Genomic DNA, 85434 nt, shown 5'->3' with positions numbered 1-85434 from the left:
GGACATAGCCGTATCCGGCGGGGCCGAGGGTGGTGGTGCACTCCTTGGCGACGGAGGCGAAGTTCCACTCGAAGAGGACTGCGGTGACGTCCTTGGTTCCGGGCGGGGAGGCCTGGGCGGGGGTGGGGGTGAGGACGGCGACCGAGGCGGCGAGGGCGACGGCGGTCGCGGCGATGGACCTTCTCGATATCACGTGGGGGTTCTCCTTGCGTGACGGCCGGGCGTCTTTGCCCGGCGCCGGCGAGAACGTACCGCTAACGAAATGTTTACAGCAAGAGCCTTGAAACTCACAGCAAGAACTTTCACCCACTCCCTTGACGTGCCCTTCTCAACTGCCGCACGCTCACGAGTTGTCGAATCCCTGACCTCTGATCGACTTCAGCCCCCGGAGCCGCTCATGACTGTCCGACACCGCATCGCGAGAGCCCTGGCCGTCGGAAGTAGCTCACCGCTGACTCGCAGGCTTGCCCGGAAGGTCACCCCGGCTGCCCTCGCAGGAGTAGACGATCTCCACCGCCCCTCCGGGCAGAGCCCGTTGGCTCAGGAAGTTCAGTCCGGCCTCCGCGCTGAGCGCGGGGGTCAACTGCATGCCGCCGCCGAACAGCATGGGCAGGACGACCAGTTCCAGGCGGTCCAGGGCGCCGAGGGCGTGGAAGGTGCCGATCGTGCGGGGGCCGCCGATGAGGTGGACGTCGCCGCCCCGGTTGGCGGCGCGGATCTTCTCCAGCAGCCGGACCGGGTCGCTGTCGGTGGTGACGTGGTCGGGCGTGCCCTCCGGGCGGTGCGAGCCGAGGACGAACACGTCCAGGTCCGGCCACGGCCAGCGGCTGTTGGTCAGCGCGGGCTCGAAGGTCGTACGGCCCATGAGGGCCGCCTCGCAGTCGGCCAGGAACTCCCGGATGCCGTGGCTCTGGCCGGAGACGAACGCGGGGTCGGCGGTGAGCGCGGGCCAGCCGCTCGGGGTGGTCACATAGCCGTCGGCGCTCATGCTCAGGCGGGCGCGGATCTTCATGGTCTCTCCTCGGGTCGCGGGGGCTGTCTCGCCCTTCCACCCAAGCGTCGAACGCGGCCTGCGCCGATCGACACGCCGGAGAAAAAAATCACCGGGCCCCCTCAGGGCCCGGTGATTCCTCCTCGGTCGGTCAGGCCGTCGTCCACCACACGGTCGTGTCGGCCGGCACCTTGGCGTCCCCGTCGACCTCGGCGACCTCCCCGCTGGCGAGCAGCAGACGGCCGTACGCCGGAGTCGTCACCGACTCACCGCCGGTGTTGGCGACACAGACGAAGTCGCCACGGCGGAAGGCGAGGACGCCCTCGGGTGCGCGCAGCCACTCCACCGCGTCACCGGCACCCAGGTCGGGCCGGGCGCGGCGGACGGCCAGGGCCTCGCGGTACAGCTCCAGGGTGGAGGCGGGGTCGCCGGTCTGCGCCTCCACGCTCAGCTCGGCCCACTGCGACGGCTGGGGCAGCCAGCTGCCGCCGGCGCCGAAGCCGTACGACGATCCCTCGCGCGTCCACGGGATCGGCACCCGGCAGCCGTCGCGGAAGCCGTCCTGGCCCGCGCCGCGGAAGTACGCCGGGTCCTGGCGGTCCTCGTCGGCGAGGTCGACGACGTCCGGCAGGCCGAGCTCCTCGCCCTGGTAGATGTACGCCGATCCGGGCAGCGCCAGCATGAGCAGCGTGGCGGCGCGGGCGCGGCGCAACCCCAGTTCCCGGTCCCCCGCCGTGCGGATCTGGGTGCCGAGGCCGGGCGGGTTGGCGAAGCGGGTGGCGTGCCGGGTGACGTCGTGGTTGGAGAGCACCCAGGTGGCCGGGGCGCCGACCGGGCGCATCGCCTCCAGCGTGCGGTCGATGACCCCGCGCAGTTCCTCGGCGTCCCAGGCGGTGCTCAAGTACTGGAAGTTGAAGGCCTGGTGGAGTTCGTCGGGCCGGACGTAGTTCGCGGTGCGCTCGACGGTCGGGGTCCAGGCCTCGGCGACGAAGATGCGCTCGCCGGAGTACTCGTCGAGGATCAGCCGCCACTGGCGGTAGATCTCGTGGACACCGTCCTGGTCGAAGAACGGCATGACATCGTTGCCCAGCAGCTTCACCTGGTCGTGGGATCCCAGGTCGGGCAGCCCCTCCGCCTTCACCAGGCCGTGTGCCACGTCGATGCGGAAGCCGTCCACGCCCATGTCCAGCCAGAAGCGCAGGATCGAGCGGAACTCGTCGCCGACGGCCGGGTGGTCCCAGTTGAAGTCGGGCTGCTCGGGGGCGAAGAGGTGCAGGTACCACTCCCCGTCCTCGACGCGGGTCCAGGCGGGGCCGCCGAAGATGGACTCCCAGTCGTTGGGCGGGAGTTCGCCGTTCTCGCCCTTGCCGGGGCGGAAGTGGTAGCGGTCCCGCAGGGGCGATCCCGGGCCCTCGGCGACCGCCCGCTTGAACCACTCGTGCTGGTCGGAGGAGTGGTTGGGCACCAGGTCGACGATGATCCTGAGCCCCAGTCCGCGGGCGTCCCGGATCAGCGCGTCGGCGTCCAGGAGGTTGCCGAACATGGGGTCCACGGCCCGGTAGTCGGCCACGTCGTAGCCGGCGTCGGCCTGCGGGGAGGCGTAGAAGGGGCTGAGCCACACGGCGTCGACGCCGAGGTCTCGGAGGTAGGGCAGGCGGGTGCGGATGCCTTCCAGGTCGCCCATGCCGTCGCCGTTGCTGTCGGCGAAGCTGCGCGGATAGACCTGGTAGATCACCGCGTCCCGCCACCAGTCGCTGCGCTTGGCTTCGGCGGAGTGGGGGGCCGGGGCGAGGGCGGAGTGCTGCTGGCTCATGGCGTCCTTGATACGTAACGGGTTCATCAGGTCAAAGGCAGGAGGATGGCGAGGCGGCCGTGGTCACAGCGGGGTCGGATGGAGACCACGGCCGCCTCGGGTCTTTGGGGGCGCGGAAGACGACCGGCCTTACCCCTTGGTGCCGCCGGCGGTGAGACCGGTGACGAGGTTCTTCTGCACCAGGTAGAAGAACACCGACACGGGTATCGCGATCAGCACCGCCGTCGCGGCCATCAGGTTCCGCTGGGCGTCGTGCTCGCTCACGAAGCTCTGGAGCCCGACCGCGAACGTGTACTTCGTGTCGGACAGCATGAACGTCGAGGCGAACGCGACCTCGCCGAAGGCGGTGAGGAAGCTGTAGAACGCGGCGACCGCGAGCCCCGGCTTGGCGAGCGGCAGGATCAGCCGTGCGAACGTGCCGAAGGGGGTCAGCCCGTCGACGCGTCCGGCCTCGTCGATCTCGAACGGGATGGTGTCGAAGTATCCCTTGAGCAGCCAGGCGCAGTACGGCACCGCCGTCGTGCAGTAGACGAGGACGAGCCCAAGATAGCTGTCGATGAGCTGGAGGTCCGAGAGCATCTGGTACATCGGCACCATGAGTACGGCTACCGGGAACATCTGGGTGACCAGGAGCACCCACATGAACTTCCGGTAGCCCGGAAAGCGCATCCGGGACACGGCGTACCCGGTGGTCGCGGCGATCGTCACACCGATCACCGTGGTGCCGAGCGAGACGATCAGCGAGCTCTTGAGCCAGCTGAAGAACTCGGTGTGCTGGAGGACGAACGAGTAGTTGTCGAACGTCATCTTCTTCCAGATGCCGCCCGGGTGGAGGTAGTCGTCCTTGTCCGGGCCGAGGGACAGGAAGATCAGCCAGACGATCGGGAAGAGCGCGATGAGGCTCGCGACGATCAGGATGCCGTGCGACACGAGGGAGCCGGCGAGGCTCTGCTCACCGCGGCGGCGGATCCGGCGGGATGCGGGTGCGGGGGCAGCCTCGGACACCGTGGCGGAGGTCTCGACAGTGGACGTGCTCATGGGAACTCCTGCCTCAGATCGCGAGCTGCTGGTCATTGCGGTTCAGCCAGCGGCGGTAGAAGGAGGTGAAGACGATCAGGATGGCCAGCAGCAGGATGCCGTACGCCGCCGACTGCGCGAAGTCACGCGGCTGCTGTCCGAAGCCCAGGTAGTAGGCCCAGGTCACGAGGATCTGCGCGTCCGGCGCGGTGTTGCCGAACAGTAGGAAGATCACGGCGAACTGGTTGAACGTCCAGATGATGCCGAGCAGGACGACGGTGGAGCTGACGCTTCTGAGTCCCGGCAGGGTGACGTAGCGGAACCGCTGCCAGGCGCTCGCGCCGTCCATCTCGGCGGCCTCGTACAGCGAGGCGTCGATGGACTGGAGGCCGCCGAGCAGCGAGACCATCATGAACGGCACACCGCACCAGGTGTTGACCATGATCGCGGCGAACCGCTGCCAGAAGGTGTCCTCCAGCCAGGACGGGCTGGGCAGATGCAGCGCGTCCAGTGCGGTGTTGATGATGCCGCCGTCGGCGAGCATGAAGCGCCAGCCGAAGACGGTGACGAAGGTCGGTACGGCCCAGGGCAGGACCAGGATCAGCCGGTACAGCGTGCGGCCGCGCAGCTTCTGGTTGAGCAGCAGTGCGAGGCCGAGCCCGATGCAGTAGTGCAGGGCGACGCACAGGGCCGTCCAGACGATCGTCCAGATGAAGTGCGACCAGAAGCGGTCGTAGGCCGTGTCGCCCCACAGGATGTCGGCGTAGTTGTCCAGGCCGATGAACTTGTAGGTGGCGTCGATGTGGTTGACGCCGATCGTGCGGGCCGTGTTGAGGCTGTTGGCGTCGGTGAGCGTGAGGTAGATGCCGTAGACCAGGGGGTAGAGCACGAGGACACCGAGGACGACCGCCACCGGGGCGATCATCGCGTAGGCGTACCAGTGCTTCTGGTAGCTCTGCCTCAGGCGTTGGCCCAGCCCGGGCCGTGGCGCGCGGTCACCGCGGCGCTGGCCGGTGGCGCGGTCGATGGCGACTGTCATGTTCGACACCTTCTGGAAGTTCTGCGGCTCTGAGAAGTGGCTGGGCGACGCGGCCCCGCGGGCGTGGCCGGCACAGGCCGGTGGCCGCCGGATCCCTCCCCCCATGTCAGGGAGATCCGGCGGCCACTCGGGCTCACTTGCTGAAGTCCGGCACCAGCTTGGCGATGGCGGTCTCCGCGTTGCTCAGCCCCTTGTCCAGGGACTCCTTGCCACCGGCGACCTTGGGCAGCTCGATGTCCAGCGGGCCCCACAGGGAGCTGTACTCGGGCAGCGCCGGGCGCGGCTGGGCGGCGGCGAGGACGGTCTGGTAGCCGGCGATGCCCGGGTCGGCCTTGACCTCGGTGGTGTAGGCGTCGTCGCGGGTGGGCAGCGTGGAGTTCTTCAGCGCGATGGTCGACTGGGACTTCGCGGAGGTCATGAAGTTGACGAACTTCAGCGCGGCCTTCTGGTGGGCGGCGTCCGAGCCGGCGTAGACCGAGAGGTTGTGGCCGCCGGTCGGGGCGCCCGCCTTGCCGGTGGAGCCGGCCGGGACGGTGGCGATGCCGAGGTTGGACTTGTCCGTGAACGCGGAGCCCTTGTAGAAGTTGGTGATCTCCCAGGGGCCCTGCACGATCGCGGCGACCTTGCCGTTGACGAACGCGTCCTGGATGTGGGCGTAGGCGTCGGCGGTGGTGTCGGCCTTGTGCAGGCCCTTGCCGGAGAAGAGGCTCAGCCAGGTGCCGTAGCCCTTCTGGGCGGCGGCCGAGTTCACGGTGATCTTCTTGGCCGAGGCGTCGACGGTGTCGGTGCCCTCGCCGTAGAGGAAGGACTGGGCGTAGTAGGCCTGGGTGGAGCCCCAGTAGCCGTCGACGCCGGTCTTCGCCTTGATCGTGGCGGCGGCGGTCTTCAGGTCGTCCCAGGTCTTGGGGGCCTCGACGCCGGCCTTCGCGAAGAGCTGCTTGTTGTAGACCAGGGCGAGGGTGTCGGTGACCAGCGGCACGCCGTACGTCTTGCCGTCGTACTTGGCCTGCTCGATCAGGTTCGACTTGAACTTGGCCTGGTCGGCGAGGGCCTCGGTGCCGTCGAGCGGCAGGAAGTAGCCCTTCTTCGCGAAGGCGGGGGTCCAGCCGACCTCGGAGCGCAGCACGTCGGGGGCGCCGCTCGCGCCGGCGGCGGTGTCGAACTTGTTCTGCGCCTGGTCGAACTGAACGTTGACGTACTTGACCTTGATGTTCTTGTTGGCGGCCTCGAAGTCCTTGATCAGGGCCTTGTACGTCGGCGCCTCATTGGTGGCGTTGGAGGTGTCCCACCAGGTGATGGTGACCGGACCGTCGGCCTTGTCGCCGCTGTCGCTTCCGCCGCAGGCCGTCGCCGCGAGGGCGAAAGACGCCACCAGCGCGGTGGCTGCTATGCCACGCCGCATGAGTTCTCCTTGAGGGTGAAAGCCCGTGTGGTGCAGGTATCGGCCCCGTCTGCCGTCCCTGCCTGCCGACTGCGCCTTTGCGGCCGCCGGGCGAGTGGGAACGTAACAGCGATGCAAGACTTGCGAAAGACCTTGCAGAAAAAAAGTGCAAGAGGCTGCGGAAGTTACCCCGCCGTGACCCCTTGTCGACCGTCGCGAGACCCTTGTTTTACGGGGCTGAGCGGGATGACTACGGGTTGTGCAAGACTCTGCAAGCTCTTGCCATCCTCCTCCCGGACGGGAATCATCCCTTTGCGGGACAAGGGGCACCGACCAGAACTGAGGGACCGCGATGACGATACGGCCGGTACAGTCCGGTGCCGTGACCACACGGCTAGCCGACATCGCTGCTCAGGCGGGGGTGAGCGAAGCGACCGTCAGCCGCGTCCTCAACGGGAAGCCGGGTGTCGCCGCCACCACCCGCCAGTCCGTGCTGGCCGCACTCGACGTGCTGGGCTACGAACGCCCGGTGCGCCTGCGCCAGCGCAGCGAGGGCCTGGTGGGCCTGATCACCCCGGAGCTGGAGAACCCGATATTCCCGGCCCTGGCCCAGGTGATCGGCCAGGCACTGACCCGGCAGGGCTACACCCCGGTCCTCGCCACCCAGACACCGGGCGGCTCCACCGAGGACGAGCTCACCGAGATGCTCGTCGACCGGGGCGTGGCGGGCATCATCTTCGTCTCCGGGCTGCACGCGGACACCTCGGCGGACATGCAGCGCTACGAGCAGCTGCGGGCGCAGGGCGTGCCGTTCGTGCTCGTGGACGGTTTCTCGCCGAAGGTGCAGGCACCCTTCATCTCCCCCGACGACCGCGCGGCGATGGCGCTGGCGGTGACCCATCTGGTGTCGCTGGGGCACACGCGGATCGGCCTGGCCCTCGGCCCGAAGCGCTTCGTGCCGGTCCAGCGCAAGATCGAGGGCTTCGTGCGCACCATGCAGGACCTGCTCGGTCTGGCGGCGGCGACCGTCGAGGCGGACCTCGTCCAGCACTCGCTCTACACCCTGGAGGGTGGCCAGGCGGCCGCGACCGCCCTCATCGACCGGGACTGCACCGCGGTCGTGTGCGCGAGCGACATGATGGCGCTGGGTGCGATACGAGCGGCCCGGCAGCGGGGCCTGGAGGTGCCGCGGGACGTGTCGGTCGTGGGCTTCGACGACTCCCCGCTGATCGCCTTCACCGATCCGCCGCTGACGACGGTCCGCAAGCCGGTGCCCGCCATGGGACAGGCGGCGGTTCGGACCCTGCTGGAGGAGATCGGCGGAACGCCCGCGCCGCACAGCGAGTTCGTGTTCATGCCGGAGCTGGTCGTACGGGGTTCGACGGCTTCGGCCCCTGGGGAACGCGGTCGTCCTCAGGGCGGAGAAAACGGTCTTTCCGCCGTACGCCGGTAGGAGAACGGGACACTCTTCCCGTCGTAGGACATGCAACCCGAACCCGACCGGGGGATGATCGGTGGGGTAAGGCGTTTCTGGCAGACTTTGTGTCTATGGGTGACTCGACCGTGACCAGTCTGGAAGACCGCGGGAATGCGGCCGCTCCGGACTCCCTCACGGCCTCGGACCGGCCGGGTCTCCTGCGCCGGCTGCGGACTCCGCGCCGGCCGCGCCTGTGGTTCGAGATCCTGCTGATCGCGGTGAGTTACTGGACGTACTCGCTGATCCGCAACGCGGTGCCGGAGCAGAAGGCGGAGGCGCTGCGCAACGCCGACTGGATCTGGCGGATGGAGCACCACCTCGGCATCGCGGTCGAGGAGTCCGTCAACCACGCGGTCAACTCGGTGACTTGGCTCGTCGTCGGGATGAACTACTACTACGCGACGCTGCACTTCGTCGTGACACTGGGTGTCCTGGTCTGGCTCTACCGCAGCCACCCCGGCCGCTACGCGGCGACCCGTCTGGTGCTCTTCGCGACCACCGGCGTGGCCCTGGTCGGTTACTACCTGTATCCGCTCGCTCCCCCGCGGCTGATGACCGGCGGCGACTTCGTCGACACCGTCATGGTCCACCAGACCTGGGGCTCGATGGCCTCCGGCGACCTGAAGCACATGTCCAACCAGTACGCAGCGATGCCGTCCATGCACATCGGCTGGTCCCTGTGGTGCGGACTGACGATCTTCGCGCTGGCGTCGGTGCCGTGGGTGCGCGTCCTGGGCCTCGTCTACCCGGCGGCGACGCTCCTGGTCATCGTGGCCACCGCCAACCACTTCTGGCTCGACGCGGTCGGCGGCATCCTGTGCCTGCTGTTCGGCTACACGGTGGCGTGGCTCTGGTACGGGGCCCTGCCGTACGCGTTGCCGAAGGTGCCGTACGAGGAGCAGAAGGCCGGGCCGGGCGAGCGCGCACCGCTGCGCGCCGGACGCTGACCGGTCACCGGCCCGGGAAAGCCTGCCTACCCCCCGTAGAACAACTCCTCCACCACGCCCCGGGCCCGCCGGGCCGTCCGCCGGTAGTCGTCCAGCATGTCCCCCGCGTGCCCCGGCCCGTATCCCAGGTAACGGCCCACGGCGGCGAGCTCGCGCGCCTCGGTCGGAAAGGTGTCCCCGGCCCGCCCCCGCACCAGCATCACCGCGTTGCGCACCCGGGTCGCCAGCACCCAGGCCTCGTCGAGGACCTGGGCGTCGTCCGCGGACAGGAACCCGGCCTCCCGTGCGGCGACGAGGGCCGCGCGGGTACGGGTGGTGCGCAGCCCCGGCACCTGGGCCCCGTGCCGCATCTGGAGCAGCTGGACGGTCCACTCGACGTCCGACAGGCCCCCGGGCCCGAGCTTGGTGTGCAGTTTCGGGTCGGCGCCGCGGGGCATCCGCTCGGACTCCATGCGCGCCTTCAGCCGCCGGATCTCGCGTACGGCGTCGTCGCCGAGACCGGCCGCCGGATAGCGCAGGGGGGCGATGAGCTCGACGAAACGGTGGCCCAGCTCCTCGTCCCCGGCGACCGGTTCGGCGCGCAGCAGGGCCTGTGCCTCCCAGACGAGCGACCAGCGTCGGTAGTAGGCCGCGTACGAGGTCAGGGTGCGCACCAGCGGCCCGGACTTGCCCTCCGGGCGCAGGTCGGCGTCGATGAGCAGCGGTGGGTCGGCGCTCGGGATCTGCAGGAGGCGGCGCATCTCGGAGACGACCTTGTTGGCGGCCTGGGAGGCCTCCCGCTCGTCGACGCCCTCGCGCGGCTCGTGGACGAACAGGACGTCCGCGTCGGAGCCGTAGCCGAGTTCGTGACCCCCGAAGCGGCCCATGCCGATGACGGCGAACCGGGTGGGCAGGGTGTCGCCCCAGCCCTCCCGCACCACCGCGCGCAGCGTGCCGGCGAGGGTCGCGGCGGTCAGGTCGGACACGGCGGCGCCGACCCGCTCCACGAGGGCGCCCTGGTCCGGTTCGGCGGGCTGGGTCTCGGTGCCGTAGGAGCCGACGATGTCCGCGGCGGCCGTACGGAACAGTTCGCGGCGCCGGACTCCGCGGGCCGCCGTGACGCCCTGGACGGCGCCCTCGGCGCGGCCGACCGCGGCGAGTATCTCCTGTTCGAGTCCGGCGCGCCCGCGCGGAGCGAGTCCGCCGCCGTCGCCGTCCCCGAGCAGCGCCACGGCCTCGGGGGCGCGCATCAGCAGGTCCGGGGCCAGGCGCCCGGCGGACAGGACGCGCGCGAGGTTCTCGGCGGCGGCACCCTCGTCCCGCAGCAGCCGTAGATACCAGGGGGTCTTGCCCAACGCGTCGGACACCTTGCGGAAGTTGAGCAGTCCGGCGTCCGGGTCGGCGGACTCGGCGAACCAACCCAGCAGGACCGGAAGGAGAGTTCGCTGGATGGCGGCCTTGCGGGTGATGCCGGAGGCGAGGGCCTCCAGGTGGCGCAGGGCGGAGGCGGGGTCGGCGTACCCGAGCGCGACCAGCCGCTCCCGAGCCGCCCCGGCGCTCAACCTGATGTCGCCGGGCCCGAGTTGGGCCACCGCGTCCAGCAGCGGCCGGTAGAACAGCTTCTCGTGCAGCCGGCGTACGACGGAGGCGTGCCGCTTCCACTCGCGGTTCAGCTCGGCCACCGGGTCGGCGCGCAGACCGAGGGAGCGGCCGAGGCGCCGCAGGTCGGTGTCGTCCTCGGGGACGAGGTGGGTGCGGCGCAGCCGGTAGAGCTGGATGCGGTGCTCCATGGAGCGCAGGAAGCGGTAGGCGTCGTCGAGCTGGGCGGCGTCGGCCCGGCCGACGTAGCCGCCGGCGGCGAGGGCGTGCAGGGCGTTGAGGGTGGTGCCGCTGCGCAGGGAGCCGTCCTCGCGGCCGTGCACCAACTGGAGGAGCTGCACGGCGAATTCGACGTCCCGCAGGCCGCCGGGCCCGAGCTTGAGCTGCCGGTCGAGCTCGGCGACGGGAATGTTCTCGACGACCCTCCGCCGCATCTTCTGCACGTCGGCGACGAAGTTCTCGCGCTCGGCGGCCTTCCAGACGAGGGGTTCGAGGGCCGCGACGTACTCCTCGCCCAGCTCCAGGTCGCCGGCGACCGGGCGGGCCTTGAGAAGGGCCTGGAACTCCCAGGTCTTGGCCCAGCGCTGGTAGTAGGCGAGGTGGCTGGAGAGGGTGCGCACGAGCGGCCCGTTGCGTCCCTCGGGGCGCAGATTGGCGTCGACGGGCCAGATGGACCCCTCGACGGTCGTCTCCGAGCACACCCGCATCATGTGCGAGGCCAGCTTGGTGGCGGCGCGCAGGGCCTTGCCCTCGTCGGCCCCGTCCACCGCCTCCCCCACGAAGATCACATCGACGTCGGAGACGTAATTCAGCTCGTGGCCGCCGCACTTGCCCATCGCGATCACCGCGAGCCGGCACAGCGCCGCGTCCTCGGGGGCGGCCGTCCGCGCTATGGCGAGCGCGGCGCGCAGGGTCGCGGTGGCGAGATCGGCGAGCTCGGCGGCGGTCTCGGCGAGGTCGATGGTGCCGCACACGTCACGGGCGGCGATCGACAGCAGACCGCGCCGGTAGGCGACGCGCAGGGCGACGGGGTCGGTGGCCTCGGCGAGCCCGCGCTCGAACTCCTCGACGCCGGGGTGCAGGTCACGGGGTTCGTAGGTGACCAGGGCCTGCCAGTCGGCGGGGTGCCGGGCGAGGTGCTCGGCGAGTGCGGCGGAGGCGCCGAGCACCCCGAGCAGCCGGTCGCGGAAGGGCTTCGCCGCTATCACCGTGTCGAGCAGTTCCCGGTCGGGCTGCTCCTCCAGGAGCCGTACCAGACCGAGCAGCGCGAGATCGGGGTCGGCGGTCGCACCGAGCGCCTCCAGCAGCACCGGGTCGTCGCGTACGGCGCTCAGCTCCGCGCTCTCCAGGAGCCGCTCGGCGGCCGACGGATCGGTGAAACCGTGCCGCAGCAGCCGCGTGAAGGTACTGCTCCTGCGCCCCGGCGCCGACGTCATCCCGGCCTCCCGTCCGATCAAGGTCGTATCGATTGAGCGTAACCGGAGAGCCGGGGAGAAGCGCCGGGGTGCGGGCGGGGGGATTCGGGGGGGCGGGCCGGAGCGGACTCAGCCCTGGACGCGGCGCCGCCCCGGTCGCAGCCGCCGTCGCTTTCGCTGTCGCCGTCGCTGTCACTTTCGCTGTCGTGGAACGGATCGTCGCCTCGTCCCGCATTCGGAGAACGCCTTGGGCAGACTGGGAGGGTCGAACCGGACCGCCGCGGTGGCCCGGGTGTTCCCGAGCCGAAGGCGCTGTGATGACCGAGAAGGAACCCGAGACCCACCTCGACGCGCGCTACAGCGACCCGGACGCCACGGCGCACGCCTGGGCCGACGCGGAGTCGCTGCTGGCCGCCGCCGAGCTGTTCTGGATCTCGACGGTACGGCCGGACGGGCGGCCGCACGTCACGCCGCTGCCTGCCGTGTGGGCCCACGGGGCGCTGCACTTCTGCACCGGCCCCGAGGAGCGCAAGGCGAAGAACCTCGCGCACAACGCGCACGTGACGCTGACGACCGGCACCAACATCTGGGACAAGGGCTACGACCTGGTGGTGGAGGGCGAGGCGGTGCGGGTCTCCGACGACACACGGCTGCGCGAGCTGGCCGCCGCGTGGGAGGCCAAGTACGGCGACTTCTGGCGCTTCGAGGTGCGGGACGGCTACTTCCACCACGGACCGGGACACGCGGTCGTCTATGCGGTGGCGCCGCGCACGGTTTTCGGCTTCGGTAAGGGACAGCCGTTCAGCCAGACGCGGTGGCGCTTCTGAGAACGGCCCTCTGTACTGACGTCGACAAGGGAGTCACGCCATGGACATGAGCCTCGAAGTCATCCTGCTGCCGGTCACGGACGTGGACCGCGCCAAGGAGTTCTACCGCGACAAGGTCGGCTTCCACGTGGATCTGGACGGCGAGGTGATGGAGGGCGTCCGCATCTGCCAGCTGACCCCGCCCGGCTCCGGCTGTTCCATCGCCCTGGTGGACGGCCTCCAGGTCCCGACCGGAGCCCCGCAGCCCGGGACGTACCACGGCATGCAACTGTGCGTGACGGACGCGAAGGCGGCCTACGAGGAACTCACCTCCCGCGGCCTGGACGTCAGCGAACCGGTGCAGTTCGCCCCGCAGGACGGCGCCACCTTCATGTACTTCAAGGACCCGGACGGCAACGGCTGGGCTGTCCAGGAGTACAAGCGCAGGGAGACGGAGCCGCTGCACCAGGTACTGGCCCAGCAGGCCGCCCAGTAGCCACCCTCAGGGGCGCGGGGAACCACGCGACAGTCCCCCGCGCCCCTGAGACGCAGCCTTACAGCACCGGCAGGTTCTTCCGCAGCTCGAACGCGGTGACCTCGCTGCGGTACTCCTCCCACTCGCTCTTCTTGTTGCGCAGGAAGAAGTCGAAGACGTGTTCGCCAAGGGTCTCCGCGACCAGGTCGCTGCGTTCCATCAGGGTGAGGGCCTCGCCCAGGTTCTGGGGGAGCGGCTCGATGCCCATGGCGCGGCGCTCGGAGTTGGACAGGGCCCAGACGTCGTCCTCGGCGCCCGGCGGGAGCTCGTAGCCCTCCTCGATGCCCTTGAGGCCGGCGGCCAGCAGGAGGGCGTAGGCGAGGTAGGGGTTGGCGCCGGAGTCGAGGGAGCGGACCTCGATGCGGGCCGAGCCGGTCTTGCCGGGCTTGTACATCGGGACGCGGACCAGGGCGGAGCGGTTGTTGTGGCCCCAGCAGATGTAGGAGGGGGCCTCGCCGCCGGCGCCGGCGGTGCGCTCGGTGCCGCCCCAGATGCGCTTGTAGGAGTTGACCCACTGGTTGGTGACCGCGGAGATCTCCGCCGCGTGCTTCAGCAGGCCCGCGATGAAGGAGCGGCCGACCTTGGAGAGCTGGTACTCCGAGCCGGACTCGTAGAACGCGTTCCGGTCGCCCTCGAAGAGGGACAGGTGGGTGTGCATGCCCGAGCCGGGGTGCTCCGAGAACGGCTTGGGCATGAACGTCGCCTGGACGCCCTGCTCCAGCGCCACCTGCTTCATGACCAGGCGGAACGTCATGATGTTGTCGGCTGTGGAGAGCGCGTCGGCGTAGCGGAGGTCGATCTCCTGCTGGCCGGGGGCGCCCTCGTGGTGGGAGAACTCGACCGAGATGCCCATCGACTCCAGCATGGTGATCGCCTGGCGGCGGAAGTCCATGCCGATGTTCTGCGGGGTGTGGTCGAAGTAGCCGGAGTTGTCGGCCGGGGTCGGGCGTGAGCCGTCCAGCGGGCGGTCCTTCAGCAGGAAGAACTCGATCTCCGGGTGGGTGTAGAAGGTGAAGCCCAGGTCGGAGGTGCGGGCCAGGGCGCGCTTGAGGACGTACCTGGGGTCCGCGAAGGACGGGCTGCCGTCCGGCATGAGGATGTCGCAGAACATCCGGGCCGTGCCGGGGGCCTCGGCGCGCCAGGGCAGGACCTGGAAGGTGGAGGGGTCCGGCTTGGCGATCATGTCGGATTCGTATACGCGGGCGAATCCCTCGATCGCCGAGCCGTCGAAGCCGATGCCCTCGTCGAAGGCCTGTTCGAGCTCCGCCGGGGCCACCGCTACGGACTTGAGGAAGCCCAGTACGTCCGTGAACCACAGGCGTACGAACCGGATGTCGCGCTCCTCCAAGGTCCGGAGCACGAACTCCTGCTGCTTGTCCATCTTCCGCTTCCCCATCCTTGCTGGTCAGGCCGCCTGTCTCCGTGTCCCGCAGGAGGCGGTCGGGCACCTGAGCATCACACCACAACAGCATTTCGTGCGCGTTGCCGACCTTGATCGTCCCGGCGACCCGGGAGTGAACGCCTCACGTCCGGCGGATGTACTGCTCTGCCGCCCATCTTGCCTGCTCGGACTGACATACGTAATGCCCGGCCCGCCCCGTCTCACCCCGCGTCCCCGGTTTCCTGTGGGCGCCCTACGAGAAGCCACCCCCGCCCCACTACGATCAGCGGACCGATCGTCACCATCCGTCCCGCCCCTTTCCCCCAGAAGGACACACCTCATGGGTTCCGCCAAGAAGAGCACCGCCGCGGCACGCAAGGCGCGCATAGAGGAGATGCGGCGCGCCGAGCAGTCCAGAGAGCGCCGCAACCGGATCCTCACCGTCGCCGCCAGCGCGGTCGTCGTCGCCGGCCTGGTCGCCGGCGCCATCGTGCTGGTGCAGTCGCAGTCCGACGACAGCACGGCGGCCGACGGCAAGGGGAAGGGGCACTTCGTCACGGGCTCGGACGGCGTGAGGACCTGGAAGGGCACGCTGGGCCGCAACCACGTCGTCAAGACCGTGAGCTACCCGATGGAGCCCCCGGTCGGCGGCGACCACAACCAGGTCTGGATGAACTGCAACGGTGACGTATACACCAAGGCGCTCAACAACATGAACGCCGTCCACTCGCTGGAGCACGGTGCGGTCTGGGTGACGTACACCAGCAAGGCCACGAAGGCGGACGTGGACGCGCTCGCGGCCAAGGTGAAGAAGACGCCGTACACGCTGATGAGCCCGGACGACAAGCAGAAGGACCCGATCATGCTGTCGGCCTGGGGCCACCAGCGGACCGTCACGGGGGCGAAGGACCCGAACGTCGACAAGTTCTTCGCGAAGTTCGTGCAGGGCTCGCAGACGCCCGAGCCCGGCGCGGCGTGCACGAACGGTCTGCCGCAGTGAGGTTCGCGGGGGTGGCCGTGGCCGTGGCGGGCGTGCTCGTCGCGGCCGGCGCGATCACCTACGCCGTGGCCGAGGACGGCGGCTCGGGCGACACCCCCTCGGCGGAGTCCGCGGACGCGGGGTTCGCGCGCGACATGGCCGTGCACCACCAGCAGGCCGTGGAGATGTCGTACATCGTGCGCGACCGCACCAAGGACGTCGAGGTGCGGCGGCTCGCCTACGACATCGCGCAGACGCAGGCCAACCAGCGCGGCATGCTGCTGGGTTGGCTGGATCTGTGGGACCTGCCGAAGGTGTCGGCCGATCCGCCGATGACGTGGATGGACATGGGTGACATGCCGTCGGCCGGTGAGGGCTCGCTGATGCCGGGCATGGCGACCGACAGCGAGATGAAGAAGCTGGGCACGCTGAACGGCAAGCAGGCCGAGATCTTCTACCTCCAGTTGATGACGGACCATCACCAGGGCGGTATCCACATGGCGAAGGGCTGTGTGGACAAGTGCGAGGTCGGCGTGGAGAAGCGGCTGGCGCAGGGGATGGTCGACGCGCAGCAGTCGGAGATCGACCTGATGGCGTCGATGCTGAAGGAGCGGGGCGCAAAGCCGCGATGATAGAGGGTTAACCCTCTGATTAGCCTTTTTCATTAGGTTAATTGGGCTCTTCTTGGCATGCCCATTCCCCTCGCATGAACGGTTCGTCGCAAGAGTGGCCACACCGTCGAGTGATCACTCGCGACGAACCGCATCCAGGGGGTTCCATGAGATCCAACCGCGCCAAACTTCGCGCCGGAGTGAGCATGGCGGCGACACTGCCGATGCTCGCGGGCGCGCTGGCGCTCGGTATACCCGCGGCCCACGCCGCGGACAGCCCGAACCGTGACACGCTGGCGGGGACCAAGCCCGCGTGGGCCACGGCCAAGGCCGACAAGGGTGCCACCGCGGACAGTTCCCAGGTCTCCGCCCGGGTATACCTCGCCGGCAAGGACGCCGCCGGCCTCGCCGCCTACGCGAAGTCGGTGTCCGACCCGTCCTCGGCCTCGTACGGCAGGTACCTGAGCGCGAAGCAGGCACAGGCCCGCTTCGGCGCCACCAAGGCGCAGGTCGCCGCGGTGAAGTCCTGGCTGGAGTCGGCGGGCCTGAAGGTCACCGGGACCACCCAGCACTACGTCTCCGTCACCGGTGACGTGGCCGCCGCCGAGAAGGCCTTCGGTACCCAGCTGCACAACTACACCAAGGGTTCGAAGACCTACCGCGCCCCCGCCAGGACCGCCTCCGCGCCGGCCGCTCTGGACGGTGCCGTCCTGACCGTCACCGGCCTGGACAACGCGCCGCACAAGGCGAGCAGCAAGGAACAACTGCCGCCGCCGGACGCCGTGTTCAAGAACTCCGGACCGTTCTCCTCGTACTACGGCTCGAAGATCGCGAGCACGCTGCCCGAGGCCTACGGCTCGAAGATCCCGTACGCGATCAAGGGCTACACCGGCAAGCAGCTGCGCGCCGCCTACGGCGCGGGCACGTACACGGGCAAGGGGGTGCGTGTCGCCATCACCGACGCCTACGCCTCCCCGACCATCGCCTTCGACGCGGCCACCTACGCGAAGAAGAACGGCGACGCGGCCTACAACACCAGCCAGCTCAAGCAGGTCCTGCCGAAGAACTACACGAAGACCGAGGAGTGCGGGGCGGCCGGCTGGTACGGCGAGGAGACCCTCGACGTCGAGGCCGTGCACGCGGTGGCGCCGGACGCGAACATCACGTACGTGGGTGCCGCGTCCTGCTACGACGACGATCTGCTCGACTCGCTCAGCAAGGTCGTCGACAACCACCTGGCCGACATCGTCTCCAACTCGTGGGGCGACATCGAGGCCAACCAGACGCCGGACCTCGCGGCCGCCTACGACCAGGTCTTCCAGTTCGGCGCGGTCGAGGGCATCGGCTTCTACTTCTCCTCCGGCGACAACGGCGACGAGGTCGCCAACACCGGTACGAAGCAGGTCGACACCCCGGCCAACTCGGCATGGGTGACGGCGGTCGGCGGTACCTCCCTCGCCGTCGGCAAGGGCGACAAGTACCTGTGGGAGACCGGCTGGGGCACCGAGAAGGCCGCACTGTCCGCGGACGGCAAGAGCTGGACCGGTTTCCCCGGCGCGTTCACCTCGGGCGCGGGCGGCGGCACCAGCAAGACGGTCCCCGAGCCCTCGTACCAGAAGGGTGTCGTCCCGAACGCGCTCGCCACGGCCAACAACGCCGCCGGCAACCGCGTGGTCCCGGACATCTCCGCGATCGCCGACCCGAACACCGGTTTCCTGGTGGGTCAGACGCAGACGTTCCCCGACGGCTCGCAGCAGTACAGCGAGTACCGCATCGGCGGCACGTCGCTGGCCTCGCCGGTGATCGCGGCCGTGCAGGCGCTGGCGCAGCAGGCGGCAGGCGGCAAGGCGCTCGGCTTCGCCAACCCGTCGATCTACTCCAAGTTCGGCTCCCGCGTGTACCACGACGTCACGGACAACCCCACCGGCTCCGGACTCGCGGTGGCGCGTATCGACTTCATCAACGGCTCTGACGCCAGCGGTGGGTTGAGCACCTCGGTCCGCAGCCTCGGCAAGGACAGCTCGCTGTCCGCGGTCAAGGGATACGACGACGTCACCGGCGTGGGTACGCCCGCCAACGGTTACGTGCAGTCGTTCGGCCGGCACTGACCGGACGTACGTCCACAAGGGGCCCGGTCCCGAAGGTGAGAACCTTCGGGGCCGGGCCCCCGTGCGTCCCGGCTACGTCCGCGGTACGGGGCCCGTGCGCGCGCGGCGGCCGGTCCTCACATGGATCACGAGCCCGGCGGCCAGCAGGAGCGCCCCGGCGAGGAGGAACGGGACCGGCGTGTACTCCTCGGTGCAGGTCTGCCCGCCGGCCACCGCGCGGCACACCTCTCCCGGACCGCCCCGGTTCAGGTAGGCGAGGTAGAACAGCGGCAGAGCCAGGCCCGAGACGGCGCCCACCGCGGCGCGTCGAGGCCCCCTGCGGAGCAGCAACACCGCGGCCACCGCGGCGAGTACGAGGAAGGCCGCGCCGACCGTCAGCAGCGCGGCGAGGCCGATGCCGCCGCACGCTCCCACCAGGAGCCAGGCCAGGAACCAGCCCCAGCCCGCCGTACGGACCGGGCGGTCACCGCGTATGTCGTCCATGCCTGTCATTCTGCGGCAGGGACTGGGCCCGGCACCCTCCCCGCCCCTTATAACGTCGCTCTGACGATTACACTGATCCCGTGACTGCCTCGAACTTCTGGTCCATCTATCAGCACGGGTTCGCACGCGTCGCGGCATGCACGGGTCACACCGTCATCGCGGACCCGCCCGCCAACGCCGAAGCGGTGCTGCGCCACGCGCGCCGGTGCGCCGAGGAGGGGGTCGCGGTCGCCGTCTTCCCCGAGCTGGGGCTGTGCGGCTACTCCATCGAGGACCTCCTCCTCCAGGACGCGCTGCTCGACGAGGTCGACACGGCGCTCGGCGAGGTGGTCGCCGGGTCGGCCGACCTGCTCCCGGTGCTGGTCGTCGGCGCCCCGCTGCGCCACCGCAACCGGGTCTACAACTGCGCGGTGATCGTCCACCGCGGCCGGGTCCTCGGTGTCGTGCCGAAGTCGTACCCGCCCAACTACCGCGAGTTCTACGAGCGTCGGCAGATCGGCGACGGCGCCGACGAGCGCGGCGGGTCGATCCGGGTCGGCGGTGCGAGCGTGCCGTTCGGCGTGGATCTGCTCTTCGAGGCCGCCGACGTCCCGGGGCTCGTGCTGCACGCGGAGATCTGCGAGGACATGTGGGTGCCGGTGCCGCCCAGCGCGGAGGCCGCTCTCGCCGGCGCGACCGTCCTGGTCAACCTCTCCGGCAGCCCGATCACGGTCGGCCGGGCCGAGGACCGCAAGCTGTTGTGCCGCTCGGCGTCCTCGCGCTGCCTCGCCGCGTACGTCTACGCGGCGGCCGGACTCGGCGAGTCGACCACCGACCTGTCCTGGGACGGCCAGGCCATGGTCTACGAGAACGGCGTGCTGCTGGCCGAGACCGAGCGGTTCCCGCTGGGCGACGAGTACGCGGTGGCCGACGTGGACCTGGACCTGCTGCGGCAGGAGCGGATGCGGATGGGCACGTTCGACGAGAACCGGCGGACCCATCGCACGCGGACCGGTGACTTCCGGACGGTGTCGTTCGCACTCGACGCGCCCGCGGGCGACCTGGGTCTCAAGCGGCGTCTGGAGCGCTTCCCGTTCGTGCCGGCCGACGCCGAGCGGCTCGCCCAGGACTGCTACGAGGCCTACAACATCCAGGTCGCCGGGCTCCAGCAGCGGCTCACGGCGATCGGTGGCCCGAAGGTGGTCATCGGCGTCTCCGGCGGTCTGGACTCCACCCACGCGCTGATCGTCGCCGCCCGCGCGATGGACCGGGCGGGGCGGCCGCGCAGCGACATCCTGGCCTGGACCCTGCCCGGCTTCGCCACCAGCGACCACACCAAGGACAACGCCCACAAGCTGATGCGGGCCCTCGGCGTCACGGCGGCCGAGCTGGACATCACGCCGACCGCGCGGCTGATGCTGAAGGAGATGGACCACCCCTTCGCCTCCGGCGAGCCGGTGTACGACGTCACCTTCGAGAACGTCCAGGCCGGGCTGCGCACCGACTACCTGTTCCGGCTGGCCAACCAGCGCGGTGGCATCGTGCTCGGCACCGGTGACCTCTCCGAGCTGGCGCTCGGCTGGTCCACGTACGGCGTGGGCGACCAGATGAGCCACTACAACGTCAACTCGGGCGTGCCGAAGACGCTGATGCAGCATCTGATCCGCTGGGTCATCAGCAGCGAGCAGTTCGACGAGGAGACCGGTGACATCCTCGCCGCGATCCTCGACACCGAGATCAGCCCGGAGCTCGTGCCGGGCGAGGAGATGCAGTCCACCGAGTCCAAGATCGGTCCGTACGCGCTGCACGACTTCACGCTCTTCCACGTCCTGCGGTACGGCTTCCGGCCGTCGAAGATCGCCTTCCTGGCGTGGCACGCCTGGCACGACGAGAAGTCCGGTGACTGGCCGCCGAACTTCCCCGAGGCCAAGCGCGTGACGTACGACCTGCCGGAGATCCGGCGGTGGCTGGAGGTGTTCTGCAAGCGGTTCTTCGCGTTCGCGCAGTTCAAGCGCTCGGCGATGCCGAACGGGCCGAAGGTGTCGGCAGGCGGTTCGCTGTCGCCGCGCGGTGACTGGCGGGCGCCGTCGGACAGCTCGGCGAGGGCCTGGCTGCGGGATCTGGAGCGGTTCGACTAGTCGGGCGGGACGGGCGCGGGGGCTCAGCGCCGGGAGGCACCGGCCTGCTGCTGCGCCCGCTCCCCCGCCCGGTCATCTCCACGTCGTACGTCTCCTGCGCCACCCGCATCGCCTCCGCGCACCCGGGACCCCGGAGCTGCCTCCGCATCTCCTCCCCGGGGATGCCCGGCCCCGCGCTGACCGAAGGCGCTGCCCGCCAGGGAGATGACGACCGTCGCGCCGGCCTTGAGAGCCCGGGCGCACGTGTCGTCCACGTCCACGACGAACACCCGCACCAGGCTCGGCATGAAGGGCCGTCGCCGATCCGGGGTCAGCGCGCTGCCCGCCGTCGTCCGTATCGCCACCCAGGGCCTGCGCCAGCTGGACCCGGCGGCGATGGATCCCTCGCGCTCGCTCGGCGCGACCGGAATCTCGCCGTGCCCGATCGCACCGGACTCGGTGGCCGCCCTCGCGAGCTCCTCGCCCCCGGGCACCTCGGTGACGAAGTCGAGGAAGGCTCCCGTGTCGTCGTTGACGGCCCAGGGTGCGACGGAGGTGCAGCCCGCCGGCGGGGCGCTGGTCTGCTCGGCGGCCGTGCCCCGGTCTGCTCGGACATGCCGGCCCCGCCCGCACACGGAGAGCGCCCCGCCGACGGGGGAAGATCGGCGGGGCGCTGTGGTGCCGCTGTGGCTCTGACGGGCCGTCGGGCCCTAGTGGACGGAGTGCTCGTCCAGCGGGAACGTGCCGCCGACGACGTCCTCCGCGAAGGCCTTGACCGCGCCGGACATCACTTCGCGCAGGTTGGCGTACTGCTTGACGAACTTCGGGACGCGCCCGCCGGTGAGGCCGAGCATGTCGGTCCAGACGAGGACCTGCGCGTCGGTCTCGGGGCCGGCTCCGATGCCGACCGTCGGGATGTGCAGGACCCGGGTGACCTCGGCCGCCAGCTCCGCCGGGACCAGTTCCAGCACGACCGCGAACGCGCCCGCGTCCTGGACGGCCTTCGCGTCGCGCAGCAGCTGCTGGGCCGCCTCCTCGCCGCGGCCCTGGACGCGGTAGCCCATGGCGTTGACGGACTGGGGGGTCAGTCCGATGTGGGCCATGACCGGGATGCCGGACTCGACGAGCAGGCGGATCTGCTCGTGGGAGCGCTCGCCGCCCTCCAGCTTCACGGCGCCGACGCCGGCCTCCTTGACCAGCCGGGTCGCCGAGCGCAGCGCCTGCACCGGGCCCTCCTGGTACGAACCGAAGGGCAGGTCTCCGACGATCAGGGCGCGCGAGGTGCCCCGTACGACGGCGGCCGACAGCATGGTTATCTCGTCCATGGTGACGGGCACGGTGGTCTCGTACCCGAGATGGCAGTTGCCCGCCGAGTCGCCGACGAGCATCACGGGGATGCCGGCCTCGTCGAAGACGGAGGCGGTCGTCGCGTCGTAGGCGGTGAGCATGGGCCACTTCTCGCCGCGTTCCTTGGCGAGGGCGATGTCCCGGACGGTGATGCGGCGCGTGCCCTTGCCCCCGTACAGCGCCTTGCTGCCGTCGGAGGGCTTGGTGTGGGCAGCCGAAAGCTGCGTCATTGCAACGGCTCCTTACGTCATCTCGAGGCGCCCTCACGGCGTCCCCGGACCACCTCCATGGTGGCACCTCGTGCCAGTCAGGGCCAGGGGTGGTCGGTGTGACCGTTCAGGCACGGCCCGGGTGAGTCCCGGCGAGTAAGAGCTGGGTAAATAATTAACGATACGAGACGGTGCCGTATCGTAATGGGGTTACTCTCGGACGCATGACTACCGCAGTCCCTGACTCCCGGGTACCGGAGGCGGTGCACCGGCGCCGCTGGGCGATCCTCGGCGTACTGATGCTGAGCCTGCTGATCGTGGTGCTCGACAACTCGATCCTGAACGTCGCGATCAAGACGATCTCGACCCCCGCGCCGACCGGCCTGGGCGCCACCCAGAGTGAGCTGGAGTGGGCGATCAACGCCTACACCCTGGTCTTCGCCGGGCTCCTGTTCACCGCGGGGCTGCTCGGCGACCGGCTCGGCCGCAAGAAGGTGCTGCTGGGCGGCCTGGTGGTGTTCGGCGCCGGTTCCGCGCTCGCCGCGTTCTCCGGCTCCCCGGACCAGCTGATCGCCTTCCGCGCGCTGATGGGCCTCGGCGCGGCGTTCGTCATGCCGGCCACGCTCGCCGTCCTGATGAACGTCTTCGAGCGCGAGGAGCAGCCCAAGGCCATCGGCATCTGGGCGGGCGGCGTCGGACTCGCCATCGCCATCGGGCCGATCACCGGCGGTGTGCTCCTCGACCACTTCTGGTGGGGCTCGGTCTTCCTCATCAACGTGCCCATCGTGGTGCTCGCCCTCGCGCTGATGCTGTGGCTGGTGCCCGACTCCCGCGACCCGAACCCGGGCCGGATCGACCCCGTCGGCGTCGTGCTGTCGGTCATCGGACTGGTCCTGCTCGTCTACGGCATCATCAAGGGCGGCCAGCTCGCCGACTTCACGGACGCGACCGTCCTGGCCACCATCGGTGCCGGTCTCGCCGTGCTCGTCGCGTTCGTGGTGTTCGAGAAGCGCAGCGACCACCCGTCGATCGATGTCACCTACTTCAAGAACAAGGTGTTCTCGGCCGCGATCGGCGCCATAGGGCTGGTGTTCTTCGCGCTGATGGGCGTGACCTTCTTCTCGGTCTTCTACACCCAGAGCGTGCGGGGCTACTCACCGCTGCAGACCGGTCTGCTGATGCTGCCGCTGGCCGCCGCGCAGCTGATCTTCGCGCCGCGCGCCCGGCTGGTCGTCGACCGCTTCGGCAACCGGGCGACGACCACGGGCGGCATGCTGCTGATCGCCGCGATGCTGGTCGCGTTCGCCACCCTGGAGGCTGACACGCCCATCTGGCTCCTTGAGGTGATCTTCTTCCTCATGGGTACGGGCATGGCGCACATCATGACGCCGACCAGCGTCGTCATCATGCAGGCCCTGCCGCGCGAGAAGGCCGGCTCCGCCTCCGCGCTCAGCAACACCTTCCGGCAGGTCGGCGGCGCGCTCGGGATCGCCGTCCTCGGCTCGGTCCTCTCCACGGCCTACCGCAGCGGCATCGAGTCCCACCTCGGGTCGGTCCCGCCGGGCGTACGGCACACCGCGGGCGAGTCCATCGAGGCCACCCTCGGCGTCGCCGCGAAGCTCGGCCCCCGGGGTGACGCCCTGGTCGGTCCGGCCAACGACGCCTTCCTGCACGCGATGCACGTCACCGCGCTGTGGGGAGCGGGCGTGGCCCTGGTCGGCGCCCTGGTGGTGGCCCTGTACCTGCCGGGCCGCCCGAAGGAACGTCAGCCGGGCCAGGAGGAGCAGGAGTTGGTGCCCGCGGGCGAGTGAGCCGGCGGGCGGTGTCCGGCCGGCGAGGCCGGACACCGCCTTCCCGCACCGCCGCGGAGTCAGGGATGATGATCAGCCCGTCACACAGAGAGGACCCAGCGACGTGAGCGGCCTCGCCGAAAGTCAGTCCAGGCAGCCGGGGGCCGTACGGGGCCGGCCCCGGAGCGAGGCTGTGGAGCGGTCCATCGTCGAGGCCGTCATCAAGCTGCTGGAGGACGGCGTGCCGCTCGCCGAGCTGTCCATCGAGCGCATCGCCCGGACCGCGGGTGTCGGCAAGGCCACCATCTACCGCCGCTGGAACGGCAAGGAGGAGCTCTTCGTCGACGTCGTGCGCACCGCCGAGCCCCCGGACGCCGAACTGCCCGGCACCTCGATGCGTGACGATCTCGTGTCGCTGCTGGAGCAGTTGCGCCAGCGCGGGCTGATGACCCGGTCCTCGGCGCTGCTGCACAGTGTCTTCGCCCAGATGAAGAGCAGCCCGAAGGTCTGGGACGCGTACCACGCGATCGTCATCGCCCCCCGACGCAGCAAGCAGGTCGCCATCCTGCGCCGGGGACAGGCCAACGGCGAACTCCGCACGGACATCGACGTCGAGCTGGTCAACGACCTGTTCATCGGACCCATGCTGTTCCGCACCATCATGCAGCCCAACGCCGCCCTGCCCCAGGGCCTGTCCGAACAGATCGTCGACACCGTCCTCGAAGGCCTACGCCCCGTCAGTTCCTAGTGTGCGCGTTTCGTCACAGAGGGCGCTTTCCCCACCTCGACGGGGAACTCGGGAAGCCGACTTGTACGTCATCGCCCCCGTACGGTCGTCATGGGACGACGAGGTGGAAGCCGATCATCCCCTAGGGTCGTACGGGGTTCTGACGCCCCGCGGCAACGGGGCGAACGGTGTGCACGGCAGGTAGTGAGGCGACGGTATGGCGCAGCAGGCATACGTGACGGAGACGGCGGACGGCGGTTCGGGACCCGAGCGCCGCAGAGACCGGCTCCGGCGTCTGCTCGGCCGCCCGCTCTCCGGCTGGCGCGGCGACCGCCGCATCTGGCGCCGCGGTGCCGTGCTCGCCGCCCTCTCGGTGATCGTCGCCCTGGTGATGCTGCTGCACGCGCAGATCCCGAACGCGGTGGGCAACCTCGGCAGCCTCACGGAGACCTTCCTGCCCTGGCTCGGCCTGTTCGTGCCGGTGCTGCTCCTGCTCGGCTTCCTGCGCCGGTCCGCGACCGCGCTGATCGCGGCGCTGCTCCCGGCGGTCGTGTGGCTGAACCTCTTCGGTGGGCTGCTCTCCGACAAGTCCGCCGCCACCGGCGGCGACCTCACGGTGGCCACCCACAACGTCAACGCCGACAACGCCGACCCTTCCGGCACCGCCCGGGACGTGGCCGCCTCCGGCGCGGACGTGGTGGCCCTGGAGGAGCTGACCGTCTCGGCGGTGCCGGTGTACGAGAAGGCGCTGGCGTCGACGTACAGGTACCACGCGGTCGAGGGCACCGTCGGGCTGTGGAGCAAGTACCCGCTGACCGGTGTGCGGGCCGTCGACATCAAGCTGGGCTGGACCCGGGCCATGCGGGCCACGGTGGCCGCCCCGGACGCCCCGGTCGCCGTCTACGTGGCCCATCTGCCGTCCGTCCGGGTGAAGATGGAGGCGGGTTTCACCGCCCGGCAGCGCGACAAGAGCGCCGACGCGCTGGGTGAGGCCATCGCCGACGAGAAGCTCCCCCGCAAGGTTCTGCTCGGCGACCTCAACGGCACGATGAACGACCGCGCGCTCAACGCCGTCACCTCCCAGATGCGCTCCACGCAGGGCGCGGCGGGCAGTGGGTTCGGGTTCAGCTGGCCGGCGTCGTTCCCGATGGCCCGGATCGACCAGATCATGGTGCAGGGCGTGGAGCCGGTGAGTTCGTGGACGCTGCCCGAGACCGGCAGCGACCATCTGCCGGTGGCGGCCCGAGTGAGCCTCACCACCTCCTCGTAGCCCAGGGCAGCCCTTGGAATACCGGGCCCTGGCGGGTTTGTTCCGTACTTGAACATAAACTCGTACGGAACTCCGCTCTCCCCTGAAAGGCTCGGCTCTTCATGCCCTTGGCCCTGCTCGCACTGGCCGTCGGCGCTTTTGGTCTCGGCACCACCGAATTCGTGATGATGGGCCTGCTGCCCGATGTCGCGGACGACCTGGGCATCTCGATCCCGACCGCCGGCCACCTGGTCTCCGCGTACGCGCTGGGCGTGGTGATCGGCGCCCCGCTGCTCGCCGCGGTCACCGCCCGGATGTCCCGTCGCAAGGTCCTCATCGGCCTGATGGGACTGTTCGTGGCCGGCAACGCGCTCTCCGCCCTCGCTCCCGACGAGCACTGGCTGCTCGCGGCCCGCTTCCTGAGCGGGCTGCCGCACGGTGCCTTCTTCGGGGTGGGCGCGGTCGTCGCCACCGGCATGGTGGCGCCGGAGCGCAAGGCCCGCTCGGTGTCCCTGATGTTCCTCGGTCTGACCCTCGCCAACATCGCGGGCGTGCCCGTCGCCACCCTCATGGGCCAGCACCTGGGCTGGCGGGCGACCTTCCTCGGTGTCAGCGCGATCGGCCTGGCGGCGATAGCCTCCCTGGCCCTGCTCATCCCGCACGACCACGCGCACGCCCCGGCGGTGGGCCTGCGCCGCGAACTGGTCGCGCTCAAGTCCGTGCCCGTCTGGCTCGCCCTCGGCACCACGGTCGCCGGCTTCGGCGCGCTGTTCTCCGCGTACAGCTACATCACGCCGATGCTCACGGACTCGGCCGGCTACGCCGACTCCAGCGTGACCCTGCTGCTCGCCCTGTTCGGCGTGGGCGCCACGGCCGGCAACCTGCTCGGCGGACGCCTCGCCGACCACTCGCTGCGCGGCACCCTGTTCGGCGGCCTGACCTCGCTGGTCGTGGTCCTGGCGCTGTTCCCGGTGCTGATGTCCGCGCAGTGGAGCGCGGCGGTCGCGGTGGTCCTGCTGGGCACGGCGGCCTTCGTCACCGGCTCCCCGCTCCAGCTGATGGTCATGGAGAAGGCGCAGGCCGCCCCCTCCCTGGCCTCCTCCGCCAACCAGGCCGCCTTCAACCTGGCCAACGCCGGCGGCGCCTGGATCGGCGGCCTCGCCCTGGCCGCGGGCCTCGGCGCGACCTCCCCGGCCCTCACAGGCGCCGCCCTGGCCGTCCTCGGCCTCGGCGTCGCCGCGGTGGCCACGGTCGTGGACCGGCGGCGCGCGGCGGTGTCGCCCGGGCGGGAGCGTGTGGTCGCGGCCCATGTTCCGGAACACGCCGAGGCCGTGCGGTACTGAGCGGTCGTACGACGAGAAGGGGCGCCCGGTGCATGCCGGGCGCCCCTTTTCCGGGTCTGTCGGCGGCCCGCGGTCCCCTGTAGGCGACCTGTCGGTGGTTTGTCGGTGGGGGCTGGCACTGTCCTCGGTATGACGCGAATCGACAAGAACCCCCAGAGCGGGGACTCCGCCGTTTCCGTGCGGGGGCTGGTCAAGCACTACGGCGAGACCAAGGCGCTGGACGGCGTCGACCTGGATGTGCGCGAGGGCACCGTGATGGGTGTGCTCGGGCCGAACGGCGCCGGCAAGACCACCCTCGTACGCATTCTCTCCACCCTCCTGTCCCCGGACGCCGGGCAGGCCACCGTCGCCGGTTACGACGCGGTGCGCCAGCCCCGGCAGCTGCGACGGGTGATCGGGCTCACCGGGCAGTACGCCTCGGTGGACGAGAAGCTGCCGGGCTGGGAGAACCTGTACATGATCGGGCGGCTGCTCGACCTGCCCCGCAAGGAGGCCCGCACCCGGGCCGACGAGCTGCTGGAGCGGTTCTCTCTGACGGATGCCGCCAAGCGGCCCGCGAGCACCTACTCAGGTGGTATGCGGCGCCGGCTCGACCTCGCCGCCTCGATGATCGGACGGCCCCAGGTGCTCTTCCTGGACGAGCCCACCACCGGTCTCGACCCCCGCACCCGCAACGAGGTGTGGGACGAGGTCAAGCGGATGGTCGGGGGGGGCGTCACCGTCCTGCTGACCACCCAGTACATGGAGGAGGCCGAGCAGCTCGCCTCCGAGCTGACCGTCGTGGACCACGGCAAGGTCATCGCCGACGGCGCCATCGAGGAGCTCAAGGCGAAGGTCGGCGGACGCTCGCTGCGGGTACGGCCCGTGGATCCGCTGCAGCTGCAGCCGCTCGCCGGGTGGATCGACGAGCTCGGCATCACCGGGCTCGCCACCTCCACCGTGGACACCGAGAGCGGCACCGTCATCGTCCCGATCCTCAGCGACGAGCAGCTGACCGCCGTGGTCGGCGCAGTCACCGCGCGCGGCATCACGCTCTCCTCCATCACCACCGAACTGCCCAGCCTGGACGAGGTCTTCCTGTCCCTCACCGGCCACCGCGCCAGTGCCCCGCAGGACGCCGTCCCCACCGACACCCGCGAGGAGGTCGCCGTATGAGCGCCGCAACCGCAACCGCCACCGCCACCACCGTCGACGCAGACGCCCGGATCCCGCTGCGCGGGCACCTCCGGCACACCGGCGCCCTCGTCCGCCGCAACCTGCTGTGGATCCGGCAGGACCCGGAGTCGATGTTCGACGCCATCCTGATGCCGGTCGTCTTCACCCTGCTGTTCGTCTACGTCTTCGGCGGCTCGATCGGGCAGGCCCTGGGCGGCGGGCAGGACGGATACGTCCAGTACGTCATCCCGGGCATGATCGCGATGATGAGCATGACCCTGTCCCAGGGCGTCGGCACCGGCTTCAGCCAGGACTTCAACTCCGGTGTCATGGACCGCTTCCGCTCCCTGCCGATCGGGCGCGGCTCGGTGCTGTTCGCGAAGATCTCGGTGGAACTGCTGCGGATGCTGTTCGCGACCACCGTGCTGATGATCGTCGCCGTCCTGGTCGGCTTCGACATCAACCACTGGGCCGGGCTGTTCGCGGCGGTGGGCCTGTCCGCCGTGTTCGCCTCGTCGATCATGTGGGTGTTCCTCACCCTCGGCGTGATCCTGAAGAACGCGCAGTCCGTGCAGGCAATGGGCTTCCTGGTGCTGTTCCCGCTCCAGTTCGGCTCGTCGATCTTCGCGCCGACGAACTCGATGCCGGGCTGGCTCCAGCACTTCACCGACTACAACCCGCTGTCCACGCTCGCCGACGCGGCCCGCGGACTGATGGTGGGCGGCCCGGTCGCGCACGACCTGTGGGTCACGCTCGGCTGGTCGGCGGCGATCACGGCGGTGGCGGCGCCGTACGCCATCCACAAGTTCCGCACGAAGAACTGACCGGCCCGGTCCCCCAGGCGTCGGTGCGCGTCACACCAGGGCGGCGGCCTCCTCCGGGGAGAGGCCGCCGCCCTCCGCGTACGCCGACGCGTAGGCCGCGTCACCGAGCACCGCGCGCAGCGCCCGCTCGGCACTGGCCCGCACCTCGCGCTCGACACTGGTCGGGGCATGGCCGGCGGGCAGCAGCGCGTCCCCGGCGGCGAGACAGCGGACGCCGTCCCGGGCCCGGGCCCCGCCGTCGAACCCGGCGAGGGCGAGCGCCGCGGTGCGCAGGTACATGGTGCGCATATGGGGGGCGATGGTCAGGGCCAGCGGGTCCTCGGACTTCTCCAGCGCCCTGCGGGTCAGCCTCAGGCACTCCTCGTAGCAGCCGTCCATCGCCTCCAGCCAGGCTTCCGAGCCGAGGATGAAGGCGTCGAAGATGACGAAGTGGGCGATGCCGAACTGCTGGCGCAGCAGCCGCAGTTGCTCACGCGCCTCGGGGATGCGGCCGGTCATGCCGAGTCGGCCGGCGAGGAACATCCGGGAGGCGGGCATCGCCTCGTTGCGGGCGCCGTCCTGGTCGGCGATCACCGAGCGCAGCAGGAGTTCGCCGCGCTCGGCCTCCCCGGTCTCCAGCAGCACGCTGCCGAGACGGGCGTGCAGCACGGACTTCTGGGCGCGGGCACCGAGCTGTTCGGCCCGCGCGATCGCCTGCTCGTAGTCGTCGGCGGCCGCCCGCCACTCGCCCTTGCGCTCATGGGCCTCGGCGCGCGCGGAGAGCGCCTCGGCGGTGCCCCACACATCACCGAGCCGCTCGTAGATCGCCAGCGACTCCTCGGCGTCCTGGATGGCGTCGCCGGCCCAGTCGGAGCGGTTGGCGAGCAGGTTGGCGCGCCACTGGAGGGCGGCGGCCAGCTCCCAGTCGTAGCCGGGGGTCGTCCGGCAGGTGTCGACGGTGGCCTGGATCACCTTGCGCAGCCGGTCCATGTCCCCGGTGAGCATGATGGCGAAGAACCACAGCGAGCCGGGCATCCGGCAGGTCTGCGCCATGCCGGGCTCGTAGGTGGCGGCGATGGACCGCAGCTTGGCCTGCGCGTGCTGGTTCTGCCAGGCGTCCAACTCGGTGTCCATGCAGGCGAGATGGACGAGGTGAGCACCACGCCGGGCCTCCGCCAGCACCTCCCCGGCCCACGGCGGCGGGGTGTCCGTGCACCGCTCCCACACCGGCGCGGCCGGGCGCACCGGCTCGGTGAAGGGGTCGGGGCCGAGGGCCTGCACCTCGCGGGACCAGTTGCGGGCCTCGATGCGCAGGTCGCGCATCTGCCAGTACCAGGCCAGCGACAGCACCAGGCACAGCCCTTCCTGCTCGTCCCGGTCGGCCACGGCCCGGCGCAGCGCGGTGCGCAGGTTCTCGTACTCACGCTCCAGACGCTCGATGGCGGCGAGTTGGCCGGAGCCGCGCAGCAAGGGGTCGGTGACGCGGGCGAGTTCGCGGTAGTACGTCAGATGCGCGCGCTCGGCGTCGGCGCGGGCGCCGTCGCTCTCGTCGAGGCGCTCACCGGCGTATTCGGCGACGGTCTCCAGGAGCCGGTAGCGCATCTCGCCGTCCCCCGAAGGAGCCGCCACGACCAGGGACTTGTCGACGAGCGAACCGAGCGCGTCCAGCGCGGCGGGGCCGCACACCGCCTCGGCGGCGGCCAGGTCGCAGCCGCCGGCGAACACCGACAGCCGCCGCAGGACGTCCCGCTCCTCCGCGTCGAGCAGGTCCCAGGACCAGTCGACGACGGCCCGGAGGGTCTGCTGGCGGGGCAGGACGGTACGGCTGCCCGAGGTGAGCAGCCGGAACCGGTCGTCGAGCCGGTCGGCGATCTGACGAGGGGTCAGCATCCTTAGCCGGGCGGCGGCCAGCTCGATTCCCAGGGGCAGCCCGTCGAGGCGCCGGCAGATCTCGGCGCAGGCCGCCGCGGTCTCCTCGTCGGCGTCGACCCGGAAACCGGGCCGGGCGGCGGCCCCCCGGTCGGCGAGCAGCCGCAGCGCGACCGGCTCGGGCAGGGGCTCCACGGGCCGCAGCAACTCGCCCGGTACGCCGAGGGGTTCACGACTGGTGGCCAGGACGGTCAGCCCCGGGCAGCGCTCCAGGAGCCGCTGCGCCAGCCGGGCGGCCGCGTCGACCACGTGCTCGCAGTTGTCGAGGATCAGCAGCATGCTGCGCCGGCCGCAGTGCTCGGCGAGCCGCTCGACCGGGTCGTCGAGCCGCTCGCTGCCCGCGGCGCGCATCGCCTCGGCACCGGCGCCGTACAGCACGGTCTCGCGGGCGCCGACGGCGGTGAGCACGGCCTCGGGCACGGCGTCCGGATCGTCGACCGGCGCGAGCTCCGCCAGCCACACCCCGTCCCGCACCACGTCCCCCACCGCCTCGGCGGCCTCCTGCGAGAGCCGCGTCTTGCCGGCCCCGCCCGGCCCGAGCAGCGTGACCAGCCGCGCGGTCGCGAGGTCGCCCCGGATGGCATCGATGTCGGCCTCCCGGCCGACGAAGGAGGTGAGCCGGGCACGGAGGTTGCCGACGGGCGAGGGCGCGGTCGCCACGGCCCCCTCCGCCGAGGAAACCTGCTCGGCCGGGGCCTGCTCGCGGGGACCACCGGTCCCCCTCCCCCGGCGGGACGGCTCCGGTCTCAGCAACTCCCCGTGCAGCGCCCGCAGTTCGACACCCGGGTCGGCTCCCAGCCGGTCCGCGAGCAGCTGCCGCACGGACTCGTAGGCAGCCAGTGCCTCCGCCGTGCGGCCCGTGTCGCGCAGGGCGCGCAGACGGAGGCACTGGAGGGGTTCGTCGAGGGGGTGGGTGTCGCACAGGGCGGTCAGTTCGGGGAGAGCCTGGTCGGCCTGGCCGAGGGCGAGGGCGGCGGTGTGCCGGGCGCGCAGGGCGTCCAGTCGGCGGGCCTCGGCGCGGGCCGACTCGGCCGTGCGGTCGGGCAGATCAGCCAGCGCCGGACCCCGCCACAGGGCGAGGGCGTCGTCCAGGACCACGGCCGCCTTCGCGGGGTCGCCGTCGGCCAGCGCCCGCATGCCGTCACCGGCGAGCCGCTCGAAACGGTGCAGGTCGATGTCGTCCGGCGCGGCCGCCAGCCGGTAACCGCCGTCCACGGACGCCACCGAGTCCGCGCCGATCGCCCGCCGCAGCCGCCCCACCAGCGCCTGCACCGCGCCCGTCGCGTCGGCCGGCGGGTCGCCGTCCCACACCTCGTCCACCAGGAGGCTCACCGGGACGGTCCGGCCGGGCCGCAGAGCGAGCACGGTCAGCAACGCACGCAGGCGCGTCCCGCCGACCGGGACGGTCGTACCGTCGGAGCGGAGTGCTTGCGTGGTGCCGAGGATGCGATAGCGCACGGGGTCCATTGTCTCTGGTGATGTCGGGACGGGTCACGGGGTTCGGGGAGCGGGGTGTCGGTGGCCGGGCGCCTGGTGGGGTGCCGGGTCCGATGGTCGGGCGGGTGCGGGTCCGTTGTGGCCGGTCGCGCAGTTCCCCGCGCCCCTAGGGGGTTGCAGTGGCCCTGCGCCGCAACAGGCAGGTGGCCGCGTACGGCGCGCAGGGGCCGGGGTGCGGGGTGTCCGCCCGCAGCGGCCGGCGTCCGTTGCCGAGCACATCCCAAGGCACAGCCACCGCCGGACCGAGGACGGACACCCCCCACCCCGGCCCCGACCCACAACACCCCCGCACGCGCTGCACCCGCCCCCACCGAAGCCGAAGCGGGCCGCCGCAGGCACATACAGGGGCGCGGGGAACTGCGCAAACGCCCACCCCCACCGAACCCGCACCCAACCACAACGCCCCCGGTCTACACGGAACCCCCGCCCCACCCCAAGACGTTTTCCCTGTGCCCGGTACCGTCGGGCCGTCCCACCGCGCGCGTGTCCAGTCCAGGGAGCCCCATGACCACCGCCACCACCCGCCACAGCGACCGACGGATCAGCCCGGTCTTCCTCGGGATCTGCGCCGTGACGGCGGTGACGGGCTGGGCCACCTGGACCGGCTTCGCCGAGAAGCCCGGCATCGCGGTGTTCCTGTTCGTGACCGGCGCCTGGATCGTCTCCCTGTGCCTGCACGAGTACGCGCACGCCCGCACCGCCCTGCACAGCGGCGACATCACCATCGGCGCCAAGGGCTACCTCACGCTGAACCCGCTCAAGTACACCCACGCCCTGCTCAGCATCGTGCTCCCCGTCATCTTCGTGATCATGGGCGGCATCGGCCTCCCCGGCGGCGCGGTCTTCATCGAGCGCGACCGGATCCGCGGCCGCTGGCGGCACAGCCTGATCTCCGCGGCGGGCCCCCTCACGAACGTCCTGTTCGCGATCGCCTGCACGGCCCCGTTCTGGCTGGACGCCCTCGCCGGGGTCCCGCTGGAGTTCCGCTTCGCGCTGGCCTTCCTCGCCCTGCTCCAGGTCTCCGCCGCGATCCTGAACTTCCTGCCGGTCCCCGGCCTGGACGGCTACGGCGTGATCGAGCCCTGGCTCTCCCACGGCGTCAAGCGCCAGATCGAGCCGTTCGCGCCCTTCGGCCTGCTGTTCGTGTTCGCGCTGCTGTGGGTGCCGCAGGTCAACAGCGTGTTCTTCGACCTGGTCGACGCGGTCCTGCGCGGCCTCCAGGTCGACCCCGGGGAGGCCTCCTTCGGCTGGAGCCTCTACCGCTTCTGGACCTGAGCGGCCCTGCCCCGCTTGAGGTAGTACCAGCACATGTTGGACGACAGCCCCGCCAGCAGCACCCACACGATTCCGAGCCAGCTGCCCTGCGCGAAGGAGACGACCGCCGCGGCCACGGCGAGGAGGCAGACGGCGAGGGCGTAGAGGGCGAGGCGGGGCATTTCCACAGGCTCCTGTTTCGGGGGACACTGCTGCGCTACGGCGTCCAGTGTCCCCCATCGCCTCACACGTCCGTGACCCGCAGCCCCGCGTGCGCCTTGTACCGCCGGTTCACCGAGATCAGGTTGGCCACCAGCGACTCGACCTGGTGGGCGTTGCGCAGCCGCCCCGCGAACACCCCCCGCATCCCGGCGATGCGCCCGGCGAGCGCCTGGACGATCTCGACGTCGGCACGCTCCTCCCCGAGCACCATCACATCGGTGTCGATCTCCTCGATCTCCGGGTCCTGCAGCAGCACGGCCGACAGATGGTGGAAGGCGGCGGTGACCCGCGAGTCCGGCAGCAGGGAAGCGGCCTGCTCGGCGGCGCTGCCCTCCTCCGGCTTCAGCGCGTAGGCGCCCTTCTTGTCGAAACCGAGCGGGTTCACGCAGTCGACGACGAGCTTGCCGACGAGTTCCTCGCGCAGCGACTCCAGGGTCTTGCCGTGGCCCTCCCACGGCACGGCGACGATCACGATGTCGCTGCGGCGCGCGGTCTCGGCGTTGTCGGCACCCTCGACCCCGTGCCCGAGTTCTTCGGCGGCGGCCTGCGCGCGGTCGGCGGCGCGTGAGCCGATGATCACCTTCTGCCCGGCGCGGGCGAGCCGGTAGGCGAGGCCCTTGCCCTGCGGCCCGGTCCCGCCGAGCACGCCGACGACGAGCCCGGAGACGTCGGGAAGGTCCCAGGGGTCCTTGGCGGGAGCCTTCTGTGCAGCACTGTCGGTAGAGGTCATGGCGCCGACTTTACGTGCGCCCCGCCCTCTTCGGCCGGTCGGGTGAGCCGGTTCACGGACAGGCCTGGCCCCCGGCGGCGGACGCCGGTGGCCGGCACGGGTCCTGCCCGGTTCGGGCGAATCCGAGTTGAACCTCGGGTCTCGCCCGCCCGCGTGCGGCAGGATGCGGCCCCATGGACGCCGTACGGGTCGCGCTGCTGCGTGAAGTGCTCGCCGGGACCGAGTGGTTGGGAGCCACGCGACGTTTCGCGGGTGTGCTGCGCGGGTCGGTGGTCTCGCACGGCGGAGGGCTGCTCCTGGTCGGCACGCCGGAGTACGAACCGTGGCATCTGGCGGCCCACCTGGTCGACGAGGCCGCCTGGTCGGGCACACCGGAGCTGGCCCCCACCCTCGTACGCCACGACGCGCGCCCCTCCGACCCCGCGCATCTGTCGGTCGGTCCGGGCCGGCTCGCGGCGGCCCGGCGCGGCGAGACCCTGCTGGTGGTGTCCCCGGACCGGCCGGACGCCCCGCTTCTGGAGCAGGCCCACGACGCCCGGCGGGCCGGCGCGACGGTCCTCTCCCTCGGCCCGGGTGAGGGAGAACTCGCCGCGATGGCCCACGAGTCACTGGCCGTACCCGAGGGCACGGACCTCGATCTGGACACCGTCCAGCACCTGGTGAGCGCGGCGGCCGGGGAGAACGCGGTCCCGGCACCCCGGGGGCGGCGGCGGTTCCGGGACCGGCTGTCGAGACTGGCCGACCAGCTGACGGCACCGCCGCCGGCCCGCTGGTAGCCGCGAAAAGCAGTTGCCGGACCGGAAGGCCTCCCCCGACCATGACCGGTCGTGACCGACGACGCCCCCGAACCCCCCTCCGGCCTTCGCGCGCTGCTCCCCGACCTCGCTCCCTGGCGGGCCTCCCGGGACTTCCGGCGGCTGTGGTACGCGGGGCTGATCTCGAACTTCGGCAGCTTTCTGACCTTCGTGGCACTGCCGGTCCAGTTGAAGGACCTGACGGGCTCGGCGGCGGCGGTCGGCGCGATCGGGGCCGTGGAGCTGCTCCCCCTTCTCGTCTTCGGCCTGTACGGCGGCGCGCTCGCGGACGCCTGGGACAAACGGAAGCTGATCGTGTGGACCGAGGTGGGACAGGGGGTGCTGAGCGCGGCCCTGCTGCTCAACGCGCTGCTCCCGCACCCCGCCGTCTGGCCGCTGTACGTCGTCGCCGCCCTGTCCTCCGCCCTGGTCTCGGTGCAGCGTCCGGCGCTCGACTCCCTCTGGCCCCGGATCGTGGCCCACGACCACCTCCCGGCGGCGGCCTCGCTGAACTCCTTCCGCTGGACGGTGGGCGGGGTCGCGGGCCCGGCGCTGGCGGGCGTGGTGGTGGCCTACGCGGGCCTGGGCTGGGCGTACGGCGCGGACCTGCTGACCTTCGCGGTCTCCGTGGTCTTGGTCGCGCGGATCGCGGCCTCGCCCGCCTCCCACGAGGCGGCCGGACCGTCGCTGAAGGCCATCGCGGAGGGCGCGCGGTACGCCTGGAGCCGCAAGGAACTGCTCGGCACCTACGCCGTCGACCTCGCCGCGATGTTCCTGGCGATGCCGCTGGCGCTGCTGCCGTTCCTCGCGGACGAGCTGGACGCGCGGTGGTCGCTGGGCCTGATGTACGCGAGCGTCCCGCTCGGCGCCCTGCTGGTGAGCCTCATGAGCGGCTGGACGTCCCGGGTGCACCGCCACGGCCGGATGGTGGTGCTGTCGGCGGCTCTGTGGGGCGTGGCGATCGCGGCCGCCGGGGTCATGGACGACGTATGGCTGGTGCTGCTGTTCCTGACCGTGGCCGGGGGCTGTGACATGGTCAGCGGGATCTTCCGCGGGGCCATGTGGAACCAGACGATCCCGGACGAGCTGCGCGGGCGGCTCGCCGGGATCGAGCTGCTGTCGTACTCGGTCGGGCCGACCGTGGGCCAGGTCAGGGCCGGTGGTTTCGCCGCGTGGTGGGGCGTGCGGACCTCGGTCTGGTCCGGCGGTCTGCTGTGCGCGGGCGCCGTGGGCCTGCTGGCCCTGTGCCTGCCGCAGCTGATGGCGTACGACGTGCGCACCGACGAGCACGCGGCGCGGCTGCGTGAGCGACGCACGGCAGCCGCGCCGACCCCCATGGAGGCGTGATCAGCTGTCTTCGCTGCTCGCGGGGGCGTCGTGCCACTTGGGGTCGTTCTCCCACTCGAGGTTGCGCTCGCGGGCCGTCTCCATCGCGTGCTCGGCCTCCTTGCGGCTCGCGTAGGGCCCGAAGCGGTCCTTGGCCGGGCACTCGGGCCCTTCCTCGACCTTCTTGTGCTCCAGGCAGTAGTACCACTCGCCCGCCTTACCAGCGGCACGCTTCTTGAACAGGGCCATGACCAGCTCCTCTCGCCACCGACATGTTCCCCCATCGCCGCTGGATAGACTCGTCCGCATGTCTGGCCAGTCGCTGCTCGTGCCCGGGGAGCTGTCCCCCACCCGTTCCGTGCCCGGAAACATCCGGCGCCCCGAGTATGTCGGCAAGCCCGCGCCGACTCCGTACACGGGTCCGGAGGTGCAGACCCCGGAGACGATCGAGGCGATGCGCATCGCCGGTCGGGTCGCGGCCCGGGCGATGGCGGAGGCCGCGAAGCTGATCGCGCCCGGGGTGACCACCGACGAACTGGACAAGGTGGCGCACGAGTACATGTGCGACCACGGCGCCTACCCGTCGACGCTCGGTTACCGGGGTTTCCCGAAGTCGCTGTGCACGAGCCTCAACGAGGTGATCTGCCACGGGATTCCGGACTCCACCGTGCTCCGGGACGGCGACATCATCAACCTCGACGTGACGGCGTACATCGGCGGCGTGCACGGCGACAACAACGCGACGTACCTGGTGGGCGACGTCGACGAGGAGAGCCGTCTGCTGGTCGAGCGGACCCGGGAGTCCCTGACCCGGGCGATCAAGGCCGTCAAGCCGGGGCGCCAGATCAACATCATCGGCCGGGTGATCGAGTCGTACGCCAAGCGCTTCGGCTACGGAGTCGTCCGCGACTTCACGGGCCACGGCATCAACTCCTCCTTCCACAGCGGCCTGATCATCCCGCACTACGACAGCCCGCACGCGACGACTGCCATCCAGCCCGGCATGACGTTCACCATCGAGCCGATGCTGACGCTCGGGACGCACGAGTACGACATGTGGGACGACGGCTGGACGGTCGTCACGAAGGACCGCAGGCGCACGGCACAGTTCGAGCACACGCTGGTGGTGACGGACACGGGGGCGGAGATCCTGACGCTGCCGTAGTACGTCCGTGGCCCCACCGCGCGACCTGCTCGGCGTCGTGCCCGGTGGCGGGGGGCCTTCATCCACCCCGAGTTGCTCCGCCTGCGGGCGCTGAAACGGGGCCCGGTGCATCCGAGGGTCCCGGAGCGGCGGTCGAACCTGTCCGCGCTTCCCGCCACACGGGCGTTCGCGGACCGGGTGCACCCCTGTGCGCAGTCCTGGCCGGACGGCTACATCGCACTTCACTGCGGGTGCCGTCCGGGGGGGCCTCTCCGGCGGCCAGAGCATCCGGGGCCGGCCGGAGAAGACCTGGGGCTTCGCGAAGCGGGGCGCCGGCGTGCGCTTCCACGTCTTCGAGGCGATCCCCGACCCGGCCGTCTTCAAGCGGGGTCACCGGGAGCTGCCGGCGGGGTGCGCGCGGACGAGCTGGAGCGGCGGAGAGTCGTGGCGGAGTGCAGGAGGGCGTTCGCGCTGAGCACCGGGGCGTTCCGGGCCCCCGGGCGAGGGGTTCCCGTTGTCCGCGTGTGGCTCAGCGCTCCAGGAAGACCCGGCCTCCCACCTCGACCCATCCTCCGGGCTGCGGGGCGGTGAGGATCTGGGAGCCGGCGCCCTGGACGATGTTCAGGGCCCGCCCCAGTGCGGCGGTGAGCTGGAGAGCCGCGGCACCGGTGGCCTCGTCCTCCTCGACCCCGTCACCCCGGCCGGGAAAGCCACGGGCCCGGACCCGCCCGGCGGCCTCGTCCTCCCAGGCCCAGGCGTAGATCCACTCCCCCGCCGCCGGCACGGCCAGATCGTCCACCTCGGCGGCGGTGCCGTACTGCCTGAAGGTCCGGGGCGCCGCCCACTCGGCCCGCGCCTCGATCCAGCTGAACTCCCCGTCGAGCCGGGTTCCGACGACCCCGGCGGGCGTGACGAGCTCGGGCACGTCGAGCAGCCAGGCGGCCCCGACACACGGGTATCCGGCGAACGCCAGCCGTACGGAGGGCGTGTAGATGTCGATGACGCCCCGCTCGGGATCGTCGACGAACACGGTCTCGCTGAAGCCGAGTTTGGCGGCGAAGGCCTGTCGCTCGTCGCGGTCCGGCAGCACGGACCCCTCGCGGACGACTCCCAGCTCATTGCCGTAGCCGCCGTTCGGCGCGCAGAAGACGCGCAGCACGTCGTAGTCAGTCACGGGGGAATTCAAGCATCCTGACTGTCGGGGAAAGAGCGCACGCCGGTGACGCGGTCTCGTGGTGGGGCACGGTCCCGGGCCCGCCGCCACCCTCGCGCGCCGGTTCGCGATCCTGTGCGCCGCCTGTGCCGGCGCCGGCGGCCCTATCGGGCGGGACCGTCGTCGACGACGGCTCCCGCGGGTCCGTGGCCAGCGGAGCGAGGCGCTTCCGCACCCCCGCACGCGTGCCTCGCGCATGACCTCCGGGCAGAAGCTTTGAACTTCCCTTGACCTTCCCTTGGTGTCTGTTTTGAGCCATCACGCGGTATCACTCAGGTAAGCCTCAGATAAGTTAGGCCAGCCTCACCAAATATGTGACACCCGTCACGTGATGTTCACGTCAGCACCAGGAGCCCGCATGCGAGCCGCCAGACTGTCCGTCGTCACCGCCACCGCCGTGGCGGCTCTGACCGCCGTCACGGGGTGCACGGAGAAGGGAAGCTCCGGCGACAGCGACCGCGTCATCGACGTGACCGCCACGGACAGCAAGTGCGAGGTCTCCAAGAAGGAGTTCCCGGCCGGCCACGTGGAACTCGCGATCGAGAACAAGGGCTCCAAGGTCACCGAGGTCTACGTGCTGTTCCCGGACGACCGGATCGTCACCGAGCGCGAGAACATCGGCCCGGGCACCAAGCAGAAGGTCACCGCCGAGGTGAAGGCCGGCGCCTACACGATCGCCTGCAAGCCCGGCATGAAGGGCGACGGCATCCGCCAGGAGGTCAAGGCCACCGGCGGGACCGCGGCCAAGCGCGACCCGCGCCTCGACGCCGCCGTGGCCGCGTACCGCAAGTACGCGCAGGAGCAGGCCGACGCGACCCTGCCGCTGGCGAAGACCTTCGCCGCCGCGGTCAAGGCCGGGGACCTCGCGGCCGCCAAGAAGGCCTACGCCCCCTCCCGCATCGGCTGGGAGCGCACCGAGCCGGTCGCGGAGTCCTTCGGGGACATCGACCCGCAGGTCGACGTACGCGAGGACGGCCTGGAGGACGGCCAGAAGTGGACCGGCTGGCACCGCCTGGAGAAGTCCCTCTGGCAGGACAAGAAGATCACCGCCGAGGACAAGACCCTCGCCGACAAGCTGATCAGCGACCTCACCGACTGGCAGAGCCGGGTCGGCAAGGCGGCCATCACGCCGACCTCCATGGCCAACGGCGCCAAGGAACTCCTCGACGAGGTCGCCACCGGCAAGGTCACCGGCGAGGAGGAGCGCTACTCGCACACCGACCTCGTCGACTTCAAGGCCAACGTGGAGGGCGCCGAGAAGTCGTACGAACTGCTGAAGCCGGTCGCCAAGGAGAACAACGCGGCCCTGGTCACCGAGCTCGACAAGCAGTTCGCCGCGATCGACACGCTGCTGGACAAGTACCGGACCGACAAGTCGTCGTACGACTTCACCTCGTACGACAAGGTCGGCGACGCTGATCGCAAGCAGCTGTCGGACGCGGTGAACGCGCTCGCGGAGCCGCTGTCCAAGCTCGCCGCCGCCGTCGTCACCAAGTCCGCCTGAGGCCGGGGCGATGACGGACACGACCCAGGAGTCGACGCCCTCGCGCCGCGCGCTCATCGGCTGGGGCGGGGCCGGGCTCGCGCTCGGTGCCGCCGCGGCCGGTGGCGCGGTCGCGGTGACCCGTACCGGGGACGACATCACCCCGACCGCCGCCGAGGCCGGTGTCGCCGTGGAGTTCCACGGCACCCACCAGGCCGGCATCGCCACGCCCGTGCAGGACCGGCTGCACTTCGCCGCGTTCGACGTGACGACGGAGGACCGCGCCGAGTTCGTGCAGATGCTCAAGGACTGGACGGCCGCGGCCCGCCGGATGACCGCGGGCAAGGCCGTCGGGGAAGGCGCGTACGGCGGTCTCGCCGAGGCGCCGCCGGACGACACCGGGGAGGCGCTCGGGCTCAAGCCGTCGCGGCTGACGCTGACGATCGGCTTCGGTCCCTCCCTCTTCGAGAAGTTCGACCTGGCCGACCGGCGGCCCGAGGCGCTCGTCGACCTCCCCCAGTTCGCCGGGGACAACCTCGACAAGAACCGCAGCGGCGGCGACCTGTGCGTCCAGGCCTGCGCGGACGACCCGCAGGTCGCCGTGCACGCGATCCGCAACCTCGCCCGGATCGGCTTCGGCAAGGTCGTCATCAGGTGGTCGCAGCTCGGCTTCGGCAAGACGTCCTCGACCACGCCCGACGCGCAGACCCCGCGCAATCTGATGGGCTTCAAGGACGGCACCCGCAACATCGCGGGCACGGAGACCGACCGGCTGAAGAAGTTCGTGTGGGCGGACTCCGCCCAGGACGCCAAGGACGCCCCGTGGATGCACGGCGGCTCCTACCTCGTCGCCCGCCGCATCCGCATGCACATCGAGACCTGGGACCGCACCTCGCTGCAGGAGCAGGAGGACGTCTTCGGCCGCGACAAGGGCGAGGGCGCCCCGGTCGGCAAGGCCAAGGAGCGCGACAAGCCGTTCCTGCCGGCGATGAAGCCCGACGCGCACGTCCGGCTCGCGCACCCCGACTCCAACGGCGGGGCGACGATCCTGCGCCGCGGCTACTCCTTCACCGACGGCACCGACGGTCTGGGCCGGCTGGACGCGGGACTGTTCTTCCTGGCGTACATGAAGGACGTCCGGGAGGGCTTCATCCGCATCCAGCGCCATCTGGCCACCGACGCGCTCAACGAGTACATCCAGCACGTGGGTTCAGCGGTCTTCGCCGTCCCGCCCGGCGTCCGTGACAAGGACGACTGGTGGGGCAGCACGCTGTTCTCCGAGGAGGCCTGACCCGTGTTCTCCAACTACCTGATCGGTCTGCGCGAGGGGCTGGAAGCCAGCCTGGTCGTCTGCATCCTCATCGCCTACCTGGTCAAGACGGGCCGCCGGGACGCCCTGCGGCCCATCTGGATCGGCATCGGCGTCGCGGTCGCGCTCGCCCTCGGCTTCGGGTGCGCGCTCGAATTCGGCTCGCAGGAGCTGACGTTCGAGGCCCAGGAGGCGCTCGGCGGCTCCCTGTCGGTCATCGCGGTCGGCCTGGTGACGTGGATGGTCTTCTGGATGCGGCGCACCGCCCGGCACCTGAAGTCCGAACTGCACGGCAAGCTGGACGCCGCCCTGCAGATGGGCACCGCCGCCCTGGTCGCCACCGCGTTCCTCGCGGTGGGCCGGGAGGGCCTCGAGACCGCCCTGTTCGTCTGGGCGTCGGTGCACGCGGCCGGTGACGGCACCCCGCGCCCGCTGGTCGGCGCGGCTCTCGGTATCGCCACGGCGGTCTTCCTGGGCTGGCTGTTCTACCGCGGCGCCCTGCGCATCAACCTGGCCAAGTTCTTCACCTGGACCGGCGGCATGCTGGTCGTCGTGGCCGCGGGCGTGCTGGCGTACGGCTTCCACGACCTCCAGGAGGCGAACTGGCTGCCCGGCCTGCGCGACAGGGCCTTCGACATCAGCGACACCATCCCTCCGGACAGCTGGTACGGCACGCTCCTGAAGGGCGTGTTCAACTTCCAGCCGGACCCGACCGTCCTTCAGGTCACGGTGTGGCTGCTGTACTTGATCCCGACGCTCGCGCTGTTCCTCGCCCCGGTAGGGTTCGCCTCCGGGAAGGGGAAGGTGAAGGCACCTGATGAGCAGGGATCGCGGCCCTCGAAGGCTCCGCAGGCTTGACCGGAGCGCACTGATAGCAGCCTCTGTGACCGCTTTGTCGATGACGGCGAGCGGATGCGTGGTGGTGCACGGCGAGCGGGAGGTGCTTCCCGCGACCACCAAGGCGGAGGCCGCCAAGGCGCTCCAGCAGTTCACGAACGCGTACAACGCGGCGGACAAGGCGTACGACAGCTCCCTGGACGCGTCGCATGTCACCGGTGCGCTCGGGGCCATCGACGCGGCGCGGCTGAAGGCGGGCAAGGCCAACAGCCCGAGCGGCAACGCCTCGCACACCCCGCTGAAGCTGTCGGACGTGACGTACACCATCCCGAAGAAGGCGGGCTGGCCGCGCTGGTTCGTCGCCGACGCGGCCGGCAACAAGGGCGGCAGCGCACGCTGGCTGTTCGTGTTCACCCGCGACGGCATGAACGAGCCGTTCCAGGTGGCGTATCTGACGCTGGTGGCCGAGGGCAAGGTGCCGCAGTTCAAGACGGACGCGGACGGCTGGGCCGAGGCGGTCCCGGCGAACTCGACCGATCTGGCCACCGCGCCCGGGGACCTGAGCAAGGACTACACGGACTACCTGAAGAGCGGCGGGGACGTCTTCGCGGACGGCTCGCACACCAGTGTGTGGCGGGCGGACCGGGCGAAGGGCGCCATCCGGCCGGGCCTTGCCACCCAGTACATCGACGAGCCGCTGGCGAACGACGCCTACGCGCCGCTGGCGCTGCGCACGCAGGACGGCGGGGCGCTGGTGTTCTTCGCCACGCACCACTACGTGAAGGAGACGGCCCACTCCGGTACGTCGGTGCCCAACCCCGGTGACGCCGTGCTCGCGCTGACGACCGGCGAGATCAAGCAGTCCCTGATGATGGAGTTCGTCTCCAACGAGGTGGCGCTCGACCCGCCGAAGGGCGCGGGCGACCGGCAGGTCGACGTGCTCGGGCGGATCCAGGGACTGACGTCCGCGAAGGGCTCGTAAGAATCAGTGGCTTCCGGCTGCTACCGGCTGCTACCGGCGCAGGGGCCAGGCCGCGTTCGTGTGGTCCGGCTCGGCGCCGACATGGCGGGAGCAGACGTCGGTGAGGACTTCCAGGAGACTGAGCGGGTCGGGCAGCGGGTGTTCGAGGCCGCGGACCCAGTGCACGGTCTGGTCGCCGGGCAGCCGGGCGGGCGGTACGAGGACGTAGGACCCGCGGCAGTGCCAGCGCAGGCCGGGGTGTTCGTCCGCCGTCTCGGGGTGGCAGTCCAGCTCGCACGGCCACCACTCGTCCTCGTCCTCGGGGGTGCCGCGGGTGAGGGTGAAGAAGAGGAGCCGCCCGTCGTCGCTCTCGGCGACCGGGCCGACCTCGATCCCGGAGTCCAGGAGCCGCTCCAGGGCCTCCAGGCCGGCCTCCAGGGGGACGTCGAGGACGTCGTGGACCATGCCGGTCGCGGTGATGAAGTTGGCCTGCGGCTGGTGCCGGGCCCAGCGCTCGATCTGGGTACGGTCGGTGGTCGACTGGGTCTGCCAGGCGAAGGACACGGGATGACGGGCCGGTGTGGGACAGCCGACGCGGTCGCAGGAGCAGCGGTATCCGGGGGCGGGATGCGCGGCGGGCGCGAGCGGGAGTCCCGCTGAGGCGGCGGCCAGCAGCAGGGCCTCACGACCGCCGTCACCCTCGGCGGCGGTCTCCTTCGGCCGGCGTCCGCGCAGCCACTGGGAGAGTTTGCCCTGCAGGCCGGTCCGGCCTCCCGACTCCGCGCTCATCTACCACCCTCGCCTCGCTGTCGTGCCAAACAGCATGCCTCATGGTCCCACCTTCCTCTGCTCCGGGGGGCCCTGAGCGGATATGAGGGGTTCGGAACCAATGCCCGTTGGCCGGGTACGGGTCAGCGGGGAGCGATGCCGTGCAGGGCGTAGTCGACGAGGGTGTCGGTGTAGTCGTAGCTGATCGGGCCGGTGTACTGGAGCCAGCGCTGGGCGAGGGGGGAGACCCAGAGTTCGAGGGCGATGCGCGGGTCGATCTCGGGGCGCACCTGGCCGGCCTCCTGGGCGGCGCGCACCCGGTCGACGTACAGCTGGAGCGAGGGTTCGAGGAGCTTGGCCACGAAGGCCCGGCCGACCTTCTCGTCGACGACGCCCTCCGCCGCCAGGGCCCGGGACGGGGCTTCGAAGCGGGGGTCCTTGAGCTGGTCCACGGTGAGCCGCAGTACGGCCTTGAGGTCGGCGGCGAGGTCGCCGGTGTCCGGGATGACGTACACCTTCTCGGGGCCGGCCTCCCGTGCCGCCTGCTCGCTCAGGTCGAGGAAGGCCTCCATCAGCACCTCCGCCTTCGACGACCACCAGCGGTAGATCGTCTGCTTGCCGACTCCCGCGCGGGCGGCGATGCCCTCGATCGTGGTCTTCGGGTAGCCGGCCTCCACGACGAGGTCGAGGGCGGCTTCGTAGATGGCGCGGCGGGACCTCTCACTGCGCCGGGCGGTGTCGGGTGCGGTCTGCTTGGGGTTCTGGGTGGCCATGGGGCGAACCTACCAGGCTGACAAGACGGTGCGTCTCGCCGGAAGCGAGGGGGGCGGACACGCTCGGAGCCGGCGGGACTCGCGGCACCATCGGCCGCGAGGCGCTGCGCGGCGGGGACGCCTCGACGTGACCGCGGCCCCGGTGGAGCGGGGCTAGGGCCTGTCGTTTGGATCAGGCCGGCCGTGAGGTGCGGTGCTTTTCTGCCGACGCCGGGCTGATCCGAACGACAGGCCCTAGTGGTCCGCCGGGGGCCAGGCGTCGCCCCAGGCCGCGTCCCTCGCCGCCTTGTACAGGTCGCCGTGACGCTTGGTGACCGTGCGCCGGGCCACCTGCTCGTCGGGCTCGCAGAGGTCGAGGAGGACCTGGCCCTTGCGGATCTGGGGGCGGCGGATCACCCGGGCGGGCGCCGGGGTGACGGGGAGCCGGGTGGCCGCCACATAGCTGAACTTCTCGTCCTCGTACGGCAGCGAGCCGCCCTTGACCTGCCGGTGGAGGGAGGAGCGGCTGACCCGCGCCGAGAAGTGGCACCAGTCCTCGCCGGGGACGATCGGGCAGGCGGCACTGTGCGGGCAGGGCGCGGCGACGCCGAAACCGGCGGCGATCAGGCGGTCGCGGGCCTCGATGACACGGGCGTACCCGGCGGGGGTCCCGGCCTCGACGATCACGACCGTCCGCGCCGACGCCGCCGCGGTGTCCACGAGGGCGGTGCGGTCGGCCGGGGTGAGTTCGTTGAGGACGTACGAGACGGTGACCAGGTCGGTCGCCGGCAGGGCGAGGTCCTTGCCGATCCTGGCGCGCTTCCAGTGGGCGTCCTTCAGGGCCGGGTTCGCGCCGGCGATCTCGCGGCCGAGGGCGAGCGCGGGGTCGGACCAGTCGAGCACGGTGACCGCCCGGTCGCCCGGCCAGACGGCGGTGACCGCCCAGGTCGCGGCGCCGGTGCCGCCGCCGATGTCGATGTGGTCGGCCGGTGTCCAGCCGGGGACGGCCTCGGCGAGCGCCTCCAGGGCCGCGTGGACCGCCTCGAAGGTGGCGGGCATGCGGTAGGCGGCGTAGGCGGCCACGTCCGCGCGGTCGCGGAGGATGGGGGCGTCCGTGGGGGTGGTCCCGCGGTAGCTGGCCATCAGGCGATCCACCGCCTGGGCGGCCTGCTTCGGGGGGAGGCCGTCGAGAAGAGCGGCAAGGGCGGCACGGAGGGTCTCGGCCGAGGGCGCGGGGGCGGTCACCCGGTGATTCTAGGGGCGGGGGTGGGGGGCGGGTGTCGCGGTGGGGGGCGGGCGCCGCAGTGCGGGGCGGGCATCGCAGTGCGGGGCGGGCGCCGCAGCGCGAGCCGGGCATCGCAGCGCGAGCCGGGCATCGCAGCCCGAGGCGGGCATCGCAGCCCGAGGGCGGGCGCCGCAGCCCGAGAGCGGGCATCGCAGCCCGAGGGCGGGCATCGCAGCCCGAGGGCGGGCATCGCAGCACGAGGGCGGACATCGCAGCACGAGGGCGGACATCGCAGCACGAGGGCGGACATCGCAGCACGAGGGCGGGCGCCGCAGCACGAGGGCGGGCGCCGCAGTGCGAGGGCGGGCGCCGCAGTGCGAGGGCGGGCGCCGCAGTGCGAGGGCGGGCGCCGCAGTGCGAGGGCGGGCGCCGCAGTGCGAGGGCGGGCGCCGCAGTGCGAGTCGCGGCGCGGGCGGAACTTGCTGTGCGGGGAGGGGCCTCGGTGTGCGGGGACGGGCTTCCGTGTGCGGAGACGGACCCCACCACCCGCAGACGGACCTCCCCGTGCGAAGACGGGCCCCGCCGCTCGGAGACGGACCTCAGTGCGCGGAGACAGCCGCCACCCGGAGACAGGCCTCCGCGTGCGAAGGCGGACCCAACCACCCGCAGACGGACCCCCGTGTCCGGAGACGGACCCCACCCACCCGCAGACAGGCCCCCGCGCGCGAAGACGGACCCCACCCACCCGGAAACGGACCCCCGCGCGCGGAGACACACCCCACCACCCGGAAACGGACCTCTCGGGTTCTCGGCCCGGTCGCCCCCACCCGCGTCCCGTCCTCGCCTCCCGCCCCCAGGGGGCGCCGCCCCCTCGCTCGCCCAGGGGCCGCGCCCCAGCCAACAGCCCCCATCCCCCCCCTCAGCCCCAAGCGGCCCCAAGCGGCTCGCCCAGCGCCGGGCAGGACGGGAGCGTCCGGGCCTGCGTGGAGGGCGAAGCCGGCTACGCCCCCCGTACCGCCCGTGCCACCCGTGTCGCCGCCTCCGCCCGTGGCCGGTTGTCCGGGGGGCGCCTTCTCGGGTGCACGGTGTTGGCCAGGAGCACCACGAACGTGTCGGTCGCCGGGTCCAGGACCAGCGAGGTGCCCGTGAAGCCCGTGTGGCCCGCCGCTCCCCGCCCCGCCAGTTCTCCCATGAACCACTTCTGGTCGAGGGCGAAGCCCAGCCCCGGTGGGGTCAGCAGGAGCTCCACGAAGTCCGGGCCGAGGATGCGGGCGGGGCCGTACGCGCCGCCCGCCAGCAGGGCCCGGCAGAAGATCGCGAGGTCGCGGGCGGTCGAGAAGAGGCCCGCGTGACCGGCCACCCCGCCCAGCGCCCACGCGTTCTCGTCGTGCACCACACCCCGCAGCATCCCCCGCTCCGCCTTGGCCCAGGGCCGGCGCTGGTCCTCGGTGGCCGCCGCCCCCGGACAGGGGCCGAAGCGCGTGGACGTCATCCCGAGGGGGCGGGTGATGCCCTCGTGGACGAGGACGTCGAGGGGACGGCCGGTGAGGCGTTCGAGGACGTGCTGGAGGAGAAGCGGGTTGAGGTCGGAGTAGGTGTAGGTGCCGGGGACGCCGATGGGCGGCTCGGCGCGCAGGAGGGCGAGGCGCTCCTCGTCGCTGTCGCAGTCGTGAAGGGGGAGTTCGGGGCGCAGTCCCGAGGTGTGGGTGAGCAGCTCGCGGACGGTGATCCCGTGGGTCGCGGCCGCCGTGAAGTCGGGCAGGTAGGCGCCCACCCGGGCGTCGATGCCCAGCGTGCCGCGCTCGATCTGCTGCACCGCCGCCACGGCCGTGAACAGTTTGGTCAGCGACGCCAGGTCGAAGGGGGTGTCCACCCGGACGGGGACGCGCGCCTCGGGGGGCAGTTCCACGCCCGCGTCGGCCTCGGGGTCGTAGGAGGCGTAGCGGACGGCCCAGCCCGACGCCTCCTCCACGGCGATCACCGGGCCGCGCCCCGCGACCAGGACGGCGCCGGGGGCCCAGGGGCGTGCACCGGTGGTGAGGGTGCGGAACTCCTTGACGAGATGCCGGAGTTCCCCGGGGTCGAGCCCGGCCCGTTCCGGTGTGTCGGTGCGCAGTCTCGGTGCGCTCAGCTCTCCGCCCCTTCCGTGGTCGCACGCCTGTTCCAAGGACGGCACATTGCCATGAAACACAGCAGCGCGACCAGTGCTGCCGCCAACTGGACGACCGCCATCGGGACCGCGGTGTCCTCCCCCGCCATCCCCACCAGCGGGGAGGCCACCGCGCCGATCAGGAAGGAGGAGGTGCCAAGCAGGGCGGACGCCGAACCGGCGGAGTGCCTGGTGCGCAGCAGGGCCAGGGACTGGGCGTTGGGCAGGGTGACACCCATCGCGGACATCAGGACGAAGAGGCCGGCGGCGACGGGGAACAGGCCCACCTCACCGAAGACCCCGGTCGTCATCAGCAGCAGGGCCGCGGCCGCCGCCGTCACGGCCAGCAGGCCCACGCCGAGCACCCGGTCCAGGCCGACCCTGCCCACCAGCACCTTGCCGTTGATCTGGCCGACCACGACGAGGCCGACCGAGTTCACGCCGAACAGCAGGCTGAAGGTCTGCGGGGAGGCGCCGTAGATCTCCTGGACCACGAACGGGGAGGCCGAGATGTAGGCGAACAGCGCGGCGAAGGCGAAGCCACCGGTGAGCATGTAGCCGGTGAAGGGCAGGTCGGCGAGGAGGCGGCGCATGGAGTGCAGGGCGTCGACGACGCCGCCGGTGTGCCGCTCGGCCGTCGGGAGGGTCTCGGGCAGCCTCGCCCACACCAGGGCGGCGAGCAGCGCCCCGATGACGGTGAGGACCACGAACACGCCCCGCCAGTCCGTCACCCGCAGGATCTGCCCGCCGATCAGCGGTGCCACGATCGGCGCGACCCCGCCGATCAGCATCAGAGTGGAGAAGAACCGGGCCATCGCCACCCCGTCGTACAGGTCCCGGACCACCGCCCGGGCGATCACTATGCCCGCGGCGCCCGCGAGACCCTGCACCAGCCGGAAGCCGACCAGGAACTCCACGGTCGGCGCGACGGCACACAGCGCGGTGGCGACGACGTACACGAGGAGGCCGGCGAGCAGCGGGCGCCTGCGGCCCCAGCGGTCGCTCATCGGGCCGACCACGAGCTGACCGAGCGCCATGCCGAGCAGACAGGCGGTGAGGGTGAGCTGGACGGTGGCGGCGGGCGCGCGCAGGGAGTCGGTGACCTCCGGCAGCGACGGCAGGTACATGTCCATCGCCAGCGGGGGCGTGGCGGTGAGGCCACCCAGGAGCAGGGTGACGAGCAGGCCGGTGCGGCGCACGGCGGCCGCGGGCGGTTCCGTGCCGGCCGCGGCCGTCTGCTGTTCCAGGTGCGGTGTCGGTGCCCCCTGCTCGGGCATGTGCCCCTCCCTCTCCATGTGATCCGCCACCTATGCTCTCAGCTCGTACAAGGTGGCGACGGTCAGGTGAGCGAGGGTGGAGCCGGGAATGACGGAGCAGAGGGTGCGCTGGGGGATTCTGGCGACGGGCGGGATCGCCGCGGCGTTCACCGCGGACCTGGTGGATCTTCCGGACGCCGACGTGGTCGCGGTGGCCTCCCGGTCCGAGGCCTCGGCCAAGGCGTTCGCGGAACGGTTCGGGATCGAGCGGGCGTACGGCGACTGGGGCGCCCTCGCCGAGGACGCGGACATCGATGTCGTGTACGTCGCCACCCCGCACGCGGCGCACCGCGCGGCCGCCGGGCTGTGCCTGAGCGCCGGACGCCATGTGCTGTGCGAGAAGGCGTTCACGCTGAACGCGCGCGAGGCCGAGGAACTGGTCGGGCTCGCGAAGGAGCACGGGCGCTTCCTCATGGAGGCCATGTGGATGTACTGCAACCCGCTGGTGCGGCGGCTCAAGGCCCTCGTCGACGACGGCGCGATCGGCGAGGTCCGTACCGTGCAGGCCGACTTCGGGCTCGCCGGGCCCTTCCCGCCCTCGCACCGGCTGCGGGACCCGGCCCAGGGCGGGGGCGCGCTGCTCGACCTCGGCGTGTACCCGGTGTCGTTCGCGCATCTGCTGCTCGGGGAGCCCTCGGACGTCACGGCGAAGGCGGTGCTCTCGGAGGAGGGCGTCGACCTCCAGACGGGCGCGCTGCTCTCCTGGGACAGCGGGGCGCTCGCCTCCCTGCACTGCTCGCTGACCGGCGGCACCGCCACGATCGCCTCGGTCACCGGCTCGCTGGGCCGGATCGACATCCCGAACGGCTTCTTCCACCCGGACCGTTTCGTCCTGCACCGTGACGGGCGCGACCCCGAGGAGTTCGTCGCCGACCCGGCCGACGGGCCCCGCAACAGCCTCAAGCACGAGGCCCGCGAGGTGATGCGCGCGCTGCGGGCCGGTGAGACCCAGTCCCCGCTGGTGCCGCTGGAGGGCACCCTCGCGGTGATGCGGACCCTGGACGCGGTACGGGACCGGATCGGCGTGCGCTACCCGGGAGAGCTCCGCACGCCGGCGTGATCCCCCGCCTCACCTACGCTGCGGGTTCATGGACACCAAGAACGTGAAGAGTGCCGTGGTGACCGGCGCGGGCTCCGGGATCGGCCGCGCGGTCGCCGTGGAACTGCTGCGGACGGGCTGGTCGGTGACGCTGGCCGGGCGGCGGATCGAGACCCTGGAGGAGACGGCGGCCCTCGTGCCGGAGGGCGCCGCTCTCGCCGTACGGACCGATGTCTCGCGCCCCGACGACGTGGCCGCGCTGTTCGCCGCCGGCGTGGAGCGCTTCGGGCGGGTGGATCTGCTGTTCAACAACGCGGGGACCTTCGGGCCCGGCGGGGTGCCGGTGGAGGAGCTGCCGTACGACGCGTGGCGGCACGTGGTGGACACCAACCTCAACGGGGCGTTCCTGTGCGCGCAGGCGGCGTACCGGCAGATGAAGGAGCAGGAGCCGCGGGGCGGGCGGATCATCAACAACGGCTCGATCTCGGCGCACACTCCCCGGCCGCACTCCGTCGCCTACACCGCGACCAAGCACGCCCTCACCGGCCTCACCAAGTCGCTGTCGCTGGACGGGCGGCCGTACGACATCGCGGTCGGGCAGATCGACATCGGGAACGCGGCGACCGACATGACCGCGCGCATGGGGGCCGGGGCCCTGCAGGCCAACGGGGACGTCGTGCCGGAACCGGTGATGGACGTGGCCGACGTGGCGCGCACGGTGCGGCACATGGCGGAGCTGCCGCTGGGGGCGAATGTGCAGTTCGCGACCGTCCTGGCGACGGCGATGCCGTACGTGGGGCGTGGCTGAGCAGTCGATCTCTACAAACGGAATTCGTCATTCCACCCTCTTCGCGGCCGGTCGGCGGCTTATGCTCATCACGAGCCCTCCACAAGAGCTTCACACTTGGAGGGCAGGCGTTCCGTAGACCTCATCCGAGGGGGGAGCGCGGCGGCCGTCCATGGGCCGGGTGGGGGTGGATCTCGCGTGGGACCGCGAGGTACGCACCGGCCCTTGGACGGCCGCCGCGCACATTCTCAGCTCGCGCACATCCCTTCTCAGCCTGCACATATCCCTTACTCACGGCCCCGCAATGCGGGGTCCCTACCTTGAGGGCGCGCCCACAGCGGGCGCCAAGAACCTTCGAGGAACGGGATGTTTGGCATCTATCTCAAGCGCGAGCTGGGCCGGCGCAAGAAGGCGGCCCTGGTCATCGCTCTGGGTCTGGCGCTCGGTATCGCGCTGGTCATCACCGTCAACTCGGTGTCGGCCGGCATGACTCAGGCTCAGGACAAGGTCCTGAAGTCGCTGTACGGCCTCGGCACCGACATGACCGTCACCAAGGCCAGATCGGCTCCGACATCCGGCAGTTCGGGCAGACCGAACTTCCAGTTCGACGCCGGCTCCAACGACAGCGACGCCACGCAGAGCTCCGACCGTGTGATGACCCAGGGCGGTCAGGCCCTGGCGGCAGGCGTGGTCACCAAGGTCGCCGCGCAGAAGGGCGTCTCCGGCGCGGTCGGCGCGCTGACCCTGAACGTCACCAAGGTCGACGGCTCCTTCACCCAGGGCAAGGCCCAGTCGCAGAGCGGCGGTTCCTCCTCCCAGGGCCAGGGCGGACCCGGCGGCCAGAGCGGTGGCTCCACCGCCGCTCCCCAGGTCCAGGGCGGCGGCGCCGACTTCGACGTGAACTCCTACTCGGTCGCCGGCGTGGACGTCACCGACCAGACGCTCGGCCCGCTGGCCGGCTCGAAGATCACCACCGGCAAGACCTTCACCGCCACGCAGACCGACGCGAAGGTCGCGGTCGTCAGCAAGGCGTACGCCAAGGAGAACTCCCTCAAGGTCGGCAAGACCCTGAAGATCTCCGGCACCAAGTACACGATCATCGGCATCGCGACGCCCGACAGCAGCGAGTCCACCACCGACGTCTACCTGCCGCTGAAGCAGGCCCAGACACTGGCCGACGCCAAGAACCAGGTCACCACGATCTACGTCAAGGCGACCGACTCGCAGCAGATCGACTCCGTCAAGACGGCGATCCAGAAGAACATCGCCGGTACGACCGTCACGACCTCCGCCGACCTCGCGGAGACCGTCTCCGGCTCGCTGTCCACCGCCTCCGACCTCGCGACCAGCGTCGGCAAGTGGCTCTCCGTCGCCGTCCTCGTCGCCGCCTTCCTGGTGGCCGCGCTGCTGACCTCCTCGGCGGTCTCGCGCCGGGTACGGGAGTTCGGCACCCTCAAGGCACTCGGCTGGCCGAGCCGCCGGGTCACCCGGCAGGTCGTCGGCGAGTCGATCGTGAACGGCCTGCTCGGCGGCGCCCTCGGCATCGGACTCGGCCTCGCGGCCGCGTACACGGTGACCGCGATCAGCCCCAAGCTGACCGCGCAGCTCGGCAGCACCGGTGGCGGCGGCATGGGCGGCGGCCCCGGCGGCGGCGGTCCCGGTCAGCAGTCCGCCCAGAACACCATGGAGATCGCGCTGTCCGCGCCGGTCTCGATGACCACCATCGCGCTCGCCGTGGGCCTCGCGGTGACCGGCGGCCTGATCGCCGGGGCGATGGGCGGCTGGCGGGCGTCCCGGATGCGGCCGGCGGACGCGCTGCGCAGCGTGTCGTAACGCCCCCTCGCTTCACCGCCCGACTTAACGGCCACGGAATTCTCAACGGAGCTCTCATGTACAGACTCACCGGCGTCACCAAGCGCTACACGCGCGGCAAGGAGACCGTCGAAGCCCTGCGCGGGGTCGACCTCACCATCGAGGACGGCGACCAACTGGTCATCCAGGGCCCCACCGGCGGCGGCAAGTCCACGCTGCTCCAGATGATCGGCGGACTGGACCGCCCCACCGAGGGCAGCGTCGAGCTGGACGGCGTCGACCTCGCGAAGATCAGCGAGGCCAAACTGACCCGGCTGCGGGCGGAGAAGATCGGCATCATCTTCCAGTCGTTCAACCTCATCCCGACGCTGACCGCGCAGGAGAACGTGGAGACGGCGCTGGTCCCGCTCGGCGTCAAGCCCGCCGAACGCCGCGAGCGGGCGGCGGAGGCGCTGCGCTCGGTCGGCCTCGGCGAACGGCTCACCCACGCACCGGCCGAGCTGTCCGGTGGCCAGCAGCAGCGGGTGGCCATCGCGCGGGCGCTGGTCAAGAAGCCGAAGGTGCTGCTCGCCGACGAACCGACCGGCAACCTCGACGAGTCGATGCGGGACGAGATCATGGCCCTGCTGGAAGGGCTGTGGCACGAGTACGGGTTGACGTTCGTCATGGTCACCCACGACTCGTCGATCGCCCGGCGGGCACCCCGCCTCGCGACCATCAGGGCGGGGCAGATCACGTTGACCGAACAGCAGCCCCAGCAGGAGCCGTTGGCGCAGTACTGAGGCTGCCGGGTCGGGGCGCGCTCACCGTCCGAGGACGCGGTCGACCTCGGACACCTGCTCGGCGGTGAGCGGCCCCTTCTCCAGCGCGCTCGCGTTCTGCTCCGCCTGGCCCACGGAACGGAACCCCGGGATCGGGACCGTTCGCGGACTGCGGGCCCAGATCCAGGCGAGCGCGCCCTGGGCCAGGGTGCGGCCCTCGCTGGTGAGGATCTCCTTGAGCGCGTCGATGCGCGCCAGCCACTGCGGATCGGCCGACGCCCCGTCACCGAACCCCTGCAGCCAGGCCGGGGGCTTGCTGCGGATGTCCCCGGCGTCCTGCGGACGTTGCCGCTTGCCCGCGAGCAACCCCATGGCCAGCGGACTGCGGTTGACGCTCGCGAGCCCCGACTCCGCGCACAGGGCCAGCATGTCGGGCGCGTCCTGCATCACGTTGAGCGCGTGCTGTACGGCCGCGCAGTGCTCCCCCTCGGCGAACACCGCGGCACGGGCCGGGTCGTCGGTGCTCCAGGCGTAGGCGCGGATGAGCCCCTCACGCACGAACTCCTCGCACAGGTCCCGGAGTTCGGCCGCGTGCCCGGGTTCGAGGTCGGACAGGTGGAGCTGGTACAGGTCGATGTGATCGGTGCCCAGGCGTTCCAGGGACGCGGTGAGAGCGCGGCGGGCGTACCCCGGGGTGTGGTCGGAGCCGGTGAGGGTGCGGGTGTCCTCGTCGAAGACGTTGCCCCACTTCGTGGCGAGGACGACGTCGTCGCGTCGCTTGCCCAGTGCCCGGCCCAGCACCCGCTCGCTGTGTCCGGCGCCGTAGGTGTCCGCGGTGTCGAAGAAGGTGATGCCCAGGTCGAGGGCGCGCCGGACCGCCCGTACGGACTCCTCGTCGTCGACCTTGCCCCAGCCGAGCGGCTGCCCGTCGGCGCCCTGCCATTCGCCGCCGATCGCCCAGCAGCCGAAGCCGAGCGCGCTGACCTCGATGCCGGAGCGTCCGAGAGTGCGTGTGATCTCCATGCTCCGGAACGTTAGGAGTTGGAGTGCGCTCCAGCGCAAGGGCTTTCCGCGGCGGGTTCTCCGCTTCTCAGGCCTGGCCGGTCTCGAAGCGGGAGATCCTGCCGTCCGCGTCGACCGTGAAGTCCCAGCGGGTGCGCATCTCGCCCCAGGCGTCGTTGCGGTAGTGGGCGAGGAGGGAACGGCCGCCGTTGGACTCGTTGTCGACGTCGAGGTGACCGTGGGAGGTGAAGATCTCCCGGTCGACCCACTCCTCCAGGTCACGGTCGCTGCCGTCGTCCGCCATGGTCGCGCCGGGCGCGAGCAGGGCCAGGAAGGCGTCGCGGTCATGAGCGTTGACGGCGGAGACGAAGGCACGGACGGCCGGGTCGCTCAGTCGGGCGGTCTGAATCGTCATGCCGGCCAGCCTCACACCGCGGGTGCGAGCCCGCCACCCGAACGGCCCCGCGGGGTTCCGGGCAGGTGTGAGCGATGCGACGGTGGAAACGCGAGGGGGGTCCCGTTCCGCTTCTTGTACTGGGAGTCATCGTGACCGCTTACGACCGACGCGATCTGGGCCTGCTGCTGCTCCGGCTGGGAACCGGGGGTGTACTGGCCGCCCACGGCGCGCAGAAACTGCTCGGCTGGTTCGGCGGCGGCGGGCTGGAGGGCACCGGCCAGTTCATGGAGTCCGTCGGCTACGCGCCGGGCAAGGCGAGCGCCACCGCGGCGGGCCTGGCCGAGGCGGGCGGCGGAACCCTGCTGGCGCTGGGTCTGGCTACCCCGGCGGCGGGTGCGGCGGCGGCCGGCGCGATGGCCGGCGCCTCCGCGGTGCACACGCCCAACGGCTTCTTCAACGCGGGCGGCGGCTACGAGTACGCGGCCACGCTCGGCCTCACCGCGGCCGGCCTCGCGGTGACGGGCCCCGGCCGCCTCTCCCTGGACCACGCCCTCGGGCACACGGTGAACCGGGGGTGGATGGTGCCGGTGGCACTCGGCGCGACGGCACTGGTGACGACGCTGGTCGTGGGGGCGCGGAATCGGCGGCTGAAGGAGAAGGAGGGCGGGGGCGATGACGGGCAGGTGTCGTTGTTCGAGGAGGAGGAGGCGTTGTTCGGGGAGTAGGGGGTGGGCTTACCGGGGGGATCCGGGGGGCGGCCGTGATCGCGCCGGTGCGAGACGCGGCTGGCCGGTGGGACGGGGTCGTGCCTGCGCTTGACGTGCGGTCGGCGTAGGGGTGGGGCGGAGACGGGAGCCGTGTCCGGGCGGAGCCGTGCGTGGTCCGGTCTGGCTTGACGCAGGGTCTTTGCGGGGCCGTGGCGGAGACGGGAGCCACGTCTGGGCGGGCCGGGGTGGAAACGGTCCGGTCCGGCTTGACGCAGGGCCTGGGTAGGGCACGCGGCGGACGGGAGCCGCGTCTGGGCAGGCGTGCGGAGCTGACAGCCGGCGTCTGGGCGGGCCGGGACGGAGACGGTCCGGTCCGGCTTGACGCAGGGCCTGTGCAGGGCCGCGGCAGACCGGAGCCGCGTCAGGGCAGGCGGGGCGGAGCCGACAGCCGCGTCTGGGCGGGCCGGGACGGAGACGGTCCGGTCCGGCTTGACGCAGGGCCTGTGCAGGGCCGCGGCAGACCGGAGCCGCGTCAGGGCAGGCGGGGCGGAGCCGACAGCCGCGTCTGGGCGGGCCGGGACGGAGCCAGGGGCCTGGTCCGAGCAGAGCCGGTAGTCGTGCCAGGGCGGGCAAACCCAGCCGGTAGCCCTGTCCGGGCGAGACTGACCAGGGCTACCGGGACGCGGACGAAGGCCGAGCCCGTGCGGGCCGGGGCTCAGTGGGAGGAGCCGAGCCCCGTACCGAACCCACGCCGGACCAGGCGCCCTTGGTCCCGCCGCCGGGCGCCGTGAAAAGCTGCCCCGCATGAGTGATCACGCCCCGACCCCCGCCTCCACTCCCGACCTCTGGAAGTCCGTCGACGCCCTGTGGACCTGGCTGGAGACGGATCAGCCGGTGAGCGGCCGCGAGGGCCTCCTCCTGCGCATGCTGAAACTCTCCGAGGAGGTCGGCGAGGTCTCCGAGGCGGTCATCGGGGCGATCGGCCAGAACCCCCGCAAGGGCGTCAGCCACACCTGGGAGGACGTACAGGGCGAGCTGTGCGACGTGGTGATCACGGCACTGGTGGCGCTGCGCACGCTGACGCCGGACACGCGGGAGGTCTTCCACCGCCATCTGAGGCGGGTGACGGAGCGTTCGCTGGACCCCGGGGCCCGGTGACCTACCCACCATGGCCGGCGCGACAACCCGTCACCCGGCCGGTCTAAGCCCCCGAGCCCCCACACCCCACTCCTCCGACGATGAACCAGACGACGACAGCGGTCGGAGAGGCCCCGTGGAGGACACCCCGTCCCCTCCTGCTCATCCCCCGGCCCCGACCTGGCCCATCTGTGCGGACACCACCCGACCGCGACGACAGAACGCCCCACCCCCTCGTCTTCCCGCCCGGCACGGACGCCGTCCGCATCTCCGACTGACGCGACGGCCAGGACCCGTACGCGGCAGCCACCGACCTCCTCCGCCCCAACGGCCGCTACGCCGTCTCCGACACCACCTGGGCCGTACACCTCCTCGGCCTCCAGGAGTCCCTGCCGCTCACCATCTACCGCCCCCTCACCGCACACGAGCCGCCGTACCGCACCGAGACCGATACGACGTACCTCATCCCCGGCAGGTGCTTCTCAATCGGGTCGGGCGTGTACTTGCCCGGCCCATTCGGTGGACGGATCACGGACGTGGTGACGTGTACGGAGGACGGCGCCGGCGCATCAACGCGACGGATCTGGCACCGGCAGGCGTGGAGTGATCGTCTGCCACGGGCGACGAGCAACCGCTGCAACACTCAGGGGGTTTCGCTGCCAGAGCAAGGTGTCCCGATCCCGGTGCGCCATAAACGTTTCCGCAGGTCAGCGGAGCTACGCATGATCACTCAATCGCGGTGAACCGGGCGGAATCACACAACCACCAGCCGCAGAACCCTGTTGTCCGAGGTGCCTCGTCAGGAGATCACCAGAAGGGACCACCTTGGTCATGCCCCACGTCACGCGGCTCACCACAGCTCTGGCCACCGCAGCGGTTCTCGCCCTCACCCCTGCGACAGCAGCACACGCCACCGCGATCGGGTCCACTCCTGTACGCACCTTCGAGTACAGCGTGGGCGGTGTGACGATGAAGGTTCCCACGGGATGCATGTTCACCCATGCCATCCGTGGCAGCGGCAGGAAGATCACCTATCAGAACGCCGGCGTCGACTGCGCCTTCGTCGCCGCGATCAGCCCCGGCTTCTGCAACTGGCGCATCGACTTCACCTACGCCGACACCGACAACCGCACGTATCGCACATCACGCGGCAGGACACACAATGAGTGCAAGATCGACCCGATGCGGAACAACTCTCCCCGGACACTCCCTCGTTATGGCAAGGCGTGCGCGCATCTCTACGTCAACGGGGTGCGCCGAGTAAGCCAGTGCCACCACATCACCAAGTGAGTCCTACATGGTCGAGCAGCAGCAGAGGAAAACCGTGGGCCGGGAATGGGAAGTGAAGCGACGGCGCGCCGGAATCGTCTCGTTCGTCGCAGGTCTCGTCGCCACGCTCGCGTTCTTCGCCTTCTGCCCCGGACTGCCGCACGTCATCGACTGGGGCGCCATCCTCGTGGCCCTCGCCGTGGGCGGGCTCGCTCGGTGGGCTTGCCAGTCCTGGCTGGCCAAAGCGGCCAAGGAGAGTCCGGAAGAGCCGTAGGCCCACCTCGGATGAGTCGCGCGGCGCCCACCTCCCGGGTCGGAGGTGGGGGCGTCACGCGGTTGGGACCTGGTGGGACATACGGCGGGGTTCACCCCTCCTGGACGTCAGTGATCTCCACGGAGGGCTCTGTGCTCGCCGAAGCAGTGCTGATCAGGGACGGTCTGTAGCTGAGGCTGGTCTGGTTCGTCAGCTCGGCGGTCTGGATGACCGGCCCGGACTCGTCGCCGTGAATCTCGTAGGTGATCTCGTAGACCGCGTCCGGATCCAAGTCTCCGCTGCTGCCCAGGTAAGTGAGCTCCGGTTCCACGGTCACATTGCAGCCCGCCGAGCCGAAGCACTGCCGCGCGGTGACGCGCAGGTCGATCGAGAAGCTGTCGGCGTCGGCCTCGACGTACGTCGGTTCCGAGACAGAGGTGGCGACATCTTCGTCCGGGATGCTCGACGCGACGGCGGTGGCCGGCTTGTCGTCGTCGTGGGCGGACCCCTTTGTGACCCCCACGACGACGATGCCCGTGGTGACGATCGCGGCGATCACGGCGGCAGCCGAGCCGATGATGATCGCGTGGGTGCGGTGCTTCTTCGGCGGGACCGGCGGGACCGGTACCTCGGCCAACGGGGACGGCGGCAACGGCGCGAGCGGCGGGAGAGGGTGCTGCGGAGGTGTGGCGGGAGGTCGCGGAGTGCTCTCGGTCATCGTCAGCCCCACCCTCCCAGCAAGCCCGCACTGAGCTGGGCACTGCAGATGTTGTAGTCGCCGGCCGCATGAGCTTTCTTGGTCTTCCCGCCGACCGTGACGGAGCAGTGGATGTCCCCGGACCCCTGGAGTTGTGCGGTGACGTTGAAGTACAGGGCGTCGTCATCGAGAGGCAAGGTGGCCTTGAACTCGCCGTCCTTGAAGTCGCCGTCGCGATTGTCGGAGTCGGACCCGTAGGTGATGTTGAGCGGCCCCAGGGCGCCGGCGGGCGCGGTGCCCCACACCTTGAATACGACGACCTTCTTGCCGGGCTTCCGCTCGCTGCCGAGCTTCTTGTCGCCCTCTGACGCGGAGCCGCCAGTCTTGGTGTCGCCCACGCTCTTGGTGCCGTCAGTGCTTTTGGCGTCGTCGGTGTTCTTGTTGTTGTTCGAGCCAGAGCCGCCGCTCGCCACCGCGCCGATGAGGGCGATCAGAACGAAGAGACCGACGAGACCGAGACAGCCCAACCCGATGACCTTCCCCGCACCCGCCTTCTTCGGTGGCGGAGGCATGAACGGCGTCTGGCCAAAGGGCTGTTGAGGGCTGCCGCCCCAACCGGGCTGCTGTGGCGGGTGCTGCTGATTCATGGTCCCCCCTGGGGCAGAGGTCGTGCGATGCGAGGTGTGTGACTCGCTCAGATCTCGCACGGTTTCCTCAAACCGGAGGATTCACCTGTTCGTGGTGCACTCAGGACACCGAGCTTGAACCGGAGCAACGGGGTCGGCACACCATCAACTTCCTTCGGGACCATGCAGGACATCGCCCCCGAGGGACCACTGCACCCTCCCGGGGCAAACCTGGAGGCGGCCGGGATACCGATTGCGTCGGGGCGAGCTACGACTTCGGCGGCACCGCCGCCCTCGACTCCACGCGCGGCTCGCAGTCACCGCGGCCGCCGGAGCCCGGCCGATCGTTGAGACGGACAGCGGCCACGTCCTCAACGGCACGCGCCTCACGGTCACGCAGGGTCGAGTGAAGGCCACCGATCTGGTCGCCGGTGAGAACGGCCCGACCTGCCAGAGGCACTCTCGACGGCCCACTGATCCTTATTTACCGTGAGTAGTCCGAGGTTTCCGGAGAGCAAGCCTACGGGGGGGCGGCGCCGATGGCGGCCAATGGCTGGATCGATCAGATCGTCGCGGAGTTCGGGGCGGAGTGCAGGCAGATCCTCGGGCATGTATCGGAGGATGAGGCGGCGATCCGACGGCCGGTGGAGAACCTTCTCATGGCCGCAGCGGCCCAATTGGGCCTCGAATTGCACCTCCACCCCGAGGCGAGGCGCCCTGACCTGGGGATCCGCCCAGATCTCGCGGCCCGCATCGGGCAGGATCGACAGCGGATCATGGGGTACGTCGAGCTCAAGAGCCCGGGCAAGGCCGATATCAGCCCAGGAGCACTGCGCGGGAACGACCGTAAGCAGTGGGACGGCATGTCCAAGTTACCCAACTTGATCTACACGAACGGGCAGAGCTGGATGTTGTACCGGCTGGGGCAGCAGCACGGGGAGACCGTACATCTGACGGGTGATCTGTATCGTGCCGGGACACGTCTCCAGGCCGCTGGTCCATCTGCTGCAGCATTCGAGCGGCTCCTACGAGAGTTTCTTAGCTGGCAGCCCGAGCCGCTCCGCACGATAAGGCAGTTGGTGGCATCCGTAGCTCCGCTCTGCGGATTGCTGAGGGTCGAGGTCGTACATCGGCTGGAGGATGAGGCACGGGGCCCTGCGGGCAGGCGCGAGCGACCGTTCACCGAATTGGCCAAGACCTGGGAGAACGTCCTGTTCCCGCGGACCGACGAACGGGACCCTCATGTCGCTTTCGCCGACCGCTACGCGCAAACGGTCACCTTCGCCCTGCTGCTGGCCAAGGCCGAGCGCATCCCGCTTACCGAGCAGAGCCTGCATGACGTAGGGCGGCAGCTCGGATCCGACCACACCGTGATGGGAAGGGCGCTGCAGATCCTCACGGATCACGTGGAAGGGCAGTTCAGGAACAGTCTCGACATGCTGGTCCGTGTCATTGACGCAGTCGACTGGCCGGCGATCCTCGAACGCGAACCCGACGTCCACATTCACCTCTACGAGCACTTCTTACAGGAGTACGACCCCAACCTCCGCAAGGCGTCGGGTACTTACTACACGCCGGCACCCCTCGTCGACGAAATGGTCCGCCTCGTCGACGAAATCCTGCGCCTGAAACTCAACTGCCACGAGGGATTCGCCGACGAGCGCGTCTCCATCATCGATCCCGCCATGGGCACCGGTACGTTCCTCAGCTCCATCATCGGCCTCGTGGCCGAACGGCGGTCCGCGGGCGGTAACGAGGGCTTCCGTGCCGAAGCTGTGGAAGAACTCTCCCGCAGACTCATCGGCTTCGAGAAGCAGATGGCCGCCTATGCCGTGGCCCAGATGCGCATCGCGCAGACCCTGCGGGCCCAGGACGCGGACATCCGGTTGCGGGACCTTCGGCTCCACCTCACCGACACACTGGCCGATCCCTGGCGGCCATCAGATCTCTTCGACATGGGTGGAGCCGCGATGGCGCCGCTGAGGACGGACGCCGAGAAGGCGAACCTGATCAAGCGCGAGGAACGCCTGACGGTCGTGATCGGCAATCCTCCTGATCGTGAGCGTGCTCAGGGCGAGGGCGGCTGGATCGAATCAGGCTCGGAAGGACATGGTCCACCGCTCCTCGACCGCTTCCGACTTGGCGGCAAGAACGGCCGACACGAGAACAAACTCAAGAACCTCTACGTCTATTTCTGGCGTTGGGCGACTCACAAGGTCTTCGAGCAGCATCGCCCAGACCACCATCAGGGGATCGTGTGCTTTGTATCAACCGCGGGATTCCTGCGCGGGCCCGCTTTCCAGCGAATGCGCGAATACCTACGCAGTACCTGTTCAGAAGGGTGGATCATCGACCTGACACCGGAAGGGAAGCAACCTCCGATCTCCACCCGCTTCTTCCCCGGCGTGCAGCGCGAACTCGCCGTCGCCATCTTCGTGCGACGCCGTGACACGAAGCCGAAGGACATCACGCCGGTGCACTACACCGCCCTCCACGGCAGTCGTGCCGAGAAGACCGCGCAGCTGCGTGCGTTGGCCATTGATGGCCCCGGCTGGCAGGCAGTCCGGCCCGATGGGTACGCCCCCTTCACACCGGCCTCCGAGTGCGACTGGGACACATTCCCCGAGATCGGGTCATTGCTGCCCTGGCACAAACCTGGTTTCAATCCGAACCGTACGTGGGTCGTCGGACCAGATCCCGATGTCCTGCGGCAGCGTTGGGACAGGCTTGTGCACGAATCCGATGCCGCAGTCCAACAGACACTCATGAAGGAGACCCGCGACCGGCAGATGCACAGCCGACCGCGGCCGTTTCCGGGGCGCCACGTTCCCGGCAAGGCCCTCAGCTCAGAGCGATCCGCTTGCCCAGATCCTGTGCCCATCGCGCGCCGGAGCTTCGACCGCCAGTGGCTGATCCCGGACGGCCGAGTCATCGACTATCCCCGGCCAGAACTCTGGCAGTGCCAACGCGCCGACCAGCTGTTCATCGTCGAGCAGCACAGACAGCCCATTTCCAAGGGCCCGGCGCTGGTGTTCACGGCGTTGGTGCCTGACGTGCACTACTTCAACAACAACGGAGGTCGGGTTCTACCGCTGAAGCACGCGGATGGCTCACCGAACACCGCGCCCGGTCTCCTGGAGCACCTGGCCAATTCCTTCGGCGTACGGGCGGTACCCGTCGAGGATCTCGCCGCCTACATAGCCGGGATCACTGCCCACACGACCTTCACCGAGACCTTTGCGAACGACCTGAACTCCCTCGGCGTGCGGCTCCCCCTCACGGCAGACCGCGGTCTCTGGCACGAAGGCGTCCGGCTGGGCCGGCGCGTCCTATGGGCATCCACCTTCGGCGAGCGATACGCCGATGCCAGCGAAGGGCGCTTACCGGGCCGGGCCGGTGTACGGAATGGGGCCCAGCCCGGGATCACCTACGCGACACGCATCGCACCGAAGCCGCTGCCGGACTCACTCCAGTACGACGAACAGCGGCAAGCAATCGTCATCGGTACCGGCGTTTTCACCGGTGTCAGTCTCCGGATGAGGAACTACGAAGTCGGGCACCGCAAAGTCCTCGACCAATGGTTCGCGGCACGCAGCAGCCGCCCGACAGGTCGCATCGGCAGCCCTCTGGACCGGATGCGCAGCGAACGCTGGCGCTCTGAGTGGAGCACCGAACTGGTCGACGTACTGAGCGCGTTATGTCATTTGACAAGCCTCGAAGCCGAACAGGCGACCCTGCTGGACCAGGTACTCGCCGCCCCACTCATCAACGTGGCGGAGCTGACTCGCCGGGGAGTCCTGGAGCCCCCCGCCCACACTGCCTCCCCGCGTCCCGCCGCATCCACCGACGAGATGCTGCCCGGGATGGCTGACGTGGACGGCCGGGAAACCCCGCCGGTGCGTCCTCTTCGCCCAACCTCGGAACAGGCGGCAGATCCCGTCGCTCCCTCCCGGGTGCGCGGCGGCCCACGCCGAGGTTCCATTCGCCGGGAACCCAAATGAATGGCATGAACACTCCAGACTAGGCTGCGGCCGTGTCAGAGATCCTGAGGCGGAAGAAGAGCCATCGAGACGCCGCAGAGGCAGGACACCTGCTTCGAAGGATGGGTTCCTCCTCGACGCCGGCGACGTCCACCACCCCCTCGCGTAGAGCGCAGGCTAGAGCCCCAACGGGTATCCGCGGCTCGCCGCGTGCAGCCGGTCGGTGTTTTCCGTCACTTCCCTGAGGCGGGCAGCGATTGCGCTCCGGCGCACCAACCCAAGGACTGAACTCCAGGGGCGAGAGCGGACGAACTCCCGGTTGAGCGGCAGACGAGCCGAGCTATACGCCGGGTTCTGTCACCCACCCGCCTCGCGGCGGCCGGGGAGACGGCCATCCATCTAGGGCCGATGTTGCCATCGGCCTCGTGCGGTCTACCCGGGGACTCGGGCGGGCAGCCCTCGAACGTCCCCGCAGGGTCACCATGACAGTGGCCCCTTTTGACCTTGCTCCGGGTGGGGTTTACCTAGCTGCTCAGGTCGCCCTGGGCACTGGTGGTCTCTTACACCGCCGTTTCACCCTTACCCGGTGCCGAAGCGCCGGGCGGTTTGTTTTCTGTGGCACTTTCCCGCGGGTCACCCCGGGTGGCCGTTAGCCATCACCCTGCCCTGTGGAGCCCGGACGTTCCTCGGGGAGCCCTCCAAGAGGGGACTCCACGCGGCCGTCCGCCCGGCTCGTCTGCCGTGGGGACCATGTTACCGGGACCTCGGGGCAGGATGGTTCCGCGGTCACGCGAACCGGGCCCGCCGTGGCCAGGACCGAGCCCGCCAGAATCAGAAGAAAGGCGGCCCCCACCCCCACCGTCAGCGGCTCCGACAGGAACAGCACCCCCGCCACCACCGCCACCGCCGGGTTGACGTACGTGATCACCGTCGCCCTCGTCGGGCCGATCTCCTTGATCAGTTCCAGGAAGGCCACGAACGCCACCGCCGTGCAGATCACTCCCAGGCCTGCCAGAGCCATCAGCACCGAGGACGAGGGCATCGCGGAGGGCCGGGTCAGCGCCGCTCCCGGGGCGTACACCAGGGCCGCCAGCGCCAGGCACGGTGCCGTGAGCTGGAGGGACGGGACGTCCTTCAGCCAGCGTGCGGCTATCAGCGGGGCCGTCGCGTAACCCACCACCGTCACCAGGACCTCCGCCATCGACTTCGCGTCCCCGCCGGTGAGGTGCGGGACCGTCAGCACCCCCACGCCGGCCAACCCCAGCCCCAGGCCCGTCACCCGCCGCGCGCCGAGGCTCTCCGTGTCGCCGAAGAAGCGGGCCAGGAGGACGCCGACTATCGGTACGCCCGCTATCAGCAGGCCCGCCGTGGAGCTGGAGAGGTGGCGTTCCGCGTCCGTGAGCGTGTACCAGGGGCCCATGATCTCTATGACCGCGAAGGCAAGCATGGGCAGCCAGTGCGCCCGTACCGTCCGGGTCAGACCTCCCTGCCGCATCGCGAACGGCAGCAGGAGCAGCGCGCCCAGGGCACACCGTACGAACACCACGAACGGAGCCGACAGCGGGGCGTCCACCGCCACTTTGATCATCAGGTAGGGGATGCCCCAGACCACTCCCATCAGGGAGAACAGGAACCAGCCGCGTGCAGTCATGCGGTCATCCTCGGCGGATCAACGACCCCCGTCTTGAACGCTGTTGCGGTACGCCCCCGGGGTCACGCCGAGCACTCTGCGGAACCAGCGGCTCAGGTGTGCCTGGTCCGCGAAGCCCACCAGGGCGGCCACCTCCGAGGGGCGGAGTCCCGATTCCAGCAGGGCACGCGCCCTGCCGACCCGGTACTGGGCCAGCCATGCGTACGGCGGCACCCCCATGGTCGTACGGAAGGCCCTGAGGAGTTGGTAGCGGGACAGGCCCAGGTCCGAGGCCAGGTCGGCGAGGGACGGGGGTGACAGCAGCTCGTCGGCCAGGCGGTCGCGGACCGTTCTCGCGACCGCTTCCGCGCCGGGGATCACGCAGGTCTCCACGTGGGCCGTGGAGTGCCGGCAGGCCAGGGCCGTCAGGAGCCAGGGGAGACGGGACTCGGTCTCCAACGGGTCCGGGCAGGCGCTGAGTTCGGTGTGGGCGCGGAGCAGGGCCGCGGCCAGTTCCGGGTCGTCCAGGAGGGGTTCGCGGAAGTACGGGAGGCCGCCCCCCTCGGTCAGGAGAGCGGGCGCCGCGTACAGGGCGCGGTACGCGTAGCCGTCGGTCGTGGTGCCAGGGCCGCCGGTGTGCATCTCGCCCGGCGCCAGGACGACGATCGAGCCGGGGCCGGTGCGGATGTGGCCGCCCCGGTAGTCGATGACCTCGGAGCCGCCCACGCAGACGCCGATCGTGTACTCGTCGTGGGCGTGCGGGGCGTAGATGTGCTTGTCGAAGCGGGCGGTCAGGAGGTCGAGCGGGGGGCCGCAGCGGCCCAGCCGTGCCCTTGTCCACAGTGCTTGTTCCATGCGGCGCCGTCCCCCTGTCCCACGCTTACAGGGTGCAACGCCGCCGTGCTCGGAGAAAGTCCGCGGTGCCCGGGGCGAGGGCGAAGGGCCCGGGGACCTCAGGCAGGCGCGAACCGTACCTTCGGGGAACCCGGGTCCGCCTCGGTGAGCCGCACCCGTAGCCGCTCCCCCAGCTCCAGCCCCGCTCCCTCCACCCGCCCGATCACCGCCGGTGTCTCCAACTGCACGGTCCCGACCGTGGGGCGGTGTTCGTCCACGTCCACCACGCACCCGTCGAACACCTCCCCCACCCGGTCCATCAGCAGCGCCGCCTCGACGAGGTCGACGCAGGCCCGTTCGACCGTGCCCGCGCGCCGGCCGCCGTCGGACATCTCCCCCGGCAAGGCGTCCAGCGCGGCCCGCACCCATTCCGGCACCGGCTGGCCCGCCACCGCCGCCAGGCAGATCTCCGAGGCGTAGCGGTCGGCGAGGCGGCGCAGGGGGGCCGTGCAGTGGGCGTAGGGGGCGGCGACCGCCGCGTGGGTGGTGAGGGAGGGCACGACGCCGTCGCGGAAGACCGTGTAGCCGGCGCCCCGCAGCAGCGTCGTGCACTCCTGGAGGAAGGCCGCGTGGGACGGGATCCCCGGGTCCAGGGAACGGATCAGCGCCGCGTACGACACATGGTGCGGCCAGTCGATGCGCAGGGCGTGCGCGGTGCGGCGGAGGCGGCCCACCGCGCCGTCGGGGGCGGCGGGGAGCGTGCGGAGCACACCCGTGCCGTGCGCGAGCATCAGGTCGGCCGCCGCCATGCCCGTGAGCAGGGAGATCTGGGCGTTCCAGCCGTCGGCGGGCACCCCGGCGCGGTACATGAGCTCGTAGCCGCCGTCCCGTTCGACGATCTCCTGTTCGGGGACCCGCAAGGAGATGCCGCCGCGCTCGACCTCCAGCCGTTCCCGCAGCTCGCCGACGACGCGAAGCAGCTCCAGCGGCTCCTCCGCCGTCCCCGAGTCGATCTCCCGCTGCACGCCCTCGTAGTCGAGCTTGGCCCGGCTGCGGACGAGGGCCCGGTGGACCTCGGCGGCGGTCGTACGGCCGTCCGCGTCGAGGTCGATCGTCCACAGGGCGGCCGGGCGGACCTGGTCCGGGAGGAGGCTCGCGGCGCCCTCGCTGAGCCGCGGCGGGTGCAGGGGGACCCTGGTGTCCGGGAAGTACAGGGTCAGCACGCGCCGGTGGGTCTCCGCGTCCAGGGCCGAGCCGGGTACGACGAAGGCGGCGACGTCGGCGATGGCGTAGCGGACGCGGTAGCCGGTGCCGCGGCGCGAGAGGTGCATCGCCTGGTCGAGGTCGAGGGAGCCGGGTGGGTCGATGGTGAAGAGGGGGATGTCCGTGGCGTCCTCATAGGTCTCCAGCGGAGGCACCCGATCTGCCTCCGCCGTCACTTCGGGCGGGAAGTCCGAGGGCACGCCGAGTTCGGTGCGCAGGGTGGTGAAGGCGGCCCGTAGCGGGTCGTCGGTCACACGTATGCGGCGGCGGGGCATACAGCGAGGGTAAGCAGATCGGGCCCCGTACGCTGTCCGGAGCTCAACAGAAGGAGATGTTCCGTGCTGGTCCTGCTGCCTCCCTCCGAAGGCAAGGCGTCCTCCGGTCGTGGCGCCCCGCTCAAGCTGGAGTCGCTGTCGCTGCCGGGGCTCAACGAGAGCCGGGAGGCCGTCCTCGACGCGCTCGTCGAGCTGTGCGCGGCGGACGAGGAGAAGGCCCGCGAGGTGCTGGGGCTGAGCGAGGGACTGCGGGGCGAGGTCGCGAAGAACGTCGAGCTCAGGACCGCGGGGGCGCGGCCCGCCGGGGAGATCTACACCGGTGTGCTCTACGACGCCCTCGACCTGGCCTCCCTCGACGCGGCCGCGAAGAGGCGTGCGGGGCGTTCGCTGCTCGTGTTCTCGGGGCTGTGGGGTGCGGTCCGACCGACCGACCGGATTCCGTCGTACCGCTGCTCGATGGGGGTGCGGCTGCCGGGGCTCGGGGCGCTGGGTACGCACTGGCGTACGCCGATGGCGTCCGTCCTCGGTGAGGCCGCCGGGAACGGGCTCGTGCTCGATCTGCGGTCCTCCGCCTACGCCGCCGCGTGGAAGCCGAAGGGTGAGGTCGCGGGGCGGACGGCGACCGTACGGGTGCTGCACGCGCCGACGCGGAAGGTCGTCAGCCACTTCAACAAGGCGACGAAGGGGCGGATGGTCCGCGGGCTGCTGTCGGCGGGGTTCTCCCCGAAGAGTCCTGCGGAGCTGGTGGAGGCACTGCGGGAGCTCGGGTACGTGGTGGAGGCCGAGGCTCCCGCCAAGGCCGGGCAGTCGTGGGCGCTGGACGTGCTGGTGGACGAGATCCACTGAGCTGCCGTTGCATGTAATGCAACGGCCTTTGCGCACAGCGCACCGGCTCGGCAGGATGACGCCATGGCCTCCCCCTCGCAAGCCTCGCGTGCCTCGCTGCTCGACATCGCGCCCGTCGTCCCCGTCGTCGTCATCGCGGACGCCTCCGACGCCGTACCGCTCGCGCGCGCCCTGGTCGCCGGGGGGCTGTCCGCCATCGAGGTGACGCTGCGGACGCCCGTCGCGCTCGACGCGATCCGGGCGATCGCCGAGGAGGTGCCGGACGCGGTGGTCGGGGCCGGGACCGTCATCACGCCCGAGCAGGTGCGGCAGTCGGTGGCGGCCGGCGCGCGCTTTCTCGTCAGCCCGGGCTGGACGGACAGGCTCCTGGAGGCGATGCGGGGGTCCGGGGTGCCGTTCCTGCCGGGGGTGTCGACGACCTCGGAGGTCGTGGCGCTGCTGGAGCGGGGCGTGACGGAGATGAAGTTCTTCCCCGCGGAGGCGGCCGGGGGTACGGCCTATCTGAAGTCACTGTCCGGGCCGTTGCCGCAGGCGCGGTTCTGCCCGACGGGCGGGATCGGTCCCGGCAACGCGCCCGAATATCTGTCCCTCCCCAACGTCGGCTGTGTGGGCGGGACTTGGATGCTGCCCACCGACGCGATCGCCGCGCGGGACTGGGAGCGGGTCGAGAGGCTGGCCCGGGAGGCGTCGGCGCTACGGGCGCAGGTGTGACGTGTCGTTGAGGAGCCGCACACTCGCGTTGCCGTCGGCGTAGTACGCGACCACCGACATGGACGCCGCCGAGAGCTCCATGCGGAACAGCGACTCGGGCGGGGCGCCGAGGGCCAGACGGACGAAGGTCTTGATCGGGGTGACGTGGGTGACGAGCAGGACCGTGCGGCCCGCGTACGCCGCGACGAGCTTGTCCCTGGTGGCCGCGATCCGGGTCGCCGTGGCCGCGAAGCTCTCGCCGCCGCCGGTGGGTTCGGCCTCGGGGTCGGACAGCCAGGTGGTCAGGTCCTCCGGGTAGCGCTCGCGCACCTCGCCGAAGGTGAGGCCCTCCCAGGCGCCGAAGTCGGTCTCGATCAGGCCGTCCTCGACGGTGACCTCGATACCGAGCCGGTCGGCCACGGCGGCGGCGGTCTGCCGGGTCCGGGCCAGGGGCGAGGCGAGGATGTGCTGGATCGTGCCGCGCCCGGCCAGGGCCGCGGCGGCCCGCTCGGCCTGTTCCCTTCCGACCTCGGACAGGGAGGGATCCGTGCCGCCGCTGCCCGAGAACCGCTTCTGGGGAGTCAGCGGGGTCTCACCGTGCCGCAGGAGCACGAAGGTGGCCGGTGCGCCCATGTCGGCCGGGGCCCAGCCCGGACTCGCCACGGCCTTGGCGGCCCGCACGTCGGCCTCGGCGTCGGCGGCGGACAGCTTCCCCGCGGCAGCGGACGGCTTCCCGGCGGCAGCCGACAGCTTCCGTACCGAGCTCGCCGAACTCTCGGTGTCCATCGCCTCGTTCGCCAGCCGGTCCGCGTGCTTGTTCCGCTCACGCGGGATCCACTCGTACGTCACGCGTCCTGGCGGGAACACCCGCCCCGCCTCCAGGGCGAGAGGCTTCATGTCGGGGTGCTTGATCTTCCAACGCCCCGACATCTGCTCCACGACGAGCTTGGAGTCCATCCGGACGTGGACACGGGCCGAGGGGTCCAGGTCGTGCGCGGCGCGCAGGCCCGCCAGCAGTCCCCGGTACTCGGCGACGTTGTTGGTGACGACGCCGAGGTACTCGTACGTCTCGACCAGCGTCTGTCCCGTCGCCGCGTCCAGCACCACGCAGCCGTAGCCGGCCGGCCCGGGGTTGCCCCGCGAGCCGCCGTCGGCCTCGACGATGAACTCCCGCACGCCGACGCCCCTTACAGGCCGGAGTCGGACGTGCGCACCAGGATGCGGCGGCAGTTCTCGCAGCGGACCACGGTGTCGGGCGCGGCCGCGCGGACCTCGTTGAAGTCCGTGATGGACAGCTCCTGGCGGCAGCCCTGGCAGGTGCGCTGGTACAGCTTGGCCGCGCCGACGCCGCCCTGCTGCTCGCGAAGCTTCTCGTAGAGCTTGAGGAGGTCGGCGGGGACGGAGGCGGCGATGACCTCGCGCTCCTTGGTCACGGAGGCGATCTCGCCGTCGAGGGTCTCGAAGGCCGCGTCCCGGCGGGCGGTCGCGTCCTCGATCTTCGACTGGACGGAGGAGACGCGTCCGGTCAGCTCGGCGACCCGCTCCTGTGCGGACTCCAGGCGCTCCATGACCTCGAGGACGACGTCCTCCAGGTCGCCCTGGCGCTTGGCGAGCGAGGTGATCTCGCGCTGGAGGTTCTCCAGGTCCTTGGGCGAGGTCACGGCACCGGAGTCCAGGCGCTGCTGGTCGCGGGCGGCGCGCTGACGCACCTGGTCCACGTCCTGCTCGGCCTTGGTCTGCTCGCGGGCGGTGTCGCTCTCCTCGGTCTGGGCGGCCACCAGCAGGTCGCGCAGCTGGGTGGCGTCCTTGGTGAGCGACTCGATCTCGGCGTGCTCGGGCAGCGACCTGCGCTTGTGGGTGAGCTGCTGGAGGCGGACGTCGAGGTCCTGGACGTCGAGGAGTCGGATCTGGTCGGCGGGCGCGGCGTTCAGTTGGGGGCTCCAGGTGAAGGGGAGTGGCTGGTCCAGGGGTCGGTGACCGTCTTGGAGACGTGCACGCGCAGGTTCCAGCCGTGGCGGTCGGAGATCTCGTCGAGCTGGGCGGCGGCCAGCTCGCACCAGGGCCACTCGGTGGCCCAGTGCGCCGCGTCGAGCAGCGCGAGGGGACTGTGGGCGCGGGCCTCCGACACGGGGTGGTGGCGCAGGTCCGCGGTGAGGAAGGCGTCGACACCGGCCGCGCGGACCTGGTCGAAGAGGCTGTCGCCGGAGCCGCCGCTGACGGCGACCGTGCGGACGGTGGCCTCGGGGTCGCCGGCGACGCGGATGCCCTGGGCGGTGGCCGGCAGGCGTGCGGCGGCGCGCGCGGCGAGCTCGCGGACGGTCGTCGGCGGGTCGAGCTCGCACACCCGCCCGAGCCCGCGGCGCCCTTCCGGGTCCGTCGGGTCCGGCACCAGCGGCCGTACGACCCGGAGGTCGAGCGCGCCCGCGAGCGCGTCCGAGACGCCCGGGTCGGCGGTGTCGGCGTTGGTGTGGGCCACGTGCAGCGCGATGTCGTTCTTGATGAGGGTGTGGACGACCCGGCCCTTGAAGTGCGAGGCCGCCACGGTCGTCGTACCGCGCAGATAGAGGGGGTGGTGGGTGACCAGCAGGTCCGCGCCCAGCTTCACCGCCTCGTCGACGATCTCCTGGACCGGGTCGACGGCGAAGAGGACCCGCGTGACCTCCTGGTCGGGTTCGCCCACGACGGTGCCGACCGCGTCCCAGGACTCGGCCCGCTCGGCGGGCCACAGGTTCTCCAGCGCGGCGATGACTTCAGACAGACGGGGCACGGGGAAAGGCTACCTGCCTGGTCTGTCCCGCTGAACCTGTGCCGCCGGTCGGCGGGAACCTGCGCCCCGTCGAGCACAGTCGCCCCGGATTCCTCAGGCGAATCGTTCCTGGGCCACCCCTTTGTGTGAAGCGGAAGCCCGGCCGTCCCACGTCCGTGCGTGCGAAAACTACCTTCGTGACCGGAGGTGACCGGACGATGACGGCCTGTGCCATCGAACCCGCGGCGGCGAACGAGGAGAACGGGGACGGGGAGGACGGGGACGGGGAGATCGGGAACGGGGACGGGGAGACCTCGCGGACGGAGCGCGCGCTCACCGAGGACGGGGAGACCCCGCGGACCGGGTACGTGGTCACCGAGGACGGCAGCGTCCCGCGGACCGCCTGCGTGATCACCGTCGACGGCTCGTACGCGGCCCGCCTCGCCCGGGGCGGCGACTCCTGGTTCCCGGAGCGCTGGACCCTGGACGGCCCCGAGCCCTACGCGGTGCCGCTGCCCGGCAACCAGCCCGAGGAGCCCAACACCGAGGTGCAGCCCATGGGCGACGGGCGGGTGCTGATCAGGCGGTTCGCGGACGGACGGCACACCTTCTCGCTGCTCTACCCGACCGGGCCCCGGACGGGTGAGCTGCCGCTGGGCGCCGTCGAGTGTCCGGAGGAGGGGACGGTCCTGCGGCTGCTGCCGCCGGCGCCGGGCGGCGAGAAGGCGTACGCCCTGGCCGTGGGGCCGCTCTCCAGTGCCGTGTGGCTGGTGGCGGGCGGTGCCTTCGGGCCGGAGCATCTCGCGCAGGTCCCGGGCCGCTGCTCGGGCGGGGTGTGGCTGGACCGGGCCGGGCGGATGCTGGCCCTGGACCGGGAGACGGGCGGGCGGACCAAGGCGGTCGTGGTCGATCTGGAGCGGGGCGGGGAGGTGTCGCCGCTGCTGCAGATCGCCGACGGCAGCGACGACCGCTTGCTGCTGGCCGACCCGGACAGCGGGCTGCTGCTGATCTCCTCGGACGCGCCGTCGCCGGGGCGCCCGCGGCTGGGCTGGGGGGTGCTGGGCAGCACGCTGCCGGTGCGCTTCCCGGAGTGCCTGCGGGTGGCGGACTGCACGCTGACGCCGTTCGCGATCCAGCCGGGGCAGGTGCTGGTGCCGGAGAGCTGCGGGGTGGCCCTGCGCGTGGACGGCCCGACGGGCAGCTGGGTGGGCGTGTGGCGGCCCGCCGCCCGGCGTGTCCAGCATCTGGCGGCGCCCGAGGGGTGGCTGGCGGGGGCCGGGCTGTGGACCGAGGACGGGGAGCTGCTTCTGCCGTACGCCACCGCACAGGCGCCGTGCGGGGTGGCGCGGTGGACGGCGGCCCCGGGAGACGGGGCCCTCGCAGGGGAAGCGGAGGGCCCGGGGGGAACGGGGGCGGGGGACGCGGGCCCGGAGGGTTCGGAGGGTGGCGGCGGGGCGGCCGCGCGGTCGCCCGAACCGGACCCTCCGGAGCCTGCCGTGGCACGCCCTGTGCCCTTGCAGCAAGCGCCGTTGGGCAATCTTGTAACGAAGTAGTGCCGGTTGGTCCGGCCGCCTGGATTCGCCCTGTGGTGGGCCGGTTAAACTCCCCCCGCTGTAAGAAAGATCATGTTGACGGGGTGAATTACTTCCATGAGCGACGCCAGCACGAACCAGTCGACTGCCGACGTCCAGGAGTCCACGGGCCACGGTAAGCACCGCGGCCCGGTCTCGGTCCAGGACAGCGACACGGCCCCGCGTGGCCGTCACCGCAAGTCGGTCGAGCAGACCGAGGCCGCGGCCTGAGGTCGGACGGCGACACACGGCCCGCTCCTCGTCCGGGGAGCGGGCCGACGCGCGTCCACCGCCGGGCGAACCGTGGCACGCCTACTCCCGTTTGAGGCCCAGGACTTCGGCCGCCGCGAAGGTCTCCCCGGCCGGCCGCCGGGCGTAGTGCGGGGTGAGCAGCGCGTCCAGTTCGTCGTAGGTGAAGGTGTCCTGCTTGCTGTCGAACTTGGCCTGCACGCGCGGCCGTTCGACGACCACGACCATGCCTCCGTGTACGACCATCAGCTGGCCGTTGACGCGTTCGGCCGCCGGCGAGGCCAAGTAGCCGACGAGCGGGGCGACATGCTCGGGGGCGAGCGGGTCGAGTCCGGACTCGGGCTGCTCCAGGCCGGCGAAGACGTCCTCCGTCATCCGGGTGCGGGCGCGCGGGCAGATGGCGTTGGCGGTGACGCCGTACTTGGCGAGCGCGAGGGCCGTCGAGGTGGTGAGACCGACGATTCCGCCCTTGGCCGCCGCGTAGTTGGGCTGTCCGGCGGACCCGGCGAGGAACGCCTCCGAGGAGGTGTTCACGATACGGCCGTACACGGGCCCGCCCGCCGCCTTGGACCGCTCCCGCCAGTGCGCGGCCGCGAACCGGGTCGTGTTGAAGTGGCCCTTGAGGTGGACCCGGATCACCGCGTCCCACTCACCCTCGGTCATGGAGAAGACCATGCGGTCGCGCAGGATGCCCGCGTTGTTGACGAGGATGTCGAGCCTGCCGAACTCGGCGATCACCAACTCCATGAGCTCACGGGCCTGTTGGTGGTCGGCCACGTCCCCGTTGTGGGCGACGGCCTGGCCGCCGGCGGCCCGGATCTCGGCGGCGACCCGCTCGGCGGGGTCCGCGGAGGCCTCGCCGGAACCGTCGCGGCCCGGTTGTCCGTAGTCGTTGACGACGACGGCCGCGCCGAGCCGGGCCAGCTCCAGCGCCTCCGCCCTGCCCAGACCCCGGCCGGCACCGGTGACGATCGCCGCGAGCCCTTCGAGGGGCCGTGCCCCTGGCTGTGTCATACGGGCCTCAGATCTCGATGCAGGTACGGAGGGAGGCCCCCGTGCGCATCTGGTCGAGCGCCTCGTTGATCTCGCTCAGCGGCACCCGGTGGGTGATCAGACGGTCCAGGTCGATGCGGCCGGCCCGCCACAGGGCGATGGTCCGCTCGTAGGAGCGCAGCACGTCCCCGCCGCCGTACATGGACGGCAGGATGCGCTTCTCGTCGAAGAACAGCTCGAACATGTTGAGCTGGAGGAAGTCGTCCATGGCGCCCGCGCCGACGACCACGAGGGTGCCGCCGCGCCGGGTGGTCTCGTACGCCGTCCTGGCGGTCGCCGACTTGCCGACGACCTCGAAGACGTAGTCGAAGCCCTCGCCCGCGGTCACCTGCTGCTTGGCGTCGGCCAGTTCGTCCGGGGAGACGGCGCGGGTGGCACCGAACTCCAGGGCGGCCTCGCGGCGCGAGGCGACCGGGTCGACGGCGACGATCTCGGCGGCGCCCCTGAGGCGGGCGCCCTGGATGGCGGAGATGCCGACGCCGCCGCAGCCGATGACGGCGACCGACGAACCGGCCTCCAGGTCCGCGGTGTTGAGCGCGGCCCCGAGCCCGGTGGTGACCCCGCAGCCGATGAGTGCCGCGATGTCGAAGGGCACGTCGTCGGGTATCGGCACCGCGCAGCCCGCGTCGACGACGACCTCCTCGGCGAAGGTGCCGGTGCCCGCGAAGCCGAACACGTCCCCGCCGGGGCGCCGGAAGTTGGGGGTGCCGGCGTTCATGAACCCGGCCAGGCACAGTTCGGTCTGCCCGCGCCTGCAGGCGGGGCAGGCACCGCAGGCGGGCAGCCAGCAGACGACGACCCGGTCGCCCGCCTTCAAGTGGCCGACGCCCTCCCCGACTTCGACGATCTCGCCCGCGCCCTCGTGTCCGGGCACGAAGGGCGCCGGCTGCGGAAGGACCCCGGACATCGCGGACAGGTCCGAATGGCACAGCCCGGTGGCCCGTATCCGGATCCGCACCCTGCCGGGTCCGAAGCCCACCGCCTCGACGTCATCGAGGACTTCGAGCTTTTCCTGGCCGGTCTCGTGCAGTACGGCTGCGCGCATGGTGCGGCTCCCCTCGTACGGCGTGGTGGGTTTTCAGGAGTGTTCGACGACGGTGTCGGCGAGGACGGGCGCGTCGTCGCGCTCCACGGCGCTGACGGCGACCCTGGTGGACTGCGGTGTGTGCCACATACGGATCCGCAGGGTCTCCCCCGGGTACACGACCCCGGCGAACCGGGTGACGTAGGACCGCACCCGGGTCACGTCCCCGCCGAGCAGCGTGTCGACGACCGCCTTGAGCGTCATGCCGTAGGTGCACAGCCCGTGCAGGATGGGCCGTTCGAACCCGGCGACCTTGGCGAACTCCGGGTCGGCGTGCAGCGGGTTCCAGTCGCCGGAGAGACGGTAGAGCAGGGCCTGGTCCTCGCGGATGGGGCGCTCCACCGTCCGGTCGGGCTCGCCCGTGGGGGGTTCCAGTCGGGCGGAGGGACCCCGGTCGCCGCCCCAGCCGCCCTCTCCGCGGACGAAGATCTGGGCGTCGTTCGTCCACAACGGGCCCTCGGTGTCCGCGACTTCGGTCCGCATGACCAGGACGGCCGCCTTGCCCTTGTCGTACACGGCGGCGATGCGGTGGGTAGCGGTCGCGGTGCCCCGGGCGGGCAGGGGGCGGTGGAGGGTGAGTGACTGGCCGCCGTGCAGGACCTTGGCGAGATCGACCTCGATGCCGGGCAGGGACAGACCGCTGATCACTCCCGGCGATCCCGAGCCCGCGACCGTGGCGAAGCTCGGCAGGACGTGCAGCCGGGATTCGAGGGTGTAGCGCAGTTCGTCGGGGTCGGTGGCGGGAACGCCCGCTCCGATGCCGAGGTGGTACAGCTGGACGTCCTTGGAGTTCCAGGAGATCTCGCCGGTCCGGGGTTCGGCGGCGAGGGCCTTGGCTGCGTCGATGGGCATACGGCTCCTGACAGGGGCTCGGTCAAGACCTCGGTACGGCCGTCCGCACCGTCGGCCGCACCGAGGTCGTCGCGGGCCGATCTAGAACGCGTTCCAGTCCGGCGCCCTCTGTATAGCCGAGCCCACCGCACTTGTGAAGGCTCCTGACGGTGTGTCAGGTCGGCTGGCGCCGAGGTTCCGGCACCCGTGACATTTGTCCCACCGAATTCCGTACAAGCGCATCTGCCGGGCGGTCGGGGCGGGTTCGTAACGTGGTCGGCATGAGACAGGGGACACGGGCGGCTGTGGGGTGCTGGGGCGCGTGGCGCTGGGGCGGGGGCACGGGACTCCGAGGCTCGGGCCGCTGGGGCGGGGGCACGGGACTCGCCACCGGGTGCGCCGCCAGCTGGATCGCCCAAGCGCTCGGGCCCGGCGGGAGCGTGGCGCTGCGTGGCGGCGGCGGCAGCGGCAGCGGCAGCGGCAGCGGCAGCGTGGCACTGCGCGGCCCGGACGAGTCGCACGCGGGCCCGGTACAGCTCTTCGGCACGGCCCGCAGGGACGTGGCGCGGGCCGGCCGGGTGGGCGCGCTGCGGCGGGCGGTGCGGGTGAGTGCACTGCGACGGGCAGCACGGGCGGTCCCGCCGCGGCGGGCAGTGGGGGTGGGCGGACTGCGGCAGGCGGTGCGGGTGGGCGCGCTGCGACGGGCAGCACGGGCGGTCCCGCTGCGGCGGGCAGTGCGGGTGGGCGCGCCGCGCCGGGCGGTCGCGCGGGGCGCTGCCTGCGGGCCAGCCGCCTTCGCGGGCGGCCACGGTCCGTCGGCGCTGCCCGGAGGCTGGGCCATGGCCGGGGGGCTGGAGCCGGCCGGGGCCGGGGCCAGGGAGCCGTCCATGGCTGAGGACCCGGAGCCGGGCGCGGCCGGGGTCCTGGAACCGGGCGAGACCGAAGCCGTCGAACCGTCCAAGGCCGGAGTCCCGGAACCCGGCGCGACCGAAGCCGCGGAACCACTCGCCTCCGACGCCATCGAGCCGTCCACGGCCGAGGACCCGGAGCCGGGCGCGGCCGGGGTCCTGGAACCGGGCGAGACCGAAGCCGTCGAACCGTCCAAGGCCGGAGTCCTGGAACCCGGCGCGACCGGAGCCGTGGAACCGCTCGCCTCCGAAGCCCTGGAACCGGGCGAGCCCAGAGACCTGCAACCACTCGCCTCCGACGCCGTCGAGCCATCCAAGGCCGGGGACCCGGAGCCGCTCGTGGCCAGGGTCCTGGAGCCGCCCGGGGCCAGGGTCCCGGAGTCAGCCGGGGGCACCGGGCCAGGCTGGCGGCGCGCGGAGGCGCGCTTCAGTGGGCGCAACCGGCCGGTGCCGTGTGCTGTGGCCGCCGGAGGCCCCCGGCTGTCGGTCCCGGGTGGGTCCGCGCCCGAGGCGGGCCTCGTGCGGGGAGTGTGTCCGCGGGAGTTCGGTTCGTACGCTGTCCTGTCGTGCCGGCGGCACGCCGGGCACCTCTGAGCGGAGGAACGGTCATGTTCTGGTCGCACAAGCTCTCGTGCCGCGTGGACGAGATCCGCGAGGAGGTCCACGAGGCGCGCAGGCACCAGCAGTACTACAAGGCGAACAAGCAGCGCCTCAACGCCGAGTACAAGGCCGCGCAGCGGGCCGGGGAGGTCCACACGAACGCCGGCCTGGGCAGCGGGTTCGGTCTGCTGCCGTGGCTGCTGATGGGGATGGGCGCCTTCTCCAACCTCTTCCAGGGCGAGACCTCGAACCCCTGGGTCGGCGGTCTCGGACTGCTCACGTTCAACTCGCTCTACATCTACGTCGCCTTCCGCGCCTTCCGCAAGGAGACCCGGGAGGCGGTCTCCACGCGGGTGGCGCTGGGGCTGTTGGGGTTGGTCACCTGCGGTCTGGCGCTGGGGTACGGCGGCAACTGGCTGCTGTTCTTCCCTCTGTTCGGGCTCGCGACGGGCGCGGTCGTGCGGCCGCCGCACCTGCGGTGGGTGGGTGCGCTCGTGACCGTGGTGGCCGGCGCGGCCGCCGTCTTCCGTGACGGCTGGGGCGGACTCGACACCGCGTACGCCACCTGGATCTCCACGATGGTGACGGCCGCGATCATGTCCCTCTCCGAAGCGGTACGGCAGTTGCGGGAGGCACGCGAGGAACTGGCCCGGCGCGCGGTCGAGGAGGAGCGGCTGCGCTTCTCCCGTGATCTGCACGACCTGCTCGGACACACGCTGTCGGTGATCGTGGTGAAGTCGGAGGCGGCCCGGCGCCTCGCCCCGCGCGACCTGGACGCGGCGCTCGTGCAGGTCTGCGACATCGAGTCGGTCGGCCGCCAGGCGCTCACCGAGATCCGTGAGGCGGTGACCGGTTACCGCGAGGGCAGCCTCAGCACGGACCTCGACCGGGCCGCCTCGGCTCTGCGCGCCGCGGGCATCGAGCCCGTGGTCCACCGCTCCGGGCACCCGCTCTCCGCCCGGAGCGAGGCCCTGCTGGGCTGGGTGGTCCGGGAGGCGGTGACCAACGCGGTACGGCACAGCGGGGCGGAACGCTGCGAGATCTCCGTACGGGGCTCGGCGGAACGGGTGCGGCTGCGTGTCTGGGACGACGGCCGGGGGACGGGTGACGAGACGTGCCTCCCGGAGATCGACGGCACGGAACGCACGGCACCGGTGCCGATGGTGGAGTCGGTGGTGGCGGCGACGCCGGGCATCGGTGGCACCGGGCTCAAGGGCCTCGCGGAGCGGCTGGCCGCGGCCGGCGGGTGGCTGGAGGCCGGGCCGGGGCCGCGGGGCGGATTCGTGGTGCGGGCCGAGCTCCGGGCCGACTCGATGGAAGCGGCGCGGCCCGAGGAGCCGACGACCACCGTGGGCGGATCCCGGATCGGCGAAACGTCCCGGTGACACCACACGGGTCCGCCCGCTCCACAGCCGCTCCGCTCCCGCCCCCGCGCCCTACCCTTGGGCCGTGAACGAGATGCCCCGGGACCACCGGCCCGCAAGGTCCATCCGCGTGTTGCTCGCCGAGGACCAGCAGATGATGCGCGGGGCGCTCGCGCTGCTGCTCGGGATGGAACCGGACATCCTGGTCGTGGCCCAGGTCGCGGCCGGGGACGCGATCGTGGACGCGGCCCTCACGCACCGCCCCGACGTGGCGCTGCTCGACATCGAGCTGCCGGGGATCAGCGGTCTGGACGCCGCCGCCGAACTGCGCGACCAGGCGCCGGACTGCCGGGTGCTGATCCTGACCACCTTCGGAAGACCCGGTTACCTGCGCCGGGCCATGGAGGCGGGTGCCGCGGGTTTCCTCGTCAAGGACGGTCCCGTCGAGGAGCTGGCCGCCGCGATCCGCCGGGTGCTGACCGGCGAGACCGTGATCGACCCCGCCCTCGCCGCGGCCGCGCTCAGTGCCGGACCCAGCCCGCTCACCGCCCGTGAGTGCGACGTCCTCAGGGCCTCCACGGACGGCGCGACGGTGGCCGACATCGCGGACAGGCTGCACCTCTCCGAGTCCACCGTGCGCAACTACCTCTCCGCCGCCATCGGCAAGACCGGCACCCGCAACCGGATGGAGGCGGTACGGGCGGCCCGGCAACAGGGATGGCTGTGAGGCCGGCCCCGGAACAGCCGTAGGAGGAGCCCGCGGAGTTCTCCGACGGAGTCCGTGAGCGGCCCGGGCCGTTGCCTCACGTCGCGGAGATCCTCCGGGGCAGCCACACCAGCACGAGCACCAGCCCGGCCAGCAGCACCCCCGTGGGACCCGGAACGCCAGCGCGTACCCCTCCGTCAGCGCCTCCGGCGAGCCCGCGCCTCCCGTCCGGGCCGCCGCCAGCATCGACAGGACCGCGAGCCCGAGCGAGCCGCCCATCGTGCGCGAGGTGTTGACCAGCCCCGACACCAGCCCGGCCTCCCCCGGCGCGGCCCCGGACGTGGCCAGCGAGGCGAGCGGGGTGGTGGCGAGACCGGCGCCCAGCATCATGAGGATCCCGGGGCACATGATCGCGGTCACGAAGCGGCCGTCCGCGGTCATCGTCGACTGCCAGGCGAACCCGGTGACCGCGACCGTCGCGCCGAGCACGGCCACCCACCGGGCTCCGAGCGGGCGCATGAGGCGCGGGGCGAGTTTCGAGCCGACCACGATCGCCAGCGAGCTCGGCATCAGGGATGCTCCGGCGGCGAGAGGCGAGTAGCCGAGGACGTTCTGGGCGTAGAGCGTCATGAAGAACCACATGGAGAACATGGCGAAGCCGCTCAGGAACATCGCCGCGTTCGCCGAGGCCACCGCGCGCACCCTGAGCAGTCCGAGCGGCATCAGCGGGGCCGTCGTACGCGACTCGACGACGAGGAAGCCCGCGACCAGCGCGAGCCCGACGGCCAGCGGGAGCAGGGTGGCGGCCGCCGTCCACCCCTCGGCCTCGGTCTGCGAGATGCCGTACGCCAGCACCGCCAGTCCGCCGGTGACCAGCAGTGCTCCCGGCAGGTCGAGGCGGCGGCCGGCCCCGTTGCGGCTCTCCGTCAGCCACAGCAGCGAGCCCAGCAGGACCAGCGCGCCGACCGGCACGTTGATCAGCAGGACCCAGCGCCAGGAGAGGGTGTCGACGAGGAGCCCTCCGAAGAAGCCGCCGGCCGCGCGGGCCCCTCCGGGACGGCCGACGTCACGATCGTCAGGGTCGCCGGGGCGAGCACCGCGGCGCCGAGGCCCTGCACGGCCCGGGCGAGCAGCAGTTCGCCGCCCTGCTGGGCCAGGCCGCCGGCCAGCGAGTCGACCGTGAACAGCCCGAGGCCGACGAGGAACATCCGCTTGCGGCCGTAGAGGTCACCGGCGCGGCGGCCCAGGAGCATGAACCCGGCGAAGGCGATGGAGTAGGCGTTCACCCCCCTCCCCCAGAGGGGGCACCCCCAGCAGCCCTGACTCGCCCATGCCCAGGTCGGCACGTATCGACGGCAAGGCCACGTTGACGACGGACACGTCGAGGACGACCAGGAACTGGCCGGCGCACGCCAGCGCCACCACCAGCCAGGCGGGCGGCTCGGAGCGGACACGCGAGGGTCTGCGGGTGGCGTCAGCGGCTTCGAGCATGACGGTCATGGTCTCAACCCGTTGCGACTTCCCCAAGAGAATATAAAGAAATCGTTAGTACGCCGAAGCATCGGAATAGTTGCCCATGCATACGTAGTTCAAGCCACACGTAAGCCGATCTTCCAGGCCCGGAGGCCTCCCTCACATGACGCACACGCCGACCGACCAGCCCACCCGGAGAGCGTCCGGCGCTGTCGTCCCGGTGCTCGCCTTCGCGGGCATCGTGGTCGCGGTGATGCAGACCCTGCTCGTCCCGGTCATCAAGGACCTGCCGCAACTGCTGGACACCGCGCCCAGCAACGCCACCTGGGTCCTGACGTCCACCCTGCTCTCGGGCGCCGTCGCCACGCCGATCATGGGCCGCCTCGGCGACCTGTACGGCAAGCGCCGCATGCTCATCCTCAGCCTCGCCGTGATGGTCGTGGGCGCCCTGGTCAGCGCGCTCACCAGCGACCTGCTCACGATGATCGCCGGCCGCACTCTCCAGGGCTTCGCCATGGGCGCGATCCCGCTCGGCATCGGCCTGATGCGCGACATGCTGCCCCGCGAGAAGCTCGGCTCGGCCATGGCCCTGATGAGCTCCTCGATCGGCGTGGGCGGCGGACTCGCCCTCCCCCTCGCCGCACTGATCGCCCAGCACGCCGACTGGCACGCCCTCTTCTACGGCGCCGCGGGCCTCGGCGCCCTCTCGATCGCCCTCACCCTCCTCGTCGTACCGGAGTCCCCGGCGCGCGCCGAAGGCACCTTCGACGTGCTGGGCGCGCTCGGCCTCTCCACCGGTCTCGTCCTCTTCCTCCTGCCCATCACCAAGGGCAGCGACTGGGGCTGGACCTCGGGCACCACGCTCGGCCTCTTCGGTGCCGCCGCGGTCGTCCTCGTCCTGTGGGGCGTCATGGAGCTGCGGGTCAAGGCCCCCCTGGTCGACCTGCGTACCACGGCCCGCCCGGCGGTCCTCTTCACCAACCTGGCGTCGATCATGGTGGGTGTCTCCTTCTACGTCGTCTCGCTCGTCCTTCCCCAGCTGCTCCAGCTCCCGAAGGCGACCGGCTACGGCCTCGGCCAGTCGATGGTCGTCGCGGGTCTCCTGGTCGCTCCGCTGGGCCTGACGATGATGTTCACGGCGCCGGTGTACGCCCGCCTCTCCGCGAAGTACGGCCCCAAGTTCACCCTCATCCTCGGCATGCTGATCATCGCGATCGGCTACGGCGCGGGCCTGGGCCTGATGAGCGCGGCCTGGCAGAGCCTGGTCATCGCCGTGGTGCTGGGCGCGGGCATCGGTCTCGCGTACTCCTCCCTTCCCGCGCTGATCGTCGGCGCGGTGCCCGCGTCGGAGACGGGCGCGGCGAACGGCCTCAACACGCTGATGCGCTCCATCGGTACGTCCGTGTCGAGCGCCGTGATCGGGATGGTGCTGGCGAACACGGCGAACAACGTCGGGGGCGTCGCGGTACCGACCATGCACGGGTTCCGGGTGTCCTTCCTCATCGCGACCGGCGCCGTGGCCGTCGGCCTGCTGATGGCGCTGTTCCTGCCGAAGCCGAACCGTGCGCCGCAGCTTCGGGCGAGCAGTGAGGAGGAGGCGAACCTGGCACGGGCCGAAGAGGTCCTGCGGGGGTTCCGGGGCCGTGTCCTCGACGCGGCCGGCGCTCCGGTCGCCCGGGCCAAGGTGACGCTGATCGACCGGCGGGGACGGCAGGCGGGCGCCACGCTCTCCGCCGACGACGGCTCCTACGTCCTCACCGTCCCGGCCCAGGGCGCCTACGTCCTCGCCGCCCGCGCCACCGGGCACGGCCCGCTGGCCTCCTCGGCGACCCACGCGGGCGACGACCGCGCGGTCGACCTGGACCTGTCCCTGCCGGGCGGGACGGTCACGGCCTGACCGTCCCCCCGCCGGCGCGCACCGCACCCCCGTCCCTGATCCGAGGGCGGGGGTGCGGTGCGTCTGGGACGAAGGGAAAGGGGACAGAGGCACTGGCAGCGGCCCACCGCCCGCCGGGCCACCCTCGCCCCGGACAACCGACAGCACCTCCGCGACCGAGCCCCGATCACCCCGGACAGCCGACAGCACCGGTCGGCCATCACCCACGGCCGCTCCCCCTCAGCAACCAGCCCCCATCAGCCGAACCCGCCCAGGGCGCAGGGCCCAGGCGACCACACCCCTCAGCCGATTTCCCCCGGGAACTGCGTCGGTGTGTGGGGTCAGCCGGTGTGGACGCGGGGGCGGCGGGTGCGGTCCGGTTCCGCCTCGCGGAGGACCCCTCGGGTGACCGGGGCGACTTCGCCCTTCCCTCCGGCCGCTCACCCCCGCAACCGACCACCACCAGCCCGCGCCCGTACCCTCTGCTTCGACGCCTCCGACGTGATGCCGCCCGAACTCCGGGACGCCTTCCACCGAGCCGTCCTGGCAGCCCCACCACGGACCCACCCCCATCCGCACACCCCCGTCCAGAACACAGACCACCACCAGCCCGCGCCCACCCAACCAGCCAGCCCGCCCCCACAGCCGCTCGCCCGACCCCAATCGACCCAGCGCCATCCGTCCACCCCCGCCCAGGACACAAGCGACCGCACCCCTCAGCTCAGCCATCCCCCCCCCGGCCGCTCACCCCCGCGACCAACCCCCACCAACCCACGCTC

Annotated in this window: 70 protein-coding genes, 1 other RNA gene and 4 pseudogenes; 39 read left to right on the top strand and 36 right to left on the bottom strand. The window is 71.3% G+C overall.

The genetic code is table 11. The features are described from left to right. The 6 genes and pseudogenes from AQI94_RS04685 to AQI94_RS04660 all read right to left on the bottom strand — a co-directional run. A pseudogene (locus tag AQI94_RS04685) lies at positions 1-193 on the bottom strand (glycosidase); the annotation flags it as partial. Positions 194-445: 252 nt separating this feature from the next. Continuing rightward, positions 446-1012, bottom strand: a complete 567-nt coding sequence (locus AQI94_RS04680; protein WP_031040435.1) for a dihydrofolate reductase family protein — start codon at positions 1010-1012, stop codon at positions 446-448. A gap of 130 nt (positions 1013-1142) precedes the next feature. After that, entirely contained in the window at positions 1143-2804 is a 1662-nt protein-coding gene (locus AQI94_RS04675) for a glycoside hydrolase family 13 protein (RefSeq protein ID WP_031040433.1), read from the bottom strand. A gap of 129 nt (positions 2805-2933) precedes the next feature. Continuing rightward, positions 2934-3842 (bottom strand): sugar ABC transporter permease, encoded by a 909-nt coding sequence (locus AQI94_RS04670; protein WP_031040431.1) that lies wholly within the window; start codon positions 3840-3842, stop codon positions 2934-2936. A gap of 13 nt (positions 3843-3855) precedes the next feature. Continuing rightward, positions 3856-4860, bottom strand: a complete 1005-nt coding sequence (locus AQI94_RS04665; protein WP_031040429.1) for a carbohydrate ABC transporter permease — start codon at positions 4858-4860, stop codon at positions 3856-3858. 133 nt (positions 4861-4993) lie between these two features. Continuing rightward, positions 4994-6262 (bottom strand): extracellular solute-binding protein, encoded by a 1269-nt coding sequence (locus tag AQI94_RS04660; RefSeq protein WP_031040427.1) that lies wholly within the window; start codon positions 6260-6262, stop codon positions 4994-4996. Positions 6263-6623: 361 nt separating this feature from the next. On the opposite strand from AQI94_RS04660, the gene AQI94_RS04655 reads away from it, so the two are divergent. Together AQI94_RS04655 and AQI94_RS04650 are read left to right on the top strand one after the other, a co-directional pair. Beyond that, positions 6624-7694: a LacI family DNA-binding transcriptional regulator gene (locus AQI94_RS04655; RefSeq protein WP_037941678.1), complete on the top strand. Its 1071-nt coding sequence runs from the start codon at positions 6624-6626 to the stop codon at positions 7692-7694. 95 nt (positions 7695-7789) lie between these two features. Then, complete coding sequence (locus AQI94_RS04650) at positions 7790-8665, top strand: phosphatase PAP2 family protein (RefSeq protein ID WP_031040422.1); 876 nt, start codon at positions 7790-7792, stop codon at positions 8663-8665. A gap of 26 nt (positions 8666-8691) precedes the next feature. Here the strand turns inward: AQI94_RS04650 and AQI94_RS04645 are convergent, their stop codons facing one another. Continuing rightward, positions 8692-11679 carry a bifunctional [glutamine synthetase] adenylyltransferase/[glutamine synthetase]-adenylyl-L-tyrosine phosphorylase gene (locus tag AQI94_RS04645; protein WP_062229592.1) on the bottom strand — a complete coding sequence of 996 codons (2988 nt, stop codon included), beginning with the start codon at positions 11677-11679 and terminating at the stop codon, positions 8692-8694. Positions 11680-11975: 296 nt separating this feature from the next. On the opposite strand from AQI94_RS04645, the gene AQI94_RS04640 reads away from it, so the two are divergent. After that, positions 11976-12485 (top strand): pyridoxamine 5'-phosphate oxidase family protein, encoded by a 510-nt coding sequence (locus AQI94_RS04640; RefSeq protein ID WP_031046187.1) that lies wholly within the window; start codon positions 11976-11978, stop codon positions 12483-12485. Between the two features lie 40 nt (positions 12486-12525). Continuing rightward, positions 12526-12960: a VOC family protein gene (locus tag AQI94_RS04635; protein ID WP_031046183.1), complete on the top strand. Its 435-nt coding sequence runs from the start codon at positions 12526-12528 to the stop codon at positions 12958-12960. 58 nt (positions 12961-13018) lie between these two features. Here AQI94_RS04635 and glnA read toward each other — a convergent pair whose 3' ends face one another. Next, on the bottom strand, positions 13019-14380 hold the full coding sequence (glnA, locus tag AQI94_RS04630) for a type I glutamate--ammonia ligase (protein ID WP_007381571.1): 1362 nt from the start codon (positions 14378-14380) through the stop codon (positions 13019-13021). Between the two features lie 340 nt (positions 14381-14720). On the opposite strand from glnA, the gene AQI94_RS04625 reads away from it, so the two are divergent. From AQI94_RS04625 to AQI94_RS04615, 3 genes are all read left to right on the top strand, one after another. Next, entirely contained in the window at positions 14721-15380 is a 660-nt protein-coding gene (locus AQI94_RS04625) for a DUF3105 domain-containing protein (protein WP_031046180.1), read from the top strand. Positions 15381-15391: 11 nt separating this feature from the next. Further along, positions 15392-15991 (top strand): DUF305 domain-containing protein, encoded by a 600-nt coding sequence (locus AQI94_RS04620; protein ID WP_037942516.1) that lies wholly within the window; start codon positions 15392-15394, stop codon positions 15989-15991. Positions 15992-16137: 146 nt separating this feature from the next. Further along, positions 16138-18078 carry a S53 family peptidase gene (locus tag AQI94_RS04615; protein ID WP_031046174.1) on the top strand — a complete coding sequence of 647 codons (1941 nt, stop codon included), beginning with the start codon at positions 16138-16140 and terminating at the stop codon, positions 18076-18078. Between the two features lie 72 nt (positions 18079-18150). Here AQI94_RS04615 and AQI94_RS04610 read toward each other — a convergent pair whose 3' ends face one another. After that, positions 18151-18561, bottom strand: a complete 411-nt coding sequence (locus AQI94_RS04610) for a hypothetical protein (RefSeq protein ID WP_037942514.1) — start codon at positions 18559-18561, stop codon at positions 18151-18153. A gap of 80 nt (positions 18562-18641) precedes the next feature. Between AQI94_RS04610 and AQI94_RS04605 the strand changes: the two genes are divergently transcribed. Continuing rightward, entirely contained in the window at positions 18642-20678 is a 2037-nt protein-coding gene (locus AQI94_RS04605) for an NAD(+) synthase (RefSeq protein WP_031046166.1), read from the top strand. Between the two features lie 23 nt (positions 20679-20701). Here the strand turns inward: AQI94_RS04605 and AQI94_RS44530 are convergent, their stop codons facing one another. Together AQI94_RS44530 and panB are read right to left on the bottom strand one after the other, a co-directional pair. Beyond that, positions 20702-21292: a VOC family protein gene (locus AQI94_RS44530; protein ID WP_051832241.1), complete on the bottom strand. Its 591-nt coding sequence runs from the start codon at positions 21290-21292 to the stop codon at positions 20702-20704. Between the two features lie 75 nt (positions 21293-21367). Next, positions 21368-22234 (bottom strand): 3-methyl-2-oxobutanoate hydroxymethyltransferase, encoded by an 867-nt coding sequence (gene panB, locus AQI94_RS04595; protein WP_031046163.1) that lies wholly within the window; start codon positions 22232-22234, stop codon positions 21368-21370. A gap of 203 nt (positions 22235-22437) precedes the next feature. Between panB and AQI94_RS04590 the strand changes: the two genes are divergently transcribed. The 6 genes and pseudogenes from AQI94_RS04590 to AQI94_RS04565 all read left to right on the top strand — a co-directional run bounded on the left by AQI94_RS04590 (position 22438) and on the right by AQI94_RS04565 (position 29301). Next, positions 22438-24024, top strand: coding sequence for an MFS transporter (locus AQI94_RS04590; RefSeq protein ID WP_051832238.1), 1587 nt, complete (start codon positions 22438-22440; stop codon positions 24022-24024). A gap of 103 nt (positions 24025-24127) precedes the next feature. Further along, entirely contained in the window at positions 24128-24751 is a 624-nt protein-coding gene (locus AQI94_RS04585; protein WP_031046156.1) for a TetR/AcrR family transcriptional regulator, read from the top strand. 297 nt (positions 24752-25048) lie between these two features. Continuing rightward, a pseudogene (locus tag AQI94_RS04580) lies at positions 25049-26000 on the top strand (endonuclease/exonuclease/phosphatase family protein). A 101-nt stretch (positions 26001-26101) separates the two neighbouring features. Then, positions 26102-27322: an MFS transporter gene (locus AQI94_RS04575; RefSeq protein WP_062229591.1), complete on the top strand. Its 1221-nt coding sequence runs from the start codon at positions 26102-26104 to the stop codon at positions 27320-27322. Positions 27323-27451: 129 nt separating this feature from the next. Beyond that, positions 27452-28477 (top strand): ATP-binding cassette domain-containing protein, encoded by a 1026-nt coding sequence (locus AQI94_RS04570; protein WP_031053666.1) that lies wholly within the window; start codon positions 27452-27454, stop codon positions 28475-28477. Continuing rightward, positions 28474-29301 (top strand): ABC transporter permease, encoded by an 828-nt coding sequence (locus AQI94_RS04565; protein ID WP_031053662.1) that lies wholly within the window; start codon positions 28474-28476, stop codon positions 29299-29301. Before AQI94_RS04570 ends, AQI94_RS04565 begins: the two co-directional genes overlap by 4 nt. Positions 29302-29331: 30 nt before the next feature. On the opposite strand, the gene AQI94_RS04560 is transcribed toward AQI94_RS04565, so the two are convergent. Then, positions 29332-32676, bottom strand: coding sequence for an AfsR/SARP family transcriptional regulator (locus tag AQI94_RS04560; protein WP_062229590.1), 3345 nt, complete (start codon positions 32674-32676; stop codon positions 29332-29334). A 534-nt stretch (positions 32677-33210) separates the two neighbouring features. Here AQI94_RS04560 and AQI94_RS04555 point away from each other — a divergent pair. Beyond that, positions 33211-33981, top strand: coding sequence for a site-2 protease family protein (locus AQI94_RS04555; protein ID WP_031048629.1), 771 nt, complete (start codon positions 33211-33213; stop codon positions 33979-33981). Here the strand turns inward: AQI94_RS04555 and AQI94_RS04550 are convergent. Beyond that, positions 33963-34142 (bottom strand): hypothetical protein, encoded by a 180-nt coding sequence (locus AQI94_RS04550; protein WP_031048626.1) that lies wholly within the window; start codon positions 34140-34142, stop codon positions 33963-33965. The two genes, AQI94_RS04555 and AQI94_RS04550, sit on opposite strands and share 19 nt — an antisense overlap. Positions 34143-34204: 62 nt before the next feature. Further along, positions 34205-34912, bottom strand: coding sequence for an NADPH-dependent F420 reductase (gene npdG / locus AQI94_RS04545; RefSeq protein ID WP_031048624.1), 708 nt, complete (start codon positions 34910-34912; stop codon positions 34205-34207). Between the two features lie 173 nt (positions 34913-35085). On the opposite strand from npdG, the gene AQI94_RS04540 reads away from it, so the two are divergent. Then, complete coding sequence (locus AQI94_RS04540) at positions 35086-35688, top strand: hypothetical protein (RefSeq protein WP_031048622.1); 603 nt, start codon at positions 35086-35088, stop codon at positions 35686-35688. Positions 35689-35739: 51 nt separating this feature from the next. Further along, the gene (locus tag AQI94_RS04535) at positions 35740-37053 is read left to right on the top strand and encodes an MFS transporter (RefSeq protein WP_031048618.1); all 1314 of its coding nucleotides are present in this window, start codon (positions 35740-35742) and stop codon (positions 37051-37053) included. On the opposite strand, the gene AQI94_RS04530 is transcribed toward AQI94_RS04535, so the two are convergent. Further along, positions 37054-37281, bottom strand: a complete 228-nt coding sequence (locus tag AQI94_RS04530; RefSeq protein WP_031048615.1) for a hypothetical protein — start codon at positions 37279-37281, stop codon at positions 37054-37056. It abuts the gene before it with no gap. 58 nt (positions 37282-37339) lie between these two features. Here AQI94_RS04530 and map point away from each other — a divergent pair, with 58 nt between their 5' ends. After that, positions 37340-38197: a type I methionyl aminopeptidase gene (map, locus tag AQI94_RS04525; RefSeq protein ID WP_031048613.1), complete on the top strand. Its 858-nt coding sequence runs from the start codon at positions 37340-37342 to the stop codon at positions 38195-38197. Positions 38198-38705: 508 nt separating this feature from the next. Here the strand turns inward: map and AQI94_RS04520 are convergent. Beyond that, positions 38706-39350, bottom strand: coding sequence for a PhzF family phenazine biosynthesis protein (locus tag AQI94_RS04520; RefSeq protein ID WP_031048610.1), 645 nt, complete (start codon positions 39348-39350; stop codon positions 38706-38708). Between the two features lie 397 nt (positions 39351-39747). Here AQI94_RS04520 and efeO point away from each other — a divergent pair, with 397 nt between their 5' ends. The 4 genes from efeO to AQI94_RS04500 are packed head-to-tail and all read left to right on the top strand — an operon-like array spanning position 39748 to position 44000. After that, positions 39748-40893, top strand: a complete 1146-nt coding sequence (gene efeO / locus AQI94_RS04515; protein WP_031048608.1) for an iron uptake system protein EfeO — start codon at positions 39748-39750, stop codon at positions 40891-40893. A gap of 10 nt (positions 40894-40903) precedes the next feature. Further along, positions 40904-42163 (top strand): iron uptake transporter deferrochelatase/peroxidase subunit, encoded by a 1260-nt coding sequence (gene efeB / locus AQI94_RS04510; RefSeq protein ID WP_031048606.1) that lies wholly within the window; start codon positions 40904-40906, stop codon positions 42161-42163. A 3-nt stretch (positions 42164-42166) separates the two neighbouring features. Then, complete coding sequence (gene efeU / locus AQI94_RS04505) at positions 42167-43039, top strand: iron uptake transporter permease EfeU (protein ID WP_031048605.1); 873 nt, start codon at positions 42167-42169, stop codon at positions 43037-43039. Then, entirely contained in the window at positions 42999-44000 is a 1002-nt protein-coding gene (locus tag AQI94_RS04500) for a hypothetical protein (protein WP_167364488.1), read from the top strand. Before efeU ends, AQI94_RS04500 begins: the two co-directional genes overlap by 41 nt. A 30-nt stretch (positions 44001-44030) precedes the next feature. On the opposite strand, the gene AQI94_RS04495 is transcribed toward AQI94_RS04500, so the two are convergent. The 5 genes from AQI94_RS04495 to AQI94_RS04475 form a co-directional block, all read right to left on the bottom strand. Continuing rightward, complete coding sequence (locus tag AQI94_RS04495; protein WP_031048600.1) at positions 44031-44768, bottom strand: bifunctional DNA primase/polymerase; 738 nt, start codon at positions 44766-44768, stop codon at positions 44031-44033. 122 nt (positions 44769-44890) lie between these two features. Further along, complete coding sequence (locus tag AQI94_RS04490) at positions 44891-45520, bottom strand: TetR/AcrR family transcriptional regulator (RefSeq protein ID WP_031048597.1); 630 nt, start codon at positions 45518-45520, stop codon at positions 44891-44893. 234 nt (positions 45521-45754) lie between these two features. Then, complete coding sequence (locus tag AQI94_RS04485) at positions 45755-46744, bottom strand: small ribosomal subunit Rsm22 family protein (protein WP_031054413.1); 990 nt, start codon at positions 46742-46744, stop codon at positions 45755-45757. A 980-nt stretch (positions 46745-47724) separates the two neighbouring features. Then, positions 47725-48900 carry a serine hydrolase domain-containing protein gene (locus AQI94_RS04480; RefSeq protein WP_031049675.1) on the bottom strand — a complete coding sequence of 392 codons (1176 nt, stop codon included), beginning with the start codon at positions 48898-48900 and terminating at the stop codon, positions 47725-47727. Next, a complete protein-coding gene (locus tag AQI94_RS04475; RefSeq protein WP_031049673.1) occupies positions 48852-50150 on the bottom strand; it encodes a multidrug effflux MFS transporter in 1299 nt (432 codons plus the stop codon). Before AQI94_RS04475 ends, AQI94_RS04480 begins: the two co-directional genes overlap by 49 nt. A gap of 88 nt (positions 50151-50238) precedes the next feature. Here AQI94_RS04475 and AQI94_RS04470 point away from each other — a divergent pair, with 88 nt between their 5' ends. The 4 genes from AQI94_RS04470 (at position 50239) to AQI94_RS04455 (ending at position 54609) form a co-directional block, all read left to right on the top strand. After that, on the top strand, positions 50239-51249 hold the full coding sequence (locus tag AQI94_RS04470; protein WP_031049670.1) for a Gfo/Idh/MocA family protein: 1011 nt from the start codon (positions 50239-50241) through the stop codon (positions 51247-51249). Positions 51250-51277: 28 nt separating this feature from the next. Next, on the top strand, positions 51278-52036 hold the full coding sequence (locus tag AQI94_RS04465; protein WP_031049667.1) for an SDR family oxidoreductase: 759 nt from the start codon (positions 51278-51280) through the stop codon (positions 52034-52036). A 345-nt stretch (positions 52037-52381) separates the two neighbouring features. Beyond that, the gene (locus AQI94_RS04460; protein WP_031049664.1) at positions 52382-53848 is read left to right on the top strand and encodes an ABC transporter permease; all 1467 of its coding nucleotides are present in this window, start codon (positions 52382-52384) and stop codon (positions 53846-53848) included. A 56-nt stretch (positions 53849-53904) separates the two neighbouring features. After that, positions 53905-54609: an ABC transporter ATP-binding protein gene (locus tag AQI94_RS04455; protein WP_031049661.1), complete on the top strand. Its 705-nt coding sequence runs from the start codon at positions 53905-53907 to the stop codon at positions 54607-54609. Between the two features lie 21 nt (positions 54610-54630). Here AQI94_RS04455 and AQI94_RS04450 read toward each other — a convergent pair whose 3' ends face one another. After that, a complete protein-coding gene (locus AQI94_RS04450) occupies positions 54631-55611 on the bottom strand; it encodes an aldo/keto reductase (RefSeq protein WP_031049658.1) in 981 nt (326 codons plus the stop codon). Positions 55612-55678: 67 nt separating this feature from the next. Further along, complete coding sequence (locus tag AQI94_RS04445) at positions 55679-56005, bottom strand: hypothetical protein (protein WP_031049655.1); 327 nt, start codon at positions 56003-56005, stop codon at positions 55679-55681. 131 nt (positions 56006-56136) lie between these two features. On the opposite strand from AQI94_RS04445, the gene AQI94_RS04440 reads away from it, so the two are divergent. From AQI94_RS04440 to AQI94_RS04425, 4 genes are all read left to right on the top strand, one after another. Further along, entirely contained in the window at positions 56137-56712 is a 576-nt protein-coding gene (locus AQI94_RS04440) for a DoxX family protein (protein WP_031049651.1), read from the top strand. 786 nt (positions 56713-57498) lie between these two features. Next, entirely contained in the window at positions 57499-57852 is a 354-nt protein-coding gene (locus AQI94_RS04435; protein ID WP_031047293.1) for a MazG-like family protein, read from the top strand. An 810-nt stretch (positions 57853-58662) separates the two neighbouring features. Further along, the gene (locus AQI94_RS04430) at positions 58663-59121 is read left to right on the top strand and encodes a hypothetical protein (protein WP_031047292.1); all 459 of its coding nucleotides are present in this window, start codon (positions 58663-58665) and stop codon (positions 59119-59121) included. A 7-nt stretch (positions 59122-59128) separates the two neighbouring features. Beyond that, positions 59129-59374 carry a hypothetical protein gene (locus AQI94_RS04425; protein ID WP_031047289.1) on the top strand — a complete coding sequence of 82 codons (246 nt, stop codon included), beginning with the start codon at positions 59129-59131 and terminating at the stop codon, positions 59372-59374. 91 nt (positions 59375-59465) lie between these two features. Here AQI94_RS04425 and AQI94_RS04420 read toward each other — a convergent pair whose 3' ends face one another. Further along, complete coding sequence (locus tag AQI94_RS04420) at positions 59466-60071, bottom strand: hypothetical protein (protein ID WP_031047286.1); 606 nt, start codon at positions 60069-60071, stop codon at positions 59466-59468. A gap of 2 nt (positions 60072-60073) precedes the next feature. Then, complete coding sequence (locus AQI94_RS45480; protein ID WP_225890150.1) at positions 60074-60697, bottom strand: hypothetical protein; 624 nt, start codon at positions 60695-60697, stop codon at positions 60074-60076. Positions 60698-61215: 518 nt separating this feature from the next. On the opposite strand from AQI94_RS45480, the gene AQI94_RS04410 reads away from it, so the two are divergent. Continuing rightward, positions 61216-64677 carry a type ISP restriction/modification enzyme gene (locus tag AQI94_RS04410; protein ID WP_031047279.1) on the top strand — a complete coding sequence of 1154 codons (3462 nt, stop codon included), beginning with the start codon at positions 61216-61218 and terminating at the stop codon, positions 64675-64677. A 306-nt stretch (positions 64678-64983) separates the two neighbouring features. Here the strand turns inward: AQI94_RS04410 and rnpB are convergent. The 4 genes and pseudogenes from rnpB to AQI94_RS04385 form a co-directional block, all read right to left on the bottom strand. Then, an RNA gene (gene rnpB, locus AQI94_RS04405) (RNase P RNA component class A) lies at positions 64984-65391 on the bottom strand. Between the two features lie 133 nt (positions 65392-65524). After that, positions 65525-66307, bottom strand: a pseudogene (locus AQI94_RS46530) (DMT family transporter); the annotation flags it as partial. A gap of 18 nt (positions 66308-66325) precedes the next feature. Continuing rightward, positions 66326-67141: a helix-turn-helix domain-containing protein gene (locus AQI94_RS04390; protein WP_031047273.1), complete on the bottom strand. Its 816-nt coding sequence runs from the start codon at positions 67139-67141 to the stop codon at positions 66326-66328. A gap of 98 nt (positions 67142-67239) precedes the next feature. Further along, the gene (locus tag AQI94_RS04385) at positions 67240-68658 is read right to left on the bottom strand and encodes an RNB domain-containing ribonuclease (RefSeq protein WP_031047270.1); all 1419 of its coding nucleotides are present in this window, start codon (positions 68656-68658) and stop codon (positions 67240-67242) included. 63 nt (positions 68659-68721) lie between these two features. On the opposite strand from AQI94_RS04385, the gene yaaA reads away from it, so the two are divergent. Beyond that, complete coding sequence (yaaA, locus tag AQI94_RS04380) at positions 68722-69504, top strand: peroxide stress protein YaaA (RefSeq protein WP_031047267.1); 783 nt, start codon at positions 68722-68724, stop codon at positions 69502-69504. A gap of 63 nt (positions 69505-69567) precedes the next feature. Continuing rightward, positions 69568-70215, top strand: coding sequence for a bifunctional 4-hydroxy-2-oxoglutarate aldolase/2-dehydro-3-deoxy-phosphogluconate aldolase (locus AQI94_RS04375; RefSeq protein WP_031047265.1), 648 nt, complete (start codon positions 69568-69570; stop codon positions 70213-70215). On the opposite strand, the gene AQI94_RS04370 is transcribed toward AQI94_RS04375, so the two are convergent. Genes AQI94_RS04370 through AQI94_RS04360 form a run of 3 tightly spaced genes read right to left on the bottom strand, consistent with a single transcriptional unit; the run spans position 70198 to position 72961 of the window. Beyond that, entirely contained in the window at positions 70198-71370 is a 1173-nt protein-coding gene (locus tag AQI94_RS04370) for a bifunctional RNase H/acid phosphatase (protein ID WP_031047263.1), read from the bottom strand. The genes AQI94_RS04375 and AQI94_RS04370 overlap by 18 nt on opposite strands. 11 nt (positions 71371-71381) lie before the next feature. Further along, the gene (locus AQI94_RS04365; RefSeq protein ID WP_078902773.1) at positions 71382-72125 is read right to left on the bottom strand and encodes a zinc ribbon domain-containing protein; all 744 of its coding nucleotides are present in this window, start codon (positions 72123-72125) and stop codon (positions 71382-71384) included. Then, entirely contained in the window at positions 72122-72961 is an 840-nt protein-coding gene (locus AQI94_RS04360; protein WP_062229587.1) for a Nif3-like dinuclear metal center hexameric protein, read from the bottom strand. The genes AQI94_RS04365 and AQI94_RS04360 overlap by 4 nt, the downstream gene beginning before the upstream one ends. 197 nt (positions 72962-73158) lie before the next feature. On the opposite strand from AQI94_RS04360, the gene AQI94_RS04355 reads away from it, so the two are divergent. Then, complete coding sequence (locus AQI94_RS04355) at positions 73159-74493, top strand: hypothetical protein (protein WP_031051961.1); 1335 nt, start codon at positions 73159-73161, stop codon at positions 74491-74493. 96 nt (positions 74494-74589) lie between these two features. Further along, positions 74590-74742 (top strand): hypothetical protein, encoded by a 153-nt coding sequence (locus AQI94_RS44975; protein ID WP_020116022.1) that lies wholly within the window; start codon positions 74590-74592, stop codon positions 74740-74742. Between the two features lie 81 nt (positions 74743-74823). Here the strand turns inward: AQI94_RS44975 and AQI94_RS04350 are convergent, their stop codons facing one another. From AQI94_RS04350 to AQI94_RS04340, 3 genes are read right to left on the bottom strand one after another with little or no spacing between them, the layout of a single operon-like run. Then, complete coding sequence (locus AQI94_RS04350; protein WP_031051963.1) at positions 74824-75774, bottom strand: 3-oxoacyl-ACP reductase; 951 nt, start codon at positions 75772-75774, stop codon at positions 74824-74826. A 7-nt stretch (positions 75775-75781) separates the two neighbouring features. Further along, positions 75782-76858: a Zn-dependent alcohol dehydrogenase gene (locus AQI94_RS04345; protein ID WP_031051966.1), complete on the bottom strand. Its 1077-nt coding sequence runs from the start codon at positions 76856-76858 to the stop codon at positions 75782-75784. A gap of 33 nt (positions 76859-76891) precedes the next feature. Further along, positions 76892-77749 (bottom strand): MaoC/PaaZ C-terminal domain-containing protein, encoded by an 858-nt coding sequence (locus AQI94_RS04340; RefSeq protein WP_031051968.1) that lies wholly within the window; start codon positions 77747-77749, stop codon positions 76892-76894. Between the two features lie 260 nt (positions 77750-78009). On the opposite strand from AQI94_RS04340, the gene AQI94_RS04335 reads away from it, so the two are divergent. The 3 genes from AQI94_RS04335 to AQI94_RS04325 all read left to right on the top strand — a co-directional run bounded on the left by AQI94_RS04335 (position 78010) and on the right by AQI94_RS04325 (position 81327). Beyond that, positions 78010-79230, top strand: coding sequence for a hypothetical protein (locus tag AQI94_RS04335; RefSeq protein ID WP_159050630.1), 1221 nt, complete (start codon positions 78010-78012; stop codon positions 79228-79230). A gap of 14 nt (positions 79231-79244) precedes the next feature. Beyond that, on the top strand, positions 79245-80621 hold the full coding sequence (locus AQI94_RS04330) for a sensor histidine kinase (protein ID WP_062229585.1): 1377 nt from the start codon (positions 79245-79247) through the stop codon (positions 80619-80621). A 73-nt stretch (positions 80622-80694) separates the two neighbouring features. Further along, positions 80695-81327 carry a response regulator transcription factor gene (locus AQI94_RS04325; protein WP_031052260.1) on the top strand — a complete coding sequence of 211 codons (633 nt, stop codon included), beginning with the start codon at positions 80695-80697 and terminating at the stop codon, positions 81325-81327. Between the two features lie 76 nt (positions 81328-81403). Here the strand turns inward: AQI94_RS04325 and AQI94_RS04320 are convergent. Then, a pseudogene (locus tag AQI94_RS04320) lies at positions 81404-82797 on the bottom strand (MFS transporter). A gap of 145 nt (positions 82798-82942) precedes the next feature. Here AQI94_RS04320 and AQI94_RS04315 point away from each other — a divergent pair. Then, positions 82943-84676: an MFS transporter gene (locus tag AQI94_RS04315; protein WP_031052258.1), complete on the top strand. Its 1734-nt coding sequence runs from the start codon at positions 82943-82945 to the stop codon at positions 84674-84676. Positions 84677-85434: the final 758 nt, after the last annotated feature.

The sequence above is a fragment of the Streptomyces pseudovenezuelae genome, assembly GCF_001513955.1.
GTDB classification, from domain to species: Bacteria; Actinomycetota; Actinomycetes; order Streptomycetales; family Streptomycetaceae; genus Streptomyces; species Streptomyces pseudovenezuelae.
The sequence above is the reverse complement of the archived record's forward strand: the minus strand, read 5'-3'. Positions and strand labels throughout refer to the sequence as shown.

Excerpts from the sequence above, each read along its gene's own strand:
- AQI94_RS04680 (WP_031040435.1), bottom strand. The coding sequence starts at position 1,012 with ATGAAGATCCGCGCCCGCCTGAGCATGAGCGCCGACGGCTATGTGACC.
- AQI94_RS04675 (WP_031040433.1), bottom strand. The coding sequence starts at position 2,804 with ATGAGCCAGCAGCACTCCGCCCTCGCCCCGGCCCCCCACTCCGCCGAA.
- AQI94_RS04670 (WP_031040431.1), bottom strand. The coding sequence starts at position 3,842 with ATGAGCACGTCCACTGTCGAGACCTCCGCCACGGTGTCCGAGGCTGCC.
- AQI94_RS04665 (WP_031040429.1), bottom strand. The coding sequence starts at position 4,860 with ATGACAGTCGCCATCGACCGCGCCACCGGCCAGCGCCGCGGTGACCGC.
- AQI94_RS04660 (WP_031040427.1), bottom strand. The coding sequence starts at position 6,262 with ATGCGGCGTGGCATAGCAGCCACCGCGCTGGTGGCGTCTTTCGCCCTC.
- AQI94_RS04650 (WP_031040422.1), top strand. The coding sequence starts at position 7,790 with ATGGGTGACTCGACCGTGACCAGTCTGGAAGACCGCGGGAATGCGGCC.
- AQI94_RS04645 (WP_062229592.1), bottom strand. The coding sequence starts at position 11,679 with ATGACGTCGGCGCCGGGGCGCAGGAGCAGTACCTTCACGCGGCTGCTG.
- AQI94_RS04640 (WP_031046187.1), top strand. The coding sequence starts at position 11,976 with ATGACCGAGAAGGAACCCGAGACCCACCTCGACGCGCGCTACAGCGAC.
- AQI94_RS04635 (WP_031046183.1), top strand. The coding sequence starts at position 12,526 with ATGGACATGAGCCTCGAAGTCATCCTGCTGCCGGTCACGGACGTGGAC.
- glnA (WP_007381571.1), bottom strand. The coding sequence starts at position 14,380 with ATGGACAAGCAGCAGGAGTTCGTGCTCCGGACCTTGGAGGAGCGCGAC.
- AQI94_RS04625 (WP_031046180.1), top strand. The coding sequence starts at position 14,721 with ATGGGTTCCGCCAAGAAGAGCACCGCCGCGGCACGCAAGGCGCGCATA.
- AQI94_RS04615 (WP_031046174.1), top strand. The coding sequence starts at position 16,138 with ATGAGATCCAACCGCGCCAAACTTCGCGCCGGAGTGAGCATGGCGGCG.
- AQI94_RS04610 (WP_037942514.1), bottom strand. The coding sequence starts at position 18,561 with ATGGACGACATACGCGGTGACCGCCCGGTCCGTACGGCGGGCTGGGGC.
- panB (WP_031046163.1), bottom strand. The coding sequence starts at position 22,234 with ATGACGCAGCTTTCGGCTGCCCACACCAAGCCCTCCGACGGCAGCAAG.
- AQI94_RS04590 (WP_051832238.1), top strand. The coding sequence starts at position 22,438 with ATGACTACCGCAGTCCCTGACTCCCGGGTACCGGAGGCGGTGCACCGG.
- AQI94_RS04575 (WP_062229591.1), top strand. The coding sequence starts at position 26,102 with ATGCCCTTGGCCCTGCTCGCACTGGCCGTCGGCGCTTTTGGTCTCGGC.
- AQI94_RS04570 (WP_031053666.1), top strand. The coding sequence starts at position 27,452 with ATGACGCGAATCGACAAGAACCCCCAGAGCGGGGACTCCGCCGTTTCC.
- AQI94_RS04565 (WP_031053662.1), top strand. The coding sequence starts at position 28,474 with ATGAGCGCCGCAACCGCAACCGCCACCGCCACCACCGTCGACGCAGAC.
- AQI94_RS04560 (WP_062229590.1), bottom strand. The coding sequence starts at position 32,676 with ATGGACCCCGTGCGCTATCGCATCCTCGGCACCACGCAAGCACTCCGC.
- AQI94_RS04555 (WP_031048629.1), top strand. The coding sequence starts at position 33,211 with ATGACCACCGCCACCACCCGCCACAGCGACCGACGGATCAGCCCGGTC.
- AQI94_RS04550 (WP_031048626.1), bottom strand. The coding sequence starts at position 34,142 with ATGCCCCGCCTCGCCCTCTACGCCCTCGCCGTCTGCCTCCTCGCCGTG.
- npdG (WP_031048624.1), bottom strand. The coding sequence starts at position 34,912 with ATGACCTCTACCGACAGTGCTGCACAGAAGGCTCCCGCCAAGGACCCC.
- AQI94_RS04540 (WP_031048622.1), top strand. The coding sequence starts at position 35,086 with ATGGACGCCGTACGGGTCGCGCTGCTGCGTGAAGTGCTCGCCGGGACC.
- AQI94_RS04530 (WP_031048615.1), bottom strand. The coding sequence starts at position 37,281 with ATGGCCCTGTTCAAGAAGCGTGCCGCTGGTAAGGCGGGCGAGTGGTAC.
- map (WP_031048613.1), top strand. The coding sequence starts at position 37,340 with ATGTCTGGCCAGTCGCTGCTCGTGCCCGGGGAGCTGTCCCCCACCCGT.
- efeO (WP_031048608.1), top strand. The coding sequence starts at position 39,748 with ATGCGAGCCGCCAGACTGTCCGTCGTCACCGCCACCGCCGTGGCGGCT.
- efeB (WP_031048606.1), top strand. The coding sequence starts at position 40,904 with ATGACGGACACGACCCAGGAGTCGACGCCCTCGCGCCGCGCGCTCATC.
- AQI94_RS04500 (WP_167364488.1), top strand. The coding sequence starts at position 42,999 with ATGAGCAGGGATCGCGGCCCTCGAAGGCTCCGCAGGCTTGACCGGAGC.
- AQI94_RS04495 (WP_031048600.1), bottom strand. The coding sequence starts at position 44,768 with ATGAGCGCGGAGTCGGGAGGCCGGACCGGCCTGCAGGGCAAACTCTCC.
- AQI94_RS04490 (WP_031048597.1), bottom strand. The coding sequence starts at position 45,520 with ATGGCCACCCAGAACCCCAAGCAGACCGCACCCGACACCGCCCGGCGC.
- AQI94_RS04475 (WP_031049673.1), bottom strand. The coding sequence starts at position 50,150 with ATGCCCGAGCAGGGGGCACCGACACCGCACCTGGAACAGCAGACGGCC.
- AQI94_RS04470 (WP_031049670.1), top strand. The coding sequence starts at position 50,239 with ATGACGGAGCAGAGGGTGCGCTGGGGGATTCTGGCGACGGGCGGGATC.
- AQI94_RS04465 (WP_031049667.1), top strand. The coding sequence starts at position 51,278 with ATGGACACCAAGAACGTGAAGAGTGCCGTGGTGACCGGCGCGGGCTCC.
- AQI94_RS04460 (WP_031049664.1), top strand. The coding sequence starts at position 52,382 with ATGTTTGGCATCTATCTCAAGCGCGAGCTGGGCCGGCGCAAGAAGGCG.
- AQI94_RS04455 (WP_031049661.1), top strand. The coding sequence starts at position 53,905 with ATGTACAGACTCACCGGCGTCACCAAGCGCTACACGCGCGGCAAGGAG.
- AQI94_RS04450 (WP_031049658.1), bottom strand. The coding sequence starts at position 55,611 with ATGGAGATCACACGCACTCTCGGACGCTCCGGCATCGAGGTCAGCGCG.
- AQI94_RS04445 (WP_031049655.1), bottom strand. The coding sequence starts at position 56,005 with ATGACGATTCAGACCGCCCGACTGAGCGACCCGGCCGTCCGTGCCTTC.
- AQI94_RS04435 (WP_031047293.1), top strand. The coding sequence starts at position 57,499 with ATGAGTGATCACGCCCCGACCCCCGCCTCCACTCCCGACCTCTGGAAG.
- AQI94_RS04430 (WP_031047292.1), top strand. The coding sequence starts at position 58,663 with ATGCCCCACGTCACGCGGCTCACCACAGCTCTGGCCACCGCAGCGGTT.
- AQI94_RS04425 (WP_031047289.1), top strand. The coding sequence starts at position 59,129 with ATGGTCGAGCAGCAGCAGAGGAAAACCGTGGGCCGGGAATGGGAAGTG.
- AQI94_RS04420 (WP_031047286.1), bottom strand. The coding sequence starts at position 60,071 with ATGACCGAGAGCACTCCGCGACCTCCCGCCACACCTCCGCAGCACCCT.
- AQI94_RS45480 (WP_225890150.1), bottom strand. The coding sequence starts at position 60,697 with ATGAATCAGCAGCACCCGCCACAGCAGCCCGGTTGGGGCGGCAGCCCT.
- AQI94_RS04410 (WP_031047279.1), top strand. The coding sequence starts at position 61,216 with ATGGCGGCCAATGGCTGGATCGATCAGATCGTCGCGGAGTTCGGGGCG.
- AQI94_RS04390 (WP_031047273.1), bottom strand. The coding sequence starts at position 67,141 with ATGGAACAAGCACTGTGGACAAGGGCACGGCTGGGCCGCTGCGGCCCC.
- AQI94_RS04385 (WP_031047270.1), bottom strand. The coding sequence starts at position 68,658 with ATGCCCCGCCGCCGCATACGTGTGACCGACGACCCGCTACGGGCCGCC.
- AQI94_RS04375 (WP_031047265.1), top strand. The coding sequence starts at position 69,568 with ATGGCCTCCCCCTCGCAAGCCTCGCGTGCCTCGCTGCTCGACATCGCG.
- AQI94_RS04355 (WP_031051961.1), top strand. The coding sequence starts at position 73,159 with ATGACGGCCTGTGCCATCGAACCCGCGGCGGCGAACGAGGAGAACGGG.
- AQI94_RS44975 (WP_020116022.1), top strand. The coding sequence starts at position 74,590 with ATGAGCGACGCCAGCACGAACCAGTCGACTGCCGACGTCCAGGAGTCC.
- AQI94_RS04350 (WP_031051963.1), bottom strand. The coding sequence starts at position 75,774 with ATGACACAGCCAGGGGCACGGCCCCTCGAAGGGCTCGCGGCGATCGTC.
- AQI94_RS04345 (WP_031051966.1), bottom strand. The coding sequence starts at position 76,858 with ATGCGCGCAGCCGTACTGCACGAGACCGGCCAGGAAAAGCTCGAAGTC.
- AQI94_RS04340 (WP_031051968.1), bottom strand. The coding sequence starts at position 77,749 with ATGCCCATCGACGCAGCCAAGGCCCTCGCCGCCGAACCCCGGACCGGC.
- AQI94_RS04335 (WP_159050630.1), top strand. The coding sequence starts at position 78,010 with ATGAGACAGGGGACACGGGCGGCTGTGGGGTGCTGGGGCGCGTGGCGC.
- AQI94_RS04330 (WP_062229585.1), top strand. The coding sequence starts at position 79,245 with ATGTTCTGGTCGCACAAGCTCTCGTGCCGCGTGGACGAGATCCGCGAG.
- AQI94_RS04325 (WP_031052260.1), top strand. The coding sequence starts at position 80,695 with ATGCCCCGGGACCACCGGCCCGCAAGGTCCATCCGCGTGTTGCTCGCC.
- AQI94_RS04315 (WP_031052258.1), top strand. The coding sequence starts at position 82,943 with ATGACGCACACGCCGACCGACCAGCCCACCCGGAGAGCGTCCGGCGCT.